Source organism: Pseudomonas sp. FR229a, from assembly GCF_030209115.1.
Classification (GTDB): domain Bacteria; phylum Pseudomonadota; class Gammaproteobacteria; order Pseudomonadales; family Pseudomonadaceae; genus Aquipseudomonas; species Aquipseudomonas moraviensis_A.
Genome location: NZ_JARVSP010000014.1, coordinates 1 through 108427 on the forward strand (window position 1 = coordinate 1; position 108427 = coordinate 108427).

General features: G+C 58.6%; 87 protein-coding genes, 3 tRNA genes, 1 other RNA gene and 2 pseudogenes. 30 read left to right on the plus strand and 63 right to left on the minus strand.

Annotated features, from left to right (window positions below; all coding sequences use genetic code 11):
• Positions 1-179: 179 nt before the first annotated feature.
• From QRN33_RS12590 to ptsP, 4 genes are all read right to left on the minus strand, one after another.
• On the minus strand, positions 180-1721 hold the full coding sequence (locus tag QRN33_RS12590) for an alkaline phosphatase D family protein (RefSeq protein ID WP_285408833.1): 1542 nt from the start codon (positions 1719-1721) through the stop codon (positions 180-182).
• Between the two features lie 181 nt (positions 1722-1902).
• Positions 1903-3636, minus strand: coding sequence for a PTS fructose-like transporter subunit IIB (locus QRN33_RS12595; RefSeq protein WP_285408834.1), 1734 nt, complete (start codon positions 3634-3636; stop codon positions 1903-1905).
• A gap of 11 nt (positions 3637-3647) precedes the next feature.
• Entirely contained in the window at positions 3648-4589 is a 942-nt protein-coding gene (pfkB, locus tag QRN33_RS12600) for a 1-phosphofructokinase (protein WP_123418233.1), read from the minus strand.
• Entirely contained in the window at positions 4589-7450 is a 2862-nt protein-coding gene (gene ptsP / locus QRN33_RS12605) for a phosphoenolpyruvate--protein phosphotransferase (protein ID WP_083354206.1), read from the minus strand. Before ptsP ends, pfkB begins: the two co-directional genes overlap by 1 nt.
• A gap of 305 nt (positions 7451-7755) precedes the next feature.
• Between ptsP and cra the strand changes: the two genes are divergently transcribed.
• Together cra and QRN33_RS12615 are read left to right on the plus strand one after the other, a co-directional pair.
• Positions 7756-8751: a catabolite repressor/activator gene (gene cra / locus QRN33_RS12610; RefSeq protein WP_042608873.1), complete on the plus strand. Its 996-nt coding sequence runs from the start codon at positions 7756-7758 to the stop codon at positions 8749-8751.
• A gap of 3 nt (positions 8752-8754) precedes the next feature.
• Entirely contained in the window at positions 8755-9531 is a 777-nt protein-coding gene (locus tag QRN33_RS12615; protein ID WP_285408835.1) for a TatD family hydrolase, read from the plus strand.
• A gap of 124 nt (positions 9532-9655) precedes the next feature.
• On the opposite strand, the gene QRN33_RS26720 is transcribed toward QRN33_RS12615, so the two are convergent.
• The 5 genes and pseudogenes from QRN33_RS26720 to QRN33_RS12635 form a co-directional block, all read right to left on the minus strand.
• Entirely contained in the window at positions 9656-10585 is a 930-nt protein-coding gene (locus QRN33_RS26720) for a methyl-accepting chemotaxis protein (protein WP_502944977.1), read from the minus strand.
• Positions 10562-11653 (minus strand): annotated as a pseudogene (locus tag QRN33_RS26725) (methyl-accepting chemotaxis protein); the annotation flags it as partial. The pseudogene QRN33_RS26725 and the gene QRN33_RS26720, both read right to left, overlap by 24 nt.
• A gap of 321 nt (positions 11654-11974) precedes the next feature.
• Positions 11975-12814 (minus strand): regulatory signaling modulator protein AmpE, encoded by an 840-nt coding sequence (gene ampE, locus QRN33_RS12625; RefSeq protein ID WP_285408837.1) that lies wholly within the window; start codon positions 12812-12814, stop codon positions 11975-11977.
• Entirely contained in the window at positions 12811-13371 is a 561-nt protein-coding gene (ampD, locus tag QRN33_RS12630; RefSeq protein WP_042608869.1) for a 1,6-anhydro-N-acetylmuramyl-L-alanine amidase AmpD, read from the minus strand. Before ampD ends, ampE begins: the two co-directional genes overlap by 4 nt.
• 64 nt (positions 13372-13435) lie before the next feature.
• Positions 13436-15610 carry a DUF1631 domain-containing protein gene (locus tag QRN33_RS12635; protein WP_285408838.1) on the minus strand — a complete coding sequence of 725 codons (2175 nt, stop codon included), beginning with the start codon at positions 15608-15610 and terminating at the stop codon, positions 13436-13438.
• Between the two features lie 267 nt (positions 15611-15877).
• Between QRN33_RS12635 and nadC the strand changes: the two genes are divergently transcribed.
• Positions 15878-16726, plus strand: coding sequence for a carboxylating nicotinate-nucleotide diphosphorylase (nadC, locus tag QRN33_RS12640; protein WP_064364496.1), 849 nt, complete (start codon positions 15878-15880; stop codon positions 16724-16726).
• Positions 16727-16829: 103 nt separating this feature from the next.
• Here nadC and QRN33_RS12645 read toward each other — a convergent pair whose 3' ends face one another.
• The gene (locus QRN33_RS12645) at positions 16830-17129 is read right to left on the minus strand and encodes a DUF6388 family protein (RefSeq protein ID WP_042608866.1); all 300 of its coding nucleotides are present in this window, start codon (positions 17127-17129) and stop codon (positions 16830-16832) included.
• 275 nt (positions 17130-17404) lie between these two features.
• Between QRN33_RS12645 and QRN33_RS12650 the strand changes: the two genes are divergently transcribed.
• Entirely contained in the window at positions 17405-17899 is a 495-nt protein-coding gene (locus QRN33_RS12650; RefSeq protein WP_285408839.1) for a hypothetical protein, read from the plus strand.
• A gap of 7 nt (positions 17900-17906) precedes the next feature.
• Here QRN33_RS12650 and QRN33_RS12655 read toward each other — a convergent pair.
• The 16 genes from QRN33_RS12655 to rlmE all read right to left on the minus strand — a co-directional run bounded on the left by QRN33_RS12655 (position 17907) and on the right by rlmE (position 33515).
• Positions 17907-17982: transfer RNA gene (locus QRN33_RS12655), tRNA-Thr, on the minus strand.
• Between the two features lie 196 nt (positions 17983-18178).
• The gene (gene pnp / locus QRN33_RS12660) at positions 18179-20284 is read right to left on the minus strand and encodes a polyribonucleotide nucleotidyltransferase (RefSeq protein WP_042608864.1); all 2106 of its coding nucleotides are present in this window, start codon (positions 20282-20284) and stop codon (positions 18179-18181) included.
• 204 nt (positions 20285-20488) lie between these two features.
• Positions 20489-20758 carry a 30S ribosomal protein S15 gene (gene rpsO / locus QRN33_RS12665; protein WP_016771751.1) on the minus strand — a complete coding sequence of 90 codons (270 nt, stop codon included), beginning with the start codon at positions 20756-20758 and terminating at the stop codon, positions 20489-20491.
• 143 nt (positions 20759-20901) lie between these two features.
• Entirely contained in the window at positions 20902-21819 is a 918-nt protein-coding gene (truB, locus tag QRN33_RS12670; protein WP_024011571.1) for a tRNA pseudouridine(55) synthase TruB, read from the minus strand.
• 4 nt (positions 21820-21823) lie between these two features.
• On the minus strand, positions 21824-22225 hold the full coding sequence (gene rbfA / locus QRN33_RS12675; protein ID WP_016771753.1) for a 30S ribosome-binding factor RbfA: 402 nt from the start codon (positions 22223-22225) through the stop codon (positions 21824-21826).
• A gap of 159 nt (positions 22226-22384) precedes the next feature.
• The gene (gene infB, locus QRN33_RS12680; RefSeq protein ID WP_042608863.1) at positions 22385-24916 is read right to left on the minus strand and encodes a translation initiation factor IF-2; all 2532 of its coding nucleotides are present in this window, start codon (positions 24914-24916) and stop codon (positions 22385-22387) included.
• A 27-nt stretch (positions 24917-24943) separates the two neighbouring features.
• A complete protein-coding gene (gene nusA, locus QRN33_RS12685) occupies positions 24944-26425 on the minus strand; it encodes a transcription termination factor NusA (RefSeq protein ID WP_024011569.1) in 1482 nt (493 codons plus the stop codon).
• 47 nt (positions 26426-26472) lie between these two features.
• A complete protein-coding gene (rimP, locus tag QRN33_RS12690) occupies positions 26473-26931 on the minus strand; it encodes a ribosome maturation factor RimP (protein WP_007993601.1) in 459 nt (152 codons plus the stop codon).
• A 139-nt stretch (positions 26932-27070) separates the two neighbouring features.
• Positions 27071-27147 (minus strand) — tRNA-Met (locus QRN33_RS12695).
• 97 nt (positions 27148-27244) lie between these two features.
• Positions 27245-27330, minus strand: a tRNA-Leu gene (locus QRN33_RS12700).
• A 22-nt stretch (positions 27331-27352) separates the two neighbouring features.
• Complete coding sequence (gene secG, locus QRN33_RS12705; protein ID WP_016771756.1) at positions 27353-27736, minus strand: preprotein translocase subunit SecG; 384 nt, start codon at positions 27734-27736, stop codon at positions 27353-27355.
• Positions 27737-27740: 4 nt separating this feature from the next.
• On the minus strand, positions 27741-28496 hold the full coding sequence (gene tpiA, locus QRN33_RS12710) for a triose-phosphate isomerase (RefSeq protein WP_042608862.1): 756 nt from the start codon (positions 28494-28496) through the stop codon (positions 27741-27743).
• Between the two features lie 65 nt (positions 28497-28561).
• Positions 28562-29899: a phosphoglucosamine mutase gene (glmM, locus tag QRN33_RS12715; RefSeq protein ID WP_042608861.1), complete on the minus strand. Its 1338-nt coding sequence runs from the start codon at positions 29897-29899 to the stop codon at positions 28562-28564.
• 16 nt (positions 29900-29915) lie between these two features.
• The gene (gene folP / locus QRN33_RS12720; protein ID WP_285408840.1) at positions 29916-30767 is read right to left on the minus strand and encodes a dihydropteroate synthase; all 852 of its coding nucleotides are present in this window, start codon (positions 30765-30767) and stop codon (positions 29916-29918) included.
• Between the two features lie 8 nt (positions 30768-30775).
• Positions 30776-32683, minus strand: a complete 1908-nt coding sequence (gene ftsH / locus QRN33_RS12725) for an ATP-dependent zinc metalloprotease FtsH (RefSeq protein ID WP_016771759.1) — start codon at positions 32681-32683, stop codon at positions 30776-30778.
• A 202-nt stretch (positions 32684-32885) separates the two neighbouring features.
• Positions 32886-33515, minus strand: a complete 630-nt coding sequence (rlmE, locus tag QRN33_RS12730; RefSeq protein ID WP_039759551.1) for a 23S rRNA (uridine(2552)-2'-O)-methyltransferase RlmE — start codon at positions 33513-33515, stop codon at positions 32886-32888.
• Positions 33516-33616: 101 nt separating this feature from the next.
• Here rlmE and QRN33_RS12735 point away from each other — a divergent pair, with 101 nt between their 5' ends.
• On the plus strand, positions 33617-33925 hold the full coding sequence (locus QRN33_RS12735; protein WP_016771761.1) for a YhbY family RNA-binding protein: 309 nt from the start codon (positions 33617-33619) through the stop codon (positions 33923-33925).
• Between the two features lie 9 nt (positions 33926-33934).
• On the opposite strand, the gene QRN33_RS12740 is transcribed toward QRN33_RS12735, so the two are convergent.
• The 8 genes from QRN33_RS12740 to grpE form a co-directional block, all read right to left on the minus strand.
• A complete protein-coding gene (locus QRN33_RS12740) occupies positions 33935-34339 on the minus strand; it encodes a hypothetical protein (RefSeq protein WP_042608885.1) in 405 nt (134 codons plus the stop codon).
• Positions 34340-34367: 28 nt separating this feature from the next.
• A complete protein-coding gene (gene greA, locus QRN33_RS12745) occupies positions 34368-34844 on the minus strand; it encodes a transcription elongation factor GreA (protein WP_039759729.1) in 477 nt (158 codons plus the stop codon).
• Between the two features lie 2 nt (positions 34845-34846).
• Complete coding sequence (carB, locus tag QRN33_RS12750; RefSeq protein WP_039759558.1) at positions 34847-38068, minus strand: carbamoyl-phosphate synthase large subunit; 3222 nt, start codon at positions 38066-38068, stop codon at positions 34847-34849.
• 124 nt (positions 38069-38192) lie between these two features.
• Positions 38193-39329: a glutamine-hydrolyzing carbamoyl-phosphate synthase small subunit gene (gene carA, locus QRN33_RS12755; protein WP_064364500.1), complete on the minus strand. Its 1137-nt coding sequence runs from the start codon at positions 39327-39329 to the stop codon at positions 38193-38195.
• Positions 39330-39587: 258 nt separating this feature from the next.
• Positions 39588-40391 carry a 4-hydroxy-tetrahydrodipicolinate reductase gene (dapB, locus tag QRN33_RS12760; RefSeq protein ID WP_016771766.1) on the minus strand — a complete coding sequence of 268 codons (804 nt, stop codon included), beginning with the start codon at positions 40389-40391 and terminating at the stop codon, positions 39588-39590.
• 9 nt (positions 40392-40400) lie between these two features.
• Positions 40401-41525 carry a molecular chaperone DnaJ gene (gene dnaJ, locus QRN33_RS12765; RefSeq protein WP_039759565.1) on the minus strand — a complete coding sequence of 375 codons (1125 nt, stop codon included), beginning with the start codon at positions 41523-41525 and terminating at the stop codon, positions 40401-40403.
• Positions 41526-41822: 297 nt separating this feature from the next.
• Positions 41823-43739, minus strand: coding sequence for a molecular chaperone DnaK (dnaK, locus tag QRN33_RS12770; protein WP_285408841.1), 1917 nt, complete (start codon positions 43737-43739; stop codon positions 41823-41825).
• Positions 43740-43841: 102 nt separating this feature from the next.
• Positions 43842-44408 (minus strand): nucleotide exchange factor GrpE, encoded by a 567-nt coding sequence (gene grpE / locus QRN33_RS12775; RefSeq protein ID WP_039759570.1) that lies wholly within the window; start codon positions 44406-44408, stop codon positions 43842-43844.
• A 240-nt stretch (positions 44409-44648) separates the two neighbouring features.
• On the opposite strand from grpE, the gene recN reads away from it, so the two are divergent.
• Complete coding sequence (gene recN / locus QRN33_RS12780) at positions 44649-46322, plus strand: DNA repair protein RecN (RefSeq protein ID WP_285408843.1); 1674 nt, start codon at positions 44649-44651, stop codon at positions 46320-46322.
• 76 nt (positions 46323-46398) lie between these two features.
• Here the strand turns inward: recN and fur are convergent, their stop codons facing one another.
• Complete coding sequence (fur, locus tag QRN33_RS12785) at positions 46399-46803, minus strand: ferric iron uptake transcriptional regulator (protein WP_016771770.1); 405 nt, start codon at positions 46801-46803, stop codon at positions 46399-46401.
• A gap of 97 nt (positions 46804-46900) precedes the next feature.
• Between fur and QRN33_RS12790 the strand changes: the two genes are divergently transcribed.
• Positions 46901-47428 (plus strand): outer membrane protein assembly factor BamE, encoded by a 528-nt coding sequence (locus tag QRN33_RS12790; protein WP_042608857.1) that lies wholly within the window; start codon positions 46901-46903, stop codon positions 47426-47428.
• 61 nt (positions 47429-47489) lie between these two features.
• Here the strand turns inward: QRN33_RS12790 and QRN33_RS12795 are convergent, their stop codons facing one another.
• Genes QRN33_RS12795 through QRN33_RS12805 form a run of 3 tightly spaced genes read right to left on the minus strand, consistent with a single transcriptional unit; the run spans position 47490 to position 49642 of the window.
• On the minus strand, positions 47490-47834 hold the full coding sequence (locus QRN33_RS12795) for an RnfH family protein (protein ID WP_285408846.1): 345 nt from the start codon (positions 47832-47834) through the stop codon (positions 47490-47492).
• Complete coding sequence (locus tag QRN33_RS12800; RefSeq protein WP_016771773.1) at positions 47797-48231, minus strand: type II toxin-antitoxin system RatA family toxin; 435 nt, start codon at positions 48229-48231, stop codon at positions 47797-47799. Before QRN33_RS12800 ends, QRN33_RS12795 begins: the two co-directional genes overlap by 38 nt.
• Before the next feature lie 7 nt (positions 48232-48238).
• Positions 48239-49642: a sodium-dependent transporter gene (locus QRN33_RS12805; protein WP_042608854.1), complete on the minus strand. Its 1404-nt coding sequence runs from the start codon at positions 49640-49642 to the stop codon at positions 48239-48241.
• A gap of 119 nt (positions 49643-49761) precedes the next feature.
• Between QRN33_RS12805 and smpB the strand changes: the two genes are divergently transcribed.
• Complete coding sequence (gene smpB, locus QRN33_RS12810) at positions 49762-50244, plus strand: SsrA-binding protein SmpB (RefSeq protein ID WP_007953781.1); 483 nt, start codon at positions 49762-49764, stop codon at positions 50242-50244.
• 117 nt (positions 50245-50361) lie between these two features.
• Here the strand turns inward: smpB and QRN33_RS12815 are convergent, their stop codons facing one another.
• On the minus strand, positions 50362-51129 hold the full coding sequence (locus QRN33_RS12815) for a GntR family transcriptional regulator (RefSeq protein WP_042608853.1): 768 nt from the start codon (positions 51127-51129) through the stop codon (positions 50362-50364).
• A gap of 263 nt (positions 51130-51392) precedes the next feature.
• Between QRN33_RS12815 and QRN33_RS12820 the strand changes: the two genes are divergently transcribed.
• The 8 genes from QRN33_RS12820 (at position 51393) to QRN33_RS12855 (ending at position 61325) form a co-directional block, all read left to right on the plus strand.
• Complete coding sequence (locus QRN33_RS12820; protein ID WP_252873885.1) at positions 51393-53087, plus strand: lactate permease LctP family transporter; 1695 nt, start codon at positions 51393-51395, stop codon at positions 53085-53087.
• A gap of 149 nt (positions 53088-53236) precedes the next feature.
• Positions 53237-54061, plus strand: coding sequence for a (Fe-S)-binding protein (locus QRN33_RS12825; RefSeq protein WP_285408851.1), 825 nt, complete (start codon positions 53237-53239; stop codon positions 54059-54061).
• Positions 54058-55515, plus strand: coding sequence for a LutB/LldF family L-lactate oxidation iron-sulfur protein (locus QRN33_RS12830; RefSeq protein ID WP_285408853.1), 1458 nt, complete (start codon positions 54058-54060; stop codon positions 55513-55515). The genes QRN33_RS12825 and QRN33_RS12830 overlap by 4 nt, the downstream gene beginning before the upstream one ends.
• Entirely contained in the window at positions 55512-56183 is a 672-nt protein-coding gene (locus tag QRN33_RS12835) for a LutC/YkgG family protein (RefSeq protein WP_285408855.1), read from the plus strand. Before QRN33_RS12830 ends, QRN33_RS12835 begins: the two co-directional genes overlap by 4 nt.
• The gene (locus tag QRN33_RS12840) at positions 56180-58990 is read left to right on the plus strand and encodes an FAD-binding and (Fe-S)-binding domain-containing protein (RefSeq protein WP_285408857.1); all 2811 of its coding nucleotides are present in this window, start codon (positions 56180-56182) and stop codon (positions 58988-58990) included. The genes QRN33_RS12835 and QRN33_RS12840 overlap by 4 nt, the downstream gene beginning before the upstream one ends.
• A gap of 129 nt (positions 58991-59119) precedes the next feature.
• Positions 59120-59398 (plus strand): PA2433 domain-containing protein, encoded by a 279-nt coding sequence (locus QRN33_RS12845; RefSeq protein ID WP_252881298.1) that lies wholly within the window; start codon positions 59120-59122, stop codon positions 59396-59398.
• Positions 59399-59495: 97 nt separating this feature from the next.
• Positions 59496-59884, plus strand: a transfer-messenger RNA (tmRNA) gene (ssrA, locus tag QRN33_RS12850).
• A 184-nt stretch (positions 59885-60068) separates the two neighbouring features.
• A complete protein-coding gene (locus QRN33_RS12855; protein WP_285408860.1) occupies positions 60069-61325 on the plus strand; it encodes an integrase domain-containing protein in 1257 nt (418 codons plus the stop codon).
• A gap of 282 nt (positions 61326-61607) precedes the next feature.
• Here the strand turns inward: QRN33_RS12855 and QRN33_RS12860 are convergent, their stop codons facing one another.
• Together QRN33_RS12860 and QRN33_RS12865 are read right to left on the minus strand one after the other, a co-directional pair.
• Positions 61608-62516: a viperin family antiviral radical SAM protein gene (locus QRN33_RS12860; protein ID WP_285408863.1), complete on the minus strand. Its 909-nt coding sequence runs from the start codon at positions 62514-62516 to the stop codon at positions 61608-61610.
• A 54-nt stretch (positions 62517-62570) separates the two neighbouring features.
• Positions 62571-64445 (minus strand): formylglycine-generating enzyme family protein, encoded by a 1875-nt coding sequence (locus QRN33_RS12865; protein ID WP_285408865.1) that lies wholly within the window; start codon positions 64443-64445, stop codon positions 62571-62573.
• Positions 64446-64728: 283 nt separating this feature from the next.
• Here QRN33_RS12865 and QRN33_RS12870 point away from each other — a divergent pair, with 283 nt between their 5' ends.
• The 6 genes from QRN33_RS12870 (at position 64729) to QRN33_RS12895 (ending at position 68902) form a co-directional block, all read left to right on the plus strand.
• Positions 64729-65058, plus strand: a complete 330-nt coding sequence (locus QRN33_RS12870; protein WP_285408867.1) for a hypothetical protein — start codon at positions 64729-64731, stop codon at positions 65056-65058.
• A gap of 95 nt (positions 65059-65153) precedes the next feature.
• Entirely contained in the window at positions 65154-66122 is a 969-nt protein-coding gene (locus QRN33_RS12875; RefSeq protein ID WP_285408869.1) for a DUF932 domain-containing protein, read from the plus strand.
• Positions 66123-66200: 78 nt separating this feature from the next.
• Complete coding sequence (locus QRN33_RS12880; protein ID WP_285408923.1) at positions 66201-67202, plus strand: YqaJ viral recombinase family nuclease; 1002 nt, start codon at positions 66201-66203, stop codon at positions 67200-67202.
• Positions 67203-67292: 90 nt separating this feature from the next.
• Complete coding sequence (locus QRN33_RS12885; protein WP_285408871.1) at positions 67293-68192, plus strand: recombination directionality factor; 900 nt, start codon at positions 67293-67295, stop codon at positions 68190-68192.
• Positions 68193-68220: 28 nt separating this feature from the next.
• Positions 68221-68718 carry a RadC family protein gene (radC, locus tag QRN33_RS12890; protein WP_285408873.1) on the plus strand — a complete coding sequence of 166 codons (498 nt, stop codon included), beginning with the start codon at positions 68221-68223 and terminating at the stop codon, positions 68716-68718.
• A gap of 10 nt (positions 68719-68728) precedes the next feature.
• Positions 68729-68902: a hypothetical protein gene (locus QRN33_RS12895; RefSeq protein ID WP_285408875.1), complete on the plus strand. Its 174-nt coding sequence runs from the start codon at positions 68729-68731 to the stop codon at positions 68900-68902.
• Between the two features lie 46 nt (positions 68903-68948).
• On the opposite strand, the gene QRN33_RS12900 is transcribed toward QRN33_RS12895, so the two are convergent.
• The 4 genes from QRN33_RS12900 to QRN33_RS12915 all read right to left on the minus strand — a co-directional run bounded on the left by QRN33_RS12900 (position 68949) and on the right by QRN33_RS12915 (position 77442).
• Positions 68949-71774, minus strand: a complete 2826-nt coding sequence (locus QRN33_RS12900; protein WP_285408877.1) for a DEAD/DEAH box helicase — start codon at positions 71772-71774, stop codon at positions 68949-68951.
• A 1-nt stretch (position 71775) separates the two neighbouring features.
• Positions 71776-73563, minus strand: a complete 1788-nt coding sequence (locus tag QRN33_RS12905) for a site-specific DNA-methyltransferase (protein WP_285408879.1) — start codon at positions 73561-73563, stop codon at positions 71776-71778.
• Positions 73563-76427 (minus strand): SNF2-related protein, encoded by a 2865-nt coding sequence (locus QRN33_RS12910; protein WP_285408881.1) that lies wholly within the window; start codon positions 76425-76427, stop codon positions 73563-73565. Before QRN33_RS12910 ends, QRN33_RS12905 begins: the two co-directional genes overlap by 1 nt.
• Before the next feature lie 130 nt (positions 76428-76557).
• Positions 76558-77442, minus strand: coding sequence for a helix-turn-helix transcriptional regulator (locus QRN33_RS12915; RefSeq protein ID WP_285408883.1), 885 nt, complete (start codon positions 77440-77442; stop codon positions 76558-76560).
• A gap of 263 nt (positions 77443-77705) precedes the next feature.
• Between QRN33_RS12915 and QRN33_RS12920 the strand changes: the two genes are divergently transcribed.
• Both QRN33_RS12920 and QRN33_RS12925 read left to right on the plus strand, forming a co-directional pair.
• Complete coding sequence (locus QRN33_RS12920) at positions 77706-80234, plus strand: McrB family protein (RefSeq protein WP_285408885.1); 2529 nt, start codon at positions 77706-77708, stop codon at positions 80232-80234.
• An 11-nt stretch (positions 80235-80245) separates the two neighbouring features.
• Entirely contained in the window at positions 80246-81556 is a 1311-nt protein-coding gene (locus QRN33_RS12925) for an McrC family protein (protein WP_285408887.1), read from the plus strand.
• Between the two features lie 205 nt (positions 81557-81761).
• Here QRN33_RS12925 and QRN33_RS12930 read toward each other — a convergent pair whose 3' ends face one another.
• Together QRN33_RS12930 and QRN33_RS12935 are read right to left on the minus strand one after the other, a co-directional pair.
• Positions 81762-82751 (minus strand): YagK/YfjJ domain-containing protein, encoded by a 990-nt coding sequence (locus tag QRN33_RS12930; RefSeq protein ID WP_285408889.1) that lies wholly within the window; start codon positions 82749-82751, stop codon positions 81762-81764.
• 334 nt (positions 82752-83085) lie between these two features.
• Positions 83086-83316 carry a helix-turn-helix transcriptional regulator gene (locus QRN33_RS12935; RefSeq protein WP_285408891.1) on the minus strand — a complete coding sequence of 77 codons (231 nt, stop codon included), beginning with the start codon at positions 83314-83316 and terminating at the stop codon, positions 83086-83088.
• Positions 83317-83864: 548 nt separating this feature from the next.
• On the opposite strand from QRN33_RS12935, the gene QRN33_RS12940 reads away from it, so the two are divergent.
• Positions 83865-84716, plus strand: coding sequence for a hypothetical protein (locus QRN33_RS12940; protein ID WP_285408893.1), 852 nt, complete (start codon positions 83865-83867; stop codon positions 84714-84716).
• Between the two features lie 866 nt (positions 84717-85582).
• Here the strand turns inward: QRN33_RS12940 and QRN33_RS12945 are convergent.
• The 7 genes from QRN33_RS12945 to QRN33_RS12975 all read right to left on the minus strand — a co-directional run bounded on the left by QRN33_RS12945 (position 85583) and on the right by QRN33_RS12975 (position 92259).
• Entirely contained in the window at positions 85583-86476 is an 894-nt protein-coding gene (locus QRN33_RS12945) for a glycine betaine ABC transporter substrate-binding protein (protein ID WP_285408895.1), read from the minus strand.
• 42 nt (positions 86477-86518) lie between these two features.
• Positions 86519-87187, minus strand: coding sequence for an ABC transporter permease (locus tag QRN33_RS12950; protein WP_285408896.1), 669 nt, complete (start codon positions 87185-87187; stop codon positions 86519-86521).
• Between the two features lie 2 nt (positions 87188-87189).
• On the minus strand, positions 87190-88188 hold the full coding sequence (locus QRN33_RS12955) for an ABC transporter ATP-binding protein (protein WP_285408898.1): 999 nt from the start codon (positions 88186-88188) through the stop codon (positions 87190-87192).
• Complete coding sequence (locus QRN33_RS12960; protein ID WP_116657733.1) at positions 88185-88874, minus strand: ABC transporter permease; 690 nt, start codon at positions 88872-88874, stop codon at positions 88185-88187. Before QRN33_RS12960 ends, QRN33_RS12955 begins: the two co-directional genes overlap by 4 nt.
• Before the next feature lie 323 nt (positions 88875-89197).
• Positions 89198-90193 (minus strand): GlxA family transcriptional regulator, encoded by a 996-nt coding sequence (locus tag QRN33_RS12965; protein WP_285408900.1) that lies wholly within the window; start codon positions 90191-90193, stop codon positions 89198-89200.
• Between the two features lie 160 nt (positions 90194-90353).
• Positions 90354-91328, minus strand: a complete 975-nt coding sequence (locus QRN33_RS12970; protein WP_285408902.1) for a dienelactone hydrolase family protein — start codon at positions 91326-91328, stop codon at positions 90354-90356.
• 37 nt (positions 91329-91365) lie between these two features.
• Entirely contained in the window at positions 91366-92259 is an 894-nt protein-coding gene (locus QRN33_RS12975; protein ID WP_285408904.1) for an amidohydrolase family protein, read from the minus strand.
• 401 nt (positions 92260-92660) lie between these two features.
• Here QRN33_RS12975 and rimJ point away from each other — a divergent pair, with 401 nt between their 5' ends.
• The 3 genes and pseudogenes from rimJ to QRN33_RS26735 all read left to right on the plus strand — a co-directional run bounded on the left by rimJ (position 92661) and on the right by QRN33_RS26735 (position 95315).
• The gene (gene rimJ, locus QRN33_RS12980; protein ID WP_285408905.1) at positions 92661-93248 is read left to right on the plus strand and encodes a ribosomal protein S5-alanine N-acetyltransferase; all 588 of its coding nucleotides are present in this window, start codon (positions 92661-92663) and stop codon (positions 93246-93248) included.
• A 282-nt stretch (positions 93249-93530) separates the two neighbouring features.
• A pseudogene (locus tag QRN33_RS26730) lies at positions 93531-94457 on the plus strand (methyl-accepting chemotaxis protein); the annotation flags it as partial.
• A gap of 144 nt (positions 94458-94601) precedes the next feature.
• Positions 94602-95315 carry a methyl-accepting chemotaxis protein gene (locus QRN33_RS26735; RefSeq protein WP_371915160.1) on the plus strand — a complete coding sequence of 238 codons (714 nt, stop codon included), beginning with the start codon at positions 94602-94604 and terminating at the stop codon, positions 95313-95315.
• A 283-nt stretch (positions 95316-95598) separates the two neighbouring features.
• Here the strand turns inward: QRN33_RS26735 and QRN33_RS12990 are convergent, their stop codons facing one another.
• The 5 genes from QRN33_RS12990 to QRN33_RS13010 all read right to left on the minus strand — a co-directional run bounded on the left by QRN33_RS12990 (position 95599) and on the right by QRN33_RS13010 (position 101224).
• Positions 95599-96018, minus strand: coding sequence for a type II toxin-antitoxin system VapC family toxin (locus tag QRN33_RS12990; RefSeq protein WP_116657737.1), 420 nt, complete (start codon positions 96016-96018; stop codon positions 95599-95601).
• Positions 96015-96260 carry a FitA-like ribbon-helix-helix domain-containing protein gene (locus QRN33_RS12995; protein ID WP_064364524.1) on the minus strand — a complete coding sequence of 82 codons (246 nt, stop codon included), beginning with the start codon at positions 96258-96260 and terminating at the stop codon, positions 96015-96017. Before QRN33_RS12995 ends, QRN33_RS12990 begins: the two co-directional genes overlap by 4 nt.
• A gap of 220 nt (positions 96261-96480) precedes the next feature.
• Positions 96481-98031, minus strand: coding sequence for an FGGY-family carbohydrate kinase (locus QRN33_RS13000; RefSeq protein WP_285408909.1), 1551 nt, complete (start codon positions 98029-98031; stop codon positions 96481-96483).
• The gene (locus QRN33_RS13005) at positions 98028-99623 is read right to left on the minus strand and encodes a glycerol-3-phosphate dehydrogenase/oxidase (protein ID WP_285408911.1); all 1596 of its coding nucleotides are present in this window, start codon (positions 99621-99623) and stop codon (positions 98028-98030) included. The genes QRN33_RS13000 and QRN33_RS13005 overlap by 4 nt, the downstream gene beginning before the upstream one ends.
• Positions 99620-101224 (minus strand): FAD-binding oxidoreductase, encoded by a 1605-nt coding sequence (locus QRN33_RS13010; RefSeq protein ID WP_285408913.1) that lies wholly within the window; start codon positions 101222-101224, stop codon positions 99620-99622. The genes QRN33_RS13005 and QRN33_RS13010 overlap by 4 nt, the downstream gene beginning before the upstream one ends.
• 188 nt (positions 101225-101412) lie before the next feature.
• Here QRN33_RS13010 and gliR point away from each other — a divergent pair, with 188 nt between their 5' ends.
• Both gliR and QRN33_RS13020 read left to right on the plus strand, forming a co-directional pair.
• Positions 101413-102429, plus strand: a complete 1017-nt coding sequence (gliR, locus tag QRN33_RS13015; RefSeq protein WP_285408915.1) for an AraC family transcriptional regulator GliR — start codon at positions 101413-101415, stop codon at positions 102427-102429.
• 476 nt (positions 102430-102905) lie between these two features.
• Entirely contained in the window at positions 102906-103271 is a 366-nt protein-coding gene (locus QRN33_RS13020; RefSeq protein WP_285408917.1) for a DUF6124 family protein, read from the plus strand.
• Positions 103272-103520: 249 nt separating this feature from the next.
• Here QRN33_RS13020 and QRN33_RS13025 read toward each other — a convergent pair whose 3' ends face one another.
• The 4 genes from QRN33_RS13025 to QRN33_RS13040 all read right to left on the minus strand — a co-directional run bounded on the left by QRN33_RS13025 (position 103521) and on the right by QRN33_RS13040 (position 107772).
• Positions 103521-103889 (minus strand): glyoxalase superfamily protein, encoded by a 369-nt coding sequence (locus tag QRN33_RS13025; protein ID WP_042608820.1) that lies wholly within the window; start codon positions 103887-103889, stop codon positions 103521-103523.
• Between the two features lie 197 nt (positions 103890-104086).
• Positions 104087-105544, minus strand: a complete 1458-nt coding sequence (locus QRN33_RS13030) for an N-acyl-D-amino-acid deacylase family protein (protein ID WP_285408919.1) — start codon at positions 105542-105544, stop codon at positions 104087-104089.
• A 1-nt stretch (position 105545) separates the two neighbouring features.
• Entirely contained in the window at positions 105546-106406 is an 861-nt protein-coding gene (locus QRN33_RS13035) for a MurR/RpiR family transcriptional regulator (protein WP_042608818.1), read from the minus strand.
• 16 nt (positions 106407-106422) lie between these two features.
• On the minus strand, positions 106423-107772 hold the full coding sequence (locus QRN33_RS13040) for a GntP family permease (protein ID WP_065615704.1): 1350 nt from the start codon (positions 107770-107772) through the stop codon (positions 106423-106425).
• Between the last annotated feature and the right edge of the window lie 655 nt (positions 107773-108427).

Consider the following 108427-nt stretch of genomic DNA (forward strand, 5'->3'; position numbering starts at 1 on the left):
GAGATCGACGCCGACCTGAACGTCCTCCACGGAATCCAAAGCCAAGAGCCGAAACGAGGGAAGTTTTCTCATCCATAATCGCCTCGCTCTCCCAGGTCGATGTATGACGCAAGACACCTCGGTTGGCCCCCTCTCCCTCCGGGAGAGGGCTGGGGTGAGGGGCTTTTGATCTGGAGTAATTAAACAGGCTGCAACTTCTGCTCAAACACCGCCACGCCATCCAGATCCCGCAACACCACACTCATCTCGCCGCTCTGCCCTTCGATATTCACCTCACCAAAAAACTGAAACCCGGCAAACGGCGAGGTGTTCTGCGCAGGCGGCGCTTTCTCGAACACCACCTCCGGGCCGAACGTCTTGTCCAACGGATTCGGCCCGAAACTGCCGGCATTCAGCGGCCCGGCGACGAATTCCCAGAACGGTTCGAAATCCTGAAACGCCGCGCGGTCCGGGTGATAGTGATGCGCCGCGCAGTAGTGCACATCCGCCGTCAAAAACACGAAATTGCGCACCTGCTGCGCGCGCAGGAATCCGAGCAATTCGGCGATTTCCACTTCGCGGCCCTGCGCAGGTCCCGGGTCGCCGTTGGCCACGGCTTCCCAACGCGCAACGCCCGGGCTGACCTCGCCGTCCGGGACGCCAAGGCCGATGGGCATGTCCGCCGCGATCACCTTCCACTGCGCCTTCGATGCCTTTAATTCGCGCTTGAGCCAGTCCAGTTGCTCGCGCCCGAGAAAAGGTTTGGCCGCGCCAAGATTGTCATCATTGGCTTCGCGATAACTGCGCATATCCAGCACGAATACATCGAGCATCGGCCCGTAACCGAGCTTGCGATAGATCCGCCCGCCACCGTCCGCCGCCCGTAAGCGCATCGGCGCATATTCCAGCCATGCTTGCCGCGCGCGCCCCACCAGCTTGTGGATATCTTTCTCCTGATAGCGCTCATCCAGTTGTTTGCCTGGTGACCAGTTGTTGACCACTTCGTGATCGTCCCACTGCCAGATCTGCGGCACTTCGGCGTTGAAGCGGCGGATGTTTTCGTCCATCAGGTTATAGCGATAGTTACCGCGATAGTCGTCGAGAGTCTGCGCGACTTTGCTCTTGGCTTCGGTGGTGATATTGCGCCAGACGCGGCCACTCTCGGTGGTCAGTTGCGCAGGCACCGGGCCGTCGGCGTAGATGGTATCGCCGCTGTGGATAAAGAAGTCCGGCAGGCGCAGGCGCATGGCTTCGTAGATGCGCATGCCGCCGATGTCCGGGTTGATGCCGAAGCCCTGGCCGACGGTGTCGCCGCTCCAGACAAAACGGATGTCACGCCTGGCCGTCGGCACGCTGCGCAGATGACCGAACCACGGTTCGCTGGCCACGCCAGTCTGGGCGTCTTCGAAGTGCACGCGATAGAAGATTGCCTGGTTGGCCGGCAGGCCGGTGAGTTCAACGCGGGCGGTGAAATCACTGCGCGCATCGGCCAACGGCGAGACGAATTTGCGCGGGTTGCTGAACAGGCTGCCGGTGTCCCACTCGACCACCATGCGCGCCGGGCGATCGCTGCGGCTCCAGATCATCGCGCGGTCGCCGAGCAGGTCGCCGGACTGCACGCCGTCGGTGAGCTGCGGACGATCCTTGACCGAGGCAATCACCGCCGGCGCCAGCCCCGGCAGCAACAGCCCGGCGCCAACCGCTTGCATGACGCGACGCCGGCCGAGATTGAAATCGCTCATGGTGTTCTCCCTGCAAAAGGGAAAACTTAAACACGGGTGTATGAACCCGCTATGACATTGGCCACACAGCAATTCAAATGTAGGAGTGAGCCTGCTCGCGATTGCGGTGGGTCAGTAACTTCAACACTCACTGACACATCGCTATCGCGAGCAGGCTCACTCCTACAAGGGGATCGCGTTGTCAGGCGTTAACGGGGTCAACTGCCAGCTCGACAGCCTCAGGCCTTTTGAGCAGCGCATACACCACCGCCGTGACCAGGCTCCCCGCGACAATCGCCAGCAGATACAGCAGCGCATGGTTGATCGCATTCGGGATCGCCAGCACAAACAAGCCACCGTGCGGCGCCATCAGCTTGCAGCCGAAGTACATCGACAAAGCACCGGTCAGCGCACCGCCAGCGATGCTCGCCGGGATCACCCGCAGCGGGTCTTTCGCCGCAAACGGTATCGCCCCTTCGGAGATGAAGCACAGGCCGAGCACGAAAGCCGCTTTGCCGGCCTCACGTTCAGTCTGGGCAAACTTGCGCCGGGCAATGAACGTGGCGATGCCCAGGCCAATCGGCGGCACCATGCCCGCCGCCATGGTCGCGGCCATCGGTGCGTAACTCTGCGAGGCCAGCAGCCCCACCGAAAACGCATAGGCAGCCTTGTTGATCGGCCCGCCGAGGTCGACGCACATCATGCCGCCGAGCAACACGCCGAGCAGAATTGCGTTGGTGGTGCCCATGCTGTCGAGGAACTGCGTCAGCGCGGCGAGCATGCCGGCGACCGGTTTGCCGACCACGTAAATCATCACCAGACCGGTGACCAGACTGGCCAGCAACGGGATGATCAGAATCGGCTTCAACGCCTCCAGGCTCTGCGGCAATGTCACATAGCGGGCGATGGCTTTGGCGGCATAACCGGCAATGAAACCGGCAATGATCCCGCCGATGAACCCGGCGCCCAAGGTGCCTGCGAGTAGACCGCCGATCATCCCCGGCGCAAGGCCCGGGCGGTCGGCGATCGAGTAGGCGATGTACCCGGCCAACAGCGGCACCATCAGCTTGAACGCGGTTTCGCCACCGATCTGCATCAGCGCTGCCGCCAGCGTGCCTTCTTCCTTGTACGCGGTGATGCCGAACACGAATGACAACGCAATCAGCAAACCACCCGCCACCACCATCGGCAGCATGTACGACACACCCGTGAGCAGGTGCTTGTAGACGCCGGTTTTCTCGGACTTGGCCGGAGCCTTGCCGTCGCTTGCCGCACTTTCTACAGCGCCTTCAGCCAAGGCTTTTTTCAGCGTCGCTTCGGACTGCTTCAGCGCAACGCCAGTGCCGCAGCGATAGATTTTCTTGCCGGCGAAACGCTCGGTGGCGACGTCGATATCCGCCGCCAGCAGGACCACATCGGCCTCGGCGATGGCCGTTGCGCTGAGCGGGGTTTTCGCGCCCACCGAGCCTTGGGTTTCGACCTGCAATTCATAGCCCAGACGCTTGGCAGTCTGCTGCAACGCTTCGGCGGCCATGAAGGTGTGGGCGACACCGGTCGGGCACGCGGTGATAGCAACGATGCGCGGCGCACGCGCTGTATCGATCGCTGGTTCGACTTCGCCCGCCACGAAGACTTCGGCTTCTTCAGCACCGCGACGCAACACCGCTTCAACATCCTGCAAGGCCTGCGCCGGAGCAATCTGGAACACGCGCTTGCCGACAAACCGACTCATGTCCACCGCGCCGGTGGCAACCAGCAAAACCCACTCGGCGGCTTCGATGGTCGCTGCCGACAATTCGCGTTCCGGGTGCGCCGGATCGACCACTTCGACGCTGGTGCTCCAGCCCTGGCGCTGCGCCGCTGCATCGAGCAGACGCGCGCACAGGACACTGGTGACCATGCCGTTCGGGCAAGCCGTAACAATGGCTAACTTCATGACAAACCCTCTTATTGTTCTGTCAGGGGACGCACGCGCACGCCCTGTTCGAGCTGCGCCAGTTGCGCAGGGTCGTTGATGCCAAAACCGATCTGGGTCACCGCCATCGCCGCAATCGCGGTGGCGGTGCGCAGGGTTTGTTCGGGGGTGTCGGCGCTGAGCAGACCGTGGAGCATGCCGGCGAGCAATGAATCGCCGGCACCGACCGTGCTGGCCACGCTGACCTTTGGCGGCGAGGCATGCAGGGCCGAGCCGACACTGAACCAGTTCACGCCGTCAGCGCCGTGGGAGATCACCACGTGCTCGATACCTTGCGCATGCAAGCGTGCCGCGGCTTGTGCTTCAGCGATTGGCGAGACCACTTCGCAGCCGAGTGCGTGGGCCAGTTCTTCGGTGTTCGGTTTGATCAGCCAGGGGCTTGCCTGCAACGCGGCGCGCAGGGCTTCACCGCTGGAATCGAGGGCGACTTTCAAGCCGAGTGCATTGAGCTTGTCGATCAGCTCGCGCAACCACTGCGCAGTGACGCCGCGCGGCAAACTGCCGGCGACCACTACCGCATCGTGCCCCGGCGCGATCTGCAGCAGGCGATCAAGCAACGCTTGCTGCGCATCTGCATCGACCACCGGGCCCGGGCCGTTGATGTCGGTGATGCGCCCGTCCTGCTCGGCGACCTTGATGTTGCTACGCGTCTCGCCGGGCACGCGGATGAACGCGTCGACAAAACCACGCTTGGCGAACAGGGTTTCGAATGCTTGCAGATTGTCTTCGCCGAGAAAGCCGCTGACGGTGACCTGATGACCAAGGTCCGCCAGCACTTGGGCAACGTTGACGCCCTTGCCCGCAGCGTGGGTGTGCATCTCGTCGCTGCGATTGACCTGACCGGCATCCAGCCGTGACAGCTCGACGGTCAGGTCGAGTGCCGGGTTGAGGGTCAGGGTGAGAATCTTGGCCATTACAGGGCCTCCACTAATGCGCGCACTTCATTCGCGCTGCCCACGGCCAGGGCCTGTTGAGCGAGGGTTTGCGCCTGGGTCAGGCTGAGTTCACGGATGCGCGCCTTGACTTCGGCAATGCTGCGACCGGACACGCTGAGCTCGTCGACACCGAGGCCGACCAGCACCGGCACCGCCAGCGGATCGGCCGCCAGCTCGCCGCAGACGCCCACCCATTTGCCATGGGCATGGGCGGCGCGCACGGTGATGTCGATCAGTTGCAGCACCGCCGGGTGCAAGCCGTCCGCTTGCGCGGACAGGGTCGGATGACCACGGTCGATGGCCAGGGTGTATTGCGTGAGGTCGTTGGTGCCGACGCTGAAGAAGTCGACTTCCTTGGCCAGCACCGGCGCGAGCAATGCGGCCGACGGCACTTCGATCATGATCCCCAGTTGCAGATCGGCGACCGGAATCTCTTTGCGCAGACGCTCGGTCATGTCGCGGGCCTGGCGCCACTCTTCGACGCTGCCGACCATCGGGAACATGATCCGCAGCGGGCGGTTATCCGCCGAGCGCAGCAGCGCGCGCAGTTGCGCTTCCATGATCTGCGGACGCTGCAGGGTCAGGCGAATGCCGCGCACGCCGAGGAACGGGTTTTCTTCCTTGGCGATCGGCCAATATGGCAGCGGTTTGTCGCCGCCGACGTCAAGTGTACGCACCACCAGCGGACGCCCGGCGAGACCGTCGAGGACGCGACGGTACTCGGCCTCCTGCGTGGCTTCGTCCGGCGCCTGGGGGTGGGCCATGAAAATCAGTTCGGTGCGCAGCAGACCGATGCCTTCGGCGCCCTGCTCCACCGCACTGGTCACGCCTGCGCTTTCGCCGATGTTGGCGAACACTTCGACCGCATGACCATCGGTGGTGTGCGCCGGTTGATGGCGTTGTTCGGCGGCGATTTTCAGGCGTTGCTCGCGGGTGTCGCGTTCCTCAGCGGCGCGTTGCAGCGTCGCGGCATCGGCGTCGACATGCAGACGGCCACGCTGACCGTCGAGCAACAGTGGCGTGCCCGGTTCGAGCAGCAACACCGCCGCACCCGCGCCGACCAATGCCGGAATTCCGAGGGCACGGGCGACGATGGCGCTGTGCGCGGTAGCACCACCGCGCGCGGTGAGAATCCCCGCGACCCGTGCAGGATCCAGACGCGCAACATCGGACGGGCCGACTTCGTCCATCACCAGAATGTACGGCTGCTCCGGCTCATTCGCGGTTTGCACGCCACACAACTGCGCCAGCACCCGGCGACCGATGTCACGCAGATCCGCGGCTCGCTCGGCGAGCAAAGCGTCCTGCAGCGATTCCTGCTGTTTGGCGGCGGCTTCGATCACCGCCATCCACGCCGCTTCAGCGCTTTCGCCTTGCTTGAGGCGGGTGTCGACTTCGTCAGTCAGATCCGGGTCGTCGAGCATTTCCTGGTGAGTGATGAAAATCTCGCGGATTGCTTTGGCCTTGCTACGTTCGATCAAGCCCTGAATGTCGCGGCGCACGTCGCTCAGCGCTTGCTTGAGGCGCTCGCGCTCGATCGCCGCCGACTCGCCGCGCAACGGGTAATCGATGGCCTGCAGCACCTGAATGTGCGCCGGGCCGATGGCGATGCCCGGGGCGGCGGGGATCGCTTGCAACAGGCTGCCGGAGGCCGGAGCGACCAGCACTTCGGCGATGTCGGCGATCACTTCGCGCTGCTGACTTACGGCCGGCAGCGGCTCGACCTCTTCACCGAGGCCTTCTTCAATCGCCGCGAGCAGGGCCGGCAAGGCATCGGCGGCAATGCTCGGTTCGGCGATCAGCTCCAGCACCTGACCGCGCCGGGCGCCGAGGCTGAGCAGTTTGCTCAGGCTCTTCACCGACACGGCACTGTCCTGACTGTCGACGATCCGCACGCGAATTTCGCCATCAAAACTTTTCGCCAGTTGCGCGAGGATCTTCGCCGGGCGCGCATGCAAACCGTGGGCATTGGCCAGGGCAATACGCGCGCTCGGCCAGTCTGCAGGCAGTTCACCGCCCAACACTTCGAGGACTTTGCGGCTGCTGGTGGCGCGGCCCAGTTCGTGGCCGCGACCTTCGATCAGCAACGCGCACAAACGTTCGAGCAATGCCTGATGCGCTTCGCCCAGGCTCGCCAGGCAGAACAGACCGCTGAGCGGCTGGCCAAGGTAGCGCATCGGTTTGTCCGGGGTGACGAACGCCAGCCCCGGACGCTTCACGGTTTGCTCGCTGTGCAGCCACCACAGACCATCGCCCAATGGCAGCGCTTCGACTTGCTGCAACACGCCGGCAAAGCCGTTGCTCACGCAGTCGGCCTGACGCAGCAGGCGCGCGCCGCGCCAGACCAGTTCTTCGAAATCGTCGGCCGACACACCGAGGCCGATCATCTGTGCGTCCAGCGCCAGTTCCTGCGGCGCGCCTTGCAGCAACTTCAGCAACGCTTCGGGCGAGCTGGCGCGACGCAACGCCTGGCCCAGATCGGTCTCACCGAGGGCACGGGTCAACAGTTGCAGCAGACGCAGGTGTTCGTCGGATTTCGCCGCGATGCCGATCGCCAGATAGACGATCTGGCCATCGCCCCAGTCGACGCCGTCAGGAAACTGCATCAGGCGCACGCCGGTGGCGAATACCTGATCGCGGGTTTCCGGGGTGCCGTGGGGAATGGCGATACCTTGACCGAGAAAGGTCGAGCCCTGGGCTTCCCGAGCCTGCAGGCCGGCGAGGTAGCCGTCGGCCACCAGACCGTCGGCGACCAGATGACTGGCGAGCAATTGCAGGGCGGCGGGTTTATCCACGGCCGACTGGCCCATGGATATCTGCTCTATAGTGAGCTCGAGCATGCGATCTCCTTTTTGGCGCAGTTCAACGCCAGGTATTGTTTTGAATGGTTCACAGCTTAGGCGCTCTGCCGCGCTTTTCAGCGGCAGTTTTGGCGGTTTCACGGCAGGACCGGCCAAAGGCGTCTAAAACGTAGAAAATACGCTTGCTGAAACGTTTAATCTAGATTGATCGGCACGTTACTCGATAATGTCTCATCCTTGAAGTCCAACTGGTCGGATCTGCCTAGGCAATAAGTCGGCTGCCCTTATCGGGTAGGATTGGCGAAAATGTCGCGGCATGCTCGAAAAAACAAGGAAATACCGGGTTGAAACTCAGTGATATCGCGCGGTTGGCCGGCGTCTCCGTCACCACCGCCAGCTACGTCATCAACGGCAAGGCCGAACAGCAACGCATCAGCAACGCGACCGTTGAGCGCGTGCGCGCGGTGGTCGATCTGCACGGCTTTACGCCCAATCCGCAAGCGGCCGGCCTGCGCAGTCGGCACACGCGCACCCTGGGCTTTATCCTGCCGGATCTGGAAAACCCCAGTTACGCGCGGATCGCCAAGTTGCTCGAACAAGGCGCCCGGGCGCGCGGTTATCAATTGCTGATCGCCAGCTCCGACGATGCGCCGGACAGCGAACGCCAGCTCCTGCAACTGTTCCGCGCCCGGCGTTGCGACGCGCTGATCGTCGCCAGTTGCCTGCCCGCTGGTGATGACAGCTATCGCCAGTTGCAGGCCAAGGGTCTGCCGATCATCGCCATCGACCGGGTCATGGAACCGGAGCATTTCTGCTCGGTGATCAGCGACGACCGCGAGGCCAGCCTGCACCTGACCCAGAGCCTGCTCGATCCACAGCCCAAGCAGATCGTGCTGCTCGGCGCCCGTCCGGAATTGAGCATCAGCCAGGAACGTGCTGCCGGTTTCCGCGAAGCGCTCAAAGATTTCCAAGGCGAGGTGCTGATCGAGCACGCCGAGTCGTTCAGCCGCGAGTGCGGCAAGCAATTGATGGAAGAGCTCCTGCAGCGCCTGGGGCATTTGCCTGACGCGCTGGTGACCACTTCTTACGTGCTGCTGCAGGGCGTGTTCGATGCGCTGCATGATTTCCCGCTGAAATCGCGGCCGCTGCGCCTCGGCACTTTTGGCGACACGCAACTGCTGGATTTCCTGCCGCTGCCGGTCAACGCCATGTCCCAGCAACACCAGTTGATCGCCGACAAGGCCCTGGAACTGGCCCTGGCCGCCGTCGAGCAGGACGATTACCAGCCGGGCGTGCAAGCCATTGCGCGGACCTTCAAGCAGCGTATTCATCGGGACTGAAGCGTGGAGCTGATCGACAGTCACACCCATCTCGACTTTCCCGACTTCGACGCCGATCGCGCGGCGCTGCTGGCCGAAAGCCGCGCCCTCGGGGTGCGGCGCATGGTCGTGCTCGGCGTGCATCAGGGCAACTGGCAACGGGTGTGGGACCTGGTGCAGAGCGATGCCGACCTGTATGCGGCGTTCGGTCTGCATCCGGTGTTCCTCGATCAGCATCGCCCCGAGGATTTGCACGCATTGGGTGACTGGCTGACGCGCCTGCGCGGGCATCGGCAGTTGTGTGCGGTGGGCGAGATCGGTCTGGATTATTTCATCGAAACCCTCGACCGCGAGCGCCAGCAAGCGTTGTTCGATGCGCAACTGCAACTGGCGGCGGATTTCGACTTGCCGGCGCTGATCCACGTTCGCCGCAGCCATGCGGCGGTGATCGCCACGCTCAAACGCTTCAAGCTCAAACGCACCGGCATCATCCACGCCTTCGCCGGCAGCCGCGAAGAAGCGCGGGAATACATCAAGCTCGGTTACAAACTGGGTCTTGGCGGTGCACCGACCTGGCCGCAGGCATTGCGCATGCATCGGGTTCTGCCGGAACTGCCGCTGCACTCGGTGGTGCTGGAAACCGACTCACCGGACATGGCCCCCGCCATGTTCCCCGGCCAGCGCAACAGCCCGGCGCATCTGCCGGCGATTTGCGCGGCGCTGGCCGAGCTGATGAATATCACCCATGAACAACTCGCCAACGTCAGCACCACCAACTGCTGCGAAGTCTTCGGCTGGTAACACCGCTATCCCCTGTGGGAGCGAGCCTGCTCGCGAAAGCGATCTGTCAGTGAGATCGTCAGTGCCTGCCCCACCGCCTTCGCGAGCAGGCTCGCTCCCACATTTTTGATCCGGCACCAGCCTTTCAGACGCGAAATGCGCTGATCAGTTGTTTGAGTTCAACCACCTGCGCCGACAGCGCGCGGCTGGCATCTTCGGTCTGGTGTGCACCTTGCGCCGTGCGTTCGCCGGCGCGGTTGATCTCGACGATGTTCTGATCGATGTCATGAGCCACGGCGGTTTGCTGTTCCACGGCAGCGGCGATCTGCTGGTTCTGGTCGACGATCATGCCCACCGCGCCGAGAATATTTTCCAGCGCTTGCTGGACCTTCTCCGACTGCCCGACCGTGCCATTGGCCATCTGATGGCTGACGCCCATGGCCTTCACCGCCGCGCCGACGCCGCCATGCAGTTTGGCGATCATCTGCTCGATCTCCTCGGTCGATTGCTGAGTGCGTTTGGCCAGGGTGCGCACTTCGTCAGCCACGACTGCAAAGCCGCGCCCCTGCTCGCCGGCCCGGGCCGCTTCAATGGCGGCGTTGAGCGCCAGCAGGTTGGTCTGCTCGGCGATGCTCTTGATCACCTCAAGCACACGGCTGATGGACTGGCTGTCAGTGGCCAGTTGATTGATCACCAGCACCGACTGATCAATCTCGCTGGCCAGCGCGGCAATGCTGCCCTGCTGCGATTCCACCAGACCGCGCCCGCTCAGGGTTTCGTCGTTGACGCTGTGGGCGCTGCTCACCGCTGCCGCAGCACTGCGGGCAACTTCCATTGAGGTCGCCGACATCTGGTTCATCGCCGTCGCCACTTGTTCGATTTGCGTACGCTGCCCGGCGACAGCCTGATTACTCTGCGCCGACACGCTCTCCACTTGCCCGGCCTGACGCTCGACTTCGCCGACGGTGTGGCCAACGCGTTCGATCAGGTCGTGAATCTTCTTCACCGTGCCGTTGAACACCTCGCCCAATTCGCCCAGTTCATCGCGGCTGCTGGCCTTGAAGTTGACGGTCATGTCACCGGCCGCAACTCTATCCATCATCGCCCCGAGGCTTTTCAGGGTGGTGCGGGTCGAGGCGTAGAAACCGCCGTAAAGATAGAAAATCAGCACGAACACCACCGACAGCGCCGAGGCTTGCAGAACCATGTGCATGCGGTTCTGCGCCAGACGTTGCTGCAACTGGCTGTCGAGAAATTTCAGCGTGGCTTGATTCAGCTGATAGGTGTGTTCCATCAGGCCGGTGACCTGATCGTAAAACCCCTGCCACGGCGCATCGAGGGTGTCGGCCATCACCACTTGTTCTTCGAACAATTCGCTGGCCTGCTTGAGCGAGGCCTTGCTGCTGTCGGCCTGGGCGCTGAGGGATTCACGGGCAGCGCTGCTGGAACCGAGGGCGTCTTGCAGCTTCAGGGCGTACTCAGCCTGGAGTTTTTCGATCTGCACCAGCAACTCGTCAAAACGTGTACTCGAAGAACTGTTTAGAAAGCCCTGGCCCAACGAATACGAACCCATCGCCCGGCCTTCGCCGAGCGTCTGCGTGACGCTCGGGGTGATCAGCGTGACCAGTTCGCTGAGCTGGCGGATATCACTCTGATTATCGCGGCTCAGCCCGGCCTGACTGGTGATGATCTGGCTGAAAATCTGCGCACTGGCCAGCAACTTGCCGATCAACGCGCTTTTGCTTTGCAGCGAGCTTTCCGCTTGTTGGGCTTTGAACGCGGCGATCATTTCATCGCGCTTGGCTTCGAATTGCCTGATCTGCTCGGGGTCTTCGGTCATCGCCGTCAGCCCTTCGAGGCGCGCAAGCACGGCCTGCTCCAAGGTCTGGATCTGCGCTTCGACATTGCCCGCCTTGCCGGACTGGCCGAGGGTGACGTCGATCTGCACCAGATTGTTCAGGGTTTCCAGATCGCGACGCAGGCTCAGGCTGCTGCCCAGCAGGTCGAGGCTTTGCAGTTCGACGCGGGTGCCCTGAAATTCGCGATAGGAGTCGCGCACCAGATAGAAATTGGTCACCAGCATCGGCACCAGGAACAGCACGCTGATCAGGCTAAACTTCATGCCGAAGCTCAGACGGTTCATCAGCGAGACGGCGGGATAGAGCAAGCTCTTCACTGGAAGTCTCCCTTGGTTTTTCTTGTTTTTATTGGCAGGCGCGGGGCGACAGCAGATAGCCACTATCGGGCGCTAACTCTGTATAGCGCAAATCGGCGGGGGGTTTTGTAACTTAAGGTTAACAACGCAAGGACCAGCAACAGACCACTGTGGCGAGGGAGCTTGCTCCCGCTCGGCTGCGTAGCAGTCGCCAATCAGACAAAAGCGTTGCAGGTGACGAACAGCGAGGGCGGCTTCGCCACCCAGCGGGAGCAAGCTCCCTCGCCACAATATGTTCATTTCAGATCGTCAGTGAACCAGAACAGTCCACAAGGCAAACCCGGCATACCACAGCACTGCCGCGCGCAGCAGCAGTTCCCACAGGCAGTCGAGGGTGTTGATGCCGTCCGGGCCGACCGCTGGCGGCGGGATTTCCCCGGCGGCCAGGCCGACCTTGTTGATCAACTGTGCAGCGCTGATGTTCCAGTTGAGCAGCTCATGCAGCATCACTCGGCTGACCGCGACGAAGTTGCCGACCAGGGCCAGACTTGCCGCCAGCAAACGCACCGGTACCCAATCGAAGGCGTGACGCAACTGCGCAGCCCGCTCGACCAGCGCCGGATTGTTGCCGTGCTCTTCGGCCAGCGCCAGCAAGCGATAGGCCAATGCCGCCACCGGACCAAGGAGGAAGTACCAGAAGATCACCGCGAAGAAACTCTGATAGGCCTGCCACAGCAGATGCCCTTGCACCCGCTCGAGCAATTGCTCGCCGCTGTCGGCGCAGATGTTCAGGTCGCGCTTGGCCACGTGCGCCGCCGCTTGCAGGTCCTCACGGCGCCAGGCATCGCGGAACGGCCCGAGGCCGCCGAGCAGATCGCCGCGTCCGAGGCTGTAAATCACCACCAGCAAATGCACCGGCAGCGCCAGCAAACCGTACGCCACCGGCTCCAGCACCAGCAACAACAGCGCCAGCAATGCCACCGGGAACAGCACCAGTATCGTCAGCACCAGCCACGGTTGTTTCGCCATCCGCTCACCGGCTTCGAGTTTGTGCAGTTCGCGGATCCATCCGCCATCGCGTTGAAGCCGATGGCGCAGGGCCGAAAACTTCTCGATCCACAGCGCCAGCAGTAACACCAGAAAACTCATTGTCCTTCCTCTTTTGCCAGGGCCGCGCGGTAGCGTGCCCAGTCGAATGCCGGTCCCGGATCGGTCTTGCGCCCCGGCGCGATATCGCTGTGGCCGCAGATGCGCTGATCGGTGATCGCTGGAAAACGCTCCTGCAACTGCCGGGTCAGCGCAATCAGCGAGCGATATTGTTCGTCGGTGAACGGCAGATCATCGGTGCCTTCCAGCTCGATGCCCACGGAAAAATCGTTACAGGTTTCACGACCTTCGAACAGCGAAACGCCGGCATGCCACGCCCGCTCCAGACAGGAGACAAACTGGGTGACCTTGCCGTCACGTTCGATCAGAAAATGCGCCGAGACGCGCAGGTCAGCGATGCCTGCAAAGTACGGGTGTTCGGTGACATCCAGACGATTCTGGAAAAATTCCTGCACCTTGCCCGTGGCGAATTGCGCCGGCGGCAGGCTGATGTTGTGGATGACCAACAGGGACACTTCGCCCGCCGGGCGCTCATTGAAGTTGGGTGACGGGCAGATCTGCACGCCATGACACCACCCGCTCGCGGGATCCAACTGCATACCGATTCCTTCAACGCCGACCATGTGGGCGCCCAGTATGCCGCGATCCGCCCTCGCCGCGCGATCACTTGCCGCGATTGAGTCGCCGCAGGTCGCCCAGCACCGTTTCCAGTGCGCGGTCGAACAGCAAAGTGTCCTCCAGCGCGCGGGCGCCACCACGGCTGAACGCCATGGCCAGATCGGTGCGATCGCGCTCCAGTACTTTCATGCCGGTGCGGTCGACGAAAACGTACTTGCCGGTCTCATCGATGATCGCCGCGAGCTTGCAACGCAAGGTCTGCTCGTCGTTCTCGTCGAACACCACCCAGTTGCCCACACGCAACTGCTCGACCTGACACAGGCCGGCATCGTCTTGCGCCGGGCGCGGCGATGGCGTGGCGGCATCAGCCAGGTCGGCGCTGTGCTGCAAGAGCTGCGGCGTGACTTCGATCAGGCTGTGATCGGCGTCGTCGGAGCGTTCCAGCACGCGCACGTGCAGCACCTCCAGTTCACTGAAGAATTCGCTGGTGGCAAACGGGTCGAACGCCGTGCTGCTCAGGCCATCGCGCAGCGACTTGAGCAAGCCGGGCACCAGTGCCAACAGCCGCAGGCTGGATTCGCCGTCGTCATGGCGTTGCACACTCCAGATCAACTGTTCCATGGTCTGCACGTCGGCGTGCCATTCGGCGGACTGATCGCCATGCTTCAGACAGGTCAGCAACAGCACGTTGCTCCAGGCCTGCTGAACGAAACCGACCACCGAGGCCGGCAGCACTTTGCCCGACAACGCCTGCTGCAGCGCCTGCGCTACGCGACGCTGAGCCAGCTCGGCTTTCGCCCGACCTTCCTCGGCATCGCGCAGGCGTTGTTCGAGCAGTTCGGTGCGGCGGCGTTCGTCCTGGGTGAAGGCGAGGAAATCGGCAAGCAGTTCGGAGAAGATCGCCGGGTCGTCGACGAACTCGCTCAGCAAGCGCTGCACCACTTGCTCTATGCGCACGTAGAGGCTGTCCCGCTCAGCACCGTCGCAATCGCTCCAGCCCATTGCGGCCTCGGCGATTTCATTGAGCAGGCGCCGCGCCGGATGGGTGCTGCGGCTGAAGAAACTCTTGTCCAGTACGGCGACCTTGAGCATCGGAATCTGCAATCGGGCGATCAGTGCCTTGAGCGCGTCGGGCACGTTGCGATCCTCGAGGATGCAGTCGAAGACCATGGCGATCAGGTTGATCACATCTTCATCGGCAGTCGCGACGACGCGGGAGCGGCCACTTCTGACGCTGACCCGGGTCAGCAGCTGTTCGAGCTGATGACGCAGATCGAAATCTTCCTGAGCCTCCAGCGCCGGTACGTATTGCTGCAAGTGCGACAACAACCGCAGCAGGTCGCGGGTGTTGATCGGATGCGCCGGAGCGCCGGGCTCCAGTGTCGGGGTGACACGGCCGCGCACGTGAGCGAGCAGTTGCTGCAGCGCGGCAAATACTTCCTCGACGCCTTCGTCCGCTGGCGGCGGCGCGTCGAGTTCTTCAACGAACGGGTCGCCTTCCCCACGTTCAACAGGACGCCGCGTTGTGGCCGGTTTCAGATGCGGCAATACGCCGGTGGCGAGCAGCAACTGATTGGCCTCGGCATACAGCTGTTCGGTGTCGGCCAGCACGTAGCGTTCGAACAGCTTGAGCAGGATCAGCTTGACCTTGATCTCGACGCCAAGATTACGCCCGGCCTGCAGGAAATATTCGCAGAGCATCGCCGGACTCAGCGGATTGTGCTGATCGTCGAGACGCTTGCCGAGCATCGAGCTGAACCGCGCGGTCAGTTGATCGAGGGCGAAGCCGTCGCGCTTGAGCACGCGGCTGACCATGGTCTGCACGGCGACGGTGCGTTCCATGGCATCGGTGCGCGGCGCCGCATCTTCGACCACCAGCGTGCGTGGCAAGGTAATGGCGGCAGGGTCGTATTGAGTGAGACCGGCGAAGGCTTCGAAAAACAGCTCGAGAAAGCCGCGCTCGATGTTCTTGCGCTTGAGGCGCAAGTCGCGCATGGCTTCGAAAAAGATGTTCTGATCGACGTCGTTGCGCGCCCGGTCGGCCATTTCGAACAGCGTGTCGTCGGCGTTATCGAACAGTTCCTGCAGATCGTGGCGCAGCTGCTGCGCAGCCTTGTCGCGAACCTGCAGCAGAATCACCGGCAGGCGGGCAAGCGGCGAGTGCTCCGCCACATCGGCAGTCGCCCGGTGCAGAGGCACCACTTTCCCGTCGTTACGCATCCAAGCCTCCTGGAACAGTGATTCGGTTCGTCGCTTTGACACCGCCTCTCGCAGAGTCGTTCGTCAAAGCCATGACGTCAAATACAAGGCGGATTATCTGGCAAAAGATGGCGGCGATGCTATAGGCCTCAGGGTTTCCCCTATACGCCACGAACCCCGCACTCGGCTGAGAAAATCGACCAGATGCAGGCAGGCACGCGCGTTCTCGCCTTGGGTTGGCTCGCGCCCTGCCCCTATAATCGAATCACTTTGTTTGTGGAGTCCGTTATGCCGAATCTACGTCTCGCCGATCTGACCGCCGAAATCGAAAACAACGTGCGCCGTGCGTTGCTTGAAGACGTCGGCAGCGGCGACATCACCGCGCAACTGATCCCGGCCGAACGCCTGGCCAAAGCCACCATCATCACCCGTGACGACGCCGTCATCTGCGGCACCGCGTGGGTCGATGCGGTGTTTCGCCAGCTCGATCCGCGTGTGGCGGTGCATTGGCAAGTGGTCGACGGCCAGCGGGTCAAGGCCAATCAGCCGCTGTTCCACCTGGAAGGCCCGGCTCGCTCACTGCTGACAGGTGAACGCAGCGCGTTGAACTTCCTGCAGTTGCTGTCCGGCGTGGCGACGCGCGCGCAGTACCTGGCGGACTTCGTCGGCGCGACGCAGGTCAAGTTGCTCGACACCCGCAAGACCCTGCCGGGCCTGCGCCTGGCGCAGAAATACGCGGTGACCTGCGGCGGCTGCCACAACCACCGGATCGGTCTGTACGACGCCTTCCTGATCAAGGAAAACCACATCGCCGCCAGCGGTGGCATCGCTGAAGCCGTGGCCGCCGCGCACAAGATCGCCCCGGGCAAACCGGTGGAGATCGAAGTGGAAAGCCTTGAGGAGTTGCAGCAGGCGCTGGAAGCCGGCGCCGATATCATCATGCTCGACGAACTGAGTCTGGACGACATGCGCGAAGCGGTACGCCTGACCGCCGGCAAAGCGAAACTGGAAGCCAGCGGCGGCATCAACGAAAGCACGCTGCTGCCGATCGCCGAAACGGGCGTGGATTACATCTCGATTGGCGCGATGACCAAGGATGTCAAAGCGGTGGATCTGTCGATGCGACTCAGTCTCTGAGCTGCAAGCTGCAAGCTGCAAGCTGCAAGCTGCAAGCTGCAAGCTGCAAGCTGAGCGATTGTGCTTTTACTTGTAGCTTGCAGCTTGAAACTTGTAGCTGCTTTTAAACGACGAGATTATTCATCTCGCAGTACTCATCCCACTCGACACCCAAGACTTCAGCCGCTTCCTTGTGCAGTACGAGGCGCTGCGCTTCGAACTCTTCCGGCGTGCTGGTGTACTTGAGGGTCAGCTCCCAAGGCTGCAAGCCCTGCGCTTCGGCTTCGTCTTCGAAGGCCCACTGGATCTGGTCTTTCTGATCATCGGGACTCAAGTCCTTGATCTCTTCCTTCAAGTCCGGCACATCCAGAAGGTATTTTTCCAGCGCTTGTTCGTGGCGTTGCTCTTGGGTCAATTCAGTCATGGGGTTCTCGCTGATCTTAGGAATGGAGGATGGATCTGGATCATCAAGGATCTCTCTGACGCGGACTGGCCGGCCTTCGGAACCATTCGGGATCATCTGAAAACTGCTAAGCAATGCTCATGCAGGCACAGAATATAGGACGTTTGCATGACGAATTACACGGCTCTTTACATCTCTTGCACAAAAAGCTGACCTGCGGAACATAAACGCGTAATCCAAGTCATAGCGAAGTGCCACTTCGGTACACAACATGCTGTTCACAAGGAAAACCAGTGATGCGCAGCTTCTTGAAAATCTCCGCGGTTGTCTCTACTACCACTTTGATCGCCGCTCTGGCCTTTCCCGCCAGCGCCATGGCCGTTGAGTTGAGCTCCAGCAGCCCGTCCTATGGCGACAAGGTTTCACTGATCCACAACGATTATGGCAAGGACGTCGTGATCAAAAGCGATATCAGCATTGATGAGCTGCAAAAGATGCGCGACACCCTCAATGACCAGTCGCGCCAGATCGAAGAATTCAAACGTAGCAGCGGTTCGGGTTCAACCGCCAGCGCCAAGGAGATCGACGAACTGAAGAACAGGGTCAAGGAACAGGACCGCGAACTGGAAAGCCTCGGCCGCCAGGTTGAAGAACTCAAGCGGAACAGCGGCTCAAGCTCCAACTCGAACAGCAGCGAGATCTCGAATTTGAAGCAGATGGTCAACAATCAGGATCGGGACATGGATCAGCTTAAACGTACTGTCGAGGATCTGAGCCGCAAGGTGAAATAAACGAGGATGGTGCCCGAGACAGGAATCGAACCTGCGACCTTCGCGTTACGAGTGCGCTGCTCTACCGGCTGAGCTACACGGGCGATGGGCTAAACCTAGCATCGGTTTTCACAAAAGCAAAGATCGCAGCCTGCGGCAGCTCCCACATGATCGGATTATCAAACCGCTTCTGTGGGAGCTGCCGCAGGCTGCGATTTTTTGCTCTTTATTCAAGGCAAAAAAATGCCCCCGCCGTTTGCACGGCAGGGGCATCTTCATTGCGCTAAAGCGTTGGGCTGATTAAACGCCCGAAGCCTTGGCAGCTGCCACGTCTTTGATGGACAGCTTGATACGGCCGCGGTTGTCCACGTCCAGTACCAGCACTTCGACTTCCTGGCCTTCTTTGAGGATGTCGGTGACTTTCTCTACGCGAGCGTCGCTCAGCATCGAGATGTGCACCAGACCGTCCTTGCCCGGCAGGATGTTGACGAATGCGCCGAAGTCGACGATGCGCTCAACCTTGCCGACATAGATCTTGCCGATCTCGGCTTCTGCCGTGATGCTCAGAACGCGCTGACGCGCGGCTTCTGCGGCATCCTTGGTTTCGCCGAAGATCTTGATCGAACCGTCGTCTTCGATATCGATCGAAGCCTTGGTTTCCTCGCAGATCGCACGGATGGTCGCGCCACCTTTACCGATAACGTCACGGATCTTGTCGGTGTCGATCTTCATCGCGATCATGGTCGGAGCGTTGGCCGACAGCTCGGTACGCGACTGGCCAATGATCTGGTTCATCTGGCCGAGGATGTTCAGGCGCGCTTCAAGGGCCTGGCCCAGAGCGATTTCCATGATCTCTTCGGTGATGCCCTTGATCTTGATGTCCATCTGCAGCGCGGTCACACCTTTGGCGGTACCGGCTACCTTGAAGTCCATGTCGCCCAGGTGATCTTCGTCGCCGAGGATGTCGGTCAGGACGGCGAACTTCTCGCCTTCTTTAACCAGACCCATGGCGATACCGGCCACCGGTGCTTTCATCGGTACACCGGCGTCCATCAGCGCGAGGGAAGCGCCGCACACGGAAGCCATCGAGCTCGAACCGTTGGATTCGGTGATTTCCGACACCACGCGGATGGTGTACGGGAACACGTCAGCGGCTGGCAGCATGGCCGAAACCGAACGACGGGCCAGACGGCCGTGACCGATTTCGCGACGACCGGCGCCACCCATGCGACCACACTCGCCTACCGAGAACGGCGGGAAGTTGTAGTGCAGCATGAACGGATCTTTCTTTTCGCCTTCCAGGGTGTCCAGCAGTTGCGCGTCACGGGCGGTGCCCAGTGTTGCCACAACCAGTGCCTGGGTTTCGCCACGGGTGAACAGCGCCGAACCGTGAGTCTTCGGCAGAACGCCGACTTCGATGTTCAGCGGACGTACGGTGCGGGTGTCGCGGCCGTCGATACGTGGCTTGCCGTTGACGATGTTTTCGCGAACGGTGCGGTACTCGATTTCGCCGAAGGCTGCCTTGACTTCAGCAGCGCTAGGCTGGCCTTCTTCACCGGACAGCTTGGCAACCACTTGGTCACGCAACTCGCCCAGACGCGCGTAGCGGTCGGCCTTGACGGTGATGGTGTAAGCCTGGGAGATCGCTTCGCCGAACTCGGCACGGATCGCGCCCAGCAACTCGGTGGCTTCAGGCTGTGGAGCCCAGTTCCAGGTTGGCTTGGCGGCTTCGGCAGCCAGTTCCTTGACTGCGTTGATCACAACCTGGAATTCGTCGTGAGCGAACAGTACCGCGCCCAGCATCTGGTCTTCGGTCAGCTCTTTGGCTTCCGATTCAACCATCAGCACGGCGTCGGAAGTACCGGCAACGACCATGTCCAGGCTCGAAGCGGCTTGCTGTTCATAAGTCGGGTTCAGCAGGTAGCCGGTGCTTTCGTGGAAAGCCACGCGAGCGGCGCCGATCGGGCCGTCGAATGGAATGCCGGAAATGGCCAGGGCAGCCGAGGTACCGATCATCGCAGCGATGTCCGGATCGGTCTTCTTGCTGGTGGAAACGACGGTGCAGACAACCTGCACTTCGTTCATGAAGCCTTCTGGGAACAGCGGACGGATCGGACGGTCGATCAGTCGGGAAGTCAGGGTTTCTTTCTCGGAAGGACGGCCTTCACGCTTGAAGAAACCGCCAGGGATCTTACCGGCAGCGTAAGTCTTTTCCTGGTAGTGAACGGACAGAGGGAAGAAACCCTTGCCCGGATCGGCTTGCTTTGCACCGACAACAGTCACCAACACGCTGACGTCGTCGTCAACGGTGACCAATACTGCGCCGGAGGCCTGACGGGCGATACGGCCTGTCTCGAGGGTAACGGTCGATTGACCGAACTGGAATTTTTTGATTACCGGGTTCACGGTGTCCTACCTTCTTTGTGGCTCTTGGGGGAAACGGTTTCTTGCGAATTCTTGGGCAATCTCGGGAATCGGCCCGATGGCAATTGTCCGGGTGTTACAGGTAAAGCCATGCTGCAGATAAAACTTGAGGCTGGGAGCCTGCAAGGCGCCAGCGGAAAACCGCTGACGCCCGACAGACCACCAACCTCATAGCGCAATCGCTGATTAGCGACGCAGACCCAGGCGAGCGATCAGAGCGGCGTACCGGCTCACGTCCTTGCCTTTCAGGTAGTCCAGCAGCTTGCGACGCTGGTTAACCATGCGGATCAGACCACGACGGGAGTGGTGATCTTTACCGTTGGCCTTGAAGTGACCTTGCAGTTTGTTGATGTTGGCGGTCAGCAGTGCAACCTGCACTTCTGGCGAACCAGTGTCACCAACAGCTTGCTGGTAGTCAGCAACGATTTGAGCTTTTTCTTGAACGTCGAGAGCCATGAGGCAATCCTTCCTTATCAGGAAACTGTTTCAGGGAAACAGCTTCAACAGGCCAGGGACAAATCCCTGTATCTATAAATGAGTAGTGACCATGCCTGTTAACAGCCACACTCGCCGGCCCGCTTGACGCAGACCGGTTCCGGTCATTCTGACCGAATCAAGCGACGCGGCGCGATGCGCCCGTCTTCGCTCACTTCACCGATACCGATGAAGCGACCATTATGATCCTGTACTCGCACCATGCCGAACTTCGGCGCATCCGGGGCACGCACCGGCTGGCCGTTGAGCCAGTAGAACGCGCTCGCCTCGGAGAAGTGCAGCAACGGCCAATCCTGCAGGCCGCTGTCCGAAGGCATCAGGAAACGGTCGACCGCTTCGTTGCCACCTTCGGCATGTACCGCTTCCAGCTCTTCGAGGGTCACGGTCTGCGCGAGGGTGAAAGGCCCGGCCTGGGTCCGGCGCAATTCTGCGACGTAGGCACCACAACCGAGTTGCTCACCGATATCCTCCACCAGGGTACGAATATAGGTGCCCTTGCTGCAGTCCACCGCAAGCCGCGCAGTATCGCCTTCGAAGGCCAGCAATTCCAAGCGCGCAATAGTAACAGAACGCGGTTCGCGCTCCACTACTTCGCCTGCACGTGCCAGTTTGTACAGCGGCTGGCCATCACGCTTGAGCGCCGAGTACATCGGCGGTATCTGACTGATTTGCCCGCGAAATTTCGGCAGAACCGCTTCGACATCGGCGCGACCAACGGTCACCGGACGCTCCTGCAAAACCTCACCTTCGGCATCGGCCGTGGTGGTGGTCTTGCCGAGTTGCGCCAGGGTCTCGTAGCCCTTGTCGGAATCGAGCAGGTATTGCGAGAACTTGGTCGCCTCGCCGAAGCACAGCGGCAACACGCCGGTGGCCAGCGGGTCGAGGCTGCCGGTGTGCCCGGCCTTCTCGGCATTGAGCAGCCAGCGCACCTTCTGCAACGCGGCGTTGGAAGTGAAACCCAACGGCTTGTCGAGCAGGATGATGCCGCTGACGTTACGACGGATACGTTTGACCTGAGCCACCGAATTACTCCTTGGTGTCTTCAGGTGCTGGAGCGGCAACGTGCTGATTGTCTTCAGCCACGGCGCGCTCGATCAGTGCCGACAGGTGCGCACCACGCACGACGGATTCGTCGTAGTGGAAGTGCAGCTGCGGCACACTGCGCAGCTTCATTTCGCGGGCCAGTTGCATGCGCAGGAAACCTGCGGCGGCATTGAGCACCTTGATGCTTTGCGCGATGTCTTCAGCGTTGTCCTGACCCATCACCGTGATGAAAATCTTCGCGTGACCGACGTCACGGGACACTTCCACAGCAGTGATGGTGACCAGGCCGACGCGCGGGTCTTTGACTTCGCGACGGATCAGTTGCGCCAGCTCGCGCTGCATCTGATCGCCGATACGTTGGGTACGGCTGTATTCTTTTGCCATGATTTGTTACCTGTTACTGCCCAGCGGTGAAACCCGCAAGGTCTGAAAGCGGCAAACGCCCGGCCTGACAAAAGCCAGACCGGGCGTTGCGTTTAGAGTCCGGACGCTGGGCCGTGCATTTGCATGCTACGGCCCATCGTGGCCCTTGAAGTGCGCGAGTCAGAGGCTGCGAGCAACCTGAACCTTCTCGAAGACTTCGATCTTGTCGCCGACTTTGACGTCGTTGTAGCTCTTCACGCCGATACCGCACTCCATGCCGGCACGTACTTCGGAAGCGTCATCCTTGAAGCGGCGCAGGGATTCCAGCTCGCCTTCGAAGATAACGATGTCTTCGCGCAGTACGCGGATCGGACGGTTACGGTGCACGACACCTTCAATCACCATGCAACCGGCGATCGCGCCAAACTTCGGCGAACGGAACACGTCACGCACTTCGGCCACACCCAGGATGTTCTCGCGAACATCGCTGCCGAGCATACCGGTCAGGGCTTTCTTGACGTCTTCGATGATGTCGTAGATCACGTTGTAGTAACGCATATCCAGACCTTCCTGCTCGACAATCTTGCGAGCGCCAGCATCGGCACGCACGTTGAAGCCGAACAGTACAGCGTTGGAAGCCAGTGCCAGGTTGGCGTCGGATTCGGTGATACCACCGACACCGCCACCCACGACGCGCACTTGCACTTCATCGTTGCCCAGGCCATTCAAGGCACCGTTCAACGCTTCAAGCGAACCACGGACGTCGGACTTGAGGACGATGTTGAGCGTCTTCTTCTCGGCCTGACCCATGTTTTCGAAGATGTTTTCCAGCTTGCCGGCGTGAGCGCGAGCCAGTTTGACTTCGCGGAACTTGCCTTGACGGAACAGAGCCACTTCACGGGCTTTCTTCTCGTCGGCAACCACACTCATCTCGTCGCCAGCGTCCGGGGTACCGTCCAGGCCGAGGATCTCGACAGGGATGGATGGACCGGCTTCCTTGATCGGCTTGCCGTTCTCGTCGAGCATGGCACGCACGCGGCCGTAGTTCGAACCGACCAGAACCATATCGCCTTGACGCAGCGTACCGTCCTGAACCAGCACGGTTGCCACCGGGCCACGACCCTTGTCGAGACGCGATTCAACCACGACACCACGGCCAGGAGCCGATGGAGTAGCTTTCAGCTCGAGAACTTCGGCCTGCAGCAGAACGGCTTCAAGCAGCTCGTCCACGCCAGTACCCATCTTCGCCGAAACCGGAACGAATGGTGTGTCGCCACCCCAGTCTTCGGAAGTCACGCCGTGAACCGACAGCTCGCTGCGGATGCGATCGAGATCGGCGCCCGGCTTGTCGATCTTGTTCACTGCGACCACCAGCGGCACGCCAGCTGCCTGAGCATGCTGAACGGCTTCGATGGTTTGCGGCATCACGCCGTCGTCCGCTGCAACCACGAGGATCACGATGTCGGTCGCCTTGGCACCACGGGCACGCATTGCGGTAAACGCGGCGTGACCCGGGGTGTCGAGGAAAGTGACCATGCCGCGATCAGTCTCAACGTGGTACGCACCGATGTGCTGGGTGATACCGCCGGCTTCGCCAGCAGCTACCTTGGCACGACGGATGTAGTCGAGCAGGGAAGTCTTACCGTGGTCAACGTGGCCCATTACGGTCACGACTGGAGCACGGGAGAACGACTCACCTTCAAACTTCAGGGACTCGGCCAGGGAATCTTCCAGAGCGGTGTCGCTGACCAGGGTCACTTTGTGGCCCAGTTCTTCGGCTACCAGTTGAGCAGTTTCCTGATCAAGCACCTGGTTGATGGTCGCTGGGGTACCCAGTTTGAACATGAACTTGATGATTTCAGCAGCCTTGACCGACATCTGGTTGGCCAGATCGCCAACCGTGATGGTCTCGCCGATCTGCACATCACGCACGACAGGGCCGGTAGGGCTCTGGAAACCGTGGGCGTTGCGCTTCTTCAGCTTGGCCTTGCCGCGACCACCACGACGGAAGCCATCGCTTTCTTCGTCGGTAGTGCGTGGTGCCACACGTGGCGCCGGAGCTTTTTCCTTGACCGATGCGCGATGCGGAGCGTTTTTGCGCTCGCCATCACCGCCACCGCTGCGACGATTGTTGTCGTCGGCACGTGGCTTGTCCGGACGGCGCTGTTCGTTCTGCTTGTTGCGAACGTCAGCCGAAGGAGCAGGAGCAGCAGCCACCACCGGTGCGCTTTCGCGAACAGGTTCGGCAGCGGCAGCCGGCGCCGCGACGGCGTCGCTGGCAGCGGTTTGCGCAGCAGCAGGCTGGCGACGCGCTTCTTCTTCGGCGCGTTGCTTGGCTTCTTCTTCAGCCTTCTGACGGGCAGCATTTTCTACTGCGCGGCGCTCATCCAGTTCACGCTTGCGCTCGGCTTCGATTTCTTCCGGGCTACGCTGTACGAAAACTTTCTTCTTGCGAACTTCAACGCTGATGCTCTTGCTACCAGCCACACGCAGGGTGCTGGTGGTTTTACGCTGCAGCGTGATCTTGCGTGGTTCTTCCACTTTCGCCTTGTGACTGCTCTTCAAGTGAGTCAGCAGGGATTGCTTCTCACTGTCAGTCACATTTTCGTCGGCGGCGGTGTGCGGCAGACCTGCCTCACGCATCTGCTGCAACAGGCGCTCTACCGGTGTTTTGACCTCATCGGCCAGTTGTTTCACCGTGACTTGCGTCATGCACTTCTCTCCTCAGGCCGCGCCTAATTACTCGAACCAGTGGGCTCGGGCGGCCATGATCAACTTGCCGGCACGATCATCGTCAATGCCGTCGATGTCGAGCAGGTCGTCAATAGACTGCTCGGCCAGGTCTTCGCGGGTAATTACGCCGCGCACCGCCAGTTCCATCGCCAAATCCTTGTCCATACCCTCAAGCGAGAGCAGGTCTTCGGCCGGATGGGCGTCTGCCAGCTTTTCCTCAGTAGCGATGGCTTTGGTCAACAAGCGATCCTTGGCGCGAGCACGAAGCTCGTTGACGATGTCCTCGTCAAAGCCGTCGATGTTGAGCATCTCCTCCACCGGTACGTAGGCAATCTCTTCCAGGCTGGTGAAGCCTTCATCTACCAGCACCTGAGCCAGCTCTTCGTCGACTTCCAGCTCGTCGATGAAGTTGCGCAGGATGTCGCCGGTTTCTGCTTGCTGCTTAGCCTGGATGTCCGATTCGGTCATCACGTTCAGGGTCCAGCCAGTCAACTGGCTGGCCAGACGCACGTTCTGACCACCGCGACCGATGGCCTGAGCCAGATTGTCTGCGCCAACGGCGATGTCCATGGCATGGGCATCTTCGTCAACGATAATTGCCGCAACCTCGGCCGGGGACATGGCGTTGATCACGAACTGGGCCGGGTTGTCGTCCCACAGCACGATATCAACACGCTCGCCGCCCAACTCACCCGATACCGCCTGGACGCGCGAACCGCGCATACCGATGCAGGCACCTTGCGGATCGATGCGCTTGTCCTTGGAACGGACGGCGATCTTGGCGCGCGAACCCGGATCACGGGAGGCGGCCATGACCTCGATGAGGCCTTCAGCGATTTCCGGCACTTCGATACGGAACAGCTCGATCAGCATTTCCGGCGCGGTACGCGACAGGATCAGCTGCGGGCCGCGGTTCTCGGTGCGGATTTCCTTGAGCAGCGCACGCAGACGCACGCCGACACGGAAGGTTTCGCGAGAAATGATGTCTTCGCGGGCCAGCAACGCTTCAGCGTTGTTGCCCAGATCGACGATCACGTTGTCGCGGGTGACTTTTTTCACGGTGCCGGAGATGATTTCCCCCAGGCGCTCGCGATAGGCGTCGACCACTTGAGCGCGCTCGGCTTCGCGAACTTTCTGCACGATGACCTGCTTGGCAGTCTGTGCAGCGATGCGGCCGAACTCGATGGATTCGATTTTCTCTTCGACGACGTCACCGACCTTGGCGCCAGGATGCGTTTCGGCAACCTTGCTAGGCCAGGTCTCGATGGCCGGATCGTCGAGATCATTTTCTTCGACGACCGTCCAGCGACGGAAGGTTTCGTAGGAACCGGTGTGGCGGTTGATTTCCACACGCAGGTCCACTTCGTCTTCAAAACGCTTTTTGGTAGCAGTGGCCAGAGCCAGCTCCAGCGCTTCAAAAATTACGCTTGCCGGTACACCCTTTTCATTGGATACCGACTCAACAACCAGCAGTACTTCTTTGCTCATCGTACGCCTCGCCTTTCGCAAGCCATTGGATCCGCGGGATCCGCGTCTCAGTCAAAACTGGGAATAATGTTGGCCTTGTCGATCATATCGATCGGCAACAGGAACTCGTGGTCTTCTACCTGCACCACGACGTCCTGCTCTTCTACACCGCGCAGAAGGCCCTGAAAGTTGCGTCGACCTTCGAAAGGCGAGCGCAGCTTGATCTTCACTTGTTCACCGGCAAATTTGGCAAACTGCTCAAGAGTGAACAGCGGGCGCTCCATGCCAGGCGAGGAAACTTCAAGGGTGTATTCAACGGCGATCGGATCTTCAACATCCAGAACACCGCTGATCTGACGGCTGACAATGGCGCAGTCGTCCACCAGCACGCCACCCTCTTTATCGATATAAACGCGCAACATCGAGTGCCGACCCTGAGCCGAAAACTCGATACCCCAGCATTCATAGCCCAGGGCCACGACCACCGGGGCCAGCAAGGCCTGCAACTCTTCTAGCTTGCTCGACACCTGAACCCCCTAGTGCATGATATGTGCATGCTTTGCAAAATAAAAAAATGGGCATAACGCCCATCCTTGAAACGCCGTCGAACAGCGGCGTTGAAAGTATCCAGCTAACAAAAAGCCCCTTAAAAGGGGCTCCTTAAACTGGTTGCGGGGGCCGGATTTGAACCGACGACCTTCGGGTTATGAGCCCGACGAGCTACCAGACTGCTCCACCCCGCGACAAAGCTGGGGCGGAAGTATACGACCGATCCCTTTTAGGGTCAATGTAACCTTCCACCTGCAAGAAAGCCCGCAACAGCGGGCTCTCCTGACTAATTGGTACCGAGAAGGGGACTCGAACCCCTACACCCTATGGGCACAACCACCTCAAGGTTGCGTGTCTACCAATTCCACCACCTCGGCAATACTACGTTTGAAACTCTTCTTACTTCTGCTCTTGAGCTGGAGGCACGTCAGTCGCTGGAGTAGCCGACTTTTGCTCTTGAAGCACCGGGACATCATCAGAAGCCGGTTGTTGCTTAGGTACTTCCAACACTGCTGGATCTGGCAAACCTGCTTGAGTCAGCTGATGAGCCTTCTCTTTAGCAAAGTAACCTAACCCCAGGCTGGTTATAAAGAAACCGGCGGCAAGTATAGCAGTAAACTTACTAAGAAAGGTAGAGGAACCTTGGCTTCCGAACACAGTATTTGAAGCACCTGCTCCGAAAGACGCGCCAGCGTCCGCACCCTTACCCTGCTGCAGCAAAACCAGAGCAACTACGCCCAATGCACCCAGCAGATGAAAAACGACTACGACTGTTTCCAGCATTTTTTCAGTTTCCCGCGGCGCGACAGATCGCACCGAACTCATCTGCATTCAGGGAAGCTCCACCAATGAGCCCCCCATCGATATCCGGCATGCCGAACAGTTCGACCGCATTGGCCGCCTTCACGCTGCCGCCGTATAGAAGTCGCACATTTCGTGCGACTTCAGAATTCTCTGCCGCCAACTGCTCGCGAATGGCTTTATGCACATCCTGAGCCTGTTGCGGCGTTGCAGTCAGCCCGGTACCAATGGCCCAGACCGGCTCGTAAGCAATTACTGCCTTGGCAAAAGCACCGACACCCAGCTCCTCGATGATGCTGCCCAGCTGACGCCCGACAACTTCAAGAGTTTTTCCGGCTTCGCGTTGCTCAAGGGTCTCCCCCACACACAACACCGGAATCAAGCCACATGCCTGTGCCGCTGCGAACTTGCGATTCAGCATCCCGTCTCGCTCGCCCAGAATCTGGCGGCGTTCGGAGTGCCCGACAAGCACCAGGGAACAACCTGCATCCACCAACTGACTGGGAGCAATCTCACCGGTCAGCGCACCTTGCATGGCTTCCACCGCAGAATTCTGCGCGCCGACCGAAATCGACTTGCCTTTCAAGCCATCAATCACTTGATTGATATACAAGCAAGGCGGGAACACCGCGACATCAACACCGCTTGGCAAGGCCAGATGACGAAGGCCGTTGATCAGCTCAGCGACGCTGGCGCGGGTACCGTGCATCTTCCAGTTACCAGCTACCATAGGGCGACGCATGCTGTACCTCGTCGGTCAAAGTGGGCGCAGATGTTACCCAACACAATCATGGCTTGCAAGCCGTATCAGGCAGAAACTTCGGTTACCAGTTTTGCCAGCTCTTCGGCATAGCCGCGAACCTGGTTTTCGTCCTCGCCTTCGACCATTACGCGCACCAGAGGCTCTGTGCCGGACTTGCGCAGAAGCACGCGACCGCGCCCCGCCATCGCCTGGGTTACGCGGGCGCTGGCTTCCTTGACAGCCGGATGCTCCAGTGGGCTTTCACCGCCGCCGAAGCGGACGTTGATCAGCACCTGAGGGCACTTGCGCAAAGCCTGTCGGGTTTGGGCGAGACCTTCATTGCGGGATTTCAGAGCCATCAACACCTGCAGGGCCGCGATGATCGCGTCGCCCGTGGTGGTGTGATTGAAGCAGACCACATGCCCGGAGTTCTCTCCGCCGACAAGCCAGTTGCGCTCTTGCAGCTCAGCGATGACATAGCGGTCACCGACATTGGCACGAACGAACGGGATCGACAGATCTGCCAGGGCCAGCTCAAGGCCGAGGTTGCTCATCAGCGTACCGACCACTCCACCCTGCAACTTGCCGCGCTCATGCAGATCGCGGGCAATGATAAACAGCAGATCATCGCCATCGACGATGGTACCGGTGTGATCAACCATCAACACGCGATCGCCATCACCATCGAAAGCGATGCCGAGGTCGGCGTGTTCGGCCAGCACCGCAGCCTGCAACGGCCCCATGTGCGTGGAACCACAGTTATCGTTGATGTTCAGCCCGTTCGGCTGGGCAGACAGCACGACAACTTCGGCGCCCAGTTCACGGAAGACGCTCGGCGCCACCTTATAGGTCGCACCGTGCGCACAGTCGATGACTATTTTCAGGCCGGAGAAATTGGTTCCGGAAGGCACGCTGCTTTTGCAGAACTCGATGTAGCGACCCGATGCATCATTGATTCGCGAGACTTTGCCGATCTTGCTCGATTCGACGACGGTCATCGGCGTATCCAGCAACTCTTCGATCATCAACTCCAATTCATCAGGCAGCTTGGTGCCTTTGCCTGAGAAGAACTTGATGCCGTTGTCGTCATGCGGATTGTGCGATGCACTGATCACGATCCCGGCTTCAGCCTGGAAGGTACGCGACAGATAGGCGATGGCTGGCGTCGGCATCGGGCCGAGCAGCATCACATCGGCGCCCGCCGAGGTCAGCCCGGCCTCGAGTGCGGACTCGAACATATAGCCGGAGATTCGCGTGTCCTTGCCGACCAGCACCTTGCACGCACCCATCTTGCGGAACGCCATGCCAGCCGCCCAGCCGAGCTTGAGCATGAAATCAGGCGTGATCGGGTATTCACCAACACGACCGCGAATGCCGTCGGTACCAAAATATTTCTTGCTCATAAGTGCTCCATCATTCTTATTCGGCTGATTCTACGGCCGCGATCATTCGCACCACATCGACAGTTTCCGCCACATCGTGGACGCGCAATATTCGCGCGCCCTTTACCGACGCCAGCGCCGCCAGCGCCAGACCGCCATGCAGACGCTCACCCACGGGACGGTTCAAAGCGTGGCCAATCATACTCTTGCGCGAAACACCCACCAGCAGTGGCCGACCCAGTGCGTGCAGGGCCTCCATGTGCTTGAACAAGCTTAGATTGTGCTGCAAGGTTTTGGCGAAGCCGAAGCCGGGATCGAGAATGATCCGCTCGGCGGGAATGCCCGCCTGCGCACACTGATCCATGCGCTCGGCCAGAAACTCGCCGACCTCACGAGTGACATCCTGGTAATGCGGATTGTCCTGCATATCGCCCGGCTCGCCGAGCATGTGCATCAGACACACCGGCAATCCGGTCGCCGCCGCCGCGTCCAGCGCGCCATCGCGACGGAGCGAACGTACATCGTTGATCAACCCGGCACCGAGTCGTGCGGTTTCGCACATGACCGCTGGCGTGGAAGTATCGACCGAGATGATGACATCCAGCTCGCGATTGATCAGCTCGACTATCGGTGCGACGCGCTCAAGCTCCTCCAGAGGAGAAACCGCTCGAGCACCCGGCCGGGTCGATTCGCCGCCGACATCGATCAGCGTCGCACCAGCCAGCACCATGGCTTCGGCGTGGCGCAGAGCTGCGTCCAGCTGGCTGTAACGACCACCGTCGGAAAAGGAATCGGGAGTGACATTGAGAATGCCCATGACATGCGTATGGGCCAAATCAAGAACCCGGTTGCCGCAAGGCAACCGGGTCAGGGACTGAACAGAAGTCATTTCAAACCTTAAACGTCAGCAGCCGGACCGCCAATCGGTTTTTCCGGACGCTCGTCCTGCACGACAGGCGGCGGAGGCGTACCGGTGCCACCGGACCAGTCACGCGGCTCGCGAGGTGTGCGACCGGCCATGATGTCGTCGATCTGCTCGGCATCGATGGTTTCGTACTTCATCAGCGCATCAGCCATGGCATCCAGCTTGTCACGGTTATCCGTGAGGATCTGCTTGGCGGTGCCGTAGCACTGATCGATGATGCTGCGCACTTCGGAGTCGATCAGCTTGGCTGTCTCACCCGAGAAGCTGGCCGCCTGACCGCCGCCGCCGCGACCGAGGAATACTTCACCCTCTTCTTCGGCGTACATCAGCGGACCGAGTTTTTCCGACAAGCCCCACTTGGTCACCATGTTCCGGGCAATCTGACTTGCACGCATGATGTCGTTGGAGGCACCGGTGGTCACACCATCGAAGCCCAGCGTCATTTCCTCAGCGATACGGCCGCCGTACAACGAGCAGATCTGACTGATCAACGCACGCTTGGACAGGCTGTAGCGATCTTCTTCCGGCAGGAACATGGTCACACCCAGCGCACGACCGCGCGGGATGATCGATACCTTGTAGACCGGATCATGCTCAGGTACGACGCGACCCACGATGGCGTGGCCAGCTTCGTGATAAGCAGTGTTCTGTTTTTCTTTCTCGGACATGACCATGGATTTGCGCTCGGCACCCATCATGATCTTGTCTTTGGCCAGTTCGAACTCTTTCATCTCGACGATACGCTTGCCGCTACGGGCAGCGAACAGCGACGCCTCGTTGACCAGGTTGGCCAGGTCAGCACCGGAGAAGCCCGGAGTACCACGTGCGATTACCGCCGGAGCAACGTCGTCGCCCATTGGCACTTTGCGCATGTGCACTTTCAGAATCTGCTCGCGACCACGAATGTCCGGCAAGCCAACCACCACCTGACGGTCGAAACGGCCCGGACGCAGCAGCGCAGGGTCGAGTACGTCGGGACGGTTGGTTGCGGCAATCACGATGATGCCGTCGTTCATTTCGAAGCCGTCCATCTCTACCAGCAACTGGTTGAGAGTCTGCTCACGCTCATCGTGACCACCACCCATACCGGCGCCACGATGGCGACCCACGGCATCGATTTCGTCGATGAAGATGATGCACGGTGCGTGCTTCTTGGCCTGCTCGAACATGTCGCGGACACGGCTGGCGCCGACACCAACGAACATTTCGACAAAGTCGGAACCGGAAATGGTGAAGAACGGCACTTTCGCTTCGCCGGCAATCGCCTTGGCCAGCAAGGTTTTACCGGTACCCGGTGGGCCTACCATCAGCACACCGCGCGGGATACGGCCGCCCAGACGCTGGAATTTACCCGGATCACGCAAGAACTCGACCAGTTCGCCGACTTCTTCCTTGGCTTCGTCGCAACCGGCAACGTCAGCCAACGTGGTCTTGACCTGATCCTCGGAGAGCAGGCGCGCCTTGCTCTTGCCGAAGCTCATCGGCCCGCCCTTGCCACCGGCACCGCCCTGCATCTGGCGCATGAAGAACATGAACACCGCGATGATCACCAGGATCGGGAAGCTGGCTACCAGAAGCTGGGTCCAGATGCTTTGCTGTTCAGGCTGCTTGCCTTCAACCACAACGTGATTGTCGACCAGATCGCCGATCAGGCCATTGTCCTGGATTGCCGGACGAATGGTCTTGAAGCTATCGCCATCGGTGCGCTTGCCGGTAATCACATAGCCATCGACGGCTACGCGCTCGACCTTGCCATCCTTGACCTGCTGGATGAAGTCGGAATAGTTGAGGGTCTGCGGCTCGTTAGGGCTGGAGAAGTTGTTCATCACCGTCACCAGGACAGCCGCGATGATCAACCACAGGATCAGATTCTTTGCCATATCGTTCAATTAACTACCCTCTGAAGCAAGCTCCGCTACTGGCGCGCGCTTCGCATGATATTCACCGGCCTAACTTACTACATTACCTACAACTCTGGCAGGCGCCGTCTGTAACCCTTTGTGAAACACTTTCTACACAATATTCGCTTATGCCCGCAGAGCGAAATATGAAAAACCTATCGCCCTGCCGAAAAACCTCGTTTTACGCATCACCGCCGCGATAACCCCAGGCCAGCATGTACTGCTCACGGGAGCTGCCACGGGAAGAGTCTGGCTTGATCATCTGGATCTTGTCGAATTTCTTGCGAGCATCCTTCAGATAAACATCGAACCCTTCGCCCTGGAAAATCTTGATGACGAAATTGCCACCGGGCTTGAGTATCCGCTCCGCCAGATCCAGCGCCAGCTCACAAAGGAACATGGCCTTGGGCATATCCACTTCGGGTGTACCACTCATATTGGGGGCCATATCGGAAATCACAAGGTCCACCTGCGAATTACCGACGGCCTCGAGGATTTCGGCAAGCACCGAGTCTTCAGTGAAGTCACCTTGAATGAAGGTCACGTCCGGAATGCCATCCATCTCAAGGATGTCAGAAGCGATCAGACGCCCCTGACCACCGATCAGCCGACTGGTGACCTGCGACCAGCCGCCCGGGGCCGCACCGAGGTCGACCACGCTCATGCCCGGACGGATCAATTTGTATTTTTCCTGGATCTCCAGAAGCTTGTAACTTGCACGCGAACGGTAGCCATCCTTCTGCGCCTGCTTCACATAAGGATCGTTGACATGTCTTTTCAGCCAACCAAGGCTTGTCTTGGAACGCGCCATTGGGCACCTCGATGATTAGGGTCGTGATTAGTTGGGCGGATCCACGAACCCTCGGGTAAAATGGCCGCCATTTTACAGAATCCAGACGAAAGGGTCAGATTATGCCGCTCACTCCAGAGCAGAAGAAACAGTACAAATCCATCGGCCACCACCTCAAACCAGTGTTGACGGTGGCGGACAACGGTTTGACTGAAGGTGTTTTAGCCGAACTTGAACGCGCCCTGGCGGATCACGAGCTGATCAAGATCAAGCTCAACATCCTCGATCGCGAGTCGCGCTTGGCGCACATCGCCGAACTGTGCAAGGTCGGCAAAGCGGACCTGGTTCAGGTCATCGGCAAGATGGCTCTGGTCTATCGCAAGAATTTCAGCGCCAACAAGCAGCTGTCGAACGTTCATCGCTTCAAGTGATGCGCAGGGTCAAGGGTGTGCTTCGCGCACCCTGCCACTCCATCCCGGCACCGGCTGCATGACCAGCACCAGCCCGGAAAACCCCAGCACCAGATAACTGAATACCTGCCAGCGCTGCGCATCCGGCCAGCCGACACGCACAGCGACATACATCGCGCACGCGTACAACGCCATCAACAGCACCTGCCCGCGAAAATCCCGCCATAGACTGCCGAGGCCTTCGGCCTGTACCAGCACTAAAGCCTGAAAGATCACGCACAGAGCGGCGAATCCCACCACCAGCACTTCGAATGCACTGGCTACTTCGTCGATCAACAGCGGCGCCAGGCCGATCTGGCCTAACGCCGGCTGCAAACCAAGGTGAATCAACCATAGACCACCGACCCAAAGCATCTGGGTCAGTTGCCAAAGTATGGCGCCCGCATGCAGCGGGCGCCTTCTTTCAGATGTGACGAACTTCGACAATCTCGTACTCGATCACGCCGCCTGGCGTTTTGACGGCAACTACATCGCCCTCTTCCTTGCCAATCAAGGCGCGGGCCAGCGGCGAACCGACGGAAATCTTGCCGAGTTTGAAGTCAGCCTCATCCTCACCCACGATGTGGTAAGTGACGCTTTCATCAGTCTCGACGTTGGCGATTTCCACGGTGGTACCGAAAATCACTTTGCCGGTATGCGGAATGGTCGTGACATCGATGATGACCTGATTCTGGATCCGGCCTTCGATGTCACGAATCCGCGCCTCGACCATGCCCTGCTGTTCGCGAGCGGCATGGTATTCAGCGTTTTCCTTCAAGTCACCCAACTCGCGGGCCGTACCGATGTCCTGGCTGAGCTTCGGACGAACGACCTTGGTCAGGTGAGCATGTTCTTCTTCCAGGGCTTTGGCGCCCTGAACAGTCATTGGGTACTTGGTTATGCTCATGCCTTCAATCCTGCGTGTAGATCCTGCAAGCGGCGCACGGTTTTTTCCGGACCGAACTTCAGCGCTTCGCAGATCGCTTCGCCCGCAGCGATGGTAGTGGTGCAGTAGATCTTGTGCTGCAGGGCGTTGCGACGAATGGAGTACGAATCGGCGATCGACTGACGACCTTCGGTGGTGTTGATGATCAGCGTGACTTCGTCATTCTTGATCATGTCGACCACGTGCGGACGCCCCTCGGTCACCTTGTTCACGCGGCGCACTTTCAGGCCTGCCGCTTCGATCAGCTTGGCAGTGCCGGCAGTGGCGACCACTTCGAAGCCCAAGTTGATCAGATCACGGGCCACGCCTGCAACCAGCGGCTTGTCATCATCGCGCACGCTGATGAACGCGGTACCGCCGGTCGGCAGCACTTCGCTGGCGCCCATCTGCGCCTTGGCGAATGCTTCGCCGAAGGTATCGCCGACGCCCATCACTTCACCGGTGGACTTCATCTCTGGGCCGAGGATCGGGTCAACGCCAGGGAATTTGGCGAACGGGAACACCGCCTCTTTCACGCTGTAGAAGTTCGGGATGATTTCCTTGGTGAAGCCGATTTCCTTCAGGGTCTTACCGGCCATCACGCGCGCTGCGATCATCGCCAGGGAAACACCGATGCACTTGGAAACGAACGGCACGGTACGCGAGGCGCGCGGGTTGACTTCGATGACGTAGATGTCTTCGCCCTGCAAAGCCAATTGCACGTTCATCAGGCCGACAACGCCCAGTTCAAGGGCCATTTTCTTGACCTGTTCGCGCATCTCGTCCTGGATGTGCGCCGGCAGCGAGTACGGCGGCAGCGAGCATGCGGAGTCACCGGAGTGAACGCCCGCCTGTTCGATGTGCTGCATGATCGCGCCGATTACCACGTCTTTGCCGTCGCAAACCGCGTCCACGTCCATTTCGATGGCGCAGTTGAGGAAGTGGTCGAGCAGCACCGGGCTGTCGTTGGACACTTGCACCGCGTCACGCAGGTAACGCTTGAGCTCGTCTTCCTTGTAAACGATTTCCATCGCACGGCCGCCCAATACATACGACGGGCGCACCACCAACGGATAACCGATTTTCGCGGCGGCACGAACGGCTTCGTCTTCGCTGCGCACAGTGGCGTTTGGCGGCTGACGCAGGTTCAGGCGCTCGACCATTTGCTGGAAGCGCTCGCGGTCTTCGGCACGGTCGATGGCGTCAGGGCTGGTGCCGATAATCGGCACACCAGCAGCTTCCAGCGCGCGAGCCAGTTTCAGCGGAGTCTGGCCGCCGTACTGGACGATCACGCCCTTCGGCTTCTCGACGCGGCAGATTTCCAGCACGTCTTCCAGAGTTACCGGTTCGAAGTACAGACGGTCGGAAGTGTCGTAGTCAGTGGAAACGGTTTCCGGGTTGCAGTTGACCATGATGGTTTCGTAGCCGTCTTCGCGCAGAGCGAGAGCAGCGTGAACGCAGCAGTAGTCGAACTCGATGCCCTGGCCGATACGGTTCGGACCGCCACCCAGGATCATGATCTTGTCGCGACCCGACGGCGCGGCTTCGCACTCTTCCTCGTAAGTCGAGTACAGGTAAGCGGTGTCGGTGGCAAACTCGGCAGCGCAGGTGTCAACGCGCTTGTAGACCGGGAATACTTCCAGCTTCTGACGATGGGTGCGCAGGTTCTTCTCGGTGACGCCCAGCAGCTTGGCCAGACGCTGATCGGAGAAGCCTTTGCGCTTGAGCTTGAACATCAGGTCGCGGTCGATCGAGGACAGACCGAGGGTCTTGACCTTCTCTTCGTCCTTGATCAGGTCCTCGATCTGCACCAGGAACCACGGGTCGATCATGTTCATGCCGAAGATGTCTTCGACCGACAGACCGGCGCGGAAGGCGTCCGCTACGTACCAGATACGCTCGGCGCCCGGCACGGTCAGTTCGCGCTTGAGCACGCTCATGCTTTCCGGGTTGCTCAGATCAAGCTTCTCGTCCAGACCGCAAACGCCGACTTCCAGACCACGCAGGGCTTTCTGCAGGGATTCCTGGAAGGTGCGGCCGATGGCCATGACTTCACCGACCGACTTCATTTGCGTGGTCAGGCGCGCGTCAGCCTTGGCGAATTTCTCGAAGGCGAAGCGTGGCAGCTTGGTGACAACGTAGTCGATAGACGGTTCGAAGGACGCCGGGGTCTTGCCGCCGGTGATGTCGTTCGACAGCTCGTCGAGGGTGTAACCCACAGCCAGTTTGGCCGCGACCTTGGCGATCGGGAAACCGGTGGCTTTCGAAGCCAGTGCCGAGGAACGCGATACCCGCGGGTTCATTTCGATCACGACCATACGGCCAGTGTTCGGGCAGATACCGAACTGCACGTTGGAACCGCCTGTCTCGACGCCGATCTCGCGCAGGACCGCCAGCGAGGCGTTACGCAGGATCTGGTACTCCTTGTCGGTCAGGGTTTGCGCAGGAGCCACGGTGATCGAGTCACCGGTGTGCACGCCCATCGGGTCGAAGTTTTCGATCGAGCAGACGATGATGCAGTTGTCCTTTTTGTCGCGGACAACTTCCATTTCATATTCTTTCCAGCCGATCAGCGATTCGTCGATCAGCAGCTCTTTGGTCGGCGACAGGTCCAGACCACGGGCGCAGATTTCTTCGAACTCTTCACGGTTGTAGGCGATACCGCCACCGGTGCCGCCCATGGTGAAGGACGGACGGATGATGCACGGAAAACCGAGGGTTTCGAGGACCGCATTGGCCTCTTCCATGCTGTGGGCGATGCCGGAACGCGGGCACGCCAGGCCGATGGATTTCATCGCTTTGTCGAAACGCGAACGGTCTTCAGCCTTGTCGATGGTGTCGGCGTTGGCACCGATCATCTCTACGCCGAACTTCTCCAGAACGCCTTCGCGCTCCAGGTCAAGGGCGCAGTTCAGTGCAGTCTGGCCGCCCATGGTTGGCAGTACGGCGTCCGGACGCTCCTTCTCGATGATCTTGGCAACGGTCTGCCACTTGATCGGTTCGATGTAGGTAGCGTCGGCCATGTCCGGGTCGGTCATGATGGTGGCCGGGTTGGAGTTCACCAGGATGACGCGGTAACCCTCTTCGCGCAGGGCTTTGCAGGCCTGGGCGCCGGAGTAGTCGAATTCGCAGGCCTGGCCGATAACGATCGGGCCAGCGCCGAGAATCAGGATGCTTTTAATGTCTGTACGTTTTGGCATGGTTTGTCACTCAAATCCGCAGGTCAGTCGGCAAGCCGTCTTGATCGATTTCTGAAGTCCCGAAGGGGCCGCCGGGTGCCGGGGCCGCCCTCAAGGCTTCTCTCTACAGTCTCAAGGCGAACGCTTAGCGTCGCTTGGCCATCTCGTTGATGAAGCGGTCGAACAGTGGCGCGACATCGTTCGGGCCCGGGCTCGCTTCAGGGTGACCCTGGAAGCTGAACGCGCTCTTGTCGGTGCGCTCGATGCCTTGCAGGGTGCCGTCGAACAGCGACTTGTGGATCGCGCGCACGTTGGCTGGCAGGGTGGCTTCGTCTACCGCAAAACCGTGGTTCTGGCTGGTGATCATTACCACGCCGGTGTCCAGGTCCTGCACCGGGTGGTTGGCACCGTGGTGGCCGTGGCCCATTTTCAGGGTCTTGGCGCCGGAGGCCAGAGCCAGCAACTGGTGGCCGAGGCAGATGCCGAACACCGGCGTCTCGGTTTCCAGCACTTGCTTGATCGCCTGGATCGCGTAGTCGCATGGCTCCGGGTCACCAGGGCCGTTGGACAGGAACACGCCGTCCGGCTTGAGCGCCAGCACATCGGCGGCTGGAGTCTGAGCCGGCACCACGGTGACGCGGCAGCCGCGCTCGACCAGCATGCGCAGGATGTTGACCTTGACGCCGTAGTCGTAGGCAACCACATGGTATGGCAGTTCGGAGGCTTCGATGGTCGCGTGGCTGTCGGTTTTCAGATCCCAGACAGTCGAGCGCCATTCGTATTGAGTCTTGGTGCTGACGACTTTCGCCAGGTCCATGCCCTTCAGGCCCGGGAAGCCTTGCGCAGCGGCGATGGCCGCTTCTTCGGAGATGTTGTCGCCGGCCATGATGCAGCCGTTCTGTGCGCCTTTTTCACGCAGGATGCGGGTCAGGCGACGGGTGTCGATACCCGCGATTGCCACTACATTGTTGGCTTTCAGGTAATCGGACAGGGACATCGTGTTACGCCAGTTGCTCGCTACCAGCGGCAGGTCACGGATGACCAGGCCAGCGGACCATACGCGGTCGGACTCGGCGTCTTCCGGCGTGGTGCCGGTGTTGCCGATGTGCGGGTAAGTCAGGGTAACGATCTGTTGGGCGTAGGAAGGATCGGTAAGGATTTCCTGATAGCCGGTCATTGCGGTGTTGAACACCACCTCACCAACGGTCTGACCGTCGGCTCCAATGGCTTCGCCGCGAAAAATGCTGCCATCAGCAAGGGCGAGTATGGCTGGCTTAGTCAAGAAGACCTCCCGTAAATAACGCATGAAAGGGCAATCGCAGGTTGTAAAAAAGCGGAGTGACGTATGGACACGTCACCCCGCTTCTTCACTGAAATTATTCTGCGCGCTTTTAGTGGACACACTAAAGCTGTAGCTTACAGAAAAGGCCGTTTTTGGTCCACCGCTAAAGAGCCTTAAAGGCCGGAGAATGCGACAGGTCGTCGCCAAGCGGTAAAAACCGGCGCAAAACGGGACGTCTGCGCCGGGTTCAGCAACGACTCAACGCAGGTCGAGCACGTCTTGCATGTCGTACAGGCCCGGTTCGCGACCATCCAGCCACAGCGCCGCACGCACCGCGCCCTTGGCGAAGGTCATGCGGCTCGAAGCCTTGTGGGTGATCTCGACGCGCTCGCCATCGGCAGCGAACAGAACGGTGTGGTCACCGACGATGTCGCCGGCACGCACGGTGGCGAAACCAATGGTTTCACGCTCACGCGCACCGGTCTGACCTTCGCGACCGTAGACCGCGACCTTCTTCAGATCACGTCCCAGCGCATCGGCAATCACTTCACCCATGCGCACGGCGGTACCCGACGGGGCATCGACCTTGTGCCGGTGATGGGCTTCCATGATCTCGATATCGACATCGTCGCCCAGCACGCGCGCAGCGGTGTCGAGCAACTTCAGGCAGAGGTTGACGCCGACGCTGAAGTTGGCAGCGAAAACGATTGGAATGTCCTTGCCCGCCTCGGCCAGCAACTGCTTCTCTTCAACACTGAAACCGGTGGTACCGATGATCATCGCCTTGCCGTGTTTGCGGCAGAACGCGAGGTTCTTCAGGGTCACGGTCGGGTGGGTGAAGTCGATCAACACATCGAACTCTTCAACCACACGATCCAGATCACCGGACAGCGGCACGCCAATACGGCCCAGCGCTGCCAGCTCACCGGCATCCGCGCCAACCAGCGTGCTGTCGGGACGATCGACCGCCGCGGTCAGACCGGCGCCCGGCGTCTGCTGCACCGCTTCGATCAGGGTCTTGCCCATGCGCCCGGCGGCGCCCATCACTGCAATACGTCGCATGCCGACTCCTTACAAATCGCCGAAGAAACGCTTCACACCGTCGAACCAACCGGTGGTTTTCGGCGAATGGCTGTTGTCGTCAGCCAGGGAGCTGCGGAATTCTTCCAGCAGTTCACGCTGACGACGATTGAGGTTGACCGGCGTTTCCACAGCCACACGACACATCAGGTCACCGGCACCGCCGCCACGCACTGGCGCCACGCCTTTGCCGCGTACGCGGAACTGCTTGCCGGTCTGCGTGCCTTCGGGGATTTTCAGTTTGACGCGACCGTCGAGGGTCGGAATCTCCAGCTCGCCGCCCAACGCTGCGTCAACGAAGCTGATCGGCACTTCGCAGAACAGATGCTTGCCGTCACGCTGGAAGATGTCGTGCTCGCGCACATTGATCACAACATACAGGTCGCCAGTCGGCCCGCCCTGGGTACCCGCCTCGCCTTCGCCGGACAGACGAATGCGGTCGCCGGTATCAACACCGGCCGGCACTTTCACCGACAGGGTTTTGTACTCTTCGACGCGACCGTCGCCGTGGCAGGAGTCGCACGGATCGGAAATGATCTTGCCTTGGCCATGGCAGCGCGGGCAGGTCTGCTGCACCGAGAAGAAGCCCTGCTGCATGCGCACCTGGCCAATACCGCCGCAGGTCGGGCATGTCGTCGGCGAGGAGCCTTTCTTGGCGCCGGAACCATCGCACGGCTTGCAGTTGACCAGTGTCGGAACGCGGATATTCACCGACGTGCCGCGCACCGCTTCTTCCAGATTCAGCTCCAGGGTGTAGCGCAGATCGCTGCCACGCTGGGCGCCGCCACGGGAACCGCCGCGACCGCCGCCGAAAAAGTCACTGAAGACATCGCCAAAGATGTCCGAGAAGTTCTGGCCACCGAAACCGGCACCGCCGCCGCCCATGCTCGGATCGACACCGGCATGTCCGTACTGGTCGTATGCCGCGCGCTTGCTGGCGTCGGACAACACTTCATAGGCCTCGTTGGCCTCTTTGAATGCTTCTTCCGAAGCTTTGTCGCCGGGATTACGGTCGGGGTGGTGCTTCATGGCCAGACGGCGATAGGCCTTTTTCAGGTCCGCTTCGCTCGTGCCCCGCTCGACACCCAATACTTCGTAATAGTCACGCTTTGCCATAAGTTCTTTGCACTCTTAAGGACGTTCGGCAAACCCCTCCTGAGCCTCGCCAAACTCGTTGAGCCCCCATTAAGGCCCGGACCCAACTCACGTCAATTCAACGATCCTGGTCTTGATTGATGCGGTATCTGCGGCGCGAAAAGCAGGAGCATTCCCGGCCATACCGCCAGCATCCGAACGCTGTCGCATGCTGTAAAAATTCGCGTATTCCAGATACGCCAACGCGGGAGGCAAGCTCCCGCGCGGCGACATCCTACCAGTCACCGCCGCAAGGCAGTCAACCGGGCGACCAACAACTTACTTGTGATCTTTTACTTCTTCGAACTCGGCGTCGACAACGTCGTCAGCCTTCTCAGCCGATTCGCCTTGCGGGGCTGCGCCATCAGCTGGCTGAGCCTGTTCGGCGTACATCTTCTGAGCAACCGGAGCGGAGACTTTCGACAGCTCTTCAACCTTGGCTTCGATGGCAGCCTTGTCGTCGCCTTTGACGGCGGCTTCCAGAGCAACCACTGCAGCTTCGATTGCAGTCTTCTCTTCGGCGGTGACCTTGTCGCCCGCGTCAGCGATCATCTTGCGAGTCGAGTGCACCAGTGCATCACCCTGGTTACGGGCAGCGGCCAGTTCTTCGAACTTGCGGTCTTCCTCGGCATTCGCCTCGGCGTCACGCACCATGCGCTCGATTTCTTCGTCGGACAGACCGGAGTTGGCCTTGATCACGATCGACTGGGTCTTGCCGGTAGCCTTGTCTTTCGCGCCGACGTGCAGGATGCCGTTGGCGTCGATGTCGAAGGTCACTTCGATCTGCGGCACGCCACGTGGAGCTGGTGGAATGTCGGCCAGGTCGAACTTGCCCAGCGATTTGTTCTGTGCGGCTTGCTTGCGCTCGCCCTGCAGAACGTGAATGGTCACAGCGCCCTGGTTGTCGTCGGCAGTCGAGAACACTTGCGATTTCTTGGTAGGAATCGTGGTGTTTTTCTCGATCAGCGCGGTCATCACGCCACCCATGGTTTCGATACCCAGGGTCAGCGGGCTGACGTCGAGCAGCAGCACGTCTTTCACGTCACCGGCCAGAACAGCGCCCTGAATCGCAGCACCCATGGCAACGGCTTCGTCCGGGTTGACGTCTTTACGCGCTTCTTTACCGAAGAAATCGGTAACCAGCTTCTGCACCAGCGGCATACGAGTCTGACCACCGACCAGAATCACGTCGTTGATCGCGCTGACGTCGATACCAGCGTCTTTCATGGCAATGCGGCAAGGTTCGATGGTGCGCTGAACCAGGTCTTCAACCAGTGCTTCGAGCTTGGCACGCGAGATTTTCACGTTCAGGTGCTTAGGACCGGTCGCGTCTGCAGTGATGTACGGCAGGTTGACGTCGGTCGACTGAGCGGACGACAGTTCGATCTTGGCTTTCTCAGCGGCTTCTTTCAGGCGCTGCATGGCCAGCGGGTCACCTTTGAGGTTCATGCCGCTTTCTTTCTTGAATTCGTCAACGAGGTAGTCGATCAGACGAATGTCGAAGTCTTCACCGCCGAGGAAGGTGTCACCGTTGGTGGCCAACACTTCGAACTGGTGCTCACCGTCAACTTCAGCGATTTCGATTACGGAAACGTCGAAAGTACCGCCACCCAGGTCATAAACGATCACGGTGTGATCGCCCTTGGCCTTGTCCATACCGTAAGCCAGAGCGGCTGCAGTTGGTTCGTTGATGATACGTTTTACGTCCAGACCAGCGATGCGGCCGGCGTCTTTGGTGGCCTGACGCTGGCTGTCGTTGAAGTAGGCCGGAACGGTGATCACCGCTTCGGTCACTGCCTCGCCGAGGTAGTCTTCGGCGGTCTTCTTCATCTTCTTCAGAATTTCAGCCGAGATTTGTGGCGGAGCCATTTTCTGGCCGCTCACTTCAACCCAGGCGTCGTTGTTGTCAGCCTTGACGATCTTGTAAGGGACCATCTGGATGTCTTTCTGCACAACTTCTTCGTCGAAACGACGACCGATCAGACGCTTTACTGCGTACAGGGTGTTGTGCGGGTTGGTGACAGCCTGACGCTTGGCCGACTGACCTACCAGAATTTCGCCATCGTTGGCGTAAGCGATGATCGACGGCGTGGTACGCGCGCCTTCAGCGTTTTCAATAACTTTGGCTTTGCCGTTTTCCAGCACGGAGACGCAGGAGTTGGTAGTCCCCAGGTCGATACCGATAATTTTGCCCATGTTCACTCTCCCGAAACTTTGGATTTTGTTGCCGCAGCAGTGGTGGCTGACTGCGGTAGCACTTAAACGCTTGACTTCTAAATGGGGGCCTTGCGGCTAATTTCAAGCCTGCTCGTCAATCGAAGGCGAAACCGGTGCCGGCGCCTTGCTGACCACGACCATCGCCGGGCGCAGCAGGCGACCATTGAGCTGGTAACCCTTCTGGAAAACCTTCAGCACGCTGTTCGGCTCGACGTCGGCGCTTTCCTGCATGGCCATCGCCTGATGGTGAACGGCGTTGAACGGTTCGCCATGCGGATCGATCGCTTCAAGCTGGTAGCGCTTGAGGGTGTCGTGGAACATTTTGAGGGTCAGCTCGATGCCTTCGCGCATCGGACGGATGCTTTCGTCGTCCGGGCTCGACAGCTCGAGGCCGCGCTCCAGGCTGTCGACGATCGGCAGCAGGTCGCTGGCGAATTTTTCCAGGGCAAATTTGTGCGCCTTCTCGACGTCCTGCTCGGCACGGCGGCGAACGTTCTGCAGATCGGCAGCAACACGCAGAGACTGATCCTGCGCGGCGGCCAATTGCTCTTCGAGCACTTGCACACGGGTCGCCAGGTCGTCACCCGAACCTTCGGGCGCCTGATTGGCATCTGGGTTTTGCGTATCTACTGTCTGTTCGTCAGCCATAGAATTCTCCTTTCAATTTCGTCCGCGAGCCTGACTCGCGCTTCTGCCCCGATATATGGGGCCGCAAAATCAGGCTTCAAGGGCTGCAATCGATTGTCCCTACAAAAAAGTGCTGAATAGTCATTCTCGAATGCGCTAAGAAAACTTTTCTATCAAGCAAATCGAGCTAAGCGAGGGCATTGTCAGGCCGGAACAAAACACTGTATAAATAACCAGACCTCAAGCCTGGGAGCGGCCCTTATGCTGGTGCACCTGTCCGTACACAACTACGCCATCGTCGAACATCTCGATCTCGAACTCGATCGCGGGATGAGCGTGATCACAGGGGAAACCGGCGCCGGCAAATCGATCATGCTCGATGCCCTGGGCCTTACCCTGGGTGATCGCGCCGACAGCGGCGTGGTCCGCCCGGGCGCCGATAAAGCCGACATTCTCGCCACGTTCGACCTGGCCGATATCCCTGAAGCCAGCGCCTGGCTGACCGAGCGCGACCTGGAAAACGACGGGCCGTGCATTCTGCGTCGGGTCATCACCTCGGAAGGTCGTTCGCGCGGCTATATCAACGGCACGCCCTGCCCGCTTGGCGACCTCAAAGCCTTTGGCGAGCTGCTGATCGATATCCACAGCCAGCATGAACACCAGTCGCTGCTGAAAACCGACACCCATCGCCGCCTGCTCGACGAGTACGCCGGGGCCACCGATCTGGCGCGTCAGGTACAACTTGCCGCCCAGCGCTGGCGCCAGACCCGCCAGGAACTCGAGCGCCTCTCCAACTCCGGCGATGAACAACGCGCACGCCATCAACTGCTCAGCTACCAGCTCGAAGAACTGGAAAACCTCGGCCTCGGCGAAAACGAACTCGAACAGCTGGAGCAGGAACACAAGAACCTGACCAACGCCGAAACCTTGTTGGGCATTTGCCGGCAAGTGGTCGAGCAGTGCAGTGAAAGCGATTCCGGCAATGTGCTGAATGCGCTGACCGCCAGCCTCAATCGCCTGTCCAGCGTGAATAATTCAGTGGGTGCGCTGGGTGAAGCGAGCAGCCTGCTGACCAGCGCGCAGATTCAGGTAGAAGAAGCGGTCGGCGAGCTCAACCGCTTTCTCGACAACTTCGATGCCGACCCGGCTCGCCTGCAATATCTGGAAGAGCGCCTGGACGCGATCTACACCCTGGCGCGCAAACACCGGATTCAACCGACCGAAGTCGGCGAAATGCAGCAGAAGTTGCTGGAAGAAATCGAAACCCTGAACGCCAACGATGAATCCATCGAGCGCCTGGGCGAAGAGCTGGCCTCCTACGCCCGTCACTATCAAGAGAAAGCCCGCGAGCTGAGCGATCTCCGTCATCAGGCAGCCGGCAGTCTCGCCAGTGCGGTGGAGCAGGAAATCCAGCGCCTGGGCATGCCCGGCGGCCGCTTCACCATTGAACTGAAAGCCAACAGCAGCGACGAATTGCTGCCGAACGGACTGGAACAGGTCGAACTGCTGGTCAGCGCCAACCCCGGCCAACCGCTCAAGGCGCTGGCCAAAGTCGCGTCCGGCGGTGAGCTGTCGCGGATCAGTCTGGCGATTCAGGTGATCACCGCCCAGACCTCCCGTGTGCCAACGCTGGTATTCGACGAAGTGGACGTAGGTATCGGTGGCCCGACTGCCGAGATCGTCGGCCAGCTACTGCGGCGCCTCGGTGATCGCGGCCAGGTCTTGACCGTGACCCACTTGCCGCAAGTGGCGGCGCAGGGTCATCAGCATCTGTTCGTGCACAAGGTCCGCGACGAGAAGGCGACTCACACCGCCGTCGCGAAGCTGAGCAAGAACGAACGCATCGAAGAAGTCGCGCGCATGCTCGGTGGCATCGATCTGACCAAGGAATCCCTGGCTCACGCGAAAAAAATGGTGGTGACCGCCAAGGCCTGACAAACGGTAGAAAGCACGAAGGCGACCCTTGGGTCGCCTTCGTTCGTTTCGCGAATGTGAAATTCGCGCGACATGCTTACTTTTTCTTGCGTACGTACAGTACGAGATTGTGATCAACCATCTCGAAGCCGTGCTTCTCGACGATCGATTTCTGAAGTTTTTCGATTTCTTCGTCGAAGAATTCGATGACTTCACCCGACTCCACGTTGACCATATGGTCGTGGTGGCCACCGTCAGCCAGTTCGAAGACCGCGTGGCCGCCGTCGAAGTTGTGGCGGACCACGAGGCCGGCCGCTTCGAACTGGGTCAGTACACGGTAAACCGTGGCCAGGCCGACGTCCTCACCAGCTTCCATCAACGCCTTGTAGACGTCCTCGGCACTCATGTGGCGCTGCTCGGTAGAGTCGAGCATTTGCAGGATCTTGACCCGTGGCAGGGTCACTTTGAGGCCGGCTTTGCGTAGTTCGCTATTTTCAACCATGGTCAGCTTTCTCGCGATGCTGCTTCGCAGCTTCTCTTAATGCGGGTATGATCGGCGTTTACGTTGTCCCAGCCAAGATAGTGGAAGTCGCCCACCGATGCAAAACACCAAGCTCTTGCTAACCAGTTTCACCTTTGTGGGACTGCTCGCACTCGCCGGTTGTTCATTCCCCGGGGTTTACAAAATCGACATCCAGCAGGGCAATGTCGTCACGCAGGACATGATAGACCAGTTACGCCCGGGAATGACCCGGCCGCAAGTACGGTTTATCATGGGCAACCCTCTGCTTGCCGACACGTTCCATGCCGATCGCTGGGATTATCTGTACAGCCTGCAACCGGGTGGCGGTGAACGCCAGCAGGAACGAATCAGCGTTATCTTCAATTCCAACGACCAGCTTGTCAGCCTGTCCGGTGACTTCATGCCGGGCGTGAGCCGTGACGAAGCCATTCTCGGCAAGGACAGCGGCACGAACGTGACCGCGCCTGCTGAAAACGCCGAGAAGCCAGAAGCTGAGAAACCAGCCAAGCCCGGCTCCTTGCTGGATCAGATCCAGAAGGACGTCGATGGTGTGGAAACCGTACCGGTTCCGACACCAGAGCCGCTGGACACCTCGCCGCAGTAATCCGCGAGGCAATAAAAAACCCGGACATTCCGGGTTTTTTATTGCCTGTCGTTTGGCTCGATCAGGTATTGCGCGCCTTGGCCTCAGCAGCCTTGGCCGCACGCAGGCGTCGAACCTCTTTGGGATCCGCCAGCAGCGGACGATAAATTTCGATGCGATCGCCGGCCTGAACAGCACGCGCATCCGCGTCAGTCACGACTTTGCCAAAAATCCCCAGCGGACATTCCGCCAGATTCAGCTCAGGAAACTCGGCCGCGATGCCCGATTCGTGCACCGCCGCCCGAACGCTAACGCCCTCAGCGACGCTGATCGCACGCAGAACTTGCCGATCAACCGCCGCGTACACCACTTCTATATCGATCACCGGCTCAACCGTGCATCTGCTTGGCGCGCTGGCAGAAAGCATCCACCAGCTGATTGGCCGCCTGATTGAACAGCGGGCCCAACGTAGCGCGCACCAGCGGCCCGGCATAATCGAACGACAGATCCAGACTGATCTTGCAGGCTTTTTCGTTCAGCGCCTTGAACACCCAGATGCCGTGCAACTGTGTGAACGGGCCTTCTTCAAGGTTCATCTCGATCGACTGCCCCGGCACCAGCGTATTGCGCGTGACGAAATGCTGGCTGAGGCCGCCCTTGGCCACGCCGACACTGGCGCGCATGTGTTCCGGGGAGCTTTCCAGCACTTCGGCCTCCGAGCACCACGGCAGAAACTCCGGGTACCGCGCGACGTCGTTGACCAGGTCGTAGAGAAACTGCGCCGGGTACGGCAGAAGCGCGGATCGTTGGATATGTGTCGTCATGTAAGCGTTACTTCCAGAGCTGAGCGGCAAAGACTACAAGAATGCCGATAGGCGCCACGTAGCGCATCAAGAACAGGGAGAGGGCAAACAGAACCGGGTTACGGATGGACAATTCATCCCGCACCGCTTCTCGCCCCATCACCCATCCCGCGAACAGCACGAAACACAAGCCACCGAGCGGCAACATGATCCGCGAGGTGAAGAAATCGATCACACCGAAGAAGTCGAGACCGCTCTGCGCACCCCATTGGTAGAGGCTGAACACCCCGCCTTCGTTCACGAAAAACTTGGCTTCCTTCCAGATGTTGAAGGAAAACACCGTGCCCAGACCGACAAACCAGCAGGTGAACGCCAGCCAGAAAGTCACCCAGGCGCGGCTGATTTTCGTGCGTTCAACCAGGTAAGCCACCATCGGTTCGAGCAGGGAGATCGCCGAACTCCACGCGGCCACCGCGACCAGCACAAAGAACACCACGCCCATCAACTGGCCGAGAAATACGTTACCAAAAGCAAATGGCAGGCTGACGAACATCAGGCCGGGGCCTTCGCTCGGGTTCAGGCCCGCGGCGAACACAATCGGAAACAACGCCAGACCGGCTACCAGCGATACGAAAGTATCCAGCAGCGCAACACCGACCACCGTGCCCGACAGCGAGGTGTTCTTTGGCATGTAGGCGCCGTAGATCATGATCGAGCCGACGCCAACGCTCAGCGAAAAGAACGCGTGGCCCATCGCTGGCAACAGGCCGTCGAGGACTTTTTCCGGGTGGAAGTCGAACATGAAATGCACGCCTTCCATGAAATGCCCGGTGGTCATGCTGTACCCCAGCAACACCAACACCATCACGAACAGCAGCGGCATCATGATCCGCAAGCTGCGCTCAAGCCCGGCGACCACACCTTTGGCGATCACGTAGGCCGACAGCAGCATAAAAATCGTATGCCAAAGTGTCAGGCGCCATGGATTGGAGATGACATTGCCGAAATAGGCGCCGACCTGATCGGCCGTCGCGCCCTGGAAATCGCCCCGGCCCATGTCGACGATGTAGTCCAGCGACCAGCCGCCGACCACACTATAGAAAGACAGGATCAGCAGAGCCGTGATCATCCCGGCAAACGCGCCCCACGACCATTTGGCCGAGTGTCCCGCCTCCAGCGCCAGCACCTTCAGGGCGTTCGCCGGACTCTGTCGGGCGCGCCGGCCGATCAGGGTTTCCGCGAGCATGACCGGGACACCGATGAGCGCGATGCACGCCAGGAACATCAGCACGAAGGCGCCGCCACCGTAGACCCCGACCATGTAGGGGAACTTCCAGATACTACCCAGTCCCACGGCCGAACCGGTCGCGGCGAGTATGAATACCCAGCGGCTAGCCCAACTGCCGTGGACAGAAACCTTGTCTGTCGACATCGTTTATCACGCCCAAGCGTTAGAAAAAGAGGCCGCATTGTCCGGGATTCACTCAACCTGCTCAAGCACGCAGCAACACCGTAGCCGACAGCCGAACAACTCCATATAATGCCGCCCCTATGGCTAAACAGAAGAAACACCCAACAGGGACCATCGCGCAGAACAAAAAGGCGCGACACGATTACTTCATCGAGCACAAGTTCGAGGCTGGTCTGGTCCTGGCCGGCTGGGAAGTAAAAAGTCTGCGGGCGAGCAAGTTGCAGCTGGTCGACAGCTATGTCCTGCTCAAGGATGGCGAAGCGTGGTTGCTCGGCAGCCACATCACGCCGCTGATGACCGCAAGCACTCACGTCATCGCCGACCCGGTGCGCACGCGCAAACTGCTGCTCAACCGCCGCGAGCTGGACAAGCTCGCCGCCGCCGTGCAGCAAAAGGGTTACGCCTGCGTCTGCCTGTCCTGGTACTGGAGCAAGCACATGGTCAAGTGCGAGATCGCTCTGGGCAAGGGCAAGAAGGAATACGACAAGCGTGACACCGAGCGCGAGCGCGACGCCGGTCGTGAATTGCAGCGAGCGGTGCGCAACAAGGGCAAGGAAGACTGATCTTTCCCCTTTAGCGCCAATTCGCGAGCAGGCTCGCTCCCACATCAGGAATGCATTTCCATGTGGGAGCGAGCCTGCTCGCGAAAGCTATTTCAGCATCAACACAAACACGCCTGATCACATCCCCTTGCGCCGCTCCGCCCGAGCCATGCGCTGCACCTCCTGACGCACCTCTTCCAGCACTTCCTGCACATACAGAATATGTCGGCTGGACACTTCTCTGGCCTGCTCCGCGCGCCCTTCGATAATCGCCAGATACAATTCCCGATGCTGCGAGATCAGCATGTCACGGGTTTCCGTGCGCTGTTTGTACATGCCGCCAATGTTGGTCACGACGTTGCGCTTGAGCAGATCGAACAAACCGCGAATGGTATGCAGCAACACCGCGTTGTGGCTGGCCTCGGCAATCGCCAGATGAAATTTCGCATCCGCCGCGCCCTCTTCCGCGCGGCTGACCTCTTCATGGCGCGAGTAGCAATCCTGCAGCTCTTCGAACGCAGTAGTCAGTCGTTCACGATCGACATCGGTGGCGCGCAATGCGGCGTAATAGGCGCACGATGCCTCCAGGGTGTGCCGGAACTCGAGCAAATCACGCTGCGCTTCAGGATTGCTTTCAAGCAATTGCAACAGCGGATCGCTGAACGTCGAACCAAGCCCTTCCACCACATAATTGCCGCCGCCCTGGCGGCTGACCAGCAAGCCTTTGGCCGCGAGTTTCTGAATCGCCTCGCGCAACGACGGGCGTGATACGCCAAATTGTTCGGCCAGGGTGCGCTCGGCCGGCAGCCGCTCGCCTGACTTCAGCGTGCCCTCAAGGATCATCCCTTCGAGGCGCTCGACAATATCGTCAGACAAACGGCGCTGACGTATCTGATCAAAGCCCATAACTCATTTCTCCACGATCCCGACCGCTCGCCGGGCTGTCTATTCTGGCCTATCCGCGCGCCGCCGACACCTGCCAGACACCACTTCGCGAAACCGGATCAGTTGCCCCCTGCACCGTATCTTCGACGAAAGTTTCAGGGCGGCAAATTGACACACCTACGCCAAGGCTTTTACCCTAGCCAACAGCGCTTGTAAATTGGTCTTACCAATTATCCAAATACGCTGACAGTGCCTGACCAACAACAATTAGGGGCCACCCCACTATGCAAACCTGGCAACAGCTCTACAGCCCGCTCGGCAGTCTCGGCGTCTCCGCACTCGCGGCCGTCATTCCCATCGTGTTCTTCTTTCTCGCCCTGGCGGTGTTCCGCCTCAAAGGCCATGTGGCCGGCAGCATCACCCTCGCGCTCTCGATTGCCGTGGCGATTTTCGCTTTCCAGATGCCAGTGGACATGGCGTTCGCCGCCGCCGGTTATGGCTTCGCTTATGGTCTGTGGCCGATTGCCTGGATCATTGTCGCGGCGGTATTCCTTTACAAACTGACGGTGAAGAGCGGCCAGTTCGAGGTCATCCGCAGCTCGGTTCTTTCGATCACCGATGACCAGCGCCTGCAGGTGCTGCTGATCGGTTTCTGCTTCGGCGCATTTCTGGAAGGTGCCGCCGGTTTCGGCGCGCCGGTCGCGATTACTGCCGCACTCCTTGTAGGACTGGGCTTCAATCCGCTGTATGCCGCCGGCCTGTGCCTGATCGCCAACACCGCGCCGGTGGCGTTCGGCGCGCTGGGGATTCCGATCATCGTTGCGGGTCAGGTCACTGGCATTGACGCCTTCAAGATCGGCGCCATGACCGGTCGCCAACTGCCGCTGCTTTCGCTGTTCGTGCCGTTCTGGCTGGTGTTCATGATGGACGGCCTGCGCGGTGTGCGGGAAACCTGGCCGGCCGCGCTGGTGGCAGGTTTGAGCTTCGCCATCACCCAGTACTTCACTTCGAACTTCATCGGCCCGGAACTGCCGGACATCACCTCGGCGCTGGCCAGCCTGATTTCCCTGACCCTGTTCCTCAAGGTCTGGCAACCACGCCGCGCCGCCGGCCAGCACATCGTCGGCGCCGTGTCGGCTTCGGTGGTCAGCGCCAGCGTCGGCGGTTTCGGCCAGAAGCGCACCACCGTGGCTTCGCCCTACAGCCTCGGGGAAATTTTCAAGGCTTGGTCGCCGTTCCTGATCCTCACCGTACTGGTGACGATCTGGACACTGAAGCCTTTCAAAGCGATGTTCGCTGCTGGCGGCTCGATGTACAGCTGGGTATTCAACTTCGCGATTCCGCACCTTGATCAAGTGGTAATCAAGACTGCACCGATCGTAGCCAACCCGACTGCCATTCCAGCGGTGTTCAAACTTGATCCGATTTCCGCCACCGGCACAGCGATTTTCTTCTCCGCGCTGATTTCGATGCTGGTGCTGAAGATCGATTTCAAAACTGGTCTGACCACTTTGAAAGAGACCTTCTACGAACTGCGCTGGCCGATCCTGTCGATCGGCATGGTGCTGGCGTTCGCCTTTGTCACCAACTACTCCGGCATGTCCTCGACCATGGCTCTGGTATTGGCCGGTACCGGCGCGGCATTCCCGTTCTTCTCGCCGTTCCTCGGTTGGCTGGGCGTGTTCCTCACCGGTTCGGATACGTCGTCGAACGCGCTGTTCAGTTCGTTGCAAGCGACCACGGCGCACCAGATCGGCGTCAACGACACCTTGCTGGTGGCGGCCAATACCAGCGGCGGCGTGACCGGCAAGATGATCTCGCCGCAATCGATCGCCGTGGCTTGCGCCGCGACCGGTCTGGTCGGCAAGGAATCGGATCTGTTCCGCTTCACCCTCAAGCACAGCCTATTCTTTGCAACGATTGTCGGTTTGATCACCTTGGCTCAGGCCTACTGGTTCACCGGCATGCTGGTGCACTAAGACTACAAGAAGCATGGAAATAACCGACGCCGGCCCGTGAACCGGCGTCAGCAATTCACCACCGGGTCTGTAAGGCTGCTGAAAGCAACGCGCTTTATATTCGGCAGCCGCAGCAGACGGATAACCGGGCCCACCCGGAGACACGCCTGATGAGCGAGCTTTTCTACAACGCTGTGCCGAACGCGACCCGCGTGGCACCGCCACTGCCCGAACCTCGGCAATACCCCAGCGAAAAACCGTCGCGGGTCTACCTGTTCGGCACGTGTGTGGTCGACCTGTTCTACCCCGAAGCCGGGATGGACGCGATCCATCTGCTGGAGCGCGAAGGCATCCAGATCGAGTATCCGCAAGGGCAGAGTTGCTGCGGCCAACCGGCCTACACCTCGGGTTACACCGAGCAGGCGCGGACCGTAGCACGCTCGCAACTGGCGCTGTTTGCCGGGGATTATCCGGTGGTGGTGCCCTCGGGTTCCTGCGCCGGCATGCTGCGCGAGCATTACGCCGACTTGTTCAAGGACGAGCCGGAGACGTTGAAACAGGTGCAGGCCCTTGCGGCTCGCACCTATGAACTGGCAGAGTTTCTGCTGTTTGTCTGCAAGGTGCAGCTCAAGGACAGCGGCGAGCCGGTGAAAGTCGCGCTGCACACGTCGTGTTCGGCACGCCGCGAAATGAACACCCACCTGCACGGCCGCGAGTTGTTGGCGCAGTTGAGCAATGTGGAACGGGTCAATCACGACCACGAAAGCGAATGCTGTGGCTTTGGTGGGACATTCAGCGTCCGTATGCCAGACATTTCCGGCGCGATGGTGGCTGACAAGACCCGCGCGCTGAAGGACTCCGGCGCACACAAGGTACTAAGTGCCGACTGCGGCTGTCTGATGAACATCAACGGCGCACTGGAGAAACAGCAGGAAGCGTTACGCGGGCAACATCTGGCGACCTTCCTCTGGCAGCGAACCGGAGGTGCGCAATGAGCACCTCGACGATTATTCCTACGGTCGCCGTAGAAGAAGATTTTCGCACCCGGGCGCACAACGCTTTGGGTGATCAGCAGCTGCGGCACAACTTCCGCACTGCCATGGATTCACTGATGACCAAGCGGGCAGCGGCTTTCAGCGATGCCCACGAAAGAGAACACTTGCGCGCACTGGGCAATTCGATCAAGGCCCGCGCGCTGTCCAAGTTGCCCGACCTGCTCGAGCAACTGGAACAGAACCTGACCCGCAACGGTGTGACAGTGCACTGGGCGGAAACGGTGGACGAGGCCAATGGCATCGTCCTGTCGATCATCCGCGCTCACGAGGCGCGGCAAGTGATCAAGGGCAAATCGATGGTCAGCGAAGAGATGGAGATGAACCATTTCCTCGAGGCTCGGGACATTGAATGTCTGGAGTCCGACATGGGGGAGTACATCGTCCAGCTCGACCACGAGAAGCCTTCACACATCATTATGCCGGCGATCCACAAGAATGCCGGTCAGGTCGCGTCCTTGTTCCACGACAAACTTGGCGTGGAATACACCAAGGACGTTGACCAACTCATTCAGATCGGTCGCAGGGTCCTGCGGCAGAAATTCTTCGAAGCCGACATCGGCGTCTCCGGCGTCAACTTCGCCGTGGCCGAAACCGGCACCCTGCTGCTGGTGGAAAACGAAGGCAACGGGCGCATGACCACCACCGTGCCGCCGGTGCACATCGCTGTGACCGGCATCGAAAAAGTCGTGGAAAACCTGCGCGACGTGGTGCCGCTGCTGTCACTGCTGACGCGCTCGGCGCTGGGCATTCCGATCACCACCTACGTCAACATGATCTCCGGCCCGCGCAAGGAACACGAGCTCGACGGCCCGCAGGAAGTGCATCTGGTGCTGCTCGACAACGGTCGCAGCCAGGCCTTCGCCGACAGTGAATTGCGCCAGACCCTGAACTGCATCCGCTGCGGCGCCTGCATGAATCATTGCCCGGTGTACACCCGCGTCGGCGGCCACACCTATGGCGAGGTCTACCCCGGGCCGATCGGCAAAATCATCACCCCGCACATGGTCGGCCTGGCCAAGGTTCCGGACCACCCGAGCGCGTCCTCATTGTGCGGCGCCTGTGGTGAAGTCTGCCCGGTGAAAATTCCGATCCCGGCGATCCTGCGCCGTCTGCGCGAAGAAAACGTCAAAGCCCCGGACGCGCCGAATCAGGTGATGCGCGGTCAGGGCAGCAAATATTCACGCAAGGAGCGTTTTATCTGGAACGCCTGGGCCAGGCTCAACAGCTCGCCAACTCTGTACCGAATCTTTGCTTTTTTCGCCACGCGTCTGCGCGGGCTGACACCGAGCAACGTCGGCCCGTGGACGCAAAATCACAGCGCACCAAAACCCGCCGCGCGTTCGTTGCATGACATGGCCCGCGAGCATCTGGGCAAACAGGGAGAGCGTCGATGAGCGCCAAGCAAAATATCCTCGGCAAGCTGCGGAAAAGTCTGACCGGCACCACGCCGATCGCCGACACCTTCGACGTCGATCTGGTCACCCAGCCCTACACCTACAGCTCCGAGCAACGCATCCCGCAACTGCGCAAACTGATGGAAGCGGTGCACACCGAAATCCACCTGACCTCGGGAGCCGAGTGGCCGGCATTACTGGCGCAACTGCTGCGCGACCGCCAATTGCCGAGCCTGCTGATCGCACCGACAACACCCCACGGGCAACGCATCACACATCACTGGGCGAATAATCCCGAGCTGCCAGCACTGAAATCCTACGACCGGCCGATGGAAGAATGGAAAGCCGAGCTGTTCAACGACACCCCGGCCAGCCTCACCGGCACCCTCGGCGCCATTGCTGCGACCGGCAGCCTGATCATCTGGCCAACCCGTGAAGAGCCACGCTTGATGAGCCTGGTGCCGCCGGTGCATTTCGCCCTGCTCAAGGCCAGCGAAATCCGCGACAACTTCTATCAAGTGCAACAGGAGTTCGAATGGGCGCAAGGCATGCCGACCAACGCGCTGCTGGTCTCCGGCCCGTCGAAAACCGCCGATATTGAACAGGTCCTCGCCTATGGCGCCCATGGCCCGAAAGATCTGGTCGTGCTGATTCTGGAGGATCAATGAGTCTTCCTGCCGCTTTCCTGCGTGATGCCGAGCAACTGATACCGCCAGAGCGGCGCTTCGATGATCCGCTGTCGACCCTGGCCTTTGGCACCGACGCCAGTTTCTATCGACTGATCCCGAAACTGGTAATCCGCGTCGAATCCGAGGACGAAGTGGTGGCGCTGCTGCAACTGGCCCAGCGCGACAAGGTGCCGGTGACCTTCCGCGCCGCCGGCACCAGCCTGTCCGGGCAGGCGATCAGCGATTCCGTGCTGATCGTGCTTGGGGATAACTGGAACGCCCGCGAGATTCGCGGCCAGGGCACGCAGATCCGCCTGCAACCGGGCGTGATCGGCGCGCAGGCCAACGCCTGGCTGGCACCGTTCGGGCGCAAGATTGGCCCGGACCCGGCGTCGATCAATGCCTGCAAGATCGGCGGTATCGTCGCCAACAACGCCAGCGGGATGTGCTGTGGCACCGCGCAAAATACCTATCACACCCTGGCCGGGATTCGTCTGGTGCTGGCCGACGGCACGCGTCTCGACACCGAGGACACTGCCAGCGTCGCGGCATTTCGTTCAAGCCACGGCGAACTGCTCGAACGACTGGCGACATTGGGCCGCGAGACCCGCGCCAATGCCGAACTGGCCGCGAGAATTCGCCACAAATACCGTCTGAAAAATACCACCGGCCTGTCGCTGAATGCCTTGGTGGATTTCGACGAGCCTGTGGATATCTTGAGCCACCTGCTGGTCGGCTCCGAGGGCACCCTCGGCTTTATCAGCGCGGTGACCTACGACACCGTCATCGATCACCCGAACAAGGCCTCGGCGCTGATTGTGTTCCCCGATGTCGAAACTTGCTGCAACGCCGTCACCGTGCTGAAAAGCCAACCGGTATCCGCAGTGGAACTGCTCGACCGACGCAGTCTGCGCTCGGTGCAGGACAAAAAAGGCATGCCGGCTTTCGTACAGCTGCTGTCGGAAAATGCCTGCGCGCTGCTCATCGAATCCCGCGCCGCCTCGTCGACATTACTGCAGGAACAACTGGCGCAAATCATGGCGTCGCTGCGCGATTTTCCCGTAGAGAAGCAGGTCGATTTCACCGAAGACCCAGTGGAAAACGCCCGACTCTGGGCCATTCGCAAGGACACCTTCCCTGCCGTCGGCGCCGTGCGCAAAACCGGCACCACAGTGATCATCGAAGACGTGACCTTCCCGGTCGAACAACTGGCGATCGGCGTCAATCGCCTGATTGAGCTATTCGACAAACATGCCTACGACGAAGCGATCCTTTTCGGACACGCACTGGAAGGCAATCTGCACTTCGTCTTCACCCAAGGCTTCAACAGCCCGGAAGAAATCGCACGCTACCAAGCGTTCATGGACGACGTCGCGCAACTGGTTGCAGTGGAATTCGGCGGCTCGCTGAAGGCCGAACACGGCACCGGCCGCAACATGGCGCCGTTCGTGGAACTGGAATGGGGCAGCGACGCCTACCAACTGATGTGGCAGCTCAAACGCCTGCTCGACCCTAACGGTATTCTCAATCCGGACGTGGTGCTTAGCGAAGATCCGCAGATCCATCTCAAGCACCTGAAGCCACTGCCGGCGGCGGACGAGATTGTGGATAAGTGCATCGAGTGCGGTTTCTGCGAGCCGGTCTGCCCATCCAAAGGCCTGACCCTGAGCCCGCGCCAGCGCATCGTGATCTGGCGTGATATCCAGGCAAAAAAACGCGCGGGCGTCGACACCAGCGAACTGGAAAAAGCCTTCGACTACCAAGGCATCGACACCTGCGCCGCGACCGGGCTCTGTGCACAACGCTGCCCTGTAGGCATCAACACCGGCGAACTGGTGAAAAAGCTTCGTGGCCGACACGCCACGCACCAGAAAACCGCCGACTGGATCGAAGGAAATTTCGCCAAGACCCTGCAAGGCGCGCGCTTCACTCTGCACGTCGCCAACGGCGCGCGAATGATGCTCGGGGCGCCGCGTCTGGCGAAGTTGTCGGCGACGCTGACGCGCTTGTCCAAAGGCCAAGTGCCGCTGTGGACCAACGCCATGCCACAACCGGAAAAAGCCATTCGCTTCAGCCCGAGCGTTTCGGACGAGCGCCCGCGCGTGGTCTACCTGGCGGCTTGCGTCTCGCGGGTCATGGGCCCGGCGGCGGGCGACAAAGAACAGATGTCGCTGTACGACAAAACCCGTGGCCTGCTGGAAAAAGCCGGTTACCAGGTAGTCTTTCCCGACAACCAGGACAACCTCTGCTGCGGTCAGCCATTCGCCTCCAAAGGCTATGCCGAACAGGCCGAGCACAAACGCCAGGAACTGATCAGCGCCCTGCTCCACGCCAGTCGCGGCGGCCTCGATCCGATCTATTGCGACACCAGCCCGTGTACGTTGCGTCTGGTTCAGGACATCGGCGAAACGCGACTGGATCTGTACGATCCGGTGCGCTTCATCCGTACGCATCTGATGGATCGTCTGGACTTCACCCCCCAGGAAGCACCGATTGCCGTGCACGTGACCTGTAGCACTCAGCACCTGGGCGAAAGCCAGGCGCTGATCGATCTGGCGCGCAAATGCAGCAACACCGTGGTGATTCCCGAAGGCATACATTGCTGCGGATTCGCCGGCGATAAAGGCTTCACCACACCGGAGTTGAACCGCCATTCACTGCGTACGCTCAAGGACGCCGTGCAGCACTGCAGCGAGGGGATTTCCACCAGCCGCACGTGCGAAATCGGCCTGACCCAGCACGGTGGAATCGACTACCACGGGCTGGTTTATCTGGTGGATCGGGTGACGTGGGCAAAAGTCGTCTGAAGAAAAATAGAACTCTTGAGCGAGACGGCAATCCACAGAACAGGCCCCGACAAATCGGGGCTTTTCCTCCATTCGGTGGCTCGCGCAGCGGTCAGCGAAGCCTGGATCCCTCAGTTCAAGGAGATACACATGAAGCGTTCTGTACTGTTAGGTCTGTTCGTTACTGCCTCGATGATGGCGTCCACTTCGTTCGCCGCAGACAAGCCTGCCGATCTGTGCGATGCCAATATTCAAACCATCAATGGTATGAAAGCTCAGCTGTCAGCGAAGCCAGAATTGAGCCAGCGCGCCGAGACCAGCGTGGGCAAAGCCCAATCGCTCAAGTCCGAAGGCAAAATTGACGACTGCGTTGCGGAAACCTCGCAAACCATCGTTGAGCTACGTAAAAACACCGGCACCAACAACTGATCCATGTGACGGGCTAACCTGCGGGTTGGCCTCGTCGGTAGATTGACGTACACTGTGCACGCTTGTTGCCCGATCAGATTCACCGGGCAATGAGTTCGGGGCCGTTTAGGATTCGACGCCGGTTGCGAAACTCTAGGTGCATGCCGACTTGGTAACAGAAGTCGTAAATCCACTGTTGCAACTACTTATAGTTGCCAATGACGACCAATACGGTGTTGCTCTCGCTGCTTAATTGCAGCTGACAATGCTCCTGGTACCTTCGGGTCCAGCAATCATCAGGGGATGTCTGTAAACCCGAAATGATTGTCATATAGAACAGAATCGCCGTGCAGTACGTTGTGGACGAAGCGGCTAAAACTTACACAACTCGCCCAAAGCACCCTGCCCGTCGGGTCGCTGAGGGTTAACTTAATAGACACGGCTACGCATGTAGTACCGACAGCGGAGTACTGGCGGACGGGGGTTCAAATCCCCCCGGCTCCACCATTTCATCATCTAAAGACGTCCACGGACGTCTTTTTTTGTGCCTTAAAACCAGTAAATACGGGGCTTTCAGCACCATCAAGATCCGTCAGCGTCCATAGACATCCATGCGAACGTGTATTCCAAGTGGTATTCCAAGCTCCCAGCTGGTAATTTTTGGAATACACAAACAGCATTGGAATACACCATGGGTGCCCAAGCCACGCGCCTTTCAGACCTGAAAGTCAAAGCCGCCAAACCTAAGGAAAAGGACTACACGCTAACTGATGGCAACGGCCTTCAAATGCGAGTGAGAATCAATGGCTCAAAGCTGTGGAATTTCAACTATATCCATCCCGTAACCAAAAAACGGATCAACATGGGACTAGGCACCTTCCCCGATGTGAGCCTGGCTCAAGCACGCAAGCGAACCGTTGAGGCGAGGGAGATCGTCGCTCAGGGGCTGGACCCGAAAGAGCAGCGCGATGCGGAGCGGCAAGCGAAAAAAGCAGCCATAGAACACACTTTCGAAAACGTGACGACGGCGTGGTTTGAGCTCAAAAAGGATTCAGTCACCCCTGCCTATGCCGAAGACATTTGGCGCTCTCTCACGCTGCACATCTTCCCGGACCTGGGTACCACACCGATATCAGCCATCAATGCCCCTAAGGTCATCGATTTGCTTAGACCCTTGGAAACCAAAGGCAGCCTTGAAACCGTTAAACGACTGTCACAGCGCCTCAACGAGATCATGACCTACGGAGTCAACTCAGGACTCATTCACGCAAACCCGCTCAGCGGTATTCGCTCAGTCTTCAAGAAACCGAAAAAGAAGAATATGGCAGCGCTTGCTCCCGATGAGCTAAAAGAGCTCATGGTGGCAATTGCCAATGCCAGCATAAAAAGAACTACGCGCTGCCTTATCGAATGGCAGCTAAACACGATGACCCGGCCAGCAGAGGCAGCCACCACCCGCTGGGCCGATATCGACTTCGAAAAGCGTATCTGGACGATTCCTGCAGAGCGCATGAAGAAACGGCGCATTCATATCGTGCCGCTCACGGAACAAGCACTAGCGCTTTTGGATGCAATCAAACCCTACAGCGGGCATCGGGAGTACGTGTTTCCTGCAGACCGCAATCCTCGAACCCACTGCAACAGCCAGACCGCCAACATGGCGTTAAAGCGTATGGGCTTCGAAGGTCGCCTGGTCAGCCATGGCATGCGCTCAATGGCCAGCACCATCCTCAACGAACACGGATGGGATCCTGAATTAATCGAGGTGGCACTTGCCCACGTCGACAAGGATGAAGTGCGCAGCGCTTATAACCGAGCGGATTACATCGAGCGCAGACGCCCCATGATGGCCTGGTGGAGCGAGCACATTCAGGAAGCTGCAACCGGCAATCTGTCAGTGTCAGCAATGACGGAAAATCGGGACAGAAAAGTCGTTTCGATTCGCTGACAAGCTTATCCCTGACCAGAAGCAAGCAGTGCCGCTCCAGGCCAGGGACACCCAACAAGTGCTAAGTATCTGGCACGCAATGGATATTACTTATCAGACGCCTGACAGCATGCAGGAAGTTATCAAATGCGCGGTAATCGCTTGGAGTGCAAGGCACGCTGACAAAGCCTCGTCCTTCGGGCGGGCGAATGCGGCCATGAGAGCGTCCCGACTGATATGACCAACCCTCAGCGAGAAGACGCCTAATCAGCAGATTGATGTCCTTGGATGAGCTGTATCTTCTCATTCTCGCCCCACGACCAATGCGTCCCGGTACCTCGCAGCATATGCGCCGGCCGAAAATCGCCATTCACTGAACGCACGCTCCGCACCAATCACGTCAATAGGATTGCTGTAGTGGTAACCCTTCTGAGCGGTTGTGTTCTGAAAGAAGCGGCCCAGCGGGTCGATCATAATGTACGACTCCGTCATGTCATCATTACCCTCAACACACATCACGTCATGAAAAGCGTCATGCCGCGCAACGAAGGCAAGAAAATTCTCAGACGAAACTGCCAGATCACTGGTTACTACCTGCAGCATGCGTAAAACTTTCCATCGGTCTGGCATAAGCGCATGCATGATCGGCGTCATGTCTTCTTGGTGGTTCAGTGCATTGACCACTGTATTAACCTTCAATCGTAGAGCCGAATTCTGCGTCTTTGCGCGCACCAGCACTTCGGAGAGCGAGTCCACCTCCAGCAAAGAGCCACGACTGTCGACGCGGCCAATGCCAATGTTCCTGGATGAATCCGCTGAGTCCAGACTCAGTCCGAGCATGGAAACCAGCGGTGCGAGTCGGTCAATCAAATCGTTAGTGAGCCGGCTACCATTGGTGATAATGGACGCACCCATCCCCTTACTTCTCGCATATTCCAGTGCCCGAAGCAGAGCATCTTGATACAGCAGCGGGTCTCCACCGGCCAGATTCAAACGAATGCTGGACCATGTCATGTGTTGACTGAGCGGATTGGCATCGTTCTCCGGTTGAAAGAATGCCTGCAGTTCATCGAGCAAATTACGGACGCGAGTCCAGTCATGCAGCAACTCCCTGCCGGCACCATCCCATTTCGCATAGCAGTAACGGCACTTGTAGTTACAAACCTCGGTGATGTGCCAGTTGATAACTAATTCGGAAACGTGAGGACGCATAGCCCCCTCTCCACTTCGGAGATACACCATGATTCAGCTCCTGGTGAAAGAGGGTTAGGCGTCGAGATGAGCGACGTAGCAAAGCCGGAACCCGACTTTTACGCCCTTGTAGCTCATCGTCATATGAACCGGGCAGAGATTGCCCTCAATTGAGCCACCAACAATAGATTGGCCGGTTGCTACAGAGACAATCGGCGCTGCTCCATGCTGGCAGTCAGAAAGCCACTCGCCGAAACCCGGCACCGAGAGGAATGGGACTCCTTCGTCGTTGTCGACCCATTTCAAGTTCGGTCCGAAGTGCATGGAGCCGTCAGGCCGGTGGCAATGCGAAGAATTGCCACCCAGCCTACCATCCCCACCGACAATGCCCCAGCCCAACTGTTCATAAATGGGATCGTCTGGCATCTCTCCCTTTTTAACGACAAGGCTACGCACCGATGACACATGGCTAAAGTCCATCGGCGGCGGGGCGATCTGCTGCCATTCTTCGATACTCATCAGTCGAACAGGAAGCCCTGTCCGCCTCTCATAGTCACGGCAATAGGCCACAGCATCCAGCCAGGTCAGGCTCACCGGAAGCTCAGCGGAATCCATGTTGATAGTGCCCAAGTCGTCGATTTCCTTCGAGCTTGTTTTGAGCGCCTTCTCTTGCCTGGCCTGCCCCCAGTTCGACCGAGCACAGAAATCGAAAAAATCAGCGATCGAAACGGGGGGAGACACCATCAAGCAGCTCTCACCGAGCCGGTGCGGGATGAAGTCATCGGATGAGACCCCAGTATCAGGGCGTGGCGTTCGGTACCCCTTGCCGGCAATGAGCTCACGCTGAATCAGCTTCGCATAACCAGGCCAATTGGCTGCCGTTCCACCTTCGGCGTAATGACGCGATTCTGCATCGTGCTCCAGCTTTTCCGCCCAAGTGCCGGTTGCAAAGTACATATGCCCGTCCAGCTTGCTCCGGTCCATAGCCTTAGGGACTTCATCCTTGTTAAAAAACGGGTAAAGCGGGTTGGAGGAAAACTCCTTGTCGCGCTGATCACGAACAACCCAGTCAAAAGCGCCGTTGGCACCGTTCAGAAATATAAGGTTGGCATTTCCTGGAACTGGTAATACGTCCACCCAGCCATCATCGGAGCCTTCAATTTCTTTACGGAACAGCTGGAACAGCTGCAGCTCAAACGCCAGATCTTCTTCGGACATGTTGTAACTGCGCATCACCGGCTTACCCACTGCCGGCTCCATCAGATTGCTGCCCATCATGTTGTACATGCAGCCGATGAACTCACTTACCGCGTTGAGCATCAACATCCGGCCGGTCATATCGAGGTAGTCGAAACCGCAGCCATCCTGCATGTACTCTGCACGCATGAGGATTTTGTCCTCATGCTGCTCACAAAATGCGTATCGCTGCTGGTCTGTCCAAAATGTGCGGCCAGCTACTTGGTCAAAATCCAGACGACCGTACGCGCGAGGGGCGAACAGGCTAGAACCCACCCCGGTAAAGATCCGCTTGGGCAGTGCCAGACCGGAGTTGAACAACCGATCGGCAACCTGCCGCGCCACTAGAGCACCAACCATTCTTGGCGAATACGACCACTTAATGAGATCAGTCGGCACCGACATGCCGTGCTCGCACAGAAAGTCGGCAACCTTCTGCTGCTCGACCTCGCGCCAGTGGGTATAGGACTGCGCACCGAGGGTGCGGGCAAGTGCGTCCTGCAGCGCAACCGATTTGACGGAGCGCGCAATCTGCTTGGGAATGGGCCGCGACCAACGACTGCGCAGCTCGTCTACAGCACCACGAATGTGGTCGTGATGAAGGCCTTCGATTCGCATGGACCAGAAGCGCTCAGAACTCCCGTCTTCGGTGTTCGGCTTCTCAGTCAGGACATAGACGTCACGCGATGCACGCAACAAATCAGGCATATTCATAGCTCTCTCCAATAAAGCCACGGCAACAAAGTACCGTGCTGCCTCAGGCAACAGGTCATGGTCAGCAGGGATTTGGAGAGAGAGGGCAAGGCCCTTTGAGCTGATCAACTGAGGAGGCAACTGCTCAGCCGTGGTTGCTCAGGCACCACACGCACTCAAGCGATGATGGATATTATTACTGACCATAGCCCGATTACAAGGCCTCGATTGTTAAGGTTTTCGATTCAAAATAATTTCAACCACACATTACTGCTATGACATCACCACCAAAGAGGTTCGCCCCATGTCATTGCAGTGCCCTCGCTGTCACTCACCCAAAGTCGCTTCATTCCATCCAGCCATGAAAGTTGGCGCGGCCATCGGCACCGTAGGCGGTGTTGCGCGCGGCGTCAGCGCAGCACTGGCTGGCGGTCAGGCCGGTGCGCTGATTGGCACTCTCGCAGGGCCTTTCGGCGTCACTCTCGGTTATGTATCAGGTGCGATCCTCGGAGGCCTGGCCGGCGGGGTTGGTGGTTGTGCTCTCGGCGCGCGGCTGGGCGATACGCTCGACCGACACGTCCTGGCCAACAACCTCTGCTTACTCTGCGGTCATCGCTTCAATCTTCCAGCCTGACCTGGCGGCACCACACCTTTCTATTCATTTCGTCCGGACGGTGCTGCGCTGGGCGCGGCGCTTTATGCCGGTTTGCACCCAAAGGAATCTCAACCATGGCTCATCTCGTCGAAACTATGGCCTACGCTGGCGCTGCTCCGTGGCACGGCCTGGGCAATCAGCTCACGCAAAAACAACCCATCGAAGTCTGGCAACGCGAAGCCGGCATGGACTGGCAGATCCAGGAAAGCCCTGTGCATTTCAAATCGGACAGCATCGGCCCGCTGGGCGCTATCCACTCGTTTCCCGAGCAAAAGGTGCTGTTCCGTTCGGACACTAAGGCACCGCTGTCGGTGGTCTCCAACCGTTACCACACGGTGCAGCCTCGGGAAGTCTTAGAGTTTTACCGTGATCTGACCGAAGTATCTGGCTACGAGCTGGAAACCGCTGGAGTGCTGAAAGGCGGTCGCAAGTTCTGGGCGCTGGCGCGTACCGGTCAGGGTGCTGCGATCAAGGGTAACGACCAGGTGAACGGCTACTTGCTGCTGGCCACGTCCTGCGACGGCACGTTGGCCACCACGGCAACCCCGACCACGGTGCGCGTGGTATGCAACAACACCCTGACCATTGCCCTGGACGGCACCAGCCACGCTATCAAGGTGCCGCACAACACACGCTTTGATTCAACGATGGTTAAGAAGCAGCTTGGCATCGCCGTCTCGCAATGGGACGACTTTATGTACCGCATGCGCGCGCTAGCCGAACGCAAGGTGCAGTGGCATGAGGCGCTGGGCTTCTTTATGAACGTGCTATGCGAAACCAATCCAACCGGCGCGCTGCCAGAGGTGCTGCCCAACGAGCGCGCGCTGCGCAAGGTCCAGGAGCTGTACGAGGGGCGTGGGCGTGGCAGTCAGCTGGACTCGGCACGTGGCACCGCCTGGGGCCTGCTCAACTCCGTGACAGAGTTTGTCGATCACGAGCGCCGTGCCCGCAGCAACGAGTACCGCATGGACTCGGCCTGGTTCGGCCAGGGCGCGCAGATCAAACAACGTGCCCTGGATACCGCTCTACAACTGGTCGCCTGACCGCTTACTTACCCACCCCATAACGCCCGATCAGCCTGATTGCTGATCGGGCGTTTCTATTTTCGCAAGGTGAACGCTATGACAGCTACTCCGTTGAGCAGCACCAGCAAGCCGCGCCCGGCGCTGCGCTTGATCAGTACCAAGGAACTACCGCGTGAAGATTGGTTGGCGATACGTAAGCAGGGCATCGGCAGTTCGGATGCTGGTGCTGCGGTGGGCCTAAATCCCTACAAATCGCAGTTGGAACTGTGGATGGAGAAAACCGGGCGTGACACCACGTTACCGAAGGCAGATCCGCACGATGAAGAAAGCCCGATGTACTGGGGCAATGTGCTGGAACCAGTCGTGGCCTGGCATTACAGCAAGCGCACCAAGAACAAGGTGCGGCGCATCAACGCCGTGCTGCAACACCCTGATCCTAAGCTGCCGTGGATGCTGGCCAACATCGACCGCGAGGTGATCGGTGCTGACGATGTGCAGATTCTCGAATGCAAGACCGCCGGCATAAACGGCGCACGCCTCTGGAAAGAAGGCGTGCCCGAATATGTGCAACTGCAGGTAATGCATCAGCTCGCAGTCACCGGCAAGCAAGCTGCGGATGTGGCGGTATTGCTGGGTGGACAAACACTGGAGATTCACCGTATCGAACGGGACGAGCAGATGATTGCTCGCCTGATCGAGCTGGAGCGCAAGTTCTGGCAGTACGTCGAGACCGACACACCACCGCCTGCTGATGGCTCAGCCTCGGCTGAAATGGCACTGCGCGCACTCTACCCAGAGGACAACGGCCAGACCGTCGATTTCAGTGTCCGCGCCGGTTTGGCAGCGGCCTACCTGGAGCTCAAAGCTGTACGCCAGTACATCAGCGAGAAGGAAACGCGCGAAGCCCAGCTCAAGCAGTTGTTGCAGCAAGCCATGGGGGAAGCGACCCGAGCTGAGTTCAGCAACGGCTTTATCAGCTGGCGCAAAGCCAAAAACAGCATCGGTCTCGACGTGCCGCAACTGCTTAAGGAAAAGCCCCATCTGCAGGCCAAATACCCGCTGCTAAAAACCGGGGCGCGGCGCTTTCTGGTCGGCTGACTCTCACCAACTTCAACCACTCCCTCCCTTTGGCCAGTCCATGCAGTTCGTTCTGCGTGGCTGGCCTTTTCCATTTTCAGGAGAATCACCATGCTCAAAGGTTTGGCAATAACCCCGCCCGTATTGGGCAGAATTTCCATCGGCAAGGTCATCGAGAAGAACGGCAAACGCCTGCCGGAGAAAGATGATCAGTTCACCATTACTTCGCAGGTACAAGGGAGGGACGGTTGGCTACTGCACCCGTTCAATGAGGAACTGCGCAAAAGTCAGCAGGACAAACTGCGCAGCATCCCGGTGCGCCTGCTATTCAACGAGCCTGAGCTGAACTTCCGCGCTGACTACACGCTCTTTGACCGGCAGTCTGGCAGGCCACTTTGCGTCGGCAATGGCGAGACCTGCAAGCGTGTCACCCAGGACGGCATGCAGTCGTTGCCCTGCCCATCGCCGGATGCCTGCCCGCTGGCCAAAGGTGGCGCTTGCAAACCCTACGGTCGGCTGAACGTGCTGATCGGTGATGATGATCCGCTCGGCAGCTTCGTGTTCCGCACCACTGGATTTAACAGCATCCGCACACTGGCCGCTCGGCTGCATTACTTCCAGGCAATTTCCGGCAATCGGCTGGCATGCCTGCCGCTGGAATTACGCCTACGCGGAAAGTCGACTCGCCAGAGCCATGGTACGCCGATTTTCTATGTCGACCTGACTGTAAGCGGTGGCATGAACATGGCTGAGGCGCTGCAGGCTGCCAACAATCTCGATGAACAGCGGCTAAACACCGGCTTCGATCAGAACGCACTGGATGATGCAGCGCGACGTGGCTTTGCCAACGGTGCATTCGAGGACAGCGAAGAAGATAGAGGCGCTTTGATTGAAGAGTTCTTTACCGCTGAGAGCACTGAACCGCCTGCGTCCACACCAACCCTAGTCACCATCAACAAGGTCGGCTTGGCTGAGAAGATCGAAGCGCAGCATCAATCACTCAAGCACTAACCCCGCCTAACAGCCAACGGAGCTGAAGATGAGATTACACAAAATCAAAGCCAGCGAAACGGCTGGCGCGTATGAAGTTGAATCCCCTGTAACCGAAGACGACATTCTGCTGATGGCCAGGCAACTGGCCAATCTGCGTTTACGTCGTGGGCGTACCCTGACCTCACCCCAAGAGGTATTCAGCCACCTGCAAACACTTCTCGCCAAATACGAGCATGAGGTCTTTGCCTTACTCATGCTAGACAGCAAACACAAGGTGCTGGGCTTTCACGAACTGTTCAGAGGCACGCTGGATGGTGCCAGCGTTTACCCAAGAGAGGTGGTGAAGATTGCGCTGCAATACAACGCTGCAGCGATGATCCTGGTACACAACCATCCTTCCGGTGATCCCGAGCCCAGCGAGGCAGATCGTGTACTTACCCAAAAGTTAAAGGAGGCCTTGAGTCTTGTGGGGGTACGTACGCTCGACCACATCGTGGTTGGGCGTGAGGGTTGCAATTCAATGGCAGAACTTGGTGTTCTGTGAGGAAGCTCAAATGAAGCAACTACTGCGAACCATTGCGGCAGTAATCGTATTTGTCGGCATCCTTGCGGGCTGCTTTGCAGTGTTGCTGCTGGTGATTCTGATAGTGCGATTTCCGCCACTCATTCTGGTCGTGGTTGTGGCGTGTTGGATTTACAGAAAAGCACGCAATCCGGCTCATCTATGAGCAGCAAAAAAGGGTAGCCGAAGCTACCCTTTTTTGTGTGGCTTAACTATATCTGCAGAGCTACATCCAGCTCGTTAGATAGCTCATAGCGAGTCAAAAGCTCAGTATCTGCTTGGCGGGTGTATTTTGCGGCAAGACCTGCCAACGTAGAGTTTCCGACCACGTCCGTATGTGGCACCAATAAATAAGACCACGGCTTACCGCCAGTTTTCTTCGCATGGAACTCAGTGGCGATATGTGCCCAAAGCGCTGCGGTTTCTGCTTTGCGCAATACCACCGCATCATTAACTTCATCCGCGCGCTTGGTTTCAATAATTAAAATTCGGTCTTGCATTTCAACCACAAAATCCGGCTGATAAGGCAAGCCATCTGAGTCATACAGTTTGAATTGATTGGGGCCGGGTTTCATCCACAGCTTAACGCCGTTTTCTTTTTCTAAAATTTCGCTCAGTTTACGTTCCGTATCTGAATCAAACTTAGCCAGTGGATAACAGGACTTACTGAAACCGCTAAAAATATAACGCTTAATCTCGTTCAACTTTGGCGGTGCTTGGCGGAAGTCCAATGAATATTGGCTACCCGCATTCTCGAATGTTTGTGGACGCAAATCTTGGAAGGCAGCACTCACGGTAACGCGGTAATTGGTTTCCCCGCGCCACATATTTTTCTTCATATCCGCAAATATGGCATCGGCCATTTGCCGAGAGTGACCTTGCAGCACACTACGCAACTCTTCGAGCCTATCGTATTTGGCTTGATAGTGAGCAACCACTTGGCCAGCCAACTGGTAAAGCACTTCGGCGTGCGAATCGTAATCAATCTCTGAAAAGTCCATGAGCTTGGCAACGATATAGTTTTCTAGGCACTCTTGCTGCTCATCATGGGCATCACCGGTAATGGACTGCGTTTTCTCTGTGCGTAAGACCTGAATCAATAACTCGTTCGAGAGCGGTTGATGGTTCCAGTGCTTAAGATCCAGCGAGAACGGTTTAAAACCAAAAGACACATTTTGGGTCGGCGTGATGGTCAATGCTGGAATGGCAATAATCCGCTCGACGAACTGACTGCAAATCGACTTCACGATTGCTTCAATTTTCAGCGTTTCAACCGGAAATATCTCAGCTTGCGGTGTTTGCTCCGCTTGAATGGCCTGAACAATAGCGGCTTGCACTTCCGGCTTATTAATGTCCGCAAGGCTTCTTACTTGTTTAGCGGTCTGCTGAACCACAATCTGAAGAGTTTTCTCAGCCACCTCCACTTCTTGCGCAGTGTGCAAAATATAAGGTGCTGGCATCTCTGCCACGCCGACAGGGTTCGAGGATGCAGGAATTTGGTAGGCAGTGCTTTTTTCACTACCTGCTGCTTTCGGCAGCATGGATTGCACCAAGTGCTGCACGACATTTGGCGTAGTGACGACCTCAGGTTTCGTTGAGGTAACGTCACCGTCCTCACCAATAAACACTTGTTTGAGTTTCTTGGTAACACCGTTTTCCGTTTTAGCCAACTCAATCAGGTCATTGAAGCGGTCGTGGGCAATCACGGTGAGCTGATCGACTTCGGCTACTCCCGTGCGTTTGCCATAAGGTAAGCGCAGACCACGCCCCAAGGTTTGCTCGGTCAGAATATCGGAAGCTGAGGCACGCAATGGAACAATGGTGAACAGGTTAGTAACGTCCCAGCCTTCTTTGAGTTTGTTAACGTGAATAACGATGTCGGTATCGCCGCTTTTTTCGATGTTCAGCAAGCGCTGCGCATTCTCGTCACTCTCTTCCCCGGAAGTTTTTGAGTGAATCTCGATAACACGACCTTTGTAACGGCCACCGAAAAATCCGTCTGACTCCACAAATTGTTTTACCTCGGAGGCGTGCGTGGTGTCCTTGGTCACCACTAGCACAAACGGTCGCACTATCGGTTTATCGTAGTTTTTGGCGTAGGTTTCCAGCGCCACCTTGACATGCTCGTGGTAGTTAATTCCGTCCTCAAGCATGATGCGTTCCAGCGCATCGGCATCGACTGACTTCGGATTAAAGTTCGCCCGAGTACCAATGGCAGGTTCCTTCACATAACCGTCCTCCATCGCATCAGGCAGGTTGTAGCGGTAAACCACATTCTTAAATGGCTGGGGCTTACTGCCCGTAGTTTTCGGCGTCGCCGTTACCTCAAGGCCCATAATCGGTTGCAACTCGGCAATAGCTTTAAATCCAGCGCTACCGCGATAACGGTGCGCTTCATCCATCAGCAGAACCAAGTCCTCAAGCTCAGACAGGTACGAAAAATAGCTGTCGCCAATGTACTCCTGCAGGCGTTTGATACGAGGAGCAGCCCCGCCTCGTACCTCGGAGTTGATCTTCGAAATGTTGAAGATATTGATGATCACACTTTCGCGGCCAAATAGATCCGCGCCGCGCACACCACGACCTTCCTCATAGTTTTCAGCGTTAACGATCAAAGGCGGATTATGGGCAAAGGCTTCAATGCCCTTGAACACATATTTAGGGCTGCGCGGATCAAAATCGAACAGCAACTTTTCATAGATCGTCAGGTTTGGTGCCAGAATGAAGAAGTTCCGGCTCTTACCCATCATGTGCAAATAGCTAATGAATGCGCCCATTAAGCGGGTCTTGCCGACGCCGGTGGCAACGGAGAAACAAACCGATGGGAATTCGCGTTCGAAATCTGCAAAGTCCGCATCAGTGACCTCACTGAATGCCTGACGTACCTGCTCCCTAGCGGCCTCTACATCAGTGCCCTTTTTCGGATCAATGAGTCCTACGATGGTATCGAGGCGCCGAAGCGCCTCTGCCTGAGGCTTACGTAACGAGAGGCGCTGACAAATTTGGGCAACTACACGATCCTTGTTTAGTTCAGTCATCTCAGTTTTCCTCAGTACCGTCGAACAGGTTAGCCTGTGCTACCGATGCCTTATTTTTTCTAGGTTTAGCCGCCGTGATTTCGACTATTTCAGACTCTTCATCTTGCACAGGCAAGGCCGCGATTTTTAAGGAGTAATCGTCCTTACCCCACTCGCAACGATCCAGCACCACACGAGGGATTTTCTTGATGGTCAGGTTCATCTGGTTATCGCCTGCGGCCTCATAAGCCCTGCAGCAAACCAGCAGACTGCGCTCTTCCCCCACGTCATCAGACAGGGCCTTTAGCTGATCAAAGGTCAAACTGTTGGTAGTCACATAGATAAAGGCGTTTTCAGTGGCCTTGCCGTGCATCCAATAATGTTCGGCGGATGGCGCGTAGGTGTAATTGAAATGCTTGCACATGGCCTCGGCCAGCATTTCCGGCTTGTAATCCTTATTGATAACCAGATTGCCCCAATTATCTTTTTGCAAAAGCGAAGGGCCGAGCTTGAGGAAGCGATAGCCACCACCGCCCTTCCAGTTCATAGCCTCGGTCACGCCCCCTTTATCGGTGCCGTCGATAACCTTCTGCATGCGCGGTACAACATGCGTTATGGCGTGCTCTCCGAGCTCAACCATGATCCAGCGGCGACCCATTTTGTGGGCGACAGCACCGGTCGTGCCGGACCCACCAAATGAATCAAGAACTAAATCTCCAACCTCACTGCTTAGTTCAATACAGCGCTTGATTAAGGCCTCTGGCTTTTTGCCCTTTGGAAACTCTACGCTGCCCTCGTTATGCAAGTTATTGGATAAAATGTCGTCCCAAATCGAAGTTAATGGCTCTCCCGACTCCCATTTACCATCGATAAATTTGAGTTTATCCCTGTAGAAAAGAATTTTCTGCCCACCAATGAAATACATATCGGAGAGACTCCCCCCCCTCTCTAAAAGAAGAACAGTATCGGGTTGACCTCTCGATTGATCGATTAACTTTCTTGCCTCCGCACTAACTGCATTGTAATCAGGTCGTGCCGGCTGAATGACGCTATCTGCATTCTCATGAACGAAATCGGTAATAGATTTCTCGAATTCATCACCTAAAGCTTTTTTAATGCCTTTTTCGGGTAGACCGCAGTGTTCAGAAAATGCCTTCATTAAAGTGGTGAAGTGCCACTGGGAGTGATGATCCTGACGATTTACAATAAACTTATTATAACGTGTGTCTCGCCCGTCCGCACGCTTTACAAACAGGCGATTTGGTTTCCAAGATGACTTTTGGCGTGCGTAAATCAGGATAAAATTTGAAGTACTAACTACGCCCGGATTTATAGCTTTGTGACCAGTCGCGGATCCTTGTTTGAAAGCGACGATCGAAATACGGTTACTACGTCCAAAAATTTCGTCGCAAATTACGGTTAGATATGCGAGTTCGTTATCATCGATATGAACGAACAATGAGCCATCATTACTAAGAAGGTTACGCAAAATTTCTAACCGCTCCCTCATGAGAGAGAGCCACAACGAATGTTCAATGCCATCGTCGTAATTTGGAAATGCTTGCTGAGTATTGAAAGGTGGGTCGATGTAAATGCACTTCACCTTGCCGCGCACATTGGGGTCTGTCTCCAGCGCTTTTAGCGCCAGCAGATTATCCCCATGGATCAGCATATTGTCGAAATAATCACCCTCACGCCGAGTTTCGGCGTGATAGGAAAACTCTGGATCTTCAATCAGTATGCGCGGCTCGAGGCGCGGACGCTTATCTTTGCCAATCCATGTCAGTTCAAGTTTGGTTTTACCGGCCATTAGATCAGGCTCCATCGAATCGTAAACAGGTGATCCACCTGTGGTGTCAAGTTAAGTTGTTCGGCAATGGCATCTAACATGGCGTCGCGCTCATTATCGATCTCACGCAGGCGGGTATAGAGTTGATGTTGTAGCTCATCCACTTGGCGCTTTAAGGCTTTTGCCTCATGCTGCAGCTCCAGCTTGGCTGCCAGATTAGCGGTTGCACGGGCGAGTTTGTTCTTTTCATTAGCCTGCTTAGTCAGCTCTTTGATTTGCTGGTCGTAGGCCACGCGGGCGTCATTACGCCACGCATCAAGGCGATCTTCTTCTTCGTTGAGAAACTCGCCCAAACGTTCTTGGGCATGGCCGACAAGGGCCGTTTGCCGCGCCTCAGTAACACCCACCAATTCTACCTCAGGAGCCTGCCCCGTCGGGGCGCCAAGCTCTCGGGTAGGAATATGCAGCAAGCGTTCAGCGGTACTCGAGTCAAGCGTCCTGCCGTCATCGGTGAATGCTACGCAGATCAGCTCATCCCAGGTACGGGCGGGGGTTTGTAGCGTTAGGCGTGAAAGACGCATCCAACCTGATTGACCACTCAAGCTGGCCACGTCCCCCAAATTGCCAGCGTAGGCGTTGTAGTCAAACTCAAGCGCGGCAATGGGGGTTGATCGCGCTTTCGCTCGCATAACCAGCTGGTCCGCCAGGCCTCCATCGCTTAGGCGGAAGAACCGCCAGCCATTATCCTCGGCCTCAGGCCACTCGGTAGACCAGGTGTTGCCTTGATAATCAAAGCGTTCGGCATGGTCTGGATGGAAACGGGCCTCGGGCAGTTCAGCGCGGGCAAGGGTCAGCAGCGCCCTACGAAAGTCGCCGAGGGCGGCATGCACACCCTCTTTACGGCTCATCAGCCGCTCAATCACCTTTTCGTCCATCTCAGCCAAGATTTTGTTGCGTGCATCCTGTTTGGCCGCATCAATCTCGACACTGAATTCTTCTTGCAAGCGATCGAAGGCCTCATTGACCTCGTCGTTCGAACGGCAGGTCTGGACGATCTCCAGAATGCGCCGTTCGATATCTACACCAGACTCAATGGCACCCAACACTTCATCAGATGAGCCAAAAACGCCCTCGAAGAGCTTGAACTTCTGCTCTAAGAGCTGGTGAATGCGTTCCTCCGCCTGGTTCTTGCGATTGAGGAAGTTGATCACGGTGACGTCGATCTTTTGCCCGTAGCGGTGGCAACGGCCAATGCGCTGTTCAACCCGCTGGGGATTCCAGGGCAAGTCATAGTTGATCAGCAGCGAGCAGAACTGCAGGTTGATACCCTCGGCACCGGACTCCGTGGAAATGAGGATGGAACGGTCATGTTTGAAAGCATCGACAATGGCCGCTTTCATATCGGCAGTTTTAGAGCCTGATACGACCTCAGTGCCTTTATTTTTGGCAAGCCAGGCTTTGTAGAGGACTGAGCTGTCTTTATCAGTGTTTGAGCCGTTTAGTACTACGGTTTGACCGGCAAAGCCGTTTAGCTCGAGTAGATCACGCAAGTAGGCTTGGGTGCGCACGGATTCAGTAAATACCACAGCCTTGCGCTGACCGCCTTTGCCTTTAATCTCAGCCATAACGATGGGCAAGCACTCCAAGAGCGCTCGCCCTTTGGCGTTGTCGTTAATCGAGGTGGCGATATCCCGGTAATGCGTCAACTCGGTGATCTCGGCCTGCAGTTTTTTCGGATCAATCTCATCAAGATCATCATACGTATGGTCTTCGACAGCATCCGCTTCGGTTGCGGCGAGAGAACCTGCATCACGCCAATCTTCTGCGTCTTCAGCGAAGCCATCGAGATCATCCAGGGTATCGTCATCAACGATTAGCTTGGCTTGCAGGCGGTTGACCATCTTGTCCAAGGTTTTGGCAATGGCAAATGAGGATGAACCCAGGATCTTACGCAGGGACAAGGTCACCAGGTGACGGCCATTTCTACCCAGGGCAAGGGTGTCTGGGTTTTGCAGGTACGCCGATACTGACTCGTACAGGTCCACCTCAAGCTTGCTGGGGGTAAAGTCAAAGGTTTTCGGCAAGCGGTTGGTGTAGTTAATCAATCCGGCCTTTTGGACCTGACGGCGCAAGGTGCGTTTGCAGATGGGCTCCAAACGATGCTGCAGCAAGGTCATAGCGGCAAGATTGCTCTTACCGCCGAACTCGGCCTTAAAGGCCTGCTCAGAACCAAAGTAAGCCTCATCAATGATCGTAACGAGGCCATAGAGCTCCATCAGGTTGTTCTGCAACGGCGTTGCCGTCAGCAAAAGTTTCTGACACCCCTGTAAGGCATCGCGCAGGACTGCTGCTCGGGAGTTGTTAGCAGCCTTAAAGACGTTACGCAGCTTGTGCGCCTCATCAAACACGACCAGATCCCAAGCAACCTTTTGCAGCTGATGGGCGATACGAGCGGCATATTCGTAAGAAACAATGATGATGCCTTCTTTACGACCAATCGGATTGGCTTGCCCGCTGGCCGCTAGATCTTTAAGGCGTTTGGCATCAAGGATGACCGAGGGCAGTGAGAACTTTTCACGGAGCTCCGTGGCCCATTGCTTGCGAAGAGAGGCCGGCACAATCAACAGCAGGTTTCGGCGCTGCTCCCACCAACGCTGGCTGAGCACTAACGCCGCCTCGATGGTTTTGCCAAGCCCTACCTCATCGGCCAGCAGCACGCCCTTGGATAAGGGCGAACGCAAGGCAAACATAGCCGCATCAACTTGATGTGGGTTCAGGTCCACACGTGCCGAAGACAAGGACTGGGTCAAAGACTCGTCGGCACCGATACCTTCACGCGTTAAGAAGTGAGCAAAATACTTGGCTTGGTACGGGCTGTAGATCATTGGAAAAATAACCCTTTTAAATTGAGGCCGTCCTGCAATGGCAGGCTAAGAGAACCTAACAACCTTACCCCTGCCATAAGAAGCAACGGAGCCAAGGGTGATTTATCACTGTTTGTGTGTAATTACTTGCTCACCTAGCACGGTAACCTGGAGCCAGCAACGCCGTTTCAACCCCATAGAGCAATAGAGGGTCTTTCAACCAAAGCCGGTATTCCGGATCACTCAGCCGATGATCCGGCGAGCAGTCGACGCTCCATTTTCGCAGTACATAACCGGCGGTGGCGCCGCGCAGACGTAGACGCAATACCCCGCCGTTCATGCCGTAGTCCATCTCGGTGATGTCCGGATGCGGTTGATCCGGGTGAGGCACCAGATCGACCTCCAGGATCCGACTCCACTGGACATCCTGCTCCGGACGCTCGTGTTCAGCGACAGGATACTCCATCAGCAGTTTTGGTCGCCTGATGCGGGTGATCACAAAGTCCCGAAATGCACCGCGCTTGCGGTCGTAGCCACGCACATGCCAACGCAGACCCGTATCAATAAGGGCAAATGGAACAATTTCTCTCTGGGTCTTGCCGCTAGCCAGGGAGTAGTACTCTACTCGCAGAGGGCAGCGATGATAGATAGCGCGCGTCACCATACCCAGCGTGTCCATATCAAGCTGGGTAAGCCGCCCAGACGTCACGCAGGAGATCCCCGGTGCACTGTTTGCCGGCTCGCCATCCCCAAACCCCTCTGCCAACCAGGCCAGTACCCGGTCAGCAGAGAAGGTGAAGATCGGCCGAAACTCGTTGGTCGGCGTGTAGATTTTGCTGCTGCGGTCATACGCCAGGTTGTTGCCTGCCAGCTCACGATAAGTAGCAAGATCGCGAGTGGCGGCAGCCGTTTGAATACCGAAACGCTCAATCAAGTCGTGCCGACCAATCTTCCCAACGAATCGCAGACGTAACTCCAGATAGGCCAAGCGGTCGCGTTGGGCTTGTGTTAGCTGCGATAGAGCTTCAGTGGTCATGATTGGGCTAGTCGTGGCGAAAGCGAGAACAGCATAAATTGCGATCACAACAGCCGCAATTAAAAATCATTAAAGCATCATTTACAGATCTTTTTGATTCGTAATAGCCTAGAGCAATCTTCGAGCAACACGCTCCTCGACTCACCACCAGGGAGGGATAGCAACATGTGGCTATTTACCAATTTCAGCTTCTTTTCGGTCGCGCGAAAAGGCTCGAGCGATGACTTGATCATTCGCAGTCGTACACGTAAGGCGAGAACACGATGAGTAGCATCCCAAAGGAATACGCCCTGTGGGATGAGTTCCTAACGGTCTGGCCCGCCTCCAGACTGTCCACTATGACGCTGGACGAGTACAGCCAAGCTGGTTCGAAGGACAGCTTCACCTTCTGGATTGAATCGCGGCTCGACGAACTTGGCAGTATCTGGGGCGGTTCGTCGTTCAAATTCGGCGTGTACTCGCGCAAAGACATCGAAGACAAGAGCTCCGACGTAAAACTGTCTTACTCGACAACGCACGGCTGGTACTCATCGCTGGGCACATCGGCGGAAGCCGCCTTCGAAAAAGTCCGCGGCTTCGTAGCGCAGGTATCGGTCTGGGCCGCCAAGGGGGATCTGGACGCCATTGAGGCCTTCGAGCATTTAGGTGAGGCCTTCAAGTGGAAGATCGCTTTTCACTACCAAAATCGGCAGGCGCCCATGATCGTGGACATTTTCAAACGGGCGCCACTGGCGATGTTCGTTGGCGGCACCGCCAGCCAGAACATGGCCTCGCTGCAGGAAATGACACTAGCCAAACGTCCTGAAGGCATTGGGATCCTGGAGTTCGGGCGCCAGGTATGGGAGGCATGGAGTCAGAAGAATCTGGCAATCTGGAAGCTATCACACGGGCTAAACGACTTTTCCCCCAAAGAACGCAAGCAGTACCTACTGGAAGAATTAGGCGTGATGCACAGTGATACCGCTAAGGGTCAGGGCGAGAGTTTCCAGGAAGCGCCAATCGGCAGCCTATTCTACTTGTGCCACGGTAATGAAAGTCTTCCTCTGGTCGGCCAGTTCATCTCTGATCCGGCCCCCTGCGCCAAGGGTGAAGGCTGGCTTCAGCGCCGCTATAGAGTATTGAAGCGGAGCATCAAGCTCGGTGGCTACCAAGGCGGCCAGAAAGGCTGGACGCCCAACTACCGCTCGACCTTCAAGCAAGTGCCTGCTCACGACCTGCCGGAGTTCGAGAGCACTTTGCTCAAGCCGTTCTTCGGCACAGATTTAGCCGAATTGGCAGCATTGGCTGGTGACCCCATCGAAGATGTTATCAGCCCCTCCGCAACTCAGTCATTGCCTCCAATTTCTCAGGTACAGCATGTGGCCAGCAAACCCGTCGCAATCTGCTCCAACCGCATTTACTACGGGCCGCCTGGCACTGGAAAAACCTACACACTGATGCAGTTGCTAAAGCGCGACTATCAGGAGCAGGTAACCTCGATCAGCAAAGAGGAATGGCGCAGCCAGATTATTGCTGAAAAGATTGCTGCTCTGACCTGGTGGGAAGGTGCTGCCGCCGCACTATATGACCTGGGAGGCAAAGCCAAAGTACCCGAACTGGCTGGACATCCATTCATTCAAGCCATCGCAGATGCTAAAGGGCGCACCAGCGGCATAAAGCAGACCCTCTGGGGCACCCTTCAACACCACACCATCATTGAGTCGACAACTGTCAACACGAGGCTCCGACTTGGATCAGCCATTTTTGAAAAGTCAGCGAACTCGGTGTGGCAGTTTGCGGGCGATTGGCAAGAGGCGTGCTCGGATCTATTTGCACTTGTCGATAAGCTCAATCAAGGGCCAGAGGCTAGCGACTCCGTTCAGCGCTACAGCTTCATTACCTTCCACCAATCCTACGGCTATGAAGAATTTGTTGAGGGCTTGCGGCCAGTTTTGGCCGACGAAGCCAAAGAAGACGATGCCGAAGCAAGTCAGGTGGCCTACATAATCAAGGACGGAGCCTTCAAGGAGCTCTGCCGCCGGGCACGTAACACACCAGACAAGCGTTTTGCGATGGTCATTGATGAGATCAACCGAGGCAATATCAGCAAGATATTTGGTGAGCTGATCATGCTGATTGAAGCCGATAAGCGCGACCAACTTGATGGTACTCCACCTCTGGCTGAGGTCATCCTTGCATACTCCGGAAAACCATTTTCAGTTCCCGCCAACGTGGACATCATCGGCACAATGAACACAGCTGATCGCTCGCTGGCATTACTAGATACAGCTCTTCGTCGCCGATTCGACTTCGTACCACTGCTGCCCGACACCCGTGCAGAGAAAGAGCCTAGCGAACCCCACAGTGCCCCCCTGGCTGGACTTTTAGTTCCCACCGACGCCGGCGACATCGACGTGCGCTTGATGCTGGAGCGCATTAATGAACGTATTGAGGCGTTGTACGACCGAGACCACTGCATCGGCCACGCGTATTTCACTCCACTGATCGACGTAACCGACGAGGCTGCCCGATTCAATAAACTGGCCGAAATATTCAAGAACCGCATCATCCCTTTGCTGGAAGAATACTTCTTCGAGGATTGGCGCAAGATTCGGCTAGCGCTTGGCGACAACCAGAAACCTGAAGCGGCCCAATTCATTACGGAAAGCGATTCGCACGAGCAGGATCTAAGCACCCTTTTCGGCAACGATCATGGTCTTGACAGCTACGCCACCAAGCGTCGTTACCAAGCGCAGCCCTCGGCATATAGCGAGCCTGCCGCCTATCTAGGCATTTACTCAGCCTCAACCTGACAGGTAACGAAATGGCGGGCATAACGATCTTTGAGTTCGACACTCTGGCGGCTTTCCCATCCAACTCGCCCGATATACTCGGGCTGCGCAAGGTCTCTGCCGAAGTTTTTGCCTGGCTGGAGGCCCAAGCATTACGCAGCACCGAAGCAGGTGAAGCGGCCTGGCTGCGCCTTACCCAAAGGCACGGCCGAAAGGCCATTCAGGTGAAAAGCTTTGTTGGAGTCATACGCTGCCCCAACGGTTTCCAGATTGAAGTGCTGCCCAAGTTAGGCAAAGCGAATGGCGCAGACGATGCACGGCATCTACTAATCGAGATGCTGCGTTGCTTAGGCTGCTTCCGCCACATTCAGACCAGCAGCGCCCAATTGCTCGCCCGCCGCATGCCTCTTTTGGAGGTGTTTATCGGCGAGTTCCTGCGAGCAGTGGATCACACCGTAAAGCGCGGCCTACGCAGCGATTACCTTGCGCAACAAGACAACCTGTTTGCGCTACGCGGCAAGCTAAACATGGCACAACACCTACGCCTCAACCTATGCCGCCGTGACCGGTTCTATACCGAGTTCGATGAGTTTTCCCTCAACCGACCGGAAAACCGCCTACTGCACGCAGCCCTCAGACGCGCATTGACATGGACTGCCTCACAGGCAAACCAGCAACTGGCACGGGAGCTGTGTTTCGTGTTCGCTGACGTACCTACATCTGACCAAAGCAATACGGATTTTGCGCGAGTACGGCCAGATCGCGGCATGGCGCATTACGATGCAGCATTGGCCTGGGCGCGCCTGATTCTTCAAGACGAGTCACCGCTCACTGGCACGGGACAAAATCACGCACCGTCACTGCTCTTCCCGATGGAGGCGGTCTTTGAAGCCTTTGTCGCCAAACACCTTGCCCGACAACTCAACTCAGGCTTCGACCTGCGCCTTCAAACACGCAGCCTAAGGCTTGTCCGGCATAAGGAGCAGGACTGGTTTCAACTCAAGCCTGACCTACTGGTACAGGCAGCCAAAACCAACCGCTTGGTACTCGACACCAAGTGGAAGCTGATCGACGCAAAGAAAGCCAATAGCAAGGAAAAGTACGGACTAGATCAAAGCGACTTCTACCAATTGCAAGCGTACGGCCAGAACTATCTCGACGGAGACGGCGATGTGATCCTGATCTATCCAAAGACAGAAACCTTCAGCCAGCCCTTGGCAATATTTGGCCTTCCCAAGTCACCTGGCCTGCGCTTGTGGGTACTGCCATTTTGCCTAGACACCAAGCAAATGCTATTACCGCCTTGCGACAGCCTCGCCTCGTTTTTCTCACAAGACACCTAAATAGCCAATGCTCATACCACTGGGAGAGGCGCACTCAATCATCAACCGCTACCTTTTAAGCTGCTGTCTGGCCTCACGTCAGCAGCAGAGCTTAAACCATCGGTCGACCAGGGCTCCACAGGCACCATGCTAGCACCTTGCGCGCTGGCAACCCTTCGGATCACCAGCGCGAACTTGAGCCATCAACCTCAACCTACCTGAGGAGTTACGCTCGCCCGGGAATGGACCGATTAGTCATGCCGGAAACCTTCCTTACCAGCCCCTTACGCAAGCAACGAGCGCCTACTGGCTTGAGCCGCAAATGTTGATCATTCTTGACCAGGTAACGCATGGCGTAATGCACGTTACCCCGCGCGCTCAGGTCACGCCTGTGGATCAGGCCAATCCCCAGCCTGTCTTGATGTTTATCTTTTTCGAGGTTGCAGTTGTTGAAGCAGCCCTGACCACGGGTGATGCGCTGCCACAGCTCTCCGATCCGCTGTGCCCTGTAGATGTCGGCACTCACTTCAGCGCCGTTGAAGAAGAAAGCAGCATGAATGTGATACCCACGATCCTCGCCTTGTTCAACACTGCAGATGTAGCCGGTTTCATGATCGAAAATCAGGTTACGTTCACGCTCAGCAATCAACCGGTTCAGGTCGTCGAATACGTGCTCCACACGCAACCTAGCTTGGGCCTCAGTTCGGTAATACAGATCAATCCTGACCACGCAGGTACGGGCATAGCGATCAAGCACGGCATCAACGTAGCGGCCGATCTCGATCTCTTGCTGAATCGCCTGGTAGCGATGGTCGTGTTCCCTACGTTTGAATCTCTTTTGGGTGAGGAGAGTTCGGATGCTCTTGGTCAGCTCGTTCAGCGCCTCGCTGATGCTCAGATAGCGCGTTTCACTCTCGTTCAAGCAGGTAATGCCAAAGGGACTGCGCTCAACCCCAATGGCCTGGCAGGCTTCCTGAAAAAGGCTTAATTGCCAGCTGTGCTGGTACTCCGCATCACAATCGAACAGCGCGACCATCTGCACGATCCCATCAAAGTATTTTGACAGCCTAGCTTCACTGACCTGCTCATCACCATGCTTTGAGTATGTGATTCGGAAGGCTTGGCTATCTGTATGCTGAATGGAGTTTATGAGGCGCTCAATCCGGATAGCGGTATCGGATTGAGATCGAACGGTGCTGGTGTTTCGCTTGGTCATGGTTGTGTACCTGATTGGGGGGTCGCATACCAGGTACGTGTTTTGTATTTTTTAACTGATGACCCAACCCATAGGCCGGGTAATAGAGCCCGTGTTGCCATTAGAGCTCAGGCTATTGTGTTGTTATAAATTGATAGCGTAGAGCTATATAACTAGATCCCGATCCAAGCCCCAGCGGCCATCCCAGGCTGGCCAAGCAATGGGGTGCAACATTGCCGAGCCTGCCGAGAGATTCACCGAGTTTCCTCCTGGGAGAGTTAGCTGAGAGCGCTGGGCTTTCCAGCGGCATAAATGCCATGACCAGCCTTAGCCGGTCATGGCGCAGATGGTCATTTTAGCTAGCCACGCTTAGGTGCTTGGTCGGGCGCAACGCAATCCCGTCAGCCAAGTCCCGCTCCTCGATCCTTGCCAGGATCCAGTCATGCACTTCGCTGTCGACCCAGCCGACGCAGCGGTCGCCCAGTGACACCGGTTTCGGGAAGGTGCCTTCCGCGATGTATTTGTAGATGGTCGACCGGGCAAGGCCTGTCGAGTCTATGACTTCTTTCAGACGGATGATCCTCATGAACGGGGCTCCTCGTAATCGTTCAGAGGATTGGCAGAGCCGGTAAAAAAACATTGAAGAACTGATCCGCAGGCTCCGCAGGCGCTCCTACGGTGCACCTTCAAGCTGTGTACGTACATACGTACAGCGCTCTGGTCCCGAGCGCTGACTCAGACCCTAGCCCACCTTGTGACTACCCGACCTCACTCAGAAACCGCCCGGACTCACGCCACGCCCAGCAGAACATCCGGCTTGAGTTTGTACATCAGATTAGTTTCCCCCAGATGCACTTTCGCCCGCCTGAGCGTGGCTAGCAAAGCCATGCTTCCTGTAGCGGCGTCCCGTCCTGAGCTCTCCTATTGCACAAGGGAAAGCTAAAAAAGACTCTGTAGCCTGCAATAACCTCAACAAACCCCAATGAAATCTGGTGATAACTAGACAATATTATTCTAGAATCGCTGTAGAATACTTATATAAATCAACAAGAATCTATCTAGAACACCATAGAATCAATGTAGAATTATCTAGATTTTGCCCCCATAGCCGCCCCTAGATCCGGATGAGATGACATGGAAATCAACAATCGCACACGCAATAAGGATGCGGACAGGCTGAGCGAGCTACTCCAAGAGCCTCATCAAAACCATCGCCACGACATCTGGTTGTGGCTGTTCCTCTATTACTACAAAGAGGCCAGGCTTGATCTCAGAACCTGCAACGGCCTCACCATGCGTGACGAGATAGCCAGGGCCCTGAGGAGCCAGAGGTTCTTCCAGTCCCGCATACCTAGACAGAAGGACCTATTCCTACTTCCAAACGAAAAGCTGGACTGGATCGAAGAGAATGAACGGCAGCACCGGTGGCTGATCCGCGAGATCGAACAGATGACTAACCTGCGCCTGCATCGCGACCTAGTCCACCTCACTGGCAGGGATCGCCTCATCGCCATGGTCGACCTTTGGGATGTCGATATTGCTGAGAAGGCATCCCAGATCGATGACCTTCACCGTGACTGGCGTAGGCACAAGTCGAAGGACATCGAGTTCGAGTGGTTTGCCGATAAAAAGGAGAGCGAAAGGCGCTGTGTTTGCGCCTGGGAATGGCTTGAGAAGAAGCATCTGTCCCCGCTATCCAGGCAAGCGCCAATCAGCAACCACCAAGAGCTGCTGATGTTCTTCGACCAGGCTGATATAGGCCGTTACGAACGGGCGGCGATGATTCGAGAGATCAAGAAGCGATGGAGCCGTAAGCAGTTCGACGAACGCGCCGCAGACAAGAAGCAGGTCAACGTCATGCTCTCGAAAGCAGTGATCGCTCAGCTTGATGCGCTAGCTGAGACGCGTGGCGTCAAACGCGCTCAAATCATTGAGAACCTGGTGAGGATGGAGGCTGAGTCTGGCTTATACCTCGCCGATGTTTGAATACAGCTCCACCGGCAGAGACCACGAGATCAGCCACAAGGAGCGCCACGGCCCCCTGAGCTCAAATCCAGTCACTGGGCATTCCAAAATGTATTCCAATCAAATATCAAACCGAATTTTTCACATATATTTCAACAAGATAGCTAATCATTTCAGATTACCCCGGCTCTAAAGACGTTCACGGACGTCTATTTTTGTGCCTAGAATCCAGTAAATACGGGGGAGTTTAGGGCCATTGAGCTCCGCAGCGCCTCATACAGATCCATTTCGAAAGGTATTCCCAGCCCGTGGCCGGGAAAGTTTTGACTACACAAATTGCGATGGAATGCCTAGGGCAGCTCAAGTCAGATGCCTTTCAGACGTGAAAATTCAAAGCCGCAAGCCCAAGGACTTGCTCCGCACGACGTCAGGCTCCAATCCGAATCATATTTGAGGTTTTGACAGCGTGGATTGGCTGATCCTCACTCAAACTTCAACAACCCAATGGTTCACGGAGCGGCTATGACTTGGGAGCTGAGGCACGATCCAGAAGAGTACGTCTCAATCATCGCGGAAGTTTTCTATGACCCAGCCCGCCGCAAGAATGGTGTTCGACCAGCCAGCGGAGAGTCTTTTGCCCAGAACATGAAGATAGAGTGTTCTAGAGAAATCCGGGGCTATCCGGTAGGCACGAAGGTGCGCTTGAGGGTTGTGGAGACCAAAAAGGAGGACAGTCGGCCTTTCTTGTACAGCAGCTATAAGTGGGCACATGAGCTCGTCTAGCTGGTATCACTGGCCGGGCGGAATCCACTTTGATATTCACAGTTTGGCTAGATCCGTCCCGGACAACCTATAGCGAGATCATAGCTTCCCGCCACCGCCGCCAACTAAAGCAAACCGCTTTGTTGCAGAAACGCTTTAGCCACCCCCTCAATAGCCTCCCGCCCCACATCAACCCGCGAATTCAGCCCCGCAATCGTCCCGTCATCCAGCTTGGAAGAAAGCGCATTCAGCAACTCCCCAATCTTCGGATTCGCCTCAAGCACCTCTGTCCGAACAACCGGCGTCAACGCATAACCAGGAAAGAACCCCTTATCATCCTTCAACACCACAAACCCAAAAGCCGGAATCCGCCCATCCGTCGACAGCACCAACGCCAAATCAACCTGACCATCCCTAAGCGCCTGATACGTCAACCCACCATCCATCCGCACAATATTCTTCCGCTCGAATTCAAACCCGTACTCCTCCTGAAGAGGACGCAGTCCATCAGGACGTGAGAAGAACTCGGCATTCGACGCAAACTTGTACGATTCGCCCGCTTCGATGTTTTTTGCCAGATCGCTGATCGAGACGACGCCATCCTTTTCGGCGTCGACTTTGCGCATCGCTAGTGCGTAGGTGTTGTTGGCTTTGGAAGGGTTGAGCCAGGTGATGCCCTTTTGCGCATCGAGTTCGCTGATCTTTTTGTAGGTTTCCTCTGCGCTGAGTTTTTCGGTGACTTTGTTGTAAGTAATCAGGGAGGTGCCGGTGTATTCCCAATACACATCGACCTGGCCGTTCTCTTGTGCAGCGCGGAGTACCGATGAACCCAGGTCCGCGCGTTTATCGACCTTGTAGCCGTTGGCGCGCAGCAGTTGTGTGGTCATTTCGGCGACCAATTGTTGTTCGGTAAATTTCTTGCCGCCGACGACAATTTTGGTATCGGCAGTAGCGTTGCCGACAACACCGGCAACGAGACTAAGGCTGAAGATCAGACTGGCCAGGATTCGATAAATCATCGTGCACCTCATGTTATTGATTTAGGTGAAGGGTGTTCGGATTCATTGGCGTCCGGTCATGCGCAAGCCTCGGGAGACTGCAACGGTTTGAATCAAGCCGCAGCCCAGATCAACGGCGATTGCCAGGAGCGCGGTCGATACGGCGCCGGCGAGCATCATGCCGAAGTCGTTCAGGTCGATTCCGGTGAAGATCAACTCGCCCAGTCCGCCGCCGCCGACCAGGAAGGCCAGCGGTGCGGTGCCGACGTTGATCGCCAGTGCGGTGCGGATGCCGGCGAATATCACGTTCAATGCATTGGGAATTTCGACTTTCCACAGCGTTTCCCGTGGTGTCATGCCCATGGCTTCGGCTGCTTCGACCAAGTGCTGCGGCACCGCGCGCAAGCCTTCGTAGGTGTTGACCGCGACGGGGAGCAAGGTCGCGACAAACAAGCCGATGATGGCCGCGCCGCTGCCAACGCCGATCAAGCTCATGGCCAAGGCCAACAGTGCGAGCTTGGGAATTGCCTGCCCTACGTTCAGCACCTGCATGCTGGCCATGGCATAACGCTGGTTCGCCGGGCGGCTCATCCACACACCCAACGGAAGCGCAATGGCGATAGCCAACACGCCGCTGACGGCGACGATCTGCAAGTGCTGGACGGTCAGGTAGCTGATGTCACCCCAGTAGAACTGCAGTCCCTGCCAAAATCGGTTGAGTAAGTCGGCCATGGTCAGTGCACCGCCGGAGTGATGTTTTCAACCAGTCGCGCGAGGATGTCAGCCTGGTGCACATAGCCGACAAAGCGCCCGTCGCTGTCGTTGCAAAGCGCCCAGTCCTGGCCGCGACCGAGCAGTTGGGAGAGCACCTGGCGCAGGTCATCGCCCGGTTTGACGATGAGGTGCGAGTCCGCCGCGATGCCGCTGTTGCTGCCGACGATCTGCATGTGTTCGCGCGGCGCGATCTTGCTGACGACGTCCGCCGCGCGCAGCAGGCGCAAGCGTTTCATGATCCGATCACCGCCCATGAAGTTCGCCACGAAGTCGCTATTGGGCCGGGCCAGCAGATCATCCGAGCTGCCGAACTGCTGGATTTTGCCGTTGTGGAACAGGGCTACGCAGTCGGCCATCTTCACCGCTTCGTCGATGTCGTGGCTGACGAACAACACGGTCTTGTTGACGAGGCGCTGGATGCGCATGAACTCGTCCTGGATCACTTCGCGGTTGATCGGGTCGATGGCGCCGAAGGGCTCGTCCATCAGCATCACCGGCGGATCCGCAGCCAGCGCCCGCGCTACGCCGATGCGCTGCTGTTGCCCACCGGACAGCTCACAGGGATAGCGCTTGAGAAACTTCGCCGGATCCAGCGCGACCACTTCCAGCAACTCGGCGGCGCGTTTACGGCTTTTGCTCTTGTCCCAGCCCAACAGATTGGGCACGACGCAGATGTTTTCCTCGACGGTCATATTCGGGAACAGGCCGACTTGCTGGATCACATAGCCGATGGAGCGTTTGAGGGTGACGCTGTCCAGTTCGGAGGTGTCGCGACCATTGATTTTGATCGTGCCGGACGTCGGCATGATCAGTCGGTTGATCATTTTCAGCGTCGTGGTTTTGCCACAGCCGGACGGCCCGAGCAGTACGCAGATCTGTCCCTCTTCGACATTGAATGAGACATCTTCTACCGCCGTGACAGCGCCGAATTGCTTGTTCAGGTTCTCGATCTGGATCACGTCGTCGCTTCCTTCATTCGGCCGGTGGCCAGTTTGTTCTTGTTCAAGCCGTTGGGCGTCAGCAGGCGCTGCAAGCCGTACAGCGCATAATCGGCGGCGATGGCGATGACGCTGATGACGATCGCACCGGCCAGAAGCTGTCGAGTATCCGATTGCGCGATGCCGCGAATGATCAGGCTGCCGAGGCCGCCGGCGCCAATGTAAGCGGCGATGGCTGCGATGCCGATGTTGATGACGGTGGCCATCCTCACGCCGGCCATGATCAGCGGCACCGCAATCGGCAGCTCAACCTTGCGCAGTCGTTGCCCGGTCGACATACCCATGCCGATGGCGGCTTCACGCAAGGCGGGGTCGATGTTGGCGATCGCCGTGGTGGTGTTGCGGATGATCGGCAACTGGGAGTAGAGAAACAGCGCAATGACCGCCGGCACCACGCCGATGCCGTAGCCGATCTGCGAGAGCGCCGGAATCATCAGCCCGAACAGCGCGGCGGAGGGAATGGTCATCAGAACCGCGGCGAAGGCAAGGACCCAACGGCGTGTTCTGGGGTGCTGGGAGATGAAGATCCCCACGGGCACGCCGGTCAGAATTGCCAGCCCCACCGCTACCGCCACGATGAACAGGTGCTGGCCGAGTAGCAGACCGATCAGCCCAGCGTTTTCCAGAATGAAACTCAAGGTTTCCATGAGGGTTGTGCCTTCTGTACGTCATTGTTGTTTTTATCGGTCGCGCATCTGGAGTGAACGCCGTGTCTGGACGAAACAGTACCGCGCCGGTGCAAGCACTCTGAGCTTGGAGTTCGACGATTTCTATCAAAAAATCGACGTGACGCAACCAGCTCGCATGAAGTGCAACGCTTTGCAGTGATGGCAGATCGCTGTAGGCGCGGTCGTCAAATGAACAGGCTCGCCGGAGTTCTTCGCTTGGCGGGCCAAGTCATTAGCTAGCTATGGGATTTTGCGGAGTGAGTGGTCCGGAGGTTTTATGGTGAATGTTCCGTGTAAAGGAATCAGGAGTGAGCATCATCAAATTTCCGCCGCTCTTCTCCGGGCGTACAGCCCCAGACACGACGGTATGCAGCACCCAGATGGGATGCCGAAACGAACCCGCAGCTGTAGGCAATCGACGCAATGGGCTGGGTACTTTCACGCAGCAACCGCCGTGCTTCGTTCAACCGCAGCTCCAGATAGAACTTCTTCGGCGTCATGCCAAAGTGCTGATGCCACAGACGTTCGAGTTGCCGATGGGAGAGATTGCAGCGGTCGGCAATTTCTTCGATGCCAACGATGTTCTCCAGATTGTTTTCCATGAACGCGATGGCGGCGGTCAGCCGGCGATCGTGGATGCCGAACCGCCACTGGATCGACATTCGCTGATGCTCTTCCGGCGCACGTATCCGGGCGTGCAGAAATTGCTCGGCGACACTCGCCGCGAGCTGATTACCGAAATCGAGCGCGATCTGCGCCAGCATCAGGTCAATCGCCGCCGTACCTCCGGCACAGGTCCAGCGGTTGTCATGGTTGACGTAGAGCTCTCGGGTGACTTCGATCGTCGGGAATTCTTCGGAGAACTGACCGATGGATTCCCAGTGCAAGGTACAGCGCTTGCCCTCCAGTAAACCGGCACGGGCGAGGATGAAAGTGCCGGTGCTCAGCGCTCCTACGGTAATCCCGCGCGAGGCGGCACGCTGGAGGAAACGCAGGATTTTCGGTGGTTTCTGATGCTCGATGTCCAGGCTCGCCAGAACGAACACGCGATCCAGTTCCGGCGCCTGATCAACCGGCACAGTGTGGATTTCGATGCCGCTGCTGGAGCTGACCGGTCCGCCCGTTTCAGTCAGCAGAGTCCACTCATAAAGCGGTTTGCCGGACAGCCGATTGGCCGCACGCAGCGGCTCACTGGCACCCGCCAGCGCCATCATGGAGAACTGCGGGAGAATGAGCAGCCCGATTCGCTTGGTCGTACAGTTATTCACAGACGTCGCTGAATCGATGGGGGCTGTCATCGCCAGATCCTTTCATGGGGCCAGCCGTTCGAGCGAACGGCTTTCGACCCGCATGTTAGGGGCTGGGCACGCATTCAGCCAGACAGGACAAGCCCCGCGAGGCTGGGGAATCGCTGCGAGACCTCGATATCCGAGGTCTCGCAGGAGAATGGCGAGCGGATCAGGCCCGCGCGCGGATGGCTTCGTCGATGCTCTGGATCATCGATTTGAACACCGGGTGGTCGGCCTGATTCTGCTGACCATGCTGCATCTTCGAAATGATCAACGCGTGCGGGCCGGCATCGCCCGGATAGTTTTGATGCAGACGCACGGACTCCGACGGCATGTGCAGAGTGTTATCGGCGCCATGGATGATCAGCGCGGGCGGGAAGCCTTTTGCGCCTTCGATGGCTTGCTCCGGGTCATATTGCACGTAGGACTTGTAGGATTTCGCCGTCACGTGGGTGCAGCCCGGCCAACGATCCGCGCCGCCGGCTTCGGTGTAGCCACCCAGTTGTTGGTCGACATAGGCCTGGGTTTCAGGATCCAGTGGGTAGTAACCGAGTCGGGTCTCATCGGTGCCGGTGTCGAACGGCGGGATCGGCGCGTCATCGGCGAGTTGCGCGATGGCCGCATCCGCTGCCGCCGGATCTGCGCGCAAGGCCTGCAGTTTGCGGATGTTGGTATAGCTCATCGGCACCCAGAAGCGGATCTGTTCGGCGCCGGCCGCGGCGAGTTCAGCCACCGCTCCAAGGCTTGCCACCGAGCCCATCGCCCACGATGCGACTACCGGCATCTCACCGAAATTTTCCCGCGCCCACGCAACGGCCCCCAACACTTCATCTTTCTGGTCTTCGAGTATGACGTTGGTGATGACTTTATCGCCGGACTCGATGGTGTTACGGATGTGCTTGTTGGAAAAGAAGCCTGCCACGTCGTACGTCATGACCCGATAACCAAGGGCCGCCAGGGCGCGACCGAACAGTTGGCCGTACATCGTGACTCCGCCGGTGAAGCCGGAGTTGAAAATTACCGGTGGCAGTTTTTGCGACGCAGCATCGCGTTGTTCCGGCTGAAATACCGTGCCTTTGAGGCTGAGTGTTTCATCGCCGTAGTTGACGCTGAAGGTGATGTCTCTTGTTGTAATGTTCGTCATTTCTGAGTGATCTCGAAGTGAGAGGTGTGGGCGTAGATCAACTTGCCAACTGGCCAGACGCTCCTCGCAGAAGTTGGCCAACAGGAATTTCGGTTACTCGGGAAACATGCAGGGCAACGGCATCAACAAAGTTGAACGCCTTTTCCAGATTGAACCGCTCGGAATACTTCATCCCCTCGTTGTCTGTTCCGACATGAGGGGCATCGGTGGCTTCCAGCAGGATCTTGTCTGCGCCGACTGCGCGGACGATTTGCGTCACGAAACGAGCGGTTTCTTCGGGACGGCTGCTGGTTCGATAGCCGGGCCCCTTGAAGCACACGTTGCCGCGTACGCTGGCTTCGGCAAGCAGCGCGATCCAGGCAGGCTCGGTGATGCCCCGCTCGGGGTGGCAAGTGCCAAGGTGATCGATGACGACCCGCACATCGCAAGGGATCTGGCGCAGTACGCGCAAATTCGTCTCGGCTTCTTTCGCGTAAATGTGCAGATGTTGATGCGGTTGCAGGCATTGATAAAACGCCAGCCATTGCTCATCGCTGAACTGGGTGGGAGAAACGCTTTCCGGCCGTGCATCGTGCAAAACGATGCGGGCGCCAATCACCTGTGGGTGCGAGAGCCGTTCTTTCGTGGCGTAAGCCGGGTCTGCCTTGATCGTCCCCACCAATCTCACGCCGCCGTAGCGCTGAGGGTCGACTGCCTGAAGATTCTTGAGTTCGTCAAACGAGGCAAATACGTTTTTCGAGTCCGGCAGAATACTGAGATGGACGTTATTGATCAGCGTCGGAGCAATACCGGCAGCCATCAGGTTATCTAGATAGGCTGTCAGCGAGTGCGGCTCAGGTAATGCATAAGGCAGCGCAGTGGACACTCGGCGCAGGTCTTGCGAAGTAAAAAAATGAACGTGACTGTCTGTTCTTTCAATCAACGGCAGCATGATTTTTGTTTCCTGCATTTGTGCGAAAACAATAATCGCCGCCAGTCTTTCGTCGCTCCCGCCAACTCGACGTCTAGTATCAAAATTCCGCCATGCGCGATTTTGTGAGCAAAGATGTTCTGAAAATCATCGCTTGGTTTTGAGGGCATTGAAGCCGTTAGCGGTTTATGGGTAGCGGCCCGTCAGAAAGCATGGCGAAAAATTGATGCGCCTGTTTCGACATGAATTTTTCTTCACCGCACCCCGCCCCGCAAACCGATAAAATCCCCCTGCTCATTCAAGAAACTACGGTTCGCCCGCGCTCCTAGCGGGCTTTTTTTCGCCCATCATTTCCCCGCACCTTGCCGCTCCCCACCATATTGCGCGACTCTGCCTGCAGATCCCTCGCCAAGGAGCGCTCGATGCCGCTGTTATCCCTGCCCTGCTCGCGCCTGACGCTGGCGATCCTCTCCCCCGATCAGGCCGAGCTCGAAAGCGCTTTCTACCAGCGCAACCAGCGTCACCTGGCGCGCTGGTCGCCCATCCGCACTACCGACTACTTCTCCACCGCCAATATCCGCCGTCGCCTCGAGATCCAGGCCAGCGCCTTCGACGCAGGCCTGGCGATGCATTTCGCTCTGCTGTCGCCAGACAATCAGCAGATGATCGGTGCGTGCAATTTCAGCGGGATCATTCGTGGGGCGTTTCAGGCGTGTTATTTGGGTTATCACATCAATGAGGCGCATCAGGGGCAGGGTTTGATGCAGGAGGGGCTGGAGGCGGGGATTGGTTATATGTTCGATGTGCAGAATCTGCATCGGATCATGGCCAATTACATTCCGGGCAATGAGCGCAGTGCGCGTTTGCTTGAGCGTTTGGGTTTTGAGCGTGAGGGCTATGCGAAGGCGTATCTGAACATTGCCGGGCGTTGGCAGGATCATGTGCTGACGGCGCTGGTCAATCCGGGGTTCGAGGCGTCGGATCAGCGGTGGTCGCGGCGCCTCGGTTGAGTTGCGCGAAACCTGTCAGACAAAAATCCTTTCAGCTCTCGGGTTTGCGGCCGATACAGACCTGCTAACACCCCTGCTGGCTCAAAAGAACAACAATCTTCCAGCTTAACTGACGACCAAGAAACCCAACGTTTCTGGAGGATTTGCATGAATAGCTGGTTCGGTAACATCAGCGTGAACATGAAACTCGGCCTGGGCTTCGGCCTGGTGCTGGCCCTGACCTGCATTCTGGCGCTGACCGGCTGGACCAGCCTTGGTAGCCTGATCGACCGCAGCAACTGGATGAGCGACATCACCCAGCTCAACGCTGGCCTGACCAAACTGCGCGTGGTGCGCCTGCAATACATGCTGACCAACGGCGACGAAACCGCCGCGCAGAATGTGCAGACCACTCTGGAAAGTTTCGCTGCGCAGCAGCAGGCGCTGATCAGCAAATTCAAGAGCCCGGAGAACGTCGCGCTGCTCAAGCAGCAGGCCGCGACCATCGCTGAATACCAGACCTCGCTGAACAAAATGCGCAACGCCTATCGCACCGGTAACAGTGCGCGCGACACCATGAGCGTCAACGCTCAGACCGCGTACAACCTGATCGAATCGATCAGCCAGCGCGTGCAGCAGATGGAGTTGAGCGATCAGCGTTTCGAGCAGTTCCAGGCTGTCACCGCTGCCAAGGAAGCGTTCATCCTCGCGCGTTATGAAGTGCGTGGTTACACCGCGACCAGCAACGCCGAGACCGAGCAGAAAGCCGTCGGCCAGATCGATGCGGCCATCGCCAGCCTCAAACCGTTGAACGCGCAATTTGCCGCGACTCAGCAGGATGCCCTGCGCCAATTGGAAACCGCGCTGACCAGCTATCGCAGCGCGTTGATGGCGTACAAGAACGCCAACACCGATGCCGTGCAGGCGCGGAAGGAAATGACCGATCAGGGCACCACCATCGTCGCCCTGAGCGAGCAGCTGTACCAGATTCAACTTGATCGTCGTGACGCTGAAAGCGCCCAGGCGCGCACCTTCCAGTTGATCAGCACGTTGCTGGCGCTGTTGGTTGGCGTGATTGCGGCGGTGATCATCACCCGTCAGATCACCCGTCCGTTGCAGGAAACCCTGGCCGTGGTCGAGCGCATCGCCAGCGGCGACCTGACCCAGAACGTCACCGTCACCCGCCGCGACGAGCTCGGCGTGTTGCAGCAAGGCATCGCGCGCATGGGCGTGACCCTGCGCGACTTGATCAGTGGCATCCGCGACGGCGTCACGCAGATTGCCAGCGCCGCCGAAGAACTCTCGGCGGTGACTGAACAGACCAGTGCTGGTGTGAACAGCCAGAAAGTCGAGACCGATCAGGTCGCCACTGCCATGCACGAAATGACTGCCACCGTGCAGGAAGTTGCGCGCAATGCCGAAGAAGCGTCGCAAGCCGCTGCCGCTGCGGACGGCGAAGCTCGTGAAGGCGACAAGGTGGTGAATGAGGCCATCGCGCAGATCGAGCGTCTGGCCAGCGAAGTGGTGCGTTCGACCGAAGCGATGAGCGTGTTGCAGCAGGAAAGCGACAAGATCGGCAGCGTCATGGACGTGATCAAGGCTGTCGCCGAACAGACCAACCTGCTCGCGCTCAACGCCGCGATCGAAGCCGCGCGTGCCGGTGAAGCCGGGCGCGGTTTTGCCGTGGTCGCCGATGAGGTGCGTGGTCTGGCTCAGCGCACACAGAAATCAACCGAGGAAATCGAAGGTCTGGTCGCCGGTCTGCAGAACGGTACCCAGCAGGTTTCTGCAGTGATGAACAACAGCCGCGCGCTGACCGACAGCAGCGTCGCCCTGACGCGCAAGGCCGGCGCCTCGCTGGAAAACATCACCCGCACGGTGTCGAACATCCAGTCGATGAACCAGCAGATCGCTGCGGCGGCTGAACAGCAAAGTGCAGTGGCTGAAGAGATCAGCCGCAGCATCATCAACGTCCGCGACGTGTCCGAACAGACCGCCGCAGCGAGTGATGAGACGGCAGCGTCGAGTGTTGAACTGGCGCGGTTGGGTGGTCAGTTGCAGCAGATGGTCAGCCACTTCCGCGTTTGATTTTGGTTTTGCGCTGTAGCTGAAACCGAATCGCGAGCAGGCTCACTCCTACAGGTCCCAGGTCGAACACAAAATCTGTGAACACCTCGGAAACCGTGTAGGAGTGAGCCTGCTCGCGATTGCGGTGGATCAATCAAATCACCGTTGCCTGACACTCCGCATTCGCGAGCAGGCTCGCTCCCACATTTTGGATTTGCGTGCCACGCTGGATTCTGAGCACACCGCAGATCCCTTGTGGGAGCGAGCCTGCTCGCGAATGCGGTTTAAATGACAGAGCAGATTTTCAGACCTGCCACGGATTGATCACTTCAATCCCGGAAAACTCGAAATCCCGAACATTACGTGTAGCAATCGCAGCTCCGTGGCCTCGGCAGATCGCTGCGATTTGCGCATCGGCCATTGCAATCCCCCGCCCCTCCGCCTCTGCATCGGCGACCAGCGTCGCGTACTCGACGGCCGCGTGCGCATCGAATGGCAAAATCCGCCCGGCAAAATCCTCTTCGAACATTGCCAACGCGTGGGCCTGGAGTTTTTGTTTGCGCTTGCCGGAAGGTAATCGAGCGATGCCGTGCAGTATCTCCGCCACAGTGATCGCGCTGATGGCCAGGTCCATGGCCGGTTGCGCATCCACCCAGGCCAGCACTTGAGCCTCGGGTTCGATGCGCATGAATTCGGATAGAACGTTGGTATCGAGCACTATCATTCAGAGAAGTCCACACCGACCGGTTTCTCTGCACGCGCAGGCAGCTCGAGGTCGACTCCGCCCTCGGCGCTGAAACGCTGGTGAATCCGACTGCCGAGCCCTCCGGCACGATCAACCTTGGTGAGCGCTCGGCCCAGAATCAGCCGAGCTTCTTCTTCCATGGAATGTCCATTGTGTGCAGCGGTAATGCGCAGCTGCTCCTTGAGCGTCTCGTCAAGGTTTCGAATAGTGATGCTAGCCATGTCGCCCTCCTGCAATCAATGAAATCATTGATTGCAGGCTAGCATATTCAGGTCTGATTGAAGTGAGGCCCGCCGAACGGCAGTGCCATCTCAAATACACCGGGATGCCCTTGTAGGAGTGAGCCTGCTCGCGATAGCGGTGTGTCAGTAAAAGGCAGGCTGACTGAAACACCGCTATCGCGAGCAGGCTCACTCCTACAGGGGATTTGTGGTGTGCTTTTTACGCGGGATACCCGGTGATTTTGCGGATGCTTTGGTACAGCGGTTTGAGCTGCCGGTACATGCGCAGGTAGACGTCTTTGTACAGTTGCTGGTAGATCTTCTGCGCCTCGGGTTGTGGGTTAAAGACCGCGCCAACCCGAGTCATCGCCGCAATGGCCGTGGAAAAATCCCTGTGCAATCCCAACCCCACCGCACAACAAATCGCCGCCCCCAACCCGGACGCTTCATACACATGCGGGCGCTCGGCCGGCAGGCCGAAGATGTTGGCGGTCAGTTGCATGGCGGCGTCGCTTTGTGAGCCGCCGCCGGCGACGCGCAGGCGTTTGATCGAGACCTTTGAGCGTCGCTCGATGTTCTCCATGCCTTGGCGTAGCGCGTAGGCCAGTCCTTCGAGAATCGCGCGGTAGATGTGCGCGCGGGTGTGCACGTCGCCGAAGCCGATCATCGCGCCCTTGGCTTCCACGCCCGGCTCGCGGATGCCCGGTGACCAGTAGGGTTGCAGCATCAGGCCCATCGAGCCCGGTGGCACTTCGTCGACCAGGGCGTCGAAGAGTTGCTCCGGTTCGATCCCTTGCGCTTTCGCCTGTTGCATCTCGCGCAGGCCGAACTGGTTCTTGAACCAGCTGACCATCCAGTAGCCGCGATAGATCATCACTTCACAGTTGTACTGATCGGGCACGGCCGAGGGATACGGCGGGATCAGCGGGACGATTTCCAGGTAGCGTGAGCGCGTGCTGGTGATGGTCGCGGTGGTGCCGTAGGACAGGCACACGGTGCTCGCATCGACCACGCCGGAGCCGATCACTTCGCAGGCCTTGTCCGCGCCAGCGGCAATCAGCGGTAGGCCTTCGGGAATGCCCGTGTGGCGAGCGGCTTCGGCTGTGATGTAGCCGAGGGTTTCGCCGGGTTTGTGCAGGGTCGGCAACTGCTCGGGGCGCACCGCCAGCGCCTGCCATTTCCAGTCACGCGGGGCCGCCCATTTCAGCCGTTTGAAGTCGAAGGGCAGATAGCCGACGCAGCAGCCCACGGAATCAACGAAGCGCCCGCACAAGCGATGGGTGAGGAAGCCTGAAAGCAGTAAATACTTGTCGGTCGACGCCCACACCTCGGGTTGATGCCGGGCGATCCAGTTGGCCTCGGCCTGGGCGCGAAAATAATCCACCGTCGCTTGGGCGCCGACCAGTTTGAACAGCCAGCCCCACGGCCCTTTGATGCCGCCCTCGACTTCAGTCTGACGTTGATCGAGCCAGACAATTGCCGGGCGCAGCGGTTTGCCCTCGGCGTCGACATTGATCACGGTGCCGCGCTGAGTGGTCAGGGACACGCCGGCAATCTGCGCACGGTCGATGCCGGTCTGCTGCCAGAGTTGCTGACAGGCCTCGCCGAGTTTCGCCCAGTAATATTCCGGGTCCTGCTCGGCCCAACCGGGTTGCGTCGAGTAGTACGCTTGCAAGTCGACTTTGCCTTTGCCGAGCAGATTGCCCTGCAGATCGAAGAGCAACGCACGCACGCTCTGGGTGCCGTTGTCGATGGCCAATAGGTATTTCATGGCGTGATCTCCGGCAAGCCGTGATCGCGCAGCCACAGCAAACGATAGCGCTGGATTTCCGCTTGCCAGCGCTCATCGTTCCAAGCCAATCGTGGCTGGCAGGGCGTGCGGATCGCCGGCAAATAATCCTCGCCACCGCGCGGCAGCAACAGGCCCAAACGGGTGCGGCGCAGCAGCAAATCATCCAGGTGCAGAATCATTTCCGCCTGGCAGGCAAACGCCAGCTCTGCCCACAACGTGTCGGTGGCGCCAACCGTTTCCAGACCGAGTTCGCCAAGCAATTGCGCCAGCCTCGGCAGGTCTCGACCGTGACGCCCGGCCAAGCGTCGCCATTGATTGCCGCTCAGTCCCGCAATCGTCAGCGGCGGCACAGCGGCGAACACCGGCGCACCGTCGTCGACAAAAGGACGCCCAAGCATCGCCGCACAAGCCTTGAGCACTTCGATCGCTTGCGGGCGAAATGTGGTCAGTTTGCCGCCGGCCAACGTCACGCAACCGGGCTCCTGCCACAGCACATGTTCGCGGGTTTCGTTAGATGGTTTGTCTTGATGCGCACCCGCCGCGCTTCCGACCACTGGACGCACGCCTGACCAGGTCGACAGCACATCGTCGACGCCTATTTCGGCGCCGGGAAATTGCTGCTGGCACGCGGCGAGCAGGTAGTCGAGTTCGTCGCTGGAAATGCGCGCGCTGTGGTCTAGGTCTTCGCGGTGATCGAGGTCCGTGGTGCCGACCACCGTCGCGCCTTCCCAGGGAAAAACAAACACCGGACGCCGATCGCGCTGATGCAGAAAAGTGAACGCCTGGGCCACCGGCAAGCGCCAGCCCGGCAGTAACAGATGACTACCGCGCAACGGTCGCAATTGCTTCACAGCTTCAGCGGGACGCAAGCGCTCAGCCCATGCACCCGTGGCCACGGCCAACACAGCGGAGCGCAGTTGCAGCGTCGTGCCGCCCTCGCAATCCTCAACCCGAACCCCACACACCCGCCCGTCTTCACGCAGCAGTTGCGTGACCCGCACAGCATTGATTGTCACCGCGCCATCGGCCCGGGCCTCGCGCAGTACGCGCATCACCAGCCGCGCGTCATCGGTCAGTGCATCGACAAAACAGCTGCCGCCGAGCAAACCGTTTTCCTTCACCCCCGGCGCGAGAAAACGCAGTTGCAGCGCGTCATGAAAACCATGGTTGCGCCGCCCCGCCAGCGCGTCGTACACCGAGAGCAAGCCGCCCATGACGCGCGGCCCGGGAAAGCCGCCGCGATAGTGCGGCATCATGAAACTCATCGGCTCGACCAGCCCCGGCGCTTCGTCAAGCAAGCGCTGGCGCTCGCGCACGGAATCGCGGGTCAGGCGCCACTGGCCCTTGGCGATGTAACGCAAACCGCCGTGGACCATTTTCGACGATCGACTGGACGTGCCCCAGGCAAAATCCCGCTGCTCCAGCAGCAGACAGCGCCAGCCCCGGCGCGCCGCTTCGCGGACAATTCCGGCACCGCTGATGCCGCCGCCGATAACGATCAGGTCCCAGGTTTCATCCGCCAGCGTCGGCAACATCTGCTCGCGCCATTGCGCGTTCCAGTTCGCCGTCATGGCCGCCACTCTGGCAACAGAGTGCCGGGATTGAGGCGCCCTTCCGGGTCGAAATGTTTGCTCAGCGCCTGCAACGTCTGCATCGCCAGCGGGCCTTTTTCCCGTAGCAGATAGGGCGCGTGATCCTTGCCGACGCCATGCTGATGACTGATGGTGCCGTGGTGGTCGACGATGGTCTGGCTGGCCGCGTGTTTGAGCGCCCGCCAGCGCGCCAGCGTCGCGGCATAGTCCGCCGCCGGGCGAAATACGTAGGTGGTGTAGATGCTCGAGCCTTCGCCATAAACGTGGGACAGGTGAGTGAACACATGCACGCGTTCGCCCTCGGCGGCCAAGGCGTCGCGCAGGCTGTTTTCGATGAGGCTGAGCAAGTGGTCGACGTTGCTCCAGTCGGTGGCCGTTTCGAGGGTGTCGACCACGTAACCGGCGTTCCACAGGTTCTCGCGCAGGTAAGGAAAGCGGAAGCGGTTCTGCGCCCACTTCTTGCCCAGCAGGGTGCCGGTGAACACGCCGCCGAAGGCTTTCAGATGCCGGCGCGCGTGTTTCAGCGACAGTGCGTTTTGCTGGCGATTGCCGGTGACGCCGAAAGTCAGCAGGCATTTGCCGTCGCCGGCACCGCGCAGCTTGAGGTACTTTTCCAGCCAGGCGATCTGCTGCGGATGACCGGCCAGCGCCAGTTGCGTTTCGGTTTCCACCGCGTTCGACAGGCGCAGCATCGACAGCGGCACGCGCGCCTGCGCCAGTTGGCGGATCGCTTGCAGCGCCTGCGGCCAGTCGGGCAGGAACACACCGTAGAAACGTTCGTCCGCCGGCAACGCACTGACCCGCACCTTGACCTCGGAAATGATCCCGAAACGGCCTTCGCATCCGAGGACCATTTCACGCAGATCGGGACCTGCCGCCGACGCCGGGAACGTCGGAATCTGCAGAGGCCCGGCGAACGTTTCCAGGGTGCCGCCGGCGAACAATTGCTCGATCCGCCCGTAGCGCAACGACTGCTGGCCGCTGGAACGACTGGCCACCCAACCGCCCAGCGTCGACAGCTCCCACGACTGCGGAAAATGCCCCAGCGTGTAGCCACGCGCGCGCAATTGGCTTTCCACTTGCGGCCCGCTGGCACCGGGGCCGAATGTCGCCAGCAGGCTCTGTTGGTCGAGGTCGGTCAGGCGATTCATCCGCACCAGCGACACCGTCAGCACCGGGCGCGCGGATGTCGGCGGATTGATGTGTCCGGCCACTGAAGTGCCGCCGCCATAGGGAATCAGGCACAGATCCTGATCATGGGCGAGCGCCAGCAATTGGCGGATCTGCTCGGCGGTTTCCGGAAATGCCACGGCATCGGGATACGTGCCCAGCGCACCTTCGCGCAACGCCAGCCAGTCCGCCAGGCTCTGGCCGCGCGCGTGCAGCAGACGGTCGTGAGTGTCGACGCTGTACAAGCGATGCGGCACCAGGCGCGAGGTCGGCACTTGCGCCAACGCCGCTGCCAATGTCGCATCGGGCAAAGCGCGGCCAGCGCCTAGGCGTTCGTGGAGAAACGTCGCGCCCTGAGCCGGCAGTTCCACCACCGTGCCTGCCTCTCCCCAGCCGTTCCAGCGTCGCATGCGTGTGTCCTTTTTTTGCCGTCAGATCAAGCTTGCATACTAGTCAGCGCTGGCAATCTGTCACGGTCGCATCCGGCCAGATCCTGTAGCGAATGGCGCCAAACGTCCGGGCATTTACTTTCGTCGGGCAATCCACTTACCTTGCGGCATTCATTCGCTCACGCGCCGTCGATCAAAGGACCGCGACCATGCCATCGCTCGGCTTCACTTCCGTTCCGCCGCTGCTCAAATACCTGCGCCACGCCGAACAGTTGGGCATGGCCATCGAGCCTGCGTTGGCGGCGGCCGGGTTGCAGGCGCAGCAGTTGAGCGACAACACCTTGCGCCTGCCGGGTGAGATTCACGAGCGCTTGCTGGACTATTTCTGCGAGCACTCGGGCGATGGCTTGTTCGGGCTGCACGCGGCAAATTTCGTCCTGCCCAATTCGTGGAGCGTACTCGGTTACATCACCATGAATTGCGCGACGCTGGGCGATGCGATGAGCCGGATCATGCCGTTCGAAAAACTCGTCGGCGACATGGGCGTCAGCCGCGCCGAGGTGCAGGGCGAGCACGTGCATCTGATCTGGACCTGCCGCTACGAGCGGCCACGGATTCGTCGGCATCTGGTGGAAAACGTGCTCGGTTCGTGGCTGCACTACGCGCGCTGGATCGCCGACACGCAGCTGTCGCCGGCCTGCGTATGGCTGGAGCATGCGCGGCCGGATGCGGTGACGCAGGCCGAGTACGAGGCGTTTTTCGGTTGCCCGGTGCTTTTCGATCAGGCGTATTCGGCGCTGGTGGTGCCGCTGGCGTATTTGCAGCTGCCGCTGCGTCAGGCCGATGCGCAATTGCTGCGAACGCTGGAAGAACATGCGATGGGGTTGCTGGCGACGCTGGAAGAGGCGTCGCTGGCGCAGCAGGTGAAGAACATCCTGCGCGGTTTGCTCAAGGAAGGTCTGCCGCGCAAGGAGCAAGTGGCGGAACAGCTCAGCGTCTCGGTGCGCACATTGCAGAGGCAGTTGCAGCAGGCCGGGACGTCGTATCAGCAGATTCTCGATGATCTGCGTCAGGAGTTGGCGGAGCACTATTTGCTCAACAGCACGTTGCCGATTCAGGACATTGCGCAGTATCTGGGCTTCACCGAACCGCGCTCGTTTCATCGCACGTTCAAGAGCTGGCGCGGGATACCGCCGGGGGAGTTTCGGCTGCGGAATCGGCGGTGAATGTGCCGGCCCTATCGCGAGCAGGCTCACTCCTAAAGGGATTTCTGGTGTATGCAAAATCCGCGTACACCGAAGATCAACTGTAGGAGTGAGCCTGCTCGCGATGAGGCCAGCCGCTACACCGCTTAAACAAGCTTTGCCGCAACTGTTTAAATCAACCCGGTATTCCGCGAAACCACCCACAATTCCTTGCGCCGCTGCCTACGCCTGCGCCAGAATCCGCCGGCTTGTGCGCCCCAGACCTCATCGCTACTGTGATTGCGTCACTGCCCATCAGTGATCGGGTTTAGTAGCCCGGAGTATTTGGGGTGCATCGTTCATCAGACAGTCAGGTCTCGCCTGAACTTCATGGTGGCTGTGCGCAGGGCGCTCTCGGGCGCGCCGGTTTCCCAGATCCCCGGTCTACTAACCTGCGCACAGCTGCCTCCACTTCCTTTAGTAGGGAAGCGGTGGCCAGCCAAAATGAGGATCTGGATATGTTCAAAGTAACCCCAAACCCGCCGACCACCGACCCGACGTCCCCCTACGAATCCCCCGAGTCCAAGAAATTCCACGAAGCCGCCGACCGCGCCCTCGATCATTACCTCGGCCCATCCAGCGCTGAATTCATGGCCCCGCCCTACAAATCCAACACGCTGTACATGGCCAATCCCGACGCCGACAACGAATCGCTGCTGGCCGATGCCTGCGAAACCCTGGGGTCGGCGACGGTGATGCTCAACGATCAGGCGGGGCTGGTGAACGGAGCGCAACGCAAGACGTTGCAGGGCATTGCGCAGATTGTGATGGTCGCGGAGATGGCAGTGAATCGGGTGCTGGATCGGTTGGTGCCGACTGATTGAGGATTTTTGGGGATGCGTTGCGGGCGGGTTTTATGGGGTGTCAGGGGTTGCCCTCACCCCAGCCCTCTCCCAGAGGGAGAGGGGGCCGACCGAGTTGTCTTGCGCTGTCCGTCGACCTGAAAGACCGAGTCGATTATGGATTCAGCACAGCACATTCAGGTCGGCGTAACTCCCGAGCATCCCCCAATCGGTCCCCTCTCCCTCCGGGAGAGGGCTAGGGTGAGGGGCTTTTGATCTCAGGCATGCAGATCAAAGACTGATCGCATTGGTAAACACCAACCGATTACCAAACGGATCAGCGATGGTCATGTCCTGACTGCCCCACGGCATCGCCTGAATCTGCGGATGGGAAAACGTATAGTCCTTGGCCATCAACTGCTGCTGAAACGCCTCCAGCTCATCGGTCTCGATACGCAGCGCGGAACCTGGGCACGCATCGCCGTGATGCTCGGACAAATGCAGCACACACTCACCGCGCGACACCTGCAGATACAGCGGAAAATTCGCTTCGAAGCGATGCTGCCAGTCGATCTTGAAACCGAGAAAATCGACGTAAAACTCTACAGCCTTGGCCTCATCGAAGATCCGCAGGATCGGGGTGGTTTTGCCGAAGCTCATGGGGTGCTCCCTGACTGATTGGCCCCACAGTGTAGACGGGGAGGATGTCAGCAAATCGGCCTGTTGATGGCTTTCTTTAATTGCACAGTGCCACTATGAGACACAGATCAAAAGATCGCAGCCTTCGGCAGCTCCTGCATTGGAATGCGATCTCTGTAGGAGCTGCCGAAGGCTGCGATCTTTTGGCGTCATTCGACTCAACGAAACCCTTCGCGCAGATCACCTTCGCGAGCCAGAAACCGCCCTGCCCTGCTCCCATTTGCCCGGCCGTCGCGATAACTCAAAACGCCGTTGACCCACACCCCGTCAATCCCCTGCGCCGCGCGCTGCGGATCGTTGAAATCGGCCACATCGCGCACGGTGTGCGGATCGAACAACACCAGATCGGCCCAGTGTCCTTCACGAATCTCGCCCCTTTCTTGCAAGCCAAAACGCGCCGCCGACAAACCGGTCATCTTGTGCACGGCGGTGTGCAGCGGAAACAGGCCGACATCGCGACTGAAATGGCCGAGCACCCGTGGGAAAGCGCCCCACAGGCGCGGATGCGGGAACGGGTCTTCCGGCAGTCCGTCAGATCCGACCATCGACAGCGGATGGGCGAGGATTCTTCGTACATCCGCCTCATCCATGCCGTAGTACACCGCGCCGGCCGGTTGCAGACGTTTCGCGGTTTCTTCCAGCGACAGTTTCCATTCGCCAGCAATGTCGATCAGGTCGCGCCCGCTGACTTCCGGGTGCGGTGTCGACCAGGTGATGGTGATGCGATGGGCGTCGGTGACCTGTTTCAAATCCAGAGTCGAGGAACTCGCCGCGTACGGGTAGCAGTCGCAGCCGACCGGATGGGTTTTCGCTGCCTCTTCCAAAGCTGCGAGCAATTGCGGACTGCGCCCCCAGTTACCGACGCCGGCGCATTTGAGATGGGAAATGATCACCGGTGATTGCGCGTGGCGGCCGATCTGGAACGCCTCGTCCATCGCCTCCAACACCGGGGCGAATTCGCTGCGCAAATGGGTGGTGTACACCGCGCCGAACGCCGTCAGTTCTTCGGTCAGTTGCATGACCTCATCGGTGGACGCGTTGAAGGCGCTGGCGTAGGCCAGGCCTGTGGATAAGCCCAACGCGCCGGCCTCGAGGCTGTCGCGCAACTGCTCGCGCATCGCACTGATTTCGGCGGGAGTCGCGGTGCGCAACAAGTCGTCGAGGTGATTGCTGCGCAGCGCCGTGTGGCCGACCAGCGCGGCGACATTCAGCGTGGGGTTGGCCGCTTCGACGGCGGCGCGGTAGTCGCTGAAACGTGGATAAACAAACGCTGCGGCAGTGCCGAGCAGGTTCATCGGGTCCGGCGGATTGCCCTTCAAGGTGACTGGCGAAGCGCTGATGCCGCAGTTGCCAACGATCACCGTGGTCACGCCTTGGCTGAGCTTGGGCAGCATTTCGGGTTGGCGGATGACCACGGTGTCGTCGTGGGTGTGCACGTCGATGAAACCCGGCGCCAGCACCCGGCCGGCGGCGTCGATTACTTCGGTGGCGCGGGCTTCAGGCAGATCGCCGATGCGCTCGATGCGACCATTGAGAATCGCCACGTCGGCCTTATAGCCGGGCGTGTTGCTGCCGTCGATAACCAACGCGTTGCGGATCAGGGTGTCGTACTGCATGTCAGTCTCCCAGCGGCAGGTGATCGTCGCCGCCACGGTATTCGTCGAGGGCGAGTTTGATTCGCCGCAGACGTTCTTGATTGTCTTCAGGGCTGGCCAGCGCCAGCTCGGTGGCGAGCACGTCGATGGCCAGCAGCATGCCGTAGCGCGCCGCCGTGGGTTTGTAGATGAACGAGGTTTCCGCGCCTTGCAGCGGCAGGACGACATCGGCCAGTTCCGCCAGTGGTGAATCGCCGCGAGTGATGGCGAGAATGCGCGCGCCGTAGTTGCGCGCCAGTTCGACCGTTTCCAAAAGCTCCGGGGTAATGCCGGTCAGCGAGCAGACGATCAGCACTTGCTCGGCATTGAGGCTGGCGGCGGTGACGCGCATCATTACCGCGTCATGACACACGGCGATCGGGTAACCGAGGCGCACCAGGCGCACCTGCAATTCATCGCTGCACAGGGTCGAGCAACCGCCCATGCCGAACGCATGAATCATCCGCGCCTGGCTGAGCAATTTCACCGCATCGGCAAAACGCGATTCGTCGAAACCGGCCAGATGCTGACGCAGCGTGGTTTCGATATCGCCGACGATTTGCCCGTAGAACGCCGACTGCTCAGGCGTGCCCGCCGGGTCGAGAAAACGGCTGCCCACGCCGCTGGCCTGGGCCAGTTGCAGGCGCAGGTCGCGCAGGTCGCGGCAGCCAACCGTGCGGGCAAAACGCGACAGCGTAGCGGTGCTGACTTCGGCGCGTTGCGCGAGGTCTTCGAGGCTGGCGCTCGCGGCAAAGCCGACATCGTCGAGCATCAGCCGAGCGATGCGGCCCTCGCCGGCGCTGAAGGAATCCTGGCGGGCGCGGATCTGGTAGAGGATGTCCATGGGCGGCAGGCTCCGGTTACAGCAGGTAGGAAAGGCCGACGGTCAGACCGAAAGCGACCAGCGAGATCAACGTCTCGAGCACGGTCCAGGTCTTGAACGTCTGTGCGACCGTCATGTTGAAGTATTCCTTGATCAACCAGAAGCCGCCGTCGTTGACGTGGGAAAAGATAACCGAGCCAGCGCCGGTCGCCAGCACCAACAGTTCAGGGTGTGGATAACCCAGACCAATGGCCACTGGCGCGACCACGCCTGATGCGGTGGTCATCGCCACGGTTGCAGAACCGGTGGCAACGCGCATCAGTGCTGCGAACAGCCAGCCCATGATCAGCGGCGACAGGTGAAATTCGTGAGCGAGGCCGACGATCTGATCGGTGACGCCGGCATCCACCAGAATCCGGTTCAAGCCACCGCCAGCGCCGACCAGCAAGGTGATGCTGGCGGTGGGCGCGAGGCATTCGTTGGTGAACTTGAGGATCGATTCGCGGTTGAAACCCTGAGCAATGCCCAGCGTCCAGAAGCTCAGCAAAGTCGCCAGCAACAACGCGATCACCGAATTGCCGATGAACAACAGGAACTGGTTGAACGCGCTGCCGGGAGTGGAAATCAGGTTGGCCCAGCCTCCGATCAGCATCAGCACCACCGGCAGCAGAATGGTCGCCATGGTGATGCCGAAACCCGGCAGTTTGTCGCGCGGTTCGCGCTCGAGAAATTGCTTTTCCAGGGGATTGTCCGCCGGCAATTGAATGCGCGGCACGATGAACTTGGCGTATAGCGGGCCGGCGATGATCGCGGTGGGAATGCCGATCGCGATGGCGTACAGCAAGGTTTGCCCGACAGAGGCCTGGTACGCCTGCACCGCGAGCATCGCCGCCGGGTGCGGTGGCACCAGCGCATGCACCACCGAGAGCCCGGCAACCATCGGCAGACCGACCATCAGAATCGACACGCCAACCCGCCGCGCCACGGTGAAGGCGATTGGCACCAGCAAGACGAAACCGACTTCGAAGAACAGCGGCAAGCCGACCAGAAACGCGATGCAGACCATCGCCCAATGCGCGTTCTTCTCGCCGAATCGCTCGATCAGCGTCCGCGCCATCTGCTCGGCGCCACCGGACTCGGCCATCATCTTGCCGAGCATCGTTCCCAACGCCACCACCAGCGCAATATGCCCCAACGTCTTGCCGACACCCGCCTCATACGCACCGACCACCGCCGACGGCGGCATCCCGGCCACCAGCGCCAGGCCCAGGGAAATCAGAGTGATGACAATGAACGGATTGAGCCGGTAACGGGCGATCAACACGATCAGCGCAATGATGGCCACGGCGGCGTATACGAGCAGCCAATAGCCGAAGGAAGGCGTCATGCGGTACTCCTCGAAAGGGTCACGTTCGAATGGGTTGTGAAACTCATAAATCATTTCGAGATAGAGATTTCAAACCGCATGAAAGTAATTTTCGTGGAGAGACAAGGTGTGTCGCTGGTGAGTATGTGCTGTCGTGATTAATGAAAATCGGAGGGCGGGATTTTCATGCCTTTCCAGATCACCACATAAACCTGTGGGAGCGAGCCTGCTCGCGAAGGCGGCGTCACATTCCACAACTTCATTGCCTGACCCAGCGCATTCGCGAGCAGGCTCGCTCCCACAGATTTTGATCGCATTCCTCCAGACAGAACGCGGTCACCTGTAGGAGTGAGCCTGCTCGCGATAGCGGTGTGTCAAAACAAGATCATTTGACTGACACGACGCTATCGCGAGCAGGCTCACTCCTACAGTTTTTGATCGCATTCCTTCAGCTACATCTCAACCAACCTGTGGGAGCGAGCCTGCTCGCGAAGGCGGCTTCACATTCAACATCTTCATTGACTGACCCACCGCATTCGCGAGCAGGCTCGCTCCCACAGTTTTGATCGCATTCCTCCAGACAGAACGCGGTCACCTGTAGGAGTGAGCCTGCTCGCGATAGCGGTGGGTCAAAACAAGATCATTTGACTGACACGACGCTATCGCGAGCAGGCTC

Bases quoted from the DNA above. Each gene is read 5' to 3' on its own strand.
- ampD (WP_042608869.1), bottom strand. From the start codon at position 13,371: ATGCAGTTGGATCCCGCGAGCGGGTGGTGTCATGGCGTGCAGATCTGC.
- QRN33_RS12995 (WP_064364524.1), bottom strand. From the start codon at position 96,260: ATGGCTAGCATCACTATTCGAAACCTTGACGAGACGCTCAAGGAGCAG.
- QRN33_RS12895 (WP_285408875.1), top strand. From the start codon at position 68,729: ATGAAGCAACTACTGCGAACCATTGCGGCAGTAATCGTATTTGTCGGC.
- QRN33_RS12910 (WP_285408881.1), bottom strand. From the start codon at position 76,427: ATGATCTACAGCCCGTACCAAGCCAAGTATTTTGCTCACTTCTTAACG.
- QRN33_RS12835 (WP_285408855.1), top strand. From the start codon at position 55,512: ATGAGCGCCAAGCAAAATATCCTCGGCAAGCTGCGGAAAAGTCTGACC.
- QRN33_RS12925 (WP_285408887.1), top strand. From the start codon at position 80,246: ATGGCGGGCATAACGATCTTTGAGTTCGACACTCTGGCGGCTTTCCCA.
- QRN33_RS12825 (WP_285408851.1), top strand. From the start codon at position 53,237: ATGAGCGAGCTTTTCTACAACGCTGTGCCGAACGCGACCCGCGTGGCA.
- QRN33_RS12820 (WP_252873885.1), top strand. From the start codon at position 51,393: ATGCAAACCTGGCAACAGCTCTACAGCCCGCTCGGCAGTCTCGGCGTC.
- QRN33_RS12795 (WP_285408846.1), bottom strand. From the start codon at position 47,834: ATGCTTTCTGCCAGCGCGCCAAGCAGATGCACGGTTGAGCCGGTGATC.
- QRN33_RS12845 (WP_252881298.1), top strand. From the start codon at position 59,120: ATGAAGCGTTCTGTACTGTTAGGTCTGTTCGTTACTGCCTCGATGATG.
- dnaK (WP_285408841.1), bottom strand. From the start codon at position 43,739: ATGGGCAAAATTATCGGTATCGACCTGGGGACTACCAACTCCTGCGTC.
- QRN33_RS12860 (WP_285408863.1), bottom strand. From the start codon at position 62,516: ATGCGTCCTCACGTTTCCGAATTAGTTATCAACTGGCACATCACCGAG.
- infB (WP_042608863.1), bottom strand. From the start codon at position 24,916: ATGACGCAAGTCACGGTGAAACAACTGGCCGATGAGGTCAAAACACCG.
- ftsH (WP_016771759.1), bottom strand. From the start codon at position 32,683: ATGGCAAAGAATCTGATCCTGTGGTTGATCATCGCGGCTGTCCTGGTG.
- gliR (WP_285408915.1), top strand. From the start codon at position 101,413: ATGCCATCGCTCGGCTTCACTTCCGTTCCGCCGCTGCTCAAATACCTG.
- QRN33_RS12905 (WP_285408879.1), bottom strand. From the start codon at position 73,563: ATGGCCGGTAAAACCAAACTTGAACTGACATGGATTGGCAAAGATAAG.
- nusA (WP_024011569.1), bottom strand. From the start codon at position 26,425: ATGAGCAAAGAAGTACTGCTGGTTGTTGAGTCGGTATCCAATGAAAAG.
- dapB (WP_016771766.1), bottom strand. From the start codon at position 40,391: ATGCGACGTATTGCAGTGATGGGCGCCGCCGGGCGCATGGGCAAGACC.
- QRN33_RS13000 (WP_285408909.1), bottom strand. From the start codon at position 98,031: ATGAAATACCTATTGGCCATCGACAACGGCACCCAGAGCGTGCGTGCG.
- QRN33_RS13025 (WP_042608820.1), bottom strand. From the start codon at position 103,889: ATGAGCTTCGGCAAAACCACCCCGATCCTGCGGATCTTCGATGAGGCC.
- QRN33_RS12650 (WP_285408839.1), top strand. From the start codon at position 17,405: ATGCGCAGCTTCTTGAAAATCTCCGCGGTTGTCTCTACTACCACTTTG.
- rlmE (WP_039759551.1), bottom strand. From the start codon at position 33,515: ATGGCGCGTTCCAAGACAAGCCTTGGTTGGCTGAAAAGACATGTCAAC.
- QRN33_RS12800 (WP_016771773.1), bottom strand. From the start codon at position 48,231: ATGACGACACATATCCAACGATCCGCGCTTCTGCCGTACCCGGCGCAG.
- QRN33_RS13035 (WP_042608818.1), bottom strand. From the start codon at position 106,406: ATGGACATCCTCTACCAGATCCGCGCCCGCCAGGATTCCTTCAGCGCC.
- QRN33_RS12645 (WP_042608866.1), bottom strand. From the start codon at position 17,129: ATGACTGAATTGACCCAAGAGCAACGCCACGAACAAGCGCTGGAAAAA.
- rbfA (WP_016771753.1), bottom strand. From the start codon at position 22,225: ATGGCAAAAGAATACAGCCGTACCCAACGTATCGGCGATCAGATGCAG.
- QRN33_RS13010 (WP_285408913.1), bottom strand. From the start codon at position 101,224: ATGCGACGCTGGAACGGCTGGGGAGAGGCAGGCACGGTGGTGGAACTG.
- QRN33_RS12915 (WP_285408883.1), bottom strand. From the start codon at position 77,442: ATGACCACTGAAGCTCTATCGCAGCTAACACAAGCCCAACGCGACCGC.
- QRN33_RS12965 (WP_285408900.1), bottom strand. From the start codon at position 90,193: ATGACAGCCCCCATCGATTCAGCGACGTCTGTGAATAACTGTACGACC.
- QRN33_RS12990 (WP_116657737.1), bottom strand. From the start codon at position 96,018: ATGATAGTGCTCGATACCAACGTTCTATCCGAATTCATGCGCATCGAA.
- QRN33_RS26720 (WP_502944977.1), bottom strand. From the start codon at position 10,585: ATGACCGTCAACTTCAAGGCCAGCAGCCGCGATGAACTGGGCGAATTG.
- nadC (WP_064364496.1), top strand. From the start codon at position 15,878: ATGCCGAATCTACGTCTCGCCGATCTGACCGCCGAAATCGAAAACAAC.
- tpiA (WP_042608862.1), bottom strand. From the start codon at position 28,496: ATGCGTCGCCCTATGGTAGCTGGTAACTGGAAGATGCACGGTACCCGC.
- dnaJ (WP_039759565.1), bottom strand. From the start codon at position 41,525: ATGGCAAAGCGTGACTATTACGAAGTATTGGGTGTCGAGCGGGGCACG.
- QRN33_RS12940 (WP_285408893.1), top strand. From the start codon at position 83,865: ATGGAAATCAACAATCGCACACGCAATAAGGATGCGGACAGGCTGAGC.
- QRN33_RS12960 (WP_116657733.1), bottom strand. From the start codon at position 88,874: ATGGAAACCTTGAGTTTCATTCTGGAAAACGCTGGGCTGATCGGTCTG.
- grpE (WP_039759570.1), bottom strand. From the start codon at position 44,408: ATGGCTGACGAACAGACAGTAGATACGCAAAACCCAGATGCCAATCAG.
- QRN33_RS12935 (WP_285408891.1), bottom strand. From the start codon at position 83,316: ATGAGGATCATCCGTCTGAAAGAAGTCATAGACTCGACAGGCCTTGCC.
- QRN33_RS12930 (WP_285408889.1), bottom strand. From the start codon at position 82,751: ATGACCAAGCGAAACACCAGCACCGTTCGATCTCAATCCGATACCGCT.
- smpB (WP_007953781.1), top strand. From the start codon at position 49,762: ATGGCTAAACAGAAGAAACACCCAACAGGGACCATCGCGCAGAACAAA.
- secG (WP_016771756.1), bottom strand. From the start codon at position 27,736: ATGCTGGAAACAGTCGTAGTCGTTTTTCATCTGCTGGGTGCATTGGGC.
- QRN33_RS12900 (WP_285408877.1), bottom strand. From the start codon at position 71,774: ATGACTGAACTAAACAAGGATCGTGTAGTTGCCCAAATTTGTCAGCGC.
- QRN33_RS12735 (WP_016771761.1), top strand. From the start codon at position 33,617: ATGCCGCTCACTCCAGAGCAGAAGAAACAGTACAAATCCATCGGCCAC.
- QRN33_RS12815 (WP_042608853.1), bottom strand. From the start codon at position 51,129: ATGGGCTTTGATCAGATACGTCAGCGCCGTTTGTCTGACGATATTGTC.
- QRN33_RS12975 (WP_285408904.1), bottom strand. From the start codon at position 92,259: ATGCTGCCGTTGATTGAAAGAACAGACAGTCACGTTCATTTTTTTACT.
- rpsO (WP_016771751.1), bottom strand. From the start codon at position 20,758: ATGGCTCTCGACGTTCAAGAAAAAGCTCAAATCGTTGCTGACTACCAG.
- radC (WP_285408873.1), top strand. From the start codon at position 68,221: ATGAGATTACACAAAATCAAAGCCAGCGAAACGGCTGGCGCGTATGAA.
- QRN33_RS12880 (WP_285408923.1), top strand. From the start codon at position 66,201: ATGACAGCTACTCCGTTGAGCAGCACCAGCAAGCCGCGCCCGGCGCTG.
- QRN33_RS12590 (WP_285408833.1), bottom strand. From the start codon at position 1,721: ATGAGCGATTTCAATCTCGGCCGGCGTCGCGTCATGCAAGCGGTTGGC.
- QRN33_RS13040 (WP_065615704.1), bottom strand. From the start codon at position 107,772: ATGACGCCTTCCTTCGGCTATTGGCTGCTCGTATACGCCGCCGTGGCC.
- QRN33_RS12595 (WP_285408834.1), bottom strand. From the start codon at position 3,636: ATGAAGTTAGCCATTGTTACGGCTTGCCCGAACGGCATGGTCACCAGT.
- QRN33_RS12830 (WP_285408853.1), top strand. From the start codon at position 54,058: ATGAGCACCTCGACGATTATTCCTACGGTCGCCGTAGAAGAAGATTTT.
- QRN33_RS13030 (WP_285408919.1), bottom strand. From the start codon at position 105,544: ATGCAGTACGACACCCTGATCCGCAACGCGTTGGTTATCGACGGCAGC.
- fur (WP_016771770.1), bottom strand. From the start codon at position 46,803: ATGGTTGAAAATAGCGAACTACGCAAAGCCGGCCTCAAAGTGACCCTG.
- QRN33_RS26735 (WP_371915160.1), top strand. From the start codon at position 94,602: ATGCACGAAATGACTGCCACCGTGCAGGAAGTTGCGCGCAATGCCGAA.
- QRN33_RS12920 (WP_285408885.1), top strand. From the start codon at position 77,706: ATGAGTAGCATCCCAAAGGAATACGCCCTGTGGGATGAGTTCCTAACG.
- QRN33_RS13005 (WP_285408911.1), bottom strand. From the start codon at position 99,623: ATGACGGCGAACTGGAACGCGCAATGGCGCGAGCAGATGTTGCCGACG.
- glmM (WP_042608861.1), bottom strand. From the start codon at position 29,899: ATGAGCAAGAAATATTTTGGTACCGACGGCATTCGCGGTCGTGTTGGT.
- QRN33_RS12950 (WP_285408896.1), bottom strand. From the start codon at position 87,187: ATGGCCGACTTACTCAACCGATTTTGGCAGGGACTGCAGTTCTACTGG.
- QRN33_RS12945 (WP_285408895.1), bottom strand. From the start codon at position 86,476: ATGATTTATCGAATCCTGGCCAGTCTGATCTTCAGCCTTAGTCTCGTT.
- ptsP (WP_083354206.1), bottom strand. From the start codon at position 7,450: ATGCTCGAGCTCACTATAGAGCAGATATCCATGGGCCAGTCGGCCGTG.
- QRN33_RS12805 (WP_042608854.1), bottom strand. From the start codon at position 49,642: ATGTCGACAGACAAGGTTTCTGTCCACGGCAGTTGGGCTAGCCGCTGG.
- QRN33_RS12840 (WP_285408857.1), top strand. From the start codon at position 56,180: ATGAGTCTTCCTGCCGCTTTCCTGCGTGATGCCGAGCAACTGATACCG.
- carB (WP_039759558.1), bottom strand. From the start codon at position 38,068: ATGCCAAAACGTACAGACATTAAAAGCATCCTGATTCTCGGCGCTGGC.
- recN (WP_285408843.1), top strand. From the start codon at position 44,649: ATGCTGGTGCACCTGTCCGTACACAACTACGCCATCGTCGAACATCTC.
- rimJ (WP_285408905.1), top strand. From the start codon at position 92,661: ATGCCGCTGTTATCCCTGCCCTGCTCGCGCCTGACGCTGGCGATCCTC.
- QRN33_RS12790 (WP_042608857.1), top strand. From the start codon at position 46,901: ATGCAAAACACCAAGCTCTTGCTAACCAGTTTCACCTTTGTGGGACTG.
- QRN33_RS13020 (WP_285408917.1), top strand. From the start codon at position 102,906: ATGTTCAAAGTAACCCCAAACCCGCCGACCACCGACCCGACGTCCCCC.
- QRN33_RS12875 (WP_285408869.1), top strand. From the start codon at position 65,154: ATGGCTCATCTCGTCGAAACTATGGCCTACGCTGGCGCTGCTCCGTGG.
- ampE (WP_285408837.1), bottom strand. From the start codon at position 12,814: ATGAGTTTTCTGGTGTTACTGCTGGCGCTGTGGATCGAGAAGTTTTCG.
- QRN33_RS12885 (WP_285408871.1), top strand. From the start codon at position 67,293: ATGCTCAAAGGTTTGGCAATAACCCCGCCCGTATTGGGCAGAATTTCC.
- QRN33_RS12870 (WP_285408867.1), top strand. From the start codon at position 64,729: ATGTCATTGCAGTGCCCTCGCTGTCACTCACCCAAAGTCGCTTCATTC.
- QRN33_RS12855 (WP_285408860.1), top strand. From the start codon at position 60,069: ATGGGTGCCCAAGCCACGCGCCTTTCAGACCTGAAAGTCAAAGCCGCC.
- folP (WP_285408840.1), bottom strand. From the start codon at position 30,767: ATGACTTCTGTTCAGTCCCTGACCCGGTTGCCTTGCGGCAACCGGGTT.
- QRN33_RS12865 (WP_285408865.1), bottom strand. From the start codon at position 64,445: ATGAATATGCCTGATTTGTTGCGTGCATCGCGTGACGTCTATGTCCTG.
- pfkB (WP_123418233.1), bottom strand. From the start codon at position 4,589: ATGGCCAAGATTCTCACCCTGACCCTCAACCCGGCACTCGACCTGACC.
- QRN33_RS12970 (WP_285408902.1), bottom strand. From the start codon at position 91,328: ATGACGAACATTACAACAAGAGACATCACCTTCAGCGTCAACTACGGC.
- QRN33_RS12635 (WP_285408838.1), bottom strand. From the start codon at position 15,610: ATGCGTAACGACGGGAAAGTGGTGCCTCTGCACCGGGCGACTGCCGAT.